This is a genomic window from Catenulispora sp. GP43, from assembly GCF_041260665.1.
Taxonomy (GTDB): Bacteria; Actinomycetota; Actinomycetes; order Streptomycetales; family Catenulisporaceae; genus Catenulispora.
Window position 1 is genome coordinate 1 of the sequence record NZ_JBGCCT010000032.1, and the last position, 115,343, is coordinate 115,343.

The window sequence follows — 115,343 nt, forward strand, 5'->3', positions numbered from 1 at the left end:
ACAGCACGAGACGATCAACGATAGAACATCAACCGAGGACCCGGGCCTGAGGAAATAGGCCGACACAGCCCTGGGGAAAATCGCAGACGCCGACAGCCACAACCGCGAAACCCGTGAATGAGGGTTGTCCTTGCACGGCTGAGTCGAGCTGAACCGGGTGGCTAGGGATGTCGTGGTGGTTGAAACAGACTGTCATACCTGGTGAAACCTGGCTCATGACGCTGCCATCGGCTGGCTCCGACTGTCAAGTCGGACATCGAACGTGAGGAAGAGCCAGGCAATGCAGGCGGCAAGTTCAGCGGGCGATCTGCCGCCCGGCTGCCTGTCAGCGCTTTCAGCCCTCGTATATGTTGTTCGATCGTGACGCTCGCCTTCGCTGCGCGGCGCGATCACGGACTTCGTCGGTGATATCCGACGAGGTGGGCTGGCCGCGGTGGACACTCTGATTTGGGGGTGCATTCAAACTGTTGCAGGTCACTGCGGCGGCGGTGGATCGAGTTGAAGCACCGGACTTCATGACGCGGGTCTCCACTGAGGAAGGCGGGGAGATGACTGCTTACGTGCCCCACGAAGCGTGGAAGTTTGCCGTCGAACAGGCTGAGCACGAGCTCTACAGCACTACGGCCGTACTGGAGTTGTGTCGTGAATTCCATTGAAATCAACCGCAACAACAGCCCGAAGGTGCTCCGCCGACAGCCCCTTCGGCTACAACGGGTGACGTCGTTCGTGCCCGGAAGCCGATCCACCATCCCGGAGCTCGAGAATCGCTTTGGACTGAGCCGGAGCGAGATCAGACTTCTCACCTCGTTCCAGGGGCTGGATCAGATCGCGACGGCAGACGGTCTGCCCCTGCTCGACATGCTCACCGCTGCCGGAGAGGCGGCACTCGACGAGTGCGGCGATGTACGGTATTTGATTCACGCGCACACCAACCAACACCTCGCTGCTCCCGCCGAGCGCACAATGGACGTCCTGCGGTCGCGGTTGCGGCTTGATCAAGCACGGGCCTTCTCCATCTGCCACCAGGGCTGTGTCATCGGCCTGACCGCCCTGAGGTTGGCCCAAAGCCTGCTTGTCGCGGAACCTCCGGGCAGCACGGCGCTGCTCCTGATAGGCGAGAAGGCACTATCGCCGGTCCTGCAGTACATTCCCCAGACTTCGGTGATGGGTGAAGCGATCGCCGCGGTCCTAGTGGGGTTGGACGGCACGGGTGATCTGCTCATAGGAGCAGCCCACCGTGCTCTCGGCGAGTACTACGAGTCCTTGTATATGTCGAAGGAGACGTTGCGGCGGTACCGACGGACCTACACCTCCGAGATGATCGCCACGATGCTCGACGCACTGAACGATGCCGACGTCACCTGGGACGATATCGACATTATTCTTCCACACAATGCGAACCGTAACTCCTGGACCACCGTCGCGCGCGAGATCGACTATCCCGTGAACCGGATCTATCTTGACAACATACCCAAACTCGGGCACTGCTACGGCGCGGATCCGTTTCTGAACCTCATCGCCGCTCGTGCCGAGTCCAGGATCAGTCCCGGACGCACCATCCTTGCCGCGTCCGCAGGACAAGGCGGCACCTTTTCCGCGGCCGTTCTGGTGACGGACGATGGAGCCGTATGAGATGGGCATGTACCGCACGACCTCTACCACCGAAACCGGCTGTAAAGAACCCCTAGACGCGGGCGTGCCGGACCCGAAGCCCTTGAGTCTGCCCCTTCGGGCGGCGGACTCAAGGGCCGTCACCCACGTACATGCATTGGAGCAGCGATGAAACATTTGCTGGCTGGCGATGACGGTGCTGTCGCCGCTCAGGATCGTCGAAGGGATCGCGCAACGCTGCGGCTCAGCCGGCCCATCGCACGTAGCTTCCCTTCCCGGCGGCCAGAGCCGCTCAGGGATTTGGACCGCAGGATCTTCGAGGATCTCTCGAAGTCCTTCGGCGAGTTGCTGGACGATGAGCTTTATGCGCGGGGCGGCGGGCACTCCTTTATCGATATGGCCGGCGAACTGCTGGACAGCCTCGACGGGCCGCTTCCTCCTCTCGAAAGGCTCTTACTCGCCTACCACATATTCGACTCGTGCCCTCTCGAGGTAGCGGGCTGCTATATCGCCAACCGGTACCCAGGTGCACCGGAGGTGCACTCCGTGTCGGGGCAGGGTGTGGGCGCCGGCTTCACGGCGTTGCGGATCCTCCAAGCCCCATCCCGAGCCGCGCCCGAGAAGGGCGCAGTACTGGTGATCGACCAAACGACGCTGCCGTTCCGCGACAGGGATCTGCATTCCGACCCGATCATCGATGCCGCGGTCTTGCTGACCAGCGGAGATGCGGACGCTATGCTCGAACTCGAATCGTTGACTGAGGGCATTGCCCTGGATCCGGGCACAGCGCTGCGTGCGCACGCGGCCCAGGACCCGGACCTCTTGATCATCATGGGTCGCGAACTGTGCAAGAGGCTCCGCCCTCTGTCCAACGGAGATTTCGGGACCCAGTTTGTCGCGGGGGCTGCCGACCAACTCTGCACGAGCGCCTGGGCGGCATTGGCGGACCATTGGGATCCCGATCGTCGCATCCTCGTGGCCGATTTCGATCCGTGCGCCGAGCGGCTGTTCGAAGCGTGGCTGCGCCCTGTGAGCTGCTGGTGAACTACCAGTTCGACTGCTCGGAATGTTGCGTGCGGCAATGCACATTGGGTCGCAGAGCGCGTGCATCATGTAGTGGTAGTACGACATCGGGCCGGGGCGTGTGGACGATCACCTATTTCGGGTCTGGCAACGATCACATGACGTCTACGGCGTCAGGAGGATGCGGCGCCTGAGGAGATCGAAGTCGGCCCTGCCGTAGCACTGGCGTTTGAGAGCTTTAGAAGTTACGACTCCTTTGACGGCACCGGAGTTGTGAACCGCACCGGGACTATGCCATGCTCCTCCGTTTGACAGCCAGGTCAGAGGACGGCCCTGACCCGACTGTCAAAGCCATGACCGTGGCGCCAACCCGGGGCGCTTCACCTGTTCCTGATCATTTGGGCTGTAGACGTCGGCACCGCAGCGGTCGGCACGTTGGTGCTGGCCGCCGCCATCTACCTCAAGCTCCGGCAACAACACCCGACCAGTTCCGAACAGGACGTTCAGGCAGTACCTTCAGCCCACTAGATCGGGCAGGGGGAAACGTGCGGATCAGCATGAAGGTCGCACCAGGTGTGCGCGTCTCAGGCCGGCTCGGCGGCCGACACCATCATCACCGCCACGGCGTACGCCTTGCCGGGAACCGTCAGCCGCGGCCCTGGCTGTACTCCATACCGCCGTGGCGGCTCAGCCGCATCTACGGCCTGTCTGGGCTGTTCCTCGCCATGCTCTACGCCTTCGCATGGATGATGGAGTTCGAGCTCTGGCTGTGCATCTGGTTCTACTACGGCTTGTTCCTGGCGTTGCGCTGGTGCTGGCGGCACAACCCGATCGGGCAGACCGTCGACACCGCGTCGGCGCGCCGGGGACGGCAGCAGCGGCCGGCCTACGACCCGCACGCGGCACCGCAGCAGTACTACGACCTTCGCGACCTCGACCAGCGTTAGCTGTTGCCAAGTACACGGTCCAGCCAGCAGGGATCAACGACGCCAGGGGGTCACATGGAGCGGAGCAATCGCGGGGCGCAGTTCGGACGACGTTTTTGTGCAGTCCCTACGTGCGCGCTGGTGCTGGCCTTGGCGGCGTGCTCAGGTGGCTCCGGCAGCGCAGCAGCCCGAGCTTCATCAGCGCCTGCAGCAGCCGCAACATCGGCGCCGCAAAGCACAACGGCGGTATCGACCCCCGTGTCTGCTTCGACGCAGAGTTCCACCCCAACCGTCCCGCCGAGCAGTAGCGGCAGTGAGTGGAAGCTCGGAGCTACGCAAGTTCTGAGCGACTCCGGCGTGGAAATTTCGTTCACCGTCAGCAACTACTCCAGTCGCCGTGCCGGTGCCAACGCCGAGTTGTTGTCCGCCGATGCCCGCATCGCGACGGTCGCTGTTAAGGCCTGTCTCAAGTCCAGCGCCGACGGCAGCCCGGTGGGGTTCAGCTGGCAGGATTGGTCTCTGCTGTTCAGCGACGACACAACCGCGGATCCGCTCAGCGCTTGGTCTCCTAGGGACTTCCCTTCCGCGCTCTACCCCAACGACGACACCAAGGCGGTGCCGGTGGGTGAGTGCCGGTCGGGTCTCGTCCCGTTCGATGTTCCTGCAGCGCAGTCGGGCGACCCCGTGAAGGTGATCTATTCCGTCAACGGGCAGACGTTGGAGTGGAACCGCTGAGCACGCGCGGTTGAGACCTCACATGGGGAACAATCTGGCGCCATGACGAAATGCTCTACGTGCCACCAGAGCTACGACGAGGCCGATCCCGAGGCGGTTAAGCACCACGCGGAGCCGTACTACTGCAATCAGACCCACCGGTGTCATCGGTGCTACGGCAGGCCTAGCTGCTACACGTGCACTAGTTCCTTCTGCTTCTGCACTGGCGGCCACTGAGACAAGAGACGGCGTCCCTTAGTCCGCCAGGGCGGCGCCGAGGACCTACACCGGGGAGGCGTCCTGCCGGCCGTGCATTCGGTCGTATCGCTCGCGACGGTCCTGTTCTGGCTCACGGTCGGGTACCACGTGATCGCCTTCGTGAAGGACGAGGAGTCGTTCGTCGCGAACTGGCGGAACTACAAGGCGAGGCCGACCGGCGCGAACCTGGTTCGTCTGCTGGTCGCCGAAGGCGTGTTCATCGAGGATCTGGGGCTCGCCGCGTGACTGATGAGCGGCCGAGGTCTTGGCCGCGCTCATCATGCAGAGGCCCTGGCACCGCGTTGCGATGCCGGGGCCTGTTCGCGTCACCGGGTCCCCCAGTCCGGTGGCGGCGTGTTCAGAGGCCGGCCGCTGCCACCCGGGCCTCGATCTCCTCCTCGGCCTGGCAGGGCCCGACCAGAATCTCCCGCTCGCCATCTTCGGGGTACCGATGCCGTGCTACGACGTGGTAACCCCCGCAGCAGCAGCTCAGCCTCGGGTCGTCGTCCGGGGCGTACATCTCGAACAGGATCCGGGCGAGTTGGAGCTTCCACTCCTGGTATGCGGCCTCCCCTGCCCTCTCCCAAGCCAGGATCTCGTCATTGGTCAGGCCCTCGGGGGCCGGCGTTCGGAACGCCTGCCGAACGGCCGCGGCCTGGCGCTTCAGGATCTCGGTCGCGGCGCGGATCTCATCAGAAGACTGCATGACGCCGACAGTAAGGCCTCCCGGACAAGCGACAAGCCCGGATTCCGTGAGTCTGGGAGTCAGTAGGGTGCAGGGCACTTCGAATAAGATCGAGTGCGGACCCTGTCCCTGCCGAGAAGTTCGTCCGTGCAGGTCAACGGTGTAGGACGCCGATCGGGGGTGCCTGGTTGGCGACAGCGGCATGATGGCCTGTGTGCTGATGCGTCTGGCCTACCTGGCTGTCACGAACGCGTTCTCCGCGCTGCGGCTGCTGCCGATAAGTGATCGTGACAAGGACGTGGAGATTCTCGTTCTCCGGCACCAGCTCGCTGTCCTGCAGCGGCAGCTGGGTCCGTCACGGCCGGGGTTCACCCGTGCCGATCGTGCGTTCCTGTCCGCTCTGCTCGCGCCGTTGCCTCGAGATGTGTTGCATCGCCTGCAGCTTCTGGTCCGTCCGGACACCGTGCTGCGATGGCACCGGGATCTGATGCGGAGCCGTCACGCCAGGGCCAGCCGTCCCAGGCGAACGGGTCGACCTCGGACGGTAGGCTCGATCCGGATGCTGGTGCTGCGGCTGGTGAAGGAGAACCCGCAGTGGGGTTATCGCCGGATCCACGGCGAGCTGGCCATACTCGGCGTGAAAGTCGCAGCATCAACCGTGTGGGAAATCCTCAAGGCCGAGGGTATCGAGCCCGCTCCCGAACGGGCCACAACTACGTGGTCTGCGTTTCTACGCTCCCAGGCCGAGGCAATCTTGGCCTGCGACTTTCTCGAGACCGTCACGCTAACCGGGCAACGGCTGCACGTACTGGCGGTCATCGAGCACGCAACCCGCCGCATCCGAGTCTTGGGCGCCACCATCCACCCCACCGCAGACTGGGTTACCCAAGCTGCCAGGAACCTGGTCATGGACATCGAGGATGCAGGCCTGACAGTGAAGTATCTGATCCGCGACCGGGACGGGAAGTATCCGCTTGGCTTCGACGCCGTCTTACACGACGCCGGCATCAAGGTCGTCCTGTCCGGTGTCCGGATGCCACGCATGAATTCAGTCATGGAGCGCTGGGTGCTCACCTGCCGCCGTGAACTCCTGGACCGGGTCCTGATCTGGAACACCCGCCACCTCATGCACGTCCTGCGCGAGTTCGAGATCCACTACAACTTTCACCGCCCTCACCAGGGACTCAATCAGGCCGCGCCATTGCGTGCGGTCCCGACACCCATCACAGAACCAGACCGGATCAACGGGCTATGCATCCTCCGAGACGATCGCCTCGGTGGAACCCTCCACGAATACCGACCTGCCGCCTGACCAGCACGGACGGAGTTCTCGGCAGGGACACGGTGAGGTTGCCGATCGACTCCGGCAACACAGTCAACCCGGTCTCGGACAGGTCCAAAGTGGTGAGGGCGGTGAGATTGCCGATCGACTCCGGCAACACAGTCAACCCGGTCTCGGACAGGTCCAAAGTGGTGAGGGCGGTGAGGTTGCCGATCGACTCCGGCAACACAGTCAACCCGGTCTCGGACAGGTCCAAAGTGGTGAGGGCGGTGAGGTTGCCGATCGACTCCGGCAGCCCTCTTATTTCAACCCCAGCAAGATCGAGGACTGCCGCGCAGTCGTGAAATGCTTGCTCGATGCGACGGGCCGCTTCATCACCCTCGTTTGCCACCCCTGCCCCCTTCTGCGTGCTGCCTCAGACGATCTTGCAGTACCAGACCCGGTGTCGCTGCAAGCTCAACTTATCTTTCCAGCAGTCGCCTCGTCACGGAGTGTTTCGTTGACCTTCGCGCGAGTGCCTGTCGTCGATGGCGAGTGATCGTCCACGCCCGCGTATAGCGCTTTCGGAATTATATGAATACATGATAATTACTGTCATCCTGTATCCATGGGCTCTGAAATCACGACGCTGACCGGTACCGCCGTCGCCGCGTCCGACGGCATACCGGACCGCACCCGCGCTCTCGTCGCCGCGTGGCTCGCCGAGTTCCGCTCCGACAACACCCGGCGCGCCTGCTCCCGCGATCTCGACCAGTACGCCGCATTCCTCGCAGCCAACGACATCGACGACTCCTGGACACCCGCCGCGCCAACGCCGCCGCGTGGGCCGAGTCGATGCGGACCACCGTCGACGAGGACGGCGCGCGCACGATCTCCGAGTCCGCCATCGCCCGCCGGCTGTCCGCCGTGTCCTCCTTCCTCGCCTACGCCGCCGACGAGGACGCCGTCGACGCCAACCCGCTCGCGACGATGAAGCGGCCAAAGGTTGAGCGTGCCGAGAAGCCCGTCCGTGAAGGTCAGGCGATCAGGTGGTATTCATGGAGAACGCCTCCGACACGGCTGCGCCGGGCGACGCGAAATTGGTCGAGGTCGATGACGTTGTCGGGAAGCGGTCGTAGTGGCGCGGCCTGGTCGAGGGCTCGGTGACGGCGATGCTCGGTGACGAACCTCTCGTACTCGGCCAGGACGGTCCGTAGATGCGCCAGGTTCCAGACGAGTGTGCGGTCCAGGAGCTCGGTGCGTACCGACCGGTGCCAGCGTTCCTGGATTGTGTTCATGACCGGGGTACGCACCGCGGTGGTAACGATCTCGATGTCCGCGGCCTTGAAAACCGCGTCGAACGCGATGGTGAACTGCAGGCCGTGATCGCGGTCAGGTACTTGAACCAGCTGGCGTGCTCTTCGAGGTCCGTCAGGGCATTGCGGGCCGTCAGCACGGTCCACGCGGCAGTCGGATGCGCGGTGGCGCCAAGGATCCGTATCCGGCGGGTGGCATGCTCCATCATCGTCAGGACATAGGTGGTCGTGCCGTCGAGTAGTTCGACGCTGAAGAAGTCAAGTCGGTGGCCAAGAGGGCCTCGGCCTGGGACCGCAGGAACTGCGCCCACGTGGGACTGTTGCGACGAGGCGCCGGGTCGATACCGGCTTTCTTCAGAATATCCATACGGTGGACGGCGCGACCTTGATTCCCAGGCCGGCCAGCTCACCCGCGATGCGCCGATAGCCCCAGTGCTCGTTATTCTTGGCCATCCGCAACACCAGCGCTTTGATGTTCCGGCGCGCCGGCGTACGGCCCTTCGGGAGGGACTTCGCGGCCCAGCGGCGGCGCAGGATGTCGCGACGCCACCGCAGAATCGTCCCGGACGTGACCAGCAGACTCAACCTGCGATCCCGAACCTTCGGGATCAGGCCGAGCAGCAGGGCGATCAGTGCCCGATCGGCCCACGACATCGCCAGCCGGGACTGACCAAACTGACGCTGCACGACGGTGAGCTGGTGCGCAACAGCAGGATCTCGAGGCTCTTCGAGGTCTCATCGCGACGAGCAAGCGGTAAAGCCGCGAGCGTACGGGAGACGATCAAGAACAGAAGGCGTATACACACGAGTCTCGATCATCGCCGGACCGCAAGTGCTGCCGCAAGACCGCGACCTGCACGGATGGATTTCTCGGCGCCCTCAGCCACCACGGTTTCTAGTTGCCGGATTGTCGCGCTGGCAGCACCTCGTCAAGGTCGTAGGTCCTGGCGACGGCCAGGAGATCGTCGGTCCAGGGACTGCCGGTTAGGAGTTGGTTGTACGCCAGCATGGCGGTGTAGAGCAGGATCAGAGCGATGTGCAGGCACGGGACGACCTCGCCGTGCCTGGGCATCATGTGCAGCTCTACTGGCTCGCCATCCTTGAAGAACATCTGTGCCCCGATCATGCTTGGGTGCGCCATCTGGGACTCGGCGGTGTACCAGAGCCGCAGCGGGATCTTGCCGTCCACGTCTAGGTTGACGTCGTATCGGTCGAGCTGGTGCGTCATGCGGAGGTACACGCTTTCGCTGGCTTTGGGTAGCTGCGTGTCCTTATTCGCCTGCGCGATGGCCTGAGCTTCGGCAGGGAAGCGGTCCCAGGCGTTTGCGGCGGTGATGCCGTCGAGGAGTTTGCCCTGTTTATCTTGATGTGCGAGGTTCATCGCGTCTACCGCAGCATCGCCTGCGTCGGCGAGCCAGACGGTGGTCATGGCGTACTCCATCGCGGAGCGCCGTATTGGGCCGACCGCGAAGCAGTTCTCTGCCTGATGCAGGCGGACCATGCCGTCGGTGTAATGGACGGTGCTGAACAGGGTTCCCCAGCCAACCAGTGCGGCCCGGTCGCCGGCATCTACGTGCTGGTAAAGATCGGGGGTGAGGAGGGCACGAAGCTGGTCCAGCCCTTCCAAGTGGTTTGTCTTCGTCATGGCCTAACAATCGGGCGCCCAAGCTGGTCGCGTCCACCTGCTTCCTGGTTGCCGCGTAGTCTGGTGTTTGACCAGGTGAAGGAGTTGTTAACATGAGTGGAGTGCGTCTTCACGTCACTGGTTCAGTGCGCCTGCGTTGCCCTCGCCACGCGGGGCGGCCGATGGACTGTTGCCGCAGTACCAAGCCCGGCCCGGTCTCGTCGGCGCCTGGACCGACGGCGACTACCAGCAGGATGACGACCGCATTGAGGGTAGGCAGTAGGCCCCTCTACCTCCTTGTTCGCCCGTAGTGCGCTTAGGATTGTTCCAGCAAGAGCCCATTCCGAGTGCTCATTTAGCAAGGAACAACGCCATGCCCATCACTGTGCCCACCGCCGACGACGCCGAGGCGGTGTACGCCTTTATCATCGAGCGCGCCAACGAGGAGTTCGAGGCGACCATCGGCGACGAGACCTTAAGCTCCGACGCCATGGACCGCTTTAGCCGCATCTCGAACGCCCACAAGCTGGGTATCACAGGTCTTACCGCATACATCGTGGATCTCGTGAACCGCGGTGACATCGAACAGGCTGCGCTCGCCTGGGATCACCTGACTGCTGCCGGCGAGGAGTGGCGGGACCATCCCGACTACCTTCCCGCCTGGGAGAACGTCCAGCGGGCGGAGATTCGCAGCTCACTGTGACACGCGCTCATAGAGGGTCGTAGCGTCCACACCGCATCGGATGGTTTTCAGGTGAAGTCGCCTGTTCGAGGACGTCTCGACTCTCTTGGGCGTTTTATCCGGCCGGTATGCTCGCTGGTGGTTGGGCAACGCCGACGGTTGTCTTGATGTCGATTGCATGAACCCGAGCCCGTCGTCGTCTATAACCCGTGACAGACATCGAAGACAGAGGTGCCTCCGATGCCGGCCCGTCGGAGCAGGCGGCGTTGGTCTTGCGCCCAAAGTCCCTGACGACCAGCCTCGGCGCGCTGTACTTGGCCACCGGGTCACTCGCAGTCGTTGCGTTGGCGACCCTGTTGCTGGTGGTGGCACTTGTGTGTGAATCCATGGTGGTGCGTGGCCGACACAGTGACAACGAGGGCTGATTTGGTGTACGACAGTTCCGATACGTCACGTTCCACTTCCAGCCGAACGGACCCTGCGCCGATGCCGGAACCGTTGCCAGCGCTTGAGGACTTCATCCGAGAGGACCGTCGTCACCTGATCGTGTACCTGCTCAGCCTTGGGCTGTCCCTCGATGAGGCGCAAGATGCAGCGGCAGACACCTACGAACGGCTCTGGATCCACCGGGCTCAGGTCAAACGCTTCAAAAGCTGGTGCAGGACGACTGCCTACCGCCTGGCAGTCGACACCTACCGCGCGCATCAACGTGTGTCGGCAACGACAAGGGAGTTGCGCCAATTGCCCGGCCTAGGTTCGATCGCAGGGGCTGAAGACGTGGTCATGCTCAAGGAGGAGCACCGATTGGTTTTGGCACGTTTGCGAGAGCTACCGTGGAAGCAGCGGCAGGTGTTTACCCTGCACATGGAAGGCATGGCTAACAAAGACATCGCCGAGCTTGTCATGACCAAGGAGTCGACAGTGGCTTCTAATATCAGACATGCTCGGACAGCTCTTCGGGCAAAATTGGAGCAGGACAAGGTCTACACCGCGCGTTCGCCGGAAGGTGGTGACATCGATGGCAGATGACCTCAACCCCGACGCCGACTTTGACCAGTGGCTGTCGTCGGTACACACGGACATCGCCGATGCCCTAGAGCCGTACCTAGCCGAGACCTCGTCTGCCAAACGGAGCCCAGCAAACGTCCCTCACTCTACGCAGGTCGCCCAACGCCAGAACATGGCGAGATCAGCGAAACGGGCCGCCGCTGGCTCCGGGGAAATCCGTGCAGCCACATCTGTCACTGTTTTCGAGCCGGACGATGACGAGTTTCTCCCTCCTTTGACGTCTGATTCGCCGGCCGACCGGGTGCATCGCCCGGTTCGTTACCGACCCTCCACGGGCTACCTGCCGTGGCTGGTCACCATGTGCGACCGTGAGCTCGCCCAGCACATGACACGCCTGCTCGCCGAACTCGACCTCACCGAGGCCCAGTACGGCGTCCTGCAAACGCTGGTCCACCTGCGCCGCGCCTCCTCGGCGACGCTGGCCCGCTCGGTCTCGGTGACACCGCAGGCCATGGTCGGGCTGGTGGCCGCACTGGAGCGCAAGGGCTACATCACCCGAAAGTTCGGCCGTGGGGCCGGCCGCGTCATCGACGCGGAGGTCACCGCACGCGGCAAGGAGGCCTACGAGGCCGCCAAGCGCCGGGTGCGGGCCCTGGACCGCTCGCTGCGCCGCTCGTACACCGACGAGGAGTTCGACCAGCTCGTCGGGCTGCTGGAGCGCCTGCCGGGAGTTCTCGGCCGGCTCGACGACCAGCGCGGCAGCCGTCGGCGCGTCGACGACTGAATGCTCGTCTTTTTCGAGAAGACACCGGGCAGCGGTTTACCGAGCTCGGTCGAAATCCTTCAGAGTGCTGCCAAGCTTTCGCCGAGATTTTGGCACACGTCTATCAGCTCCGCCAAGGCGACTAAAACTGGATCTTGGTCAGCGACTCGCCGAGTCCGATGAGCCCTCGGCCCGCGTCGTGGAGCTGCTGGAGCAGACTGGCGTACTTGCGTTCGTTAGCCGCAGCAACCGCCTCGATGGTCTTGCCGAGCTTGTCGATCTCGGGATGTGGATGTGCCCCGACCTTCGTCTCCGTCTCCTCGCGCAGCTGCTTGACGATCGCATGGGCTTCGAGAGGCTTTCGAATTTGGTAAAGCGCGCGTGGACTATGCCTGGCTTGGCAGGGTCAGTTATACGAGTCCGTCCCCGGACCGTACCCGGACGCTTCTGCCAAGACGGTAGAGACCGCGTGGCACGGATTGCCACGCCACAGGGTTGTCCGGCAGCACGCGACGCACTCAGACACTACCCGTGACCTGGCAATACCGTTTCCCAGGGCTTCAAATCGACCCATCTGGCCGGACGACACAAAGCGACATCCACCGCCACGAAAAATCGAACCCGCAACCAAGATCAGGTACGGAGTCGGGACGGCCGTACCCGGACCGTACCCGGACACTTCTGCATTTCCCGAAACTCGGGCCCGCGACTCGAACACTCGCACCAAGAGTCGCGACGACTCGACTCGGGGAAAGCAAAAACCCCAGCTCAGCCGGGGTGAACAAGAGTTTGAACGAGTGCCCCCGGCAGGATTCGAACCTGCGACCATCGGATTAGAAGCGCCGCAGATCAGGGTCTTGTCATATGACGCTTACTATCAACCCATGTAGCTGGCCACCACCACATCCACTGTGCTCACACTCGAGTTTACCTGGTCGTATCGGGCGATGCCAGACCATCCCGGGACGTCCGTCCCCGGACCGTACCCGGACCCTGTCGAGCTCTGCCGGTTCATGCCGCGTCATCTAGCGCGCCGTTCGAACAGGACCGGGACAGGACCCACTGGCCATCGCTCGACCCGTTCCCGCAAGCCAGCCTCGTTGCGCGTAGCGCCAACAGGCCGCAATCGAACCTACGACCACTAAATTAGAAGTCGAGAATCTAGCTATACCGGCGCCACTCTTCCGGGGGAATCCTCTCCGAAGCGACGTCTCCGCATCCTTCGGAATACTCGCGTGAAACGAAGACCGGCCGACTCAAGACCACATCGTCGACACGTTGGGCCCTGATGACCAGACCGATCTCTGGAGCAGAAGGGTCCCAAAACTGAGAGAACACCAATCTAAGCGACCGCTCCTCAAGGTAGCTCGTGAACTCGTCTTCCACCTCGGACGGAATCCTGCCCACCAAGCGCAAGCCGTCCAGCGAAACCTGCGGTCCGTACCGAGCGTTGATCGCGACACAATACAGGCGCTCCGACGTGTCGTAATAGGCCGTCATCGCCGAGGACGGCGCAAGAAATCTCGCATCCTTGATAGCGAATTCCGAGTAGATGACGGCCCCTTCCGGCGTCAGCGCGATGGGCTTCTCGTCAAAATGCGCGCCGACTGCCGCAGAGACCTCTTGGTGTCGCATCCCAAAGGCCACAGGACCAATCCGGTCCAGTGGATCACAATCCCACTGAACCCGCTGCTGATCCTCAAATTTCCCCCACACCGACGCCACGTGGAACCTCCTACCAAAGACATCCGACACTACAGTTCACCCCGGCGTGCAGGAAAATGCACACTCATCGCCAATGTTCCAGGGCCAGCGGCCATCATACACTCATGGAACCTATCTTCTCCCCTCCAGTGGAGGCGTCCTTTGAAGTTGTCCATTCCCGTCAATGTACCATATAGTCATCGTGCGGCCTTTGTTCAAAATCTGTGGAATAATATCCCTGCAGCCAAGTGCGTCCGGACCATCACCACCGCATACATACTTTTGATCTATCGCGACATGGGCGTACTTGATTTTATCCTGGTTCATCCACACTGCGATCTTCGGCTCAGCATGCTCTGCCGAAGCCACATCACCATTGTCGCGGCCCATCAACGTGCGGAGAATACGGCTGATGTATCGAGACATGGCGTCCATTTTACTACGACGCTCCGGACCGATTTGATCACCGTCTTTGTCCAGCGGAACACCGGTTGTGGGCTTATCTCCCCTTGCCCTGAGCGTTTCAATAGTCTTTCTGATCTTCTCGATGCCCTCAGGCGTCACCTCGTGGGGATTTTCATCGTTGCCGGATCCGTTGTCACCGGATACCGCGCTGCGCTGCCCGTCGGAGCTTCCGCTGCGTCCATCGTCGGAGCCGCTCGTTCCACCCGACTTTGACTTCGACTGGCGCCACGGTTCAGTCGCCGACGTGCCGTCGTCACCGTCGTCGCCGCTGACCGGCTGGACGCTGTCGTCGCCGGATTTGTCGCCGCTGTTGGACGACTCACTCGACGAGTCTCCCCCGTCGCCTCCACCGCCGCCGCCACCACCGCCACCGGCGTCGTCCCCGCCGCCGTATTCGATCGGGCCGTCGTCGTTGCAGTTGTGAACCAGGGTCGGGATGTCGCCTGCTTCGACGAAGTAGGTGTGGAGTCCGTCAATGGTGAGGTTGTACGTACGGACAGACTGGGTGAAGTTGCTGACGGCCAGCACCACGGCAGTGCCGTCCGGCGTCTGGAGCACGTCGCCTGGCTTCAGGTCGCCGGCGGGAACCCAGGCCTTGGCTGTCAGGTCGTAAAAGATGTGGTGCGACGTCCCTGTCAGCTTCCCGACAGACTTGCCCGACTTGATCGTCAGCGTCGTGAAGTCCCGGTCGGTGTCTGTGATGTGCAGCTCCGTCACCGTGTGGACCTGGGTGCCGCTGCCGCCGGGCACAGCCGAGGCGACCTTGTCGCCGACCTTCACCTGGCTGATCGGCTTCGAGGTGCCGTCGCCCATCAGGACCTTTGTAGCCCCGACGAAGCTGTTGGCGAAGTCTGGCGCGCAGCCGTCAAGGCCGGTTGGGTCAGTAGCGTTGACAGGGTCGGCCCCGGCGTAGGTGTAACCGTTGATCGTGCTCGGCTGGTTCAGATCCAGGAGCGGGTCGGCGCTGACGAAGCGGCCGATGGTGGGGTCGTATTTGCGGGCCCCGATGTCCACCAGGCCGGTGTCGATGTCTGTGCTGTCGCCGAGGAAGGTGTGGTCGTCGGCGAAGGTGCCGAAGACGCCTGACTGGCCGGTGCCGCGGGGGGTGCTGAAGGGGGTGTAGTCGCGGCGGGCGGTCAGGGCCTGGTCGGCGGTGTTCGGCGAGGCGTCGATGACGGTCTGCGCGGTGCCCTGCGGGGTGCCGGCTTCGTAGCTGATCTTCGGCGAGGCGCCGCCGGTCTCGGTGATGGTCGGTGCGCCGTCGTAGCTGAAGCGCCGCTGGCCGGTCACCTGGTTGCTGGACAGGTTGAGATGCAGCTCGGTCGAGCCCAGATACAGCGTGGTCGTGGTGGTGTCGCGGCGGATGAGTTGGTTGCCGTCGGCGTCGTTCACGAAGCCGGCCGCGGCGCCGGAGTGGTCGATGTCGGTGGCCAGGGCGCCCTCTGGGTCCCAGGCCAGGGTTTGCGCGGGCTTCCCTGCCAGGTCACGGCCGATGGTGTTGCCGGCCGCGTCGTACTGATAGGAGTCGGTCGTCGTCGTGGTGCCGACGGTGTGGCCGACGCTGTTCAGGACGTGCGGCTGGTTCGTGCCCGGCGCGTTGTAGTGGTAGTTGCTGGTCTCGGCGACGGTGCCGCCGGCGTTGTAGTCGGTCTCGGTGGTGCGGTTGCCGGTGGGTGCGTCGTAGGAGAAGACCTGCCCGTACGGTGCCGGGCCGCCGATCTGCCACCTCGCGGTGGTGCCGCTGGTTGGTGCGACGTTCTCACAGCCGCCGATTCCGCCGGGAGCGGGCGTCGAATAGGGGTTGATCGTCCCCGCGCCGGGCGCGGTGGTGGTGAGGCTGCCGAAGACTGTGCCGTCGACCTTGCCGGTGTCGCTCCAGGCGGCATCCATGCGGTCGGCGTAGTCGTAGTGGAAGCACTCCGCGTCTGTGGCCTGCGTGGTCGAGACGACGCCGTTGTTGCCCAACGACGCGCTGGTGCCCTGGATGTCGACCGTCGATGTGATCTGTCCGGCCGGGTTGTACGTATACGCCGTCGTGTCGATCGGAGCGTTCCACGACAACTGAGAGATCGTCGTGTTGGAAACGCGGTGCGTCGGATCGTCGCGAACGGTGTCCTGGACGACGGTGTTGGGGTAGTCGCCCAGAATCCTGCGCTGGATCTCACCGAACGTGGAGTACGCCGAGTCGGTGACCAGGTCGCCGTAGGAGTCCGTGACCCCGTACATCAGACCATTGTGATCGTAACCGAATCCGATGGTGTCAGGCTGTAGGTCTCCCCCGGTCGGCAGGTCCGTGGAGGACAGCTGACCGAGTGCGGTGTAGTGGTTGACCGTGGTATAGGAGCCGGCGAGCGGGCCGTTGCCGTCACCGGTCGGAATGCCGACGGTGGTCGACAGCGGCTCGCCGAGCGCGTCGTAGCCGGCAACGCTCTCGGTGTACTGCTGGTGATCACTGCTGTAGCGGATCGATCCGGCCGGCCGACCCAGGTTCCCGTAGGTGTCCGAGCCCGGGTTGGCCGCAACCTGCGTCGAGTTCAGCGCGGGAGCGCTGTCATAGGACCAGGAGGCGAGAGTGTTCGTGCTCTGCACCGCGGCCGTGCCCAGCCCGTTGTACTCAGCGGTGCGGCGTCCGAGCGCGTCATAGGTGTAGTGCAGCGACTGCGGCGTCGTCCCGTCAGCAGACAGCTGCGCCCCGGTGACGTCGGTCAGGTCGCCGATGACGTCATACCCGTACGTCGAATTGCCGGCATCGGGATCGTGCCCAGCGATGCGACGTCCTTGCAGGTCGTAGCCGTAGTTCCAAGTGTTGGAGTGGGTGGCGTCGACGACCTGGTCCACGCGGCTGAGCCGGCCGGCGTCGTCATAGCCGTAGAGCACCGTGTCGATCTTTGTAGGGTCGATCTGTGCTGCCTGGCTGTCGGTGAACACCGCACCCGGGTGGTAGGTGTACAGCGCGATCTGCCCGCCCCGCGCGTCGTGCAACACCGAGGTGTGGACGCCGCCGGCCGGCGGAATCGTCTCCACCGCGTCGACGCCGTAGTACTTGTAGCTGGTACGCCACAACTCGGAGGCATGCGCCTGCGTGACCACATCCGTCGTGCGCCCGAGGCCGTCGTACAAGGTCTGGACCTGCGTCGACGGGGCCGACGGCGATGACGGGACCCACATGCTGCCCGACGGCGAGGACGTGGGGTCGTAGTCCGGGCCGGTGACGGTGCTGACCCGGCCCAGCGTGTCGTAGACGGTGTCGGATATGACCCGGCCGTTGTCATCGGACGTCGGCGTGGTCTGCACCTGCCGCACCCGGCCGAGGGAGTCGGTGAGTGTGGTGGTGCTGGAGTAGGTGTTGCCGTCCTCGCGCAGCGTGTCCGTTTCCGTGAACGACGGCGGAACGGTGGATGCGCTGCCGGGGATGTACCCGTTGATGGTGTAGGAGTACTTCACGTTCGCCGGGATCTGCGGCGGATACGTGGTGCTCGTCGTTCGCCCGGGAAGCCAGACAGCACTGGTCCGTCCGAGCGCGTCGTGGGTGGTGAAGGTTTTGCGACCGTTGATGTCGGTAACGATCTGCGGCAGCATCCGCGTCGGGTCATAGGTCGTGACGGTGTGCCAGTTGGGGTTGCCCGCTGCGTCAGGGCCGGCGACATCGATCGAGGTCGGAAGTTCCTGCGTGGCGGGGTTGTAGACCGTGGTGGTCGTCGCCGTCGTGGACGCACTGACCCCGGCCACCGACTTGATGACCCGGCCGTAGCCGTCGTACTGCTTCTGGCTCTGCATGACCATCGGGCCCGGAACCGCGGATGTCCCGGACTGGACATCCGTCTCAGTGACATTGCCCTTGGTCACCGTGCCGGAGGCCCCGTCATACACGGTGGCCGTCGCGTCCACCACGGCTCCCGGATTGAGCTGTGATGGCGCCGCATAAGTGTTGTAGGCCGGGGCCGAATAAAGACACGGCGCGTCTCGGGTGGTCACGGCGCTCGGATAGGCGACCATCCACGACTCGACGTTGCCGAGAGCGTCCTTGCCGGTGGCATAGTCGGTTTCCGCACACAGTTGCGGCGAGGTGTCACCCGGCACCGGCCCGCCAGTGTCCAGGCGCGGTGCCAAGATGCTGCTGTAGATCAGGCGGCCGCCAGGTCTGCCGTACCAGTTGTCGGTCTCGGTAATGCGGTTGTGCCCGCTGGCCAGCGGCTCCGACGTGATGTCCTGAGCAGTTCCGAGCTGCCTGGACCGCAGAGCGGGCAGCGGCTTCGTCCTCAGGTGCTCTGCCACAGGCGGTGAAATCCACGGAATGTCGACTGTTGTCGAGTACGCCGTCGTGGCCGAGCTTCCGTTGTACGTCTCGGTCTTCCAGGCGCGACCGGCAAGAGCGTTGTCGTCGGTGATCGTCGCGCCCGACAACGGCTCGATCCACGAAATCGGGGTGCAGTCAGCCTTCTGGGTCAGCCCCGTGGCATCACATGCGCCAGCTGTGGCAGCAGCCTTGTCCGGGTCCTGATCCATCCCACGCAAGTAATAGGTGATGGTCTTCGTCGGCGAATCACTCCCCGATCCGATGGTCTTGGTCACCGACGAGAACCCACGCCACTGGTCGTAGGTCCTGGAGTTGGGATCGAACAGCAGCTCCGAGTCATTGGAGTGCCAGGCCGCACCACCGTTATAGGTGTAACTGGTGGAGACGACCGATGCGTTCACGTTCGCGGCGTGAGCGTTGTCCTGCTCGATGACTGACGTGACGACGTACTTGTTGAACCAGTCGGTGAACGGCCCGGCCGTATTTGGTGCGGTCCAATACTCCGGGAAGCACAGCTGGGTGTTGTGCCAGTCCGCGGGGCCGGACGGTGGCGCAGTACAGGCGAGCGGACTATAGCTGGACGGCACGTCGTAGTTGACCACGGTTGTCGAGCCGCGCTCACCGGAGATGCCCGAGATCCGTTCACGGTCGTACACCGGCAGATTCGTCGGAACATTGGCGCCGGTAACGCCTGGCACCCGCTGTGCCATGGAAGCCGGCGCGAACTGCACGTCCGGAAGGCTCGCCTGGTTGGCCGTTCCGTTCACGGCCTGGGGACAGACCCCATTGGATCCGACGGCCGAGGCCGCACACCGGCGGATCGCCGCCAACCACAGCGGAGACAGCGGAGTGTCAAGCGTGTGGAACTGGTCGAACAAGTCCCAGTGGTCGACGTTCTGGTACGTCCCGTTGACCGACACCGCAGTGGTGATCCCGGCCAGGCGACGCGTGGACCAGAACGTCGGCGACGTCAGCTCACAAGTGGTGGCGGACTGCGGACAGCCCTGGTCGATCGGGGTGTCCATCATGCTCGCCGAGTACTGCTCGAAAGGCGTCGCACCACAGCCGGCCGGTCCGGCACCGTTCGTCTGGTGGGTCACCGGATCATTGAGGTGATACCCGCCGTCAGTGTTCGGGTCGACACAACGGTTCGCGGAAGTGAAGGTGACCTTGGCCGCAGCGTGGCGGGTGGACGAAGCCACGACGTCGGCAGCCTGCCAGCCGTAGTCGATCTCGGACAGCACACCGCCGCGGTCATACCAGGTGGGCTTGTTCGCCGTGCCGCGACCGTAGTAGTTGCTCTCCGGGGCGTAGTCGTACATCGTGACGTTCCCGTTGGGATCGATCACGAAGTCCAAGTTCCACCGCCACACCTGCATGCAATTGGAAGTGGCGGCCGTGGGATCGGTGACCTTCGTCGGGTCCAGACACACGCCTGACCGGCTGGGGTCGTTGAATACCGGCTCGGTCCACGCCGATCCGGTCTCCACGCCGGTGCTGTTCGAACCGCCCGCATCCGCCGGAAGCATCCCGGCACCGAAGTAGGCCGTCGACCCGTCCGGCATGTGAACCCGGTAGAACTCCCCCGTCGCGGAGCCGTTGGCGATCCCCGTCATTTGGTCGATCTGGGTGCCGTCGTCGGTGGGCAGCACGAAGTGCTGATCGGTGCCGTCGGTGGGGACCAGCTGGCCGCCGTGGGTGCCGAAAGACATCGTCAGCGAGGGCAGCAGGTTCCCGCTCGCGTCGCGGACGAAGCAGTTGTCACCGGTCGCGAACGCAGCCGGCTTCGCCTTCGCACACGGCGTGTAGGTCCGCTCGATGTACCCCGGGCTGTAATCCCAGCCCTCACCGACCCAAGAGGTCTGGGAGTTCTCGATCGCCGTCTTGCCGTCCACGGATCCGGAGTCGTAACCGAGAGCGACGTCGGGCGCGGCCCCGCCGAGGGCCTGGGGAACCGTGATCGGGTACGAATACGTGAACGAACCGGTATCGCCACTGGTGCCCCAGGTAGCCGAACTAGACAGCGACGTCGCCGTGTAGTCACCGGTCGGACCGGACGGTGCGCTGGTCGCCGCCAGCACCAGGCGCGGCGCTCCCGCCGTGGCCGCACTCGCCGCCGCGGATCCGCTCGGGGCCTGGGCCGCCCCCGGAATGGTGACCGTGGCGGTGAGCTTCTTCGCCGCGACATCGTTGGTGTAGGTGACAGGCGTCTGCTTGTCGCACGCCGCGACCTTCGGAGTGGTCAGCGCGCACGCCGGCAGCGACACCAGCTTCAGCCGGTCGGGCAGGTCACCGCCGAAGGCCTGCGCGAACGATGAGTAGTCGATCCCGACCGTGGCCCTGCCGGACACCGTCTTGCCATCGGCCCGAGCCACCGAGACGATGGCGCCGGTGACGCCTGCGGCGCTTGCCGCCGCGTGGCCAGCAACGGTCACGGTGACCTTCGTCGGCGCCGAAGCGGCCGTGGTCAGCGTGTTCTTCTCCTGCGCCGCACCCGCCGCGGCGGCCTCCGACGCCGAGCCGACGAACACCGGCAGACCGCCGGCTTTCACCATCGAGGTCTGAGCGGATCCGGAGGCCTGGACGTTGCCAGAGGCCGCATTCGCGTGCGTCGCAGCTTCCGGCGCCAACGTGACATCGGCAGTGCCCGCCGCCGGAAACGTGGTCGCTGTGATCGCGATTGGCTTGCCCTGCGCGGGGGCCTTCATCGGCGACGGCTTCCACGGCGCGCCCGGCTCGGGGGTATCGAGGTGCATCGCCTTGCCGTGGTACTTGGCGGCGACCTTGGGCTGCGGCGCGGACGCCGAGGCCGGCGCGGCGGCCCAGGCCGCCGATATGACGCCGAGCGTGACCAAGGAAGCCGTGACGGCCGCGGTCAGGCGGACCGATGTGCGAGCACGGCGACCGCCCCGCCCCACGCCGGTTTTGAGCATCCCCACGATGAACCCCCACCCAGGCAGCCGGCACAGCCGGGAATGCCCCACGATGATCACGAAGTGAGCGCGGGAACAGTATCAGCCGTCGAGCATTCGCCACTAGAACCCGTGAGCGACAGATTTCCCGCTAATGACAACTACTTGATTACAGAATGCTAACTTAGCCCGATACCCACAGGCCCGGAACCCACACGGCCCAGGGGTTGACATTCATGTGACCTACATCACGTCAGGCTGCATTGCTGGCCCCCGCATGTCTGTGACCAGGGCCTTGTGCGCCGAGTCTGGCTGCCGGTAACGTTCACGCCCGCCCGCGATCATCAAAGTTAAGTGGTTGTCATAGTGGCCGGGGAGGGACATCAAGGTGAGATCAACACCGGAAGCCAGGAGCACACGCAGAGCCGATCTGGCCGACACGCGTGAACCGCAGCAAGGGAGAACCACCCGAAAAAAGAGGAGACGTGTCAGGCAACGGATCGCGACGCTCTCCGTCGCGGCATTGCTGGGCACTGCTTTCAGCAGTGCGGCTTTCGCCCAGGATTCCTCCTCCGCAAAAAGCGGAGCCACGAAGGCCGCGTCGTCGGCGAAGCAGCCGACGCCGCCAGCTCTTCCTCCCATCACCCACACTCCCACCCCGCCACCGGACAAACCCACATCGACCGTGAGCACGGTGAAGATCGACCCGGTGGTCGCGGCACAGAACACGGCCCGACTCGCCGCATCGGCTCAGGCGAAGAAGACCGGCAAGCCAGTACCCGTACCGGAGCTGACCACCGAACACGCCACCACGCAGGCCAATCCCGACGGCACGTTCACAGCGAGCGAGTCCGTCACGCCGCAACGGGCGAAGGTCGGCAACACGTGGCAGGCCATTGACACGACTCTCGCGAAGGGACGCGACGGCCTTATCCGTCCCACATCAGCGGTCGACCACATCACGGTGTCCGCAGGCGGAGCCGGCCCGCTGGCATCGGTGGAGATCGGCGGCAAGACGTTCACGATCACTTGGCCCCTCGGCCCGCTGCCGACACCCCAACTGGCCGGCAGCGACGCCACCTACCCGGGCGTCCTGCCGGGAGTGGACCTGAAGGTTACGGCGGCCGCCGAGGGCATCAGCGAGGTCCTCATCGTGCACGACGCCAAGGCAGCCGCCAACCCGGCACTCGCCAAGCTGCGGTTCGGCGTGTCCGGCACGGGGGTGACGATCAGGACCGACTCCTCCGGCGCCCTGGTCGGCGTCGATGCCGACGGTCAGGTGGTGTTCAAGGGCGCCACTCCGCTGATGTGGGACTCGACGCCCGCGCCGCCTCTACCGGCCGTCCTCAACGCGACGGCGGCATCCGTCGCGGGCACGCTGACGTCACAGAACCCGCTGGACGGACCGACCGACGACGCCAAGACCGCGACAATCCCGGTGACCCTTTCAGGTAACACCGCCACCATGGTCCCGGACGCCGCGATCCTGACTGGTCCGACCACGGTGTACCCCGTGATCATCGACCCGGCCATCAACGCGAGCCAGAGCGACTTCGCGGAGATCCGCGGCGGTACTCAAGCGGGTCTGTCATTTTACGACGGCGGCCCGAGCAATCAGGGCATAGATGCCAACGGGAGTTTCGTCCGGGCCGGCTGGGATGCCGGCATCGGAGGCGCGATACGCGCTCTGTTCTCCTTCGACGTCTATGACACTCTGCAAGGCATCGACAACGGCCTAGGCCAGAACACAGGCGACTACGCCGAAGAGAATTCCACCAACATCACCGAAGCCACCTTCACGGTGACCGCCAAAGGATCCACCGGCTGCCCGGCCATCCCGCTTTTCGACGTCTACCGGACCAACGCGTTCGGCAGCGCGCCGACCTGGAATTCCGACGGCCCCACTTCAAGCGGCGCCTACGGACCCAAGGCAAAACTTCTCGGCCAGGTTGGGCCCAACGCCTGTGGTGAGCCCGGCCAGATGTCGATCGATGACACCGCAGACGTGAAGACGGTGTACACCAACGCCTTCAACGAGGGAAACACCCATCGCGCCGCCCTCGGCGTCCGCATCGCCACCGAAGCCTCGAACAATCCTTACTGGTCGTTCTACGCACACGATAACAACAATCCGGGGGCATATGATGCGAGGCTGAACATCACGTATGTCTCGGCCCCATACATCACCCAGCTCTCCACGACTCCGGCCCTGACCAGTTCCGCGGGCTGCGGAGATCAGGACACCGCCGGTGCGCTGCAACAGAACGCGGGATACCTCCAGAAGAACATCGGCAACCAGGTTACCCTCGGCGCGCAGTTCACCGACATAGACGGCAACCGACCGATCCAGACCAACTACTGGTTCATCGACCACGACCTCAACAACAACTACTTCATTCCCGGCCCCGGCCAGACGAACTACTACGGAAACGTCAACTCCGTGCCCGGACACGCCGTAGGCTTCCCAACCACGGGCGCGACTCTGACGCAGAACGCCGGGCAACTGCAAGAAGGACACCTGTACAGCTTCGAGCCCTACGCGCAGGACGCATTCGACTCCGGATACCTGAACTCTAACGTCGCCGGCTCCACACAAGAGTGCTTCTTCAGGGTCGCTTTCAACGCGCCCGACCCGCCGACGGTGAACGCCCCCGACTTCCCGCAGCTGGGTAAACCGTCCCTGCCGAACATGTACGCCACCATGGCAGACAGCGCGGGATTCCAGATCACCGGGACCACCACCGGGGTGAACATCGATCACTTCGACTACGTTCTGAACGGCGACTCGTCCAAGGTCGGTGACACCTCCGCGGGCGGCGGCTCGGTGGCCGCCACCGTCACCGGCACCGCCCTGGCGGGCAACGGCGCGATCGCGACGATACCCGTCCCGCAAGGCATGACGACCTTCGGCACGAACACACTGTGGGTGCGCGCCGTCGACAAGGCCGGCAACCAGTCGCAGTTCAGGCAGTACGACTTCTACCTGCCCGGTAACCCCGCCGCAGTGGCCACCCTGGGCAACGTGACCGGCAACGGCGTACCGGACGTCGTGGCGGCGCAGCCTGTGAACCCGGCCCAGCCGACCAGTGCCACCAACCCTGAGCACTTGGTGACGTACCCCGGCAACTCCGACCCGAACGCCGGCTCCGCCACGTATTCGAAGATCACCGAAGCCGCCCCGGCGGCTGACGCCCCCGACGGCGCTTCGTGGGCCAACACTCTGATCACGCACCGCGGAGCACTCCGAGGCACCGCCGTCGACGATCTGTTCGCCTATAACACGATCACGCACGGCATGTACTACTACCTGAACAAGAACGTCTTCGGCGGCGTGATGAACTCCGATCAGTTCGCCGCGAACCAGAAAGTCGTCATCCAACGCCCGGTCTGCACTCCGGCGGCGGCGAACAACTTCTGCATCGGATACGCACCCGACTGGTCCGGCGTCAAATCGATCCTCGCCTTCGGAAACGCCGCGGGAAACAGGGTCGGGACATTCGCCGGTCGCACGAACTTCTTCACGGTTGAAGACGACGGCAACCATGGCGGGAATCTGTGGATGTTCTCGCCGGGGCCCGGTCTGGGACAACTCTCCAACCCGATCCTGATATCCGGTGACGGTTCCTGGCTCGACAAGGACCTCATGGCCGTCAGCGATCCGAACGGCGGGCTGCCAGACCTGTGGGTGCGCGATCAGGGCACCGGCACTCTGTATCAGTACCAGAACAAGCTCAACGCCTCGAACGTCGAGGATCCGACCAGCCTGGGCAACGTCGCCAACCGGACCACCTTCCCCGGTTCCTATCCCGTGACCGCCTATGGCACGCTGACCTCGGCCGGCAACCCCAACTTCAAACCGAACTCCTCCGGGCAGCTGACCGGTTCCCTGACCCAGGACGGCCCCGCCGCGCTGGCCGCGGTTCAGCCCGACGGCCAGCTCAAGATCCTGCCCGGCTCCAGCACGGGACCTGTCACCTCCGCCCACGGCGATTGGGACACCTCCCAAACTGCATGGACAGCCACGAACGGAATCACTCAGGTCAACGGAGCTGGCATAAGCACCACCAGCGGCGTCTTCGAGTCCGGCGCGTGGGACACTCTTTGCCTGGATCTCAACAACGGCGATCCCAGCCCTGGAAACTACGTCCAGTTGTGGCAATGCAATGGGCTGGTCAACCAGAACTGGAACGTCTTCTCCGACGGCACGATCCGCTTCAGCGGCAATACCGCCAGCTGCGTCGAAGTGGGTCCGTCCCCCGGAGACATCGGCGCCACCATGGCCGGTGACCCGATTATCATGGCCACATGCCCCGTTGCGGGCGCTCTGCCGTCCGCGGCCGAACACTGGATCCTGCGCGCTTCCGACGGACAACACGGCGCATTCAACCTTTATAACCCGGCATCGGGGCGGTGCTTGGACGCCCTCGCCAACAACGGCCAGCACGCACAGCTCTTCGATTGTGTGGACACTGCTTCGAGCCCGCGCGGCGCCCAGCAGTGGTTCACGCCAGCCAGCGCCGTGGGCACGCAAACCACCCTGGGCGCGGGCATGGCCACGGCTACCCAGGAGCAGGCGACTCAGAGCACGTCGATTATCACCAGCCCCCAGTACTACGACGGCTCGGCGTACCAGTTGGCCGGGCAGGCTGTGGGCGACCACTACGGCGTCGACTACTACGTCCCCTACGACGGTGACTACATCGTCTGGACCGGCATGATCACCAACAGTGCCTACGGCATCGACCAGCTGACCGTGGACTCGACTGTCATGCCGAACACGTTCAACGCCTACGGATCCACCGGATATGGCACGCCCTACTGGGGGAAGATACATCTGACCGCAGGAAGGCACTCGTTCGTCTTCACGTCGATCGGCAAGGATTCGAGGTCCACCGGATATGGCATCGGGCTCGACTACCTGCAGCTGCAGCCGGTTCACGGCACCGGTCCGAGTGATTCACTCGTCTTGAGCAGTGTTTCGGGTACCAACAACTCTTCCGCAGTGAATCAGCCAGTCACTGCCGACGCCTCTGGGTCGCTTCCCGGCACCGCGGCGATCACGTCTTACACGTTCGACTTCGGTGACGGGACTGTTGCCGGACCGCAGTCCGGCCCAACCGCATCGCACACATACACCGTGGTAGGCACCTATGAAGTGAAGGCTACGGTGACCGACTCCAACGGCGCCGTCGCCACCGCTACCCGCCCAGTAACCATTCTCAGTAGCCCACCGGTCGCCAACGGCGACTTTGAAACAGGAACCCTGTCCGGCTGGACCGCGTCCTACAACTCGGGGATCACCACCACCAACCCGCACGGCGGCACCTACGCCGGACAGATCAACGCGCCGACCGGTGGCAGCGGATCCATCGAGCAGGTCGTCAATGGTCTGAAACCCAACACCTCCTACACCCTGAGCGGCTGGATCCGCACCGACGGCGGCGTAACCAACATCGGCACCAAGAACTACGACGCAGACCCCAACGACGACACCGGCAACACCACAACCGCCACCGCCTGGACCCTGCTCACCAGCCAATTCACCACCGGACCCACCAACACCAGCGTCGACATCTACTGCTACCGATCCACAGCAGGCACCTCCGCGTGTGACGACTTCACCCTGATGGTCACGCCGGCGGCAGGGGCCGTGGCCAACCCCGACTTCGAGACCGGGAACCTGGCCGGCTGGAGCGCCGCATACAACTCCGGCATCACCACCACCAACCCCCACGGCGGCACCTACGCCGGACAGATCAACGCACCCACCGGCGGCAACGGATCCATCGAGCAGGTCGTCACAGGGCTGATCCCCAACACCTCCTACACACTCACCGGCTGGATCCGCACCGACGGAGGCTCCACCATCCTCGGCACCAAGGACTACGACGCCGACCCCGGCGACGACACCGGCGCCACAACCACCAACACCGGCTGGACCCAACTCACCAGCCAGTTCACCACCGGACCCACCAACACCAGCGTCGACATCTACTGCTACCGATCCACAGCAGGCACCTCAGCCTGCGACGACTTCAGCCTCGCCCAAACCCCGGCAACCGTGGCCAACGGCAACTTTGAGTCTGGTGACCTGTCCGGCTGGAGCGTGTCCTACAACTCCGGAATCACCACCACCAACCCGCACGGCGGCACCTACGCCGGGCAGATCAACGCACCCACCGGCGGCAACGGATCCATCGAACAAATCGTGGGCGGCCTGACACCAAACACCACCTACACCCTGAGTGGCTGGATCCGCACCGACGGCGGCGTGACCAACATCGGCACCAAGAACTACGACGCCGACCCCAACGACGACACCGGCAACACCACCACCGCCACCACCTGGACCCAACTCAGCAGCCAATTCACCACCGGCCCCACCAACACCACCGTCGACATCTACTGCTACCGATCCACGGCAGGCACCTCAGCCTGCGACGACTTCACCCTGACCAAGAACTGACCGGGAGCCGCAATAGCGGCCGAACCAACCGAAGGGCGCTGCCGTATCGGCAGCGCCCTTCGCGCATTCACTCCCGGCTGATCGTTCGCAAAGACCCAGGGCTGCCGGTGAAAGCAGACCGAAGCCCGTTACCGAGTTCAAGCCCGGTCGCTCTCCGATCGATGCTCAGGGCCCAACGCCGAAGCTTGACCAGATATGCATTGGCCCGACACCGACCGTGGCCACGCTGGTTGATCCGCGATCAGACGGGTTTTCGCCTCCAGCAACCTGTGGGGCTCGGGAATACGAATGTGCCTGTGAGCTTGGTGTTTCCCGATTCTGACCGTTGGGTTGGGATCCTGGCGGGATGTTGCTGTCGATGGTGTACCGCGTCACGCGGCGTGTGCTGGGATCCGTGGCGGTGTTGCTCCGCCGTGAGGTGTCCAAGGACGCCGAACTGCTCGTTCTCCGGCACGAGAACGTGGTGCTTCGTCGCCAGATCGTCAGGGTCCGTTACGAGCCGGCCGACCGGTTCTGGTTCGCGGTTCTGTCCTCGCTGATCCCGCGCCGGCGGTGGGCCGAGGTGTTCCCGGTCAGTCCAGCGACACTGCTGGTCTGGCATCGCCGCCTCGTCGCTCGCAAGTGGGATTACAGCGCCCGGCGGAGACCCGGCAGGCCACCGACGGCCGCGGCGGTGAAGAAGCTCGTGCTGACGATGGCGAAGGACAATCCGATATGGGGTCATCGCCGTATTCAGGGTGAGCTGGTCAAGCTCGGCCACCAGATCGCATCCTCGACGGTGTGGGAGATACTGCACGCGGCCGGGATCGATCCGGCGCCGCGGCGTTCGGGTCCGACGTGGAAGCAGTTCCTTACCACGCAGGCCAACGGTATTCTCGCGATCGACTTCGTGCATGTGGACACGATCGGTCTGAAACGCCTATACGCCCTGATCCTCATCGAGCACGGGACCCGCCGCGCGCACCTGGCAGGGGTGACTGCCCATCCGACCGGGGAGTGGACGGCTCAGGCTGCCCGCAACGTCCTGATGGATCTGGCCGAGCGCGACAAGAAGTTCAAGTTCCTGATTCGGGATCGCGACACCAAGTTCACGGACGGATTCGACGCGGTGTTCGCCGATGAGGGAATCCAGATCCTGAAGAGTCCGCCCCGGGCACCGAGGGCGAACGCGATCTGCGAAAGGATCATCGGGGAGCTACGCCGCGAACTGCTCGACCGGATACTGATCATCAACGAAGAGCACCTACGCCGGACCCTGACCAGCTACCTGACACACCGGAACGAGGCCAGACCGCACCGCGCACTCAGGCAGCTCACGCCAGCCCAAGCCGAAACCGGGCCGCCCGCGCCGGTCAACCTGGCGGACTATCGGATCCGCCGGAAACCCATCCTCGGCGGACTCACCCATGAGTACCAGATCGCCGCCTGAACCACAGGTCAACTCCTGATTCGTATTTCCGAGCCCCACAGGTTCGCTCCAGGCCCAGGGCACCATCGCCGAGTTCACATGCGGCCACCGAGCCCGCCACTGCCGCTACCACGGCCTCGCAAAGACACACGTCCAACACGTCCTGACCGCAATCGCCGTCAACATCGAACGGCTCAGCCAGCAAGAACCCGCCGACTCCGACTACCGGCCCCGGCCACCCACGGCGTTCCAGCAGCACCTCGACGCCCACGACCCACCCCGCCCGCTCTGGTGGCGCCAAGGAAAATGACCTTGCGGCTCAAGATTCCCGACAGAGTCTCCCATTGACCTGGCTGTGCGTACCCTGCGCTCCGCTCTGCTCCCGGATAGCTGAGCACCCGGCAAGCCAAGCGGGCGGCAACGTGGTGCCGGTTCTCCCCAAAGCTCACTCAGCGGCCCGGATCCACACGGTATCCACCCTCGGATGCGGGCCGCCCACACCTCGTCGCTTGCCTGGCAGCACTCGCCGCCGTCAGGAGAACTGGGTCGGCGGCGTCAGCTGATCGGCGGCGAGGGCGACGAGGCTTGAGCGGGCCTCTTCCAGTATCTCGGCGGGGATGCGGTCCGCCAGTGCCAGTACATTGCGGTACTCGGCGGCGGCCTCGGCGTCGTCGCCCAGGTGGGCGAGCGCGTGGGCGCGGTGCAGGTGCGCCTTGGCCGCAATTCGGTGGTAGCCGCGGGCGTCGAGATGCTTGCCGGAGTCGCGGAGCGCATCGGCCGCTTCCGCCCAGTCTCCGAGATTGAGGTGGACGATCGACACGTGGTAGCGGGCGGTCAGGGCTGTGATCTCCCGGGCGTCGGGCGGTATGCGGTCGTCATTGCGGGGATCGGCGAGAGCGGCGGCGACCTCTTCGTAGGTGTCGATGGCTTCGCGTTGGCGACCGGCCCTGTGCAGCAGCATGATGCTCACGTTGGAGGCCTGGAGGTATCTTCTGGTCTCACCGGCCTGGGCGAAGTATTCCCGGGCTAGGCGGCAGTTCTCGGCGGCGGATGCAGCGTCGCCCACTGCGGACTGCAGGACGCTGAGTCGGAGATATGCCCGTGCCTGTTGAATGGAGCTGTCGGCGGCGGTAGCGATGCGGAGCGCGTCTGTGGCGGCCTTGAGCGCATCGTCGTGGCGGCGTTCGCATTCCCAGTAGACCCACGCGAGTTGGTTTCGATGGCGGGCCTCCAGCGCGGCTTCGCCCAGCTCCGCCGCGGCTTGGGCTGCGTATACGAAGATCTCGGCCCAATGGCCCCAGGACAACCAGTTGTCGGGGAACGCGCTCGCGGCTATTCCGACGGCGTTGACCATGGTGTGGTCGCCGCTCTCGCACGCGCTGCGGAAAGCCGCCAGCCAGTTGTCGCTCTCCGCCTTGATCCAGCGCAGCGCCTGCTCGCGGTCCTCCAGGATGACCAGGCCGCCGAGGTCTGGCAGCGGCGCGCTGTCCTCCGGTTCGTACCGGTGACCGGCGGCGATGACGGTGTTAAGCAGCCAAGTACGCAGACGGGAACCCGCGGCGACGGAGTACTGCTCGTCATCCTCCGAGCGGTGCTGAGCTCTGGCGTAGAGGCGCAGCAGGTCGTGGAAGCGGTACCGGTCCTCGCGATAGGTGGTCAGCAGCCCCGCCTCCAGGAGTTCCTCCAAGACGTCCTCAGTTTCGGGCAGCGACGTCTCACCGAGCACTGCCGCCAGCGGCATGCTGAAGTCCGGTCCCGGCACCAGGGACAGCAGTCGAAACAGTCGTGCCGCGGCTGGGGCGAGCCGCGAGTACGACAGCGAGAACGCCGCATTGACCCGCAGGTCGCCGGCGCTGAGCGCGTCAAGCCGGCGATCCTCGTCGGCGAGCCGGGTCGCGAGGCGTTGCAGGGTCCAGTTCGTGCGCGTGGCCGCCCAGTTCGCGGCCACGCGAATAGCCAACGGCAGATGCCCGCACAACTCGGCGACCACTTGCGCGGCGTCCGGCTCGGCGTCCACGCGCGCGGATCCGACGACGGCACGCAGCAAAGAGGCGGACTCCCGCTGCGCCAGCGAACCCAGCTCGACACGCTGCACACCCTCCAGCCCGGCGAGGGTGCGACGACTGGTCACCACTACCAGCAAGCGACCCGTGCGCGGCAGCAGGGACCTGACTTGGGATTCGCTGCCGGCATTGTCCAGGACCAGGATCCCTTGGAATCCGGCTGCCATCGCGTGGTAGCGCGCGAGACGTTCCTCGGCGCTCCGCTGCGCCACTTCGATTTCCGCCGCGCCCCAGGCACCGAGCAAGCGCAGCATCGCCTCCTGCGCCGACAGCGGCTGCTCGTCCAGGCCCTGCATGTCCAGCAGGAACGCCTTGTCCGCGAGGCGCGGCGCGAGCTCTTCGGCAAAGCGGACCGCGAGTGTGGTCTTGCCGCTTCCTGGCGCGCCGAACACGACCGCGACCGGCGGCGTGCCGTCCTCGGCAGGCTGTTGTGCGAGCGCACGAAGCACGGCGAGTTCCGCCTGCCGCCCGACGAAGTCCCGGACCCCCCTGGGCAACGTGTACGGCGACGCCATGAGCGAAGCCGAAGGCTTCACCTCCGGACGGCTGGCACGCGCGGCTGCCAACAGCGCGGAATGTGCTGCTTCATCGAGCTTCAGGCCCTGCACCAGCGCGGTGACCGTGCCACGTTGCGGACGCAGACTCCGCCCTCGCTCCATGTCGCTGATCGCGCGTACCGAGACGCCTGACGCCTCGGCCAGCTCCTCCAGCGTCAAGCCGTGAGCCCGGCGCAGTTCCCGCAGCGTCCGACCGAACCGCGTCCCGCTTCCGTCCTCCACCGCACCTCCGCCTGTTCTTTATGGTCACGGAATCCCCTGAGCTGCATCTCATCCTTACACAGGTACCACTTCTGCCTGTTCTTCTGCATGGTCCACCCGGGCTCGGCGTGATGGGATCGTCGGGACGGCAGCCGACGCTCCTGCCGATCGCCCCAGCCGGTCTGTCGGTCTGCGCGGGCCAGGTCGGTGACCGACTCGTCGTGGCTGAGGGTTCAGGCTGGGTACGGGAGGATGAACATGACATCGGGTGCTGGGGACAGCGCCGCCAACGCCCTGATCGGACGGGAGCGGGCGGTGGACCGGGTTATGGAGCTGGTCACGGCCGAAAGTTCCCACCCGGGGTCGCTGCTGATAGTCGGCGAGTGCGGCGCGGGGAAGAGCCGGCTGCTCGGCCTGGCCGCCGAGCAGGCCCGCCGGCGCGGGATCCGGGTGCTGGCGGCCCAAGGCGACGAGATCGAGTCCCGCCAGCCCTTCGCCTCGCTGCACCAGTTGCTGTTCCCGGTGTTGGACACCGTGGACGAAACCTGGCCGGGCCATCTCCGGGAGACACTCCACTCGGTGTTCGGCCTCGCCCCGGTACGACCGCTGGACCCGATGGAGCTGCGGGTCGCAGTCCACAAACTGCTCAGCGGACTCGCACGGCGAACCCCGGTGCTACTGATCATCGACGACCTCCAGCACTTCGACCGCGATTCCCTGGACATCCTGTTCTTCGCGACCCGTCGGCTCGCGGACGAAGCGATGTCGGTGCTGTTCGCGGCGCGCGGCGAACAGCTCCCTCCCGGACTTCCAACCGATCTGTCCGTGCTGTCCCTCGGGCCGCTGTCGGAACACGCTGCGGCGACCCTGCTTGACGCGCAGCCCTGGTCGCCTTCGGGACGCGCCCGGATGGACCTTCTGCGGCAGGCCGAAGGGAATCCCCTGGCGGTCATCGAGCTGTGCCGAGCGATGCGCGCCGGCAGGCAAACGACTCCGGACGGCGTGGTGTCGCCGTCGTCCCGGATCCGGCATCTGTTCGCCGCCGGACTCGACGGCCTTCCCAAGGACACGCAACGCGCGCTGCTGTACGCGGCTGTGGCGTCCGAGCGCGAGGACCTCGCGGTCATCATGGCGGCTCTAGGGAGCGCCGACCTGGCTGTCTGGTCTCCGGCCGAGGCCGTGGGCCTCGTCACCGTCGTCGGCGGACGCGTCGTCTTCCGCCATTCCCTGGTCCGCGCGGCCGTGGTCCACCAAGCATCGGCCCAGCAGCGGCACCAGTCGCATCGGGACCTGGCCCTGAGGCTCCACACGGAGCCGTCCCGCCGGGCCTGGCACCTGGCCGGGGCGAGCATCGGTCCGGACGAGTCGGTCGCCGCCGCCCTGGAGGAGAGCGCCGGCCTCGCCCAGCAACAAGGCGGGCTGTTTGCGACCGTACGTGCGCTGGAGGAGGCCGCCCGCCTGAGCCCGTGCGACAAGGACCGGGCACGGCGACTGTCCAAGGCCATCACCGCGGCGAACGATTTCGGTGACCCCTCCTGGGTGCGCGAGTTGTACGCCGACTTCCTCGCGGTCAACGAGGACCCCGAACTCCTGGGCCCCGCGGCGTGTGGGGCGGCGTGGGCGCTCTCGCAGTTCTCCTTCCAGCGTGAGGCCTTCGAGTTGCTGTTCGACGTCATGACGAACAAACCCCCGCGCAGTGCCCGGACCATCTACGCATTACTCGCGGTCGCCACTGGAGTGGTCCACAAGTCGGGTCTCCCGGAACATCGGCACGCGCTGCGGCAGATGCGGGATCAGGTGGCGCAGGCGATTCAGGTGGCTGAGGCTGTGCAGGTCGAGCACACCGAAGCCGACGCGGGCCCGGAGCGGACAGCGCTCTACCCCGTGCTCGCCAAGGAAGAGGCCGTCGATGTCCACCTAGCCCTCACCAGGACGGTCGCCGAGCCCGGAGGACAGAGGCACCTGCAGCTCCGGGCCTACCTGAAGGAGCGGCCGATCCCCGGGCTCAACGGCGTCGCCGACACCGCCCGCATGAACGCCGTCGGGTCGCTGGCCTACCTGGCCGACGAGTCAGACGTGTGCGTGGACGTGCTCCGTCAGGTGATCGCCGGGTTGCGCGCCCGCGGCTTCCTCGCCCCGGCCATCCTCTTCACTCTGCTGGCCGGCGCGCTGTTGGACACCGGCCGATGGGCTGAGGCAGAGGAGCTCATCGACGAGGGCGCCGCCCTCGCCGCCGTCCGCAAGATGACGCACGTCGAGCTGGACCTGCAAGCCCTGAAGGTGACCGTCCGCGCGCTGCGCGGTCACAGCGAGCCGGAGATTGTGCTGACCGGTCCGCTCTGGCACGGCGTCAGCCTCGACGAGAACCGTGCCACCGACGCGCTGAGGCTGCGGGCCCGCGGCTTGCACGCCACGGCCACGGGCGACCACGAGAGCGCCTTCCGCCACCTGCGGGAACTGTTCGACGGGGATGGCGAACCGCTGCACTTCTTCCTGTCCGCCAGGTCGATCGCGGAGCTCGCCACCGCCGGGCAGCGGACCGGCCGCCAGGAGGACCTCGTACCGGTTCTGGCCGCGGTCCGCAGACAGCAAGGCGCCCGGCCCTCGACCCGCATGACGCTGTTGATGCACCACGCCGCGGCGTTGATCGAGGGCGGGGAGCAGGCCGAGCACCATTTCCGGTTGGCCGTCGCCAATCCTGCCGCCGACCAGTGGCCGTTAGAGCGCACCCAGGCGCGCCTGAACTACGCGATGTGGCTGCGGCGGCAGCGCCGCGCGAAAGAAGCGCGCGCACAGCTGACCATCGTCGCAGAGTCCGCGGTCAGGCTCGGCGCCGATCTCCTTGCCGGGCAGGCTCTGAGTGAGCTGCGGGCCAGCGGTGTCGTCGTGGCACCGAGCTCTGCGGACGCCCTGAACGATCTGACCGCGCAACAGCGGCAGATCGTCCGGCTCGCCGCCAGTGGCCTGACGAACCGCGAGATCGGCGAGCAGCTCTTCCTGTCGCCGAGAACCATCGGATCCCACCTGTACCAGGTGTATCCCAAGCTCGGGATCAGCAGAAGGCACCAGCTCCGCGACGTCCTCCAGGAAACGTGACACGACTAAGATGGGATGAATGAAGCCGGAAGTGCAGCCGGACCCGGAACCGGAGGATCCGCCGTCGGACCGCCGGTCAGCGGTGGTCATGGATTCGGCGGTGCAGCGCCTCATCGACGCGTCCGCCGATCCTCCGTATCTGCACGAACTGGGACCGGTCGACGGCCGCGAAGCCCTGCTGGAAGCCCAAGGTGACAGATTCGAGGACTTCGACGTCGCCGTAGCCTTCCGGGTCGCGGTCGTGGAATCGGACCTGGTCGGGTTCACCACGCTCCGGCCCAGGGGACTGATCGGCAAGCTCCCGGTGATCCTCTACGTCCACGGCGGCCGGTGGATGCTCGGCGACGCCCAGACTCACGCCTACCTCGCGGCCGAACTGGCCATCGCCGCCGGTGCGGCGGTGGTGATGCCGGAGTACACGCGGACGCCTGAAGCCCGCTACCCGACCGCGATCGAAGAGTGCTACGCGACGATGACCTGGGTGGTCCAGGAGGCCGACAAGCTCGACGTGGACACAGATCGGCTGGCGCTCGCCGGCGACTGCGCCGGTGCCACGATTGCCACCGCCATGACCATGCTCGCGCGTCGGCGCGGCGGTCCGCGGATCAGCGGACAGCTGCTCTACTACCCCGTTTTGGACGCTCGGTGCGACAGCACTTCGCAGCGGGAGTTCGCCACCGGACACCTGCTGACCCGCGACGCTTTGAGGTGGTACTGGGAGGAGTACATCGCGGACCCGCGTCAGCAAGCTGATCCCATCGCGTCGCCGCGGTGCGCTACTCGCGAGGACCTCGAGGGTCTTCCGCGGACTCTGATCATCACCGCGGAGGCCGACGTCACTCGCGACGAAGGTGAGCATTACGCGCGGCGGCTGCGGCATGCGGGCGTTCCGGCGACTGCCCTGCGTTTTCTTGGCACGGTCCACGATTTTGTGTCCCTGTCTGCCTTGCGTGACAGTCCGCCGACCCAGACGGCGATCCGGCAGGGCGGCGATTTCCTGCGCGGAGTCCTGCACAGCTCGCGCTGATTCGCACGGCGCCCTGGCACTGCTTACTGGTCCACCCCTTTTCCCGTCTGTCCGTCCGCCTGCCAACTCCCGACTACATGACGGTCAAGGGCACCAGTCAAGCGACCGGTGCGTCGCCTCCGCTGCCGTTGTGACTCCAGCGCCATGAACGCAAGTGTCAATCAATCGCTGGTCGCTGCACGTGGTTCCTATGGTGAGCCCACCCCACCCCCGCCGTCGTCCTGGTCCACGGCGACACGGTCGTCGGCCCCGGTGATCTCGTCGTTCACGACAAGGCCCGTTCAGCGCGGCGAACCCCGAGCGGTTCCGCACGACCGTGTTCCAGCTGCCCAAACGAATGGTGAACATGCGCGACAGCGACATCAAGATGGTGACTGCGACCGCGATCCGTCCGGAAGGCGGCGTGGCGGCGGTTCTCGCTCCGATGTTGCGTTTACTCACCGCCGGTGCACGCACCGACGGTGCGGCGGTCGGTGAGAAGCTCGCGGGCAACGTCACCGACCTGCTGGCCACGCTCGTCGCGGACGCCCGCACACCGATGCCGAATGAAGTCCCGGCCAGCATGGATGATGTCATCCGCAGGGACAATCTGGGCCGAGCCGATCTCACTGGGCGTGGTACCGGGACCAGAGTGCGTGGCTGCCCACCGCGAGGCCGCCGAGCAGCACCGTGGAGACGCATGTTCCCTCGAAGATCGGCTGGTAGCCGTGCTCCGTCATCGAGCCGGTGAGGCCGGTCGCGGCCGAGCTGCCCAGGAAGGCGGAGGCCACGAAGAAGGAGACAGCTGTGGCCCGCGCGGCCGGTGCGACGTCCGTGGCCCAGCCCTGGAGCGAGGAATGCAGGAAGGCGTTCGAGGTCCCGATGAGGATGGCGGTGACCACCAGCGCCCCCACGCTCTGCGAGAGGGCCGCGATAAGGAACGCCGTGAACAGTGTGGCCGAGCCGATCGCGATCATGCCGGTCCGGCCGATGCCCGCCACGGCCAGCCGCGCCAGGAACGCGCCGCCGATGACGCCGATCCCGTAGGTGGCGCCGACTGCGCCGGCCACCGCCGTCGACAGACCGTCGCGTTCCAAGGCGGGCACGATGTAGGTGAGAATACCGAGCAGGATCGCGCCCTCCAGCACACCAAGCAGGTATGTCCAGATCGGCCAGGCGGTGAATGCACTGCGCACTTCGTGGCGCACCGTTTCCTTGGCCCCCGGCGGTTTCACCGGCCGCAGAGCCAGCAGGAAGACCGCGGTTCCGGCCACGGTCACCCCGAAGACCACTCGCCAGTTCAGCCAGACGGCGAGCCCGCCCGCCGCCAGCATGGCCACCGTGGTGCCCAGGGCGGTGAAGGTCTGCAGGCCGGAAATCTCGCGGGCCCGAGCGGCGCCGGCGTAGGAGTCGCCGACGACGGTCAGCATGTTCGGGAACAACGAGCCGATGAAGAACCCGGTCACCGCCCTGGCAACCAGCAGCGCGCCGAAGCTCGGAGCGATGATGCTGGCCAGGCTCCCGATCAAGGCGCCGACCAACGCCACGCGCAGCACCTTCAAGCGGCCGAGGCGGTCCCCGAGCAATCCCCAGATCGGTTGTCCGAGGGCGTACATGAGCACGTATACAGTCACCAGTTGCACGGTGCTATTGAGCGAGACCCCTTCCGCTCTGGTGAGAAGCACGAGCATGGGTGGTGTGGCGAACCGATCATAGAAAGACAGGAAACTGATGCCCCGCATGAGCGGAACCGGGATCAAGGAAGCGGGTCGACCCGCGGGCTCGCCGGCGGTCCGCTCGGAATGATCCCGCTGGGCGATCACGTCCGTCATGATTCACCCCGCCCGGGCGGTGGACCGGATTCCCGCCCGCCGCGATCCGCGAGACCGATCTCCTCGGACAGCGCTTCGTGGCCGACGCTCAGATCTGCGTCCAGGACGTACCCGACCGCCGTGTGCTCCGGCAACACCGGATGGCCGATGTCGGTCCCGAGATCGAATCCGGCGGTATCGATGGCGGCCTCGAAAGCCAGCAGGAAGTGGATGTTGCCGTGGGCGGCATGGCCCGCGACCGCGGCGTCGAACCCATGGCTGCGCTGCAGCTCGGTCAAGGCCTCGCAGGCTTCTGCCAGGCGTGCGGGAGGCACCGCGAAGTCCTCGGTGATCAGCGTCGATCCAGCCGGGCGGGCCTTGCCGACCGCGGTCATGAACGCCTCGCGGGCGTGCCAGTACGTGCGGATCGCTTGGGGATCGTCTATGAAGCGGTTAGTGATGGACGCGACCGGCGACACCAGCGACAGCTTCGCCGTGACCGCGGCGGCAGCCCCTCGGTGGGCTTGGCGCGCCGACTCGTCGGCTGCGCGGAACTCCACCAGCAGGGCGGCAGCTTCGCGCGGGATATCGGCCCAGTCTGCGGGGACGCCGTCCACGCTCGCGCAAGCGCGCAGGGTGTTGCCGTCCATAAGCTCCACGGCCCGGGCACCGGCTTCGTTGAACAGCGGCACGGCCGCTGCCGCCGCGGTCATATCCGGAAAGACCAGCAGCCCGGTGTGCACAAGACGGTCCAGGGATACGGTCTTGAACACGGTCTGAGCGATGAAGCCCAGCGTGCCCTGGGAACCGACCATCAGGCCGCGCAGGATCTCGACCGGGGTCGAGCCGTCCAGGAACGCGTCGAGGCGGTAGCCGCTGGTGTTCTTGAGCTCGTATCTCGAGCGGATCCGGGCGACGAGCGCGGTGTCGGTTTCGATCTCCGCCTTGATCGCCAGCAGGCCCTCGCACAACTCGGGTTCGGCCACGCGCAGGATCTCGTCGGCATCTGGGGCCCCGGTGTCCACGACCGTACCCGACGGCAGGACGACAGTGAGGGACGACAGCAGCCGATAGGAGTTGCGGGTGGTCCCGGCTGTCATGCCCGAGGCGTTGTCGGCGACCACACCGCCCACGGTGCACGCACTCGAACTCGCCGGGTCGGGCCCCATCAGCCCGCCATGCCGGGCGAGCGCGACGTTGACCCGCCCCAGGGTCGTGCCAGGGCCGATCCTGACCTGGGCGCCGCCATCGAGCACTTCGATGCCGGTCCAGTGGCGCCGCACATCCACGAGGATGTCCTTGCCCTGGGCCTGCCCGTTCAGCAACGTCCCGGCCGACCGGAACACGACGTCCCGCCGCTGCTCGCGGGCGTAACGCAGCACGGCGGCCACGTCCTCGGCGTTCTCGGCCACCACCACGACCTGGGGGACGAACCGGTACGGGCTGGCGTCCGAGGCGTATCGCACCAGGTCCGAGAGCGTGTGCAACACCTTCGGCGCGCCGACCAGGCCGACCAGGTCCGTTCTCAAGCGGTCGGGCGTCCCGGAGGCGCGCTCGTCGGGCACCCGATCGACGGACGGGCCCTCGGTGGAGGCGGGTCGAAGCTTTCCCGGGGCTGGTTCAAGCAGCGCCATCTGACTCTCCGTTCACGGCTGTCGGTGCTCGTCGACGTGGCTAGGGACGACAGCCCTCGTCGATCCATGAACGAAGACGGCGCACGTCGTCCTCGGGCCAGGTGAAGCCTTCGTCCGGCGGCGGCATCCGCTTGGCGGCGATGGAGTGGTACACGCGCTCGGCATTTTCCATGTCTGACATGTATGCGTAGTCGTCGAGCCGAACGCCGAAGCGCATCATGTGCTCGATGTCGATCGCGCGGAACAGGGGGCGGATGTCGCGCTCGAAGCTGACGGGGTTCTCGGGCATGCCGCGACTCTAGGATTCCGTGATCCGTCCGTATTGACCCCGAACGCACATCGACCGGTCGCGGCGTGCACAGTTGCAGGAGCCTTACGCGCTGGAGGAACCCTCGCTGCCTTTCAGCAGATGGTCGCCGGCGATCCATCGTTCGGCGTCGTCCCAGCTGACCCGGCCGTCGAAGTCGGGGTGCCGGCGCAGCCACGAGGCGATGAAGGGGCACACCGGGACGATCGTCGCCCCGGTGGCGGCCACCGCGGCGAGCGCCTGGCGGGCCAGTTCGCCGGCCAGGCCCTGGCCGGCGAAGGCGTCGTCGATCTCGGTATGGATGAACACGACACGGTCTCCACGTATGCGGTATTCGGTGAAGCCCGCGAGCGCCCCGTCATGGAGGATCTCGTAGCGGTGCTCGTAGCGGTGCTCGTGGTCGTTGTTCACGACCGCGATCGCCGGGGACGTCACTGTGCCACCGGGGGTGTCTCGCCGGGCTGGATGTGCGGTATCGCCTCGGTCGGCTCCACGCCCATCTTCCCTGCGTGGAAGTCCATCAGCGCCTGGCGGACCTCGTCCTCGGTGTTCATCACGAAGGGGCCGTAGTGGACGACCGGCTCGCGGATCGGCTCGCCGCCCAGGACGATCACGTCCAGGTTGGGGTGACGCGAGTCCTGCTGTTGGTCGGCGGCGATGACGATGCTGTCACCCGTCCCGAACACCGCGGTCTGAGCGGTGTGGATCGGCCGGTTCTCCGCGCCCACGGTGCCGCGACCGTTGAGCACGTACACCAGGGCGTTGAAGTCCTTGCGCCACGGCAGCTCCACGCGGGCGCCCGGGGTCACCGACACGTGAGCCAGGGTGATCGGGGTATGGGTGATGCCCGGCCCGGACACACCTTCGATGGCGCCGGCGATAACGCGGACCAGCGCGCCGCCGTCCTGGGAGGAGGCCAGCCCGACCTGGCCGGAGCGGATGTCCTGGTAGCGCGGAGGCGACCACTTCTTGGCCTTCGGCAAGTTCACCCACAGCTGGATACCGTGGAACAGGCCGCCGGACAGCACCAGGTGTTCGGGCGGCGTCTCGATGTGCAGCAGGCCGGAGCCGGCGGTCATCCACTGCGTGTCGCCGTTGGTGATGGTGCCTCCGCCGCCGTGGCTGTCCCGGTGGTCGAAGATCCCGTCGATGATGTAGGTGACGGTCTCGAAGCCGCGGTGCGGGTGCCACGGCGTGCCCTTCGGCTCCCCGGCCGCGTACTCCACCTCGCCCATCTGGTCCATCATGATGAACGGGTCCAGATGTTCGGTGCGGATGCCGGCGAACGCCCGGTGCACCGGGAAGCCCTCGCCCTCGAAACCGGACGGCGCGGTCGTCACCGCCAGCACCCGACGGGGCACGGTCCCCTCGGCGAGGGGTTCGATCCGCGGCAGGGCCAGCGGGTTCTCTACGGTCACAGCGGGCACGACGTCCTACCCCGCGCGGCATGTACGAGAAGCCCGCGAACGTCTTCGTGGCCGGCTTCATCGGCTCCCCCTCGATGAACCTCATCGAGGTACCGATCGTCGACGGCGGCGTGCAGCTGGACGGCCTGGTTGTGCCGGTGGCGCGCAAAGCCCTGGACCTGGCGGCCTCCGGCGGCGCCAAGACGCTGACACTGGGCGTGCGGCCGGAGTCCTTCGACCTGGTCGGCGACGCCGAGGGCGCGATCGCGATGGAAGTCCACCTGGTCGAGGAACTCGGCGCGGACGCGTTCGCCTACACCTCCGCCGAGGTCGGCGACCACACCGTGGACCTGATCGTGCGGGTCGACGCCCGCGCCGTCCCGATGAAGGGAGACACCCTCTACGCCAAGCCGCACGGCCACGAGACGCACCTGTTCTCGGCCAGCACCGGCGAACGCCTGGAAGGCTGACCTTCGCGGCGTACGAACACGCGCGCCGTGGCCCGCTGACGAGACGGACCACGACGCTCGCCGCACCAGGTGACGCGGTTTCAGCCGACGGACGAGGCGGCCTTCATGATGGTGTTCGCGACCACACCCGGCTTCGTCAGCAAAGACAGGTGGCCCGCGGGGACCTGCACGATCTGCGAGCCGGCACGCTTGGCCATGGCCAGCAGTTCCGCCGGCGGGATGACGTGGTCCTGGGTGCCGACCACCGCCCAGGAGGGCAGCGTCTTCCACGCCGGGACGCCGGACGGCTCGGAGCCCGCGCTGACCGCGAACGGCCGCTGGCCGGTGGCCAGCAGGCTGGCCTGCGCGGCCGGCACCCCGTTGGCGAAACAGTTGTCGAAGCCCTGGTAGGTCCCGTTGGGGGCGACCTTGAGGTAGGCGTCGACGTCGCCGGCCGGGCCGCCCGGGTACGGGACGAAGTTCAGGAACGACGTCGGGTCCGCCGCCACGCACGAACCGGGCTGCGCGGCGTTGATCTGGAACACGGTCTCGCCCTGGTCGGGGATGTAGGCGTCGTCGTAGACCAGCCCCTTGACGTTCGGGCTCTGCGTCGCGGCGTTGGTGATGACGAAGCCGCCGTAGGAGTGGCCGACCAGGATGACCGGGCCGGGGATCGTGGACAGGAAGTCGGCGATCGTCTGCGCGTCGCTGGCGACCCCGCGCAGCGGGTTCGGCGGCGCATAGACCGTGTAGCCGGCGTTCTGCAGGCGGGTGATCACCGGGTTCCAGCTCGACGCGTCGGCCCAGGCTCCGTGGACCAGGACGATCGTTGGCTTCGCCGACGACGTCGGGGAGGTGTGGTGCGCGGCGGCGGCGCCCAGCGGCGCGGCGGTGGCCGGCGAGTCGGGACTGAGCGCGACTACGCCTGCGAACACGCACGCCGCGGCGATGGCGCCGCGACGTGCCTTCTTAGTGGACAGCATGTTTGATTCCTTCTGCTGGGTGTGCGGGATTGATCGTTAGCAGGCTGCGAACGACTGGTGGAATACCGGAGGGGGAAACGCGGGACGGGAGCCTCAGGCCGCCTGCCGGGTGTGGCCGCGATCAGCCTCGCCGAGTCCGCCCCAGACCCCGAAGGCCTGGCCGGTGCGTTGAGCGAAAGCCGCGCAGGCTTCCTTGACCGGGCATCTCCGGCAGAACGGCGGCGGTTCCGAACTCGCCGATGACCGGGATACGGCGCCGGTCAGGCCGCCGGATTGAACGCGCTGTACAGGGTCTGGACGGCCATGGTGATGGCACCCTGCGCGGCGTGCGTGGGTCGCAGCGCGTTGAGCATCACGAAGTCGTGGATGACGCCCTGGAACCGGACCGCGGTGACCGGGACGCCCGCGGCCCGCAGCTTCGCGGCGTATGCCTCGCCCTCGTCGCGCAGGACGTCGGCCTCGCCGGTGATGACCAGCGCCGGCGGCAGGTCGGCCAGCTGCTCCACGCTCGCGCGCAGCGGCGAGGCGGTGATCTCGGCGCGCTGGGCCGGGTCGGTCGTGTACTGGTCCCAGAACCACTGCATCGCGTCGCGGCGCAGGAAGTAGCCCTCGGCGAACTGGTGGTAGGAGGCGGTGTCGAAGCTCGCGTCGGTCACCGGGTAGAACAGCACCTGCTGCACCAACGGCACTCCCCCACGCTCCTTGGCCATCAGGGTCAGCGCGGCACTCATGTTGCCGCCCACAGAGTCGCCGGCCACGGCCAGCCGGCTCGCGTCCAGCCCCTTGGCGGCGCCGTCGGTGACAATCCAGCGGGCGACGGTGAAGTTCTGCTCGATCGCGACCGGGTAGCGCGCCTCGGGCGAGAGTGAGTATTCGGGGAACACGACGGCGGCGCCGACGCCGACCGCGAGTTCGCGGACCAGCCGGTCGTGGGTGTGGGCGTTGCCGAACACCCAACCCGCGCCATGGATATAGAGGATCACCGGCAGTGTCCCCGTGCTCCCCGCGGGCTTGACGATCCGGGCCTGGACCGAACCGGTCGGGCCGCCGGGAACGGTGACCCACTCCTCGTCGACGGCGGGCATGGCGACCTCACCGGACTGGACCTCGTCCACGGCCTTGCGGCCCTCGACCGGGCCGAGGTCGGCCAGGTACGGCGGGTTGGCCGTGGCCTCGGCGAAGGCCTGGGCCTCGGGTTCGAGCACCGGCTTCGCGGAAACGTTCTCGGGCATTGTGATCTCCCTTGTTAGATGAGGACCCTTACCGGGACTGACACTAAGTAGCGAAGGCCAGTCGGACTTTTCCGCCGCCGCACTAAAGGCCGACAGCCAGTGCACTGGCGCGGGGCGGACTCTCATTCGACTGTCGAAGTGCTGGTGCTTCTGCGCTTGCGCCACTGCATCGGGGACATGCCGTACACCTCACGGAACGCCCGGCTGAAGTGGGAGGAGTTGGAGAATCCCCACCGCGCGGCCACCCCGGCCACAGACCGGCGGTGTGCGTCGGGCCGGGCCAGATCGCGGCCCGCGGCCTCCAGCCTGCGCTCACGCACCCAGCCGTTGACGGTCGTGCCCTGCTGCTGGAACAGCACATGCAGATACCGCACCGATATGTGGTGCCGGTCGGCGATGGCTTGCGGGGTCAAGTCGGGGTCGCCGAGGCGCTCCTCGATGGCCGCCTTCACCCGGTCCAGCAGTGCCTGGCGCGGTACTCCCGCCGGCGGGTTCCGGCTGATCTGGTGGGTCACCGCCGCACACACGACATCGGCGGCGGCGCGGGCATGGTGCCCGCGCAACGCCGCGTCCGCGACAGCATGCTCTTCGACCAGCGCGGCCGCCAGCATGCTGAGAGCGCCGACGGCATCATCGTCGATCAGGGTCGCGGTGACGGCTCGAAGCGCCGATTCCTCCAGCCGCATCAGAGCACGCGGCATCGTCAGGACGTATGCGCGCTGCCGTCCGGAACAGACGATCTTGAAGGGCCGTCCCGCATCGTGGAGCACCAACGCCCCGGCCGGCACTCGGAGCGAACGCCCGTCCTGGATCAGCAGGACATCGCCCGCGACCTGCAGGCGGGCCAAGATGTGCCGACGCGATTCGATCCCGACGCCGCTGCCACGGCGGGCGATGACCACCGGCCCTGATTCCTCGATGGCCACCTGCACTCCGCCACTCCACTCCGCCGTGACGGACGCCGGGAACGACTTGGCGCTGCATGCCGCCATCTCGACGTCCCCGTAGGCCCGCGACAGCGCACGCCGCCAGGCCTTCGCACCGTCTTCGGGCCCGTAGTCGGCGCTGGAGAAGGCGGTCGGAGCCAGACTCTTCAGCACCGGTGCACGGACGGCCGGGGTTCCGGAGGTCATCCTGGCTCCCCCGCCGCGTTCCCTTCGGCGAGCTGCTGCAACCACTCGGACGGCGAGATGCCGTAGGCACCGCGGAACACCCGGCCGAAATGCGCGCTGCTGGAGAACCCCCACCGGCGGGCGATCTGTCCCACGCCGGCGGCACCACCGCCGGCAGCCAGTTCGCTCCGGCATTCGAGCAGGCGCAGCTCGCGGATCCATCGCCCGACGCTGGTGCCCTCGTCTCGGAACAGCTTGTGCAAATAGCGCACAGAGATTCCGTGGGCCAGCGCGATCGCCCCCGGGCTCAGCTCCGGATCGGACAGATGGCAGCGGATGAAGGCCTTGATCCGGAACAACAAGGCCCGGTCCGCGCCGGGCAGGTCGGCCGATCGCAGGCCGAGATGGTCCGCGGCCGCCGCCGCCAGCAGACCGGTCATGCTCTGCGCCAGGCGGCCGACCGCGGCGGCGTCGTAGCGCGTGGAGACGTCCGCCAGCCGGTCCATGAACGGCGAGACCAGCGCGGTGATTCCGTGGGTCGGACGCATCGTCCGGGCGGTGAGCTGCCGGAGTTCGGCCTCGCTCGGGCCGAGCAGGTATCGGGGCACGGCGAAGATCTTCATCGTGAACCGCTCGGGAAACCGGGTGCGGTAAGGACGCATGGTCTCGAAGAACGCGATATCCCCGGGTTCCAGGTCGGCGATTCGGCCGTCCTGCTCGACCTGGCAGCGGCCGCTGCTCTGGACCGCGACGAAGACCTGGCCGCCGTCGCCGCGGGCGATGAAGCGGGGAGCCCGGTGCATCTCCCCCGGGTCGCAGTCCACTCTGGTGATCTGCAGGTCTCCCAGTTGGTCGATGGTCAGCGAGGCGTCGATAGTGGGCCGCTCGGTGGTGATGTCCATCCCGACGAGCGAGGCCATGACGGCGTCGCGCCAGAAGTCCAGGCGCTCGGTGGCGGGCACCGATCGGGTGGTGATCACGTGGCCCCGGGACGGGTCGGCCGACACGACGCCGTCGTCCCCGTCTGGAGATGAGTCCGGTGTCTCTCGCATGGTTCCAGCCTGCCGGGGCCGGGCTGTGAACCGCATGAGTCGCCCGACTGACCGGTGACTGGTTCGGCGGAATCAGCTCCCGGTCACCCTGGAGCGCAGGAACTCGCAGCCGTATCGCACCGCGGCCCGGCTGGGAGGACTGTCCTTCAGCGCGTTCAGGGCGACGAAATCGTGGACGGTCCCCAAGAATCGCATCGCGGACGCCTCGACCCCGGCTTCGCGCAGTCGCCGAGCGTACTGTTCGCCCTCGTCCCGGGCTATATCGGCCTCGGCGGTGACGATCAGCGTCGGCGGCAGACCCTCCAGGTCGCCGCGGCCCGCGTGCAGTGGGGAGGCGGTCGGCTCGTTCCAGTACTCACAGCCGTACAGGTACTCCCGCCAATAGCGACGCAGCGCTTTGCGAGTCAGCAGATAGCCGGTGGCGAACCGGTGCTGGGACTCGCTGTCGCAGGCAGCGTCTATGAGTGGATAAAAAAGCAACTGTGCGGCAAGGCGGGGACCGCCATGTTTCTTGGCCACCATGGCGAGCGCCGTCGCGAGAGTCGCGCCCGCGCAATCACCGGCCACGGCTGTCCGGTCCGCGTCCAGGCCCAGTTCGTCCTGCTGGTCCACGATCCAGGTCAGCAGTGCGTAGCACTCCTGCAGCGCGATCGGATAGCGAGCCTCCGGTGTCCGGCTGTATTCGGGCACGACGGCGGCCGTGCCCGTTCCCTTGACCAGTTCGCCGACCAGACGCACGTGGGTCTGGGCGTCGCCGAGCATCCACCGGCCACCGTGCACGTAGAACAACGTCGGAGGTGGCTTGCCGGCACCTCGGACGTCCCTCGGCCGGAAGATCCAGAAACCCACGAGCCCGGAAGGCCCGACCGGCGCCACCCGGAACTCGGCGTGCACATCGAAGTCCTCGATGCAGTCGGCCTGAACCTCCTGCAGCGCCTGGCGCCCCAGAGCCGGCCCCAGGTCGTCCAGGGACGGCGGCGCCGATGAAGCCGCGATGAGCTGTTCGACGGCAGGATCGAGAACCACCGTGATCGCCCGGTACGACTCGACATCGTCGCTCGAAACCGGCTCCATCCCTCGCGCTTCCCCCCGACCCGTCCAGCACCCTATCCCGGCGATCCCGGTCGACCTTACCCGTCTTCCAGCAGATCACGCAGCTGGTGCCGACTGCTGATGCCCAGTTTGGGATACACGTTGTACAGGTGCGATCCCACAGTCCGGGGCGACAGATAAAGCTGTTCACCGATCTCACGATTCGACAAGCCGCTGGCTGCGAGCTGGGCGATCTGTTGCTGCTGGGCCGTGAGCAGGCCCAGCACCGCGGAAGGTTCCTGGGCGGTGGCGACCCCGCTGGCCCGCATCTCACCGCGGACGGCTGCGATCAGCGGACCCGCGCCCAGTTGCTCGGCGACTTCGAGCGCGGCAGCGAGTTGTTCGCGCGCCCCGGTCGTCCGTCTACGGCGCCGCAGCCAGAGCGCGTAGCTCAGCCGGGCCTGGGCACGTTCCAGCGGCCATTGCTCGCCGCCGGGATTGACCAGGGCCAACTGGAAGCTGTTCTCCGGATCGGCTTCGGGGTCGACGAGTGCTGCCGCATGGTGTATCAGCAGCGTCATGCGGGTGCTCGGCCGCTCCCCCGCACCGTCCCGGATCCGCCGCAGGACCACCGCCGCCTCCTGCGATCGGCCTGATCGGACGGCGGCGACAGCGAGGTCTGCCACGGCCCGTGCGGACAGGTGCGGGTGTTCGGGCTCGCCGTCGGCATCGAACAGGCTCCTCAGCGAGCGGAAAGCACCGGTCCAGTCGCACCGCGCCGCGGCGGACCACGCACGGGCGTGCGCGAGCCGAGCACGGGTGGCGGCGTTCTCGTCGAGATCGACGTCGATCCCGACCGCGCGGCCGGCGGCGTCGTCGGCCGTTGCCTCACCCCGCAGCGCAGCGAGGCCGAACTGGAGCACCCGAAGATCAGCCGCCACCCGGCTCATCCCGAGGACCGCGGCCTCATCCCCAGCCGTCTCGATCAGCGTGCCGGCTTCGGCCCAGCGGCCTGTGGCCACCAGGGTGTCGGCCAGCGGGGCGACCGTCAGCGCCCGGATCCCGAAAGCCGCACGGACTCGTAGCTGAGAGTCGGCTCGGCGGTATTGCTCGATACACGTATCCGGTTCGTCTGCACGGTAGGCCACCGTCCCGGCCGCGAGTCGGCGTGCGATGCGGCCGGGGCCGTCGGGAAGCACTCCCAAGCGGGGGTGCTCCAGCCGACGCAGAACGGGAGCGGCCAAGACCTGCCCCACGGCGACCGAGATGTAGTCCTGCAAAGCCGATCGGAGTGCGGTGTCGTCCAGCAGCGCGAGTACCTCCGGAGCAGCGCCGCCGGCGTCGTCGGCCGCCTCAGCGCGAGCGAGAATCCGCATGGCCTGTCGCCGGTGATCGGCCAGACCGCTGTGTTCGGCGATGCAAGTGGCGACCGTCGCGACGGCCAAAGCCAGCGGACCACTGACATCGCCGCAGCGTTCCGCCGCCTCCATCAGCAGATCGAAGGCCTCCTTCTGGTGTGACGCCGCCGACAGCGTCGTGGCCACGGCACAGGCCACGGCGCAGCCCGACTGCGCATCGCCGTTGTGCCGGATGAACTCCTCATGCAGGGCCCTGACCCACTGCAGATCTCCCACAGCACAGGCGGCGAGGAGAGCCTGGCCGAGGCGGATGCCGCGACCGGGGCTCGGCGTGAGGCGCGCGGCGTCTTCCAAAGCGCCGGCAGCGGTGAAGGCGTCGCCAGCCGACCAGGCCGCAGCGGCCAGGTCCCGGGCCACATCCGCGTCGAGTCCCAGCGCCGCGGCGGCCAGGTGCCGGGCGCGGTGTGCCGGGTTCTCGCCGACGGCTGCAAGATCACGGTGGGCTTGTTGACGAAGGTGCACAGACTGCCAAGCGACGGCGGCACTGCGCCCCAACGGATGGCAGAAGACGATACTCCGGCCGTCGACAGTGACCAGGCCCGCCGCCTCGGCTGGAGCCCACACCCTCAGGTCGCCGGCACCTAAGGCGGCCATGATCGCGGCCATGTCCTCGCCAGGCGCCGCGACCCCGGCATAGAGCAGTGCGCGCTGGGTCTGCGCCGGAAGATCGCGGATTCGAGTCACGAACCCGCGCTCCACACGCGTCACACCAGGTGCCGGACTCGCGAGGAAGGCCCGGGCGCCAGGTACCCGGGTGGCGTGGCACAACTCCAGAAGCGCCGACGGATTCCCGGCGGCTCCCTGAAGCACCTCCAGCCGGCGGCGGCCGACGGGCGCGCCGGGCTGCGCGTCCAGGATCTCCGCGGCCGATCCCAGGCTGAGCGGCCCCACATACAAGACGTCCGCCTCAGACGGCAGCCCCGCGGGGGCGATGTCGCCACGAGCCGCGAGCAGCACCGAGACCCGGCGGTTCGCCGCATGCCGGGTGAGCCAGCACAATGCCGCCAACGTCGGCGCGTCGCAATCCTGCACATCGTCCATGACGATGACCGTCCCGGCGGGAGCATCCAGCGCGCCCAGCATCGCGCGGGCAGACGCGACGCTTCGAAGCCTCAGACCCGCGGCGACCCGGCGTTCCGAAGCCGCGGCCGATCCGGAATCGAACAGCCGGCGCAAACCGGCGAAGGGAACGTTCTTCTCGGCGGTCCAGCACTGGGCCGACAACACCTGGGCCCCGGCAGCCGAGGCGCGTTCGGCGACCGACCGCAGGATCCGCGACTTGCCGATTCCTTCCTCGCCCAGCAGGACGACGATCCCGGAACCGTCCGGCCCGCACTCGGCCGACCCGAGGATCCGGCTGATCTCCGCGTCCCGTCCCACCGTCTCGATCGTCGACTCCCGTGGCCCAGACCAGTTTCTAAGCGGCCGCCGGACGCCTCCGACCGGCCCGATCGATTCTTCCCGGTCTCTTCTGGCCGCTGGTATCTGTCACATGACCAGTCTCGCGGGCAGCGCGCCTTCCGCGGGTGCGGTCGGATGGGTCGGCCTGGCAGGATGAAGCGATGGTCATGATCCTCGGCCGGGACGACGGTCTGTCCCGGCTCGGTCTTCTGCTCGATGCCGCCTTCGACGGAGGGCCGAACGTGCTCGTGCTCACCGGCGAACCCGGAGTCGGCAAGAGCACCCTGGTCGAATGGACGGCACAGCAGGGTGTCATCCGCGGCATGCGGACGCTGTTGGCCCGGGGCAGCCGGAGCGAGTCCGGATCGCCTCTGGCGGCGATTCAGCAGCTGCTGCGTCGGATCGAGCCAGACGTCCCGGACACCCACGCCGGAGTGGCGAACCTGCTGTCGGACACCGCGAAACGGCAGCCCTTGCTCCTCCTCGTCGACGACCTCCAGGGGCTCGACCACGAATCCGTGGCCGTCCTGTCGTTCGTGGCCCGGCGCATTGCCGGCGAATCCATCGCGGTGCTGCTCGCGGCGCGGGAAGACGCGGTACCGGACCGCTTCGACCGGGACTTCCCCACCCTGGTCGCCGAACCGCTCGACCGCCCGGCCTCCGGTCGGCTCCTGGACGCCCAGCCGCATCCGCCGCACGGCCGGGTACGCGTTCAGATCCTGGAGCAAGCCGCGGGCAACCCGCTGGCCTTGATCGAGCTCACCCGGGCCGTCGCCGGAAACCGGGACGGGGACCTCGCCGGCTCGCAGTCCCTGCCGCTGACCAAGCGGCTCGTGGAGACGTTCGCCGCCGACCTCCCCGACCTGCCAGCCCCGACCCGCAAGGCCTTGCTTCTGTTCGCGGCCGGCGCCACCCGGTGGTCGCAGGCGCACCGCGCCGACCCGGATCTGGTCGGCGAACAGAGCCTGGAGGCCGCCGAGCGCGCCGGGCTGGTGCGGATCGAGGCCGGACGGGTGATCTGGCGCCATCCTGTAACGAAAGCCGCGGTCTACTGGTCTGCGTCCTTCGCCGAGCGCCGCGCAGCCCACCTCGCGCTCGCCGCCGTCACCGACGCCGACACCCCGGAATGGCGGGCCCGGCACCTGGCCGCTGCCGCCTTGGGCCAGGACGAGGACGTCGCGGCCGAGCTGGCCCGCGGCGCTGATCGGGCCGAGAGCCACGGTGCGCAGGCCACGGCAGCCACGCTGCGAGAACGCGCAGCCGAGCTGACGCCCGACCCCGCTGTGCGCGCCAGGCGACTGCTCGCCGCGGCACAAGCAGCGATGCTGGCCGGCTACCCGCAGTGGGCTGGAGACCTGGCCGGCCAGGTCACCGAGTTCACCCAGGATCCGGAGGTCCGTGCTCGCGCCGCGCTGTCCGGCGGATGGGCGCTGGGGATCACGCTCCGTCACGATGAGGCGCTGGCGCTGCTGTTCTCCGCCGTCGAGAGCCTGCCGCCCACCGATCCGGCCCAAGCCGCCGACGCTCTGGTGACGGCGGCGACATCCGTCTACCACTCCGGCGACCCCTTTCACCGGTCGGAGTTCGAACGGCTCTGGGCTCCGGTCTCGAACCTCCCCGAGCATGTCGAGCGGGCCTGGCCGATCGCCATGCTGCATCCCCACACACGGCGTGCCGCGGGTCTGGACGCGTTGCGGCACAGCCTCGCCGGGCTGAACGAGGTTTCCCCGCCGGCCTTGGTCGCGCTCGGTAGCGCCGCCTGGATCCTCGACGAGACCGATACCGCCGTACGCCTGCTGGGCCGAGCCTTGGACCAGGTACGGCGATCCAGGACCGGCACCGTAAACGCCTCCGTCGCGCTGGCCCTGGCAACGGCGTTGTTCGAGAGCGGAACGTGGGCGTCGGCCGCCGGCTGCGCCGAGGACGCCTTCCTGATGGCGACCGAGGCCGAAGCGGACTGCATCACGGTGGAGTCGCAGCTGCTGCGGGCCACCCTCAGGGCCCTAAGCGGGGCGCACGAGGAGGCTCGATCACAGGCGCTCAACGCCGTGAAAGGCATCGATCTGCGGAAAGCCCGCAACGTGCACGTGCGGTACCGTTACGCCCTGGGGATGGCGGCGCTGGTCGCGGGCGACATGGTCCCGGCTTACGAACAGCTCCGCAGCGTGTTCACACGAGACTTCCAAACCAGCCCGATCCACTACCACGCCTCCGTGTACTACCTCGGCGATCTGGCGTCGGCCGCTGTCCGGGCCCACCGCGCCGACGACGCACGCACCGTGATGAAGGCTGTCGAGCAGACCATCGGCCCCGGCGCTTCACCCCGTGCGCAGGCGATCCTGCACCGGGGGGCGGCTCTGCTGAGCGGCGATGATCATGCTGCTGCGGAAGAACACTTCCTCGCGGCCCTGGAAGATCCCGCTTGTACCCGCTGGCCGTTCGAGCACGCCCTGGTCCAACTCGACTACGGCGAATGGCTGCGCCGCCGTCGGCGGGCGGCCGAGGCCAGGCCGAGGCTGGCCACCGCGCTGGAGATCTTCCAGCGCCTGGACGCGTGCCCATGGCTGGACCGGGCCACGGCCGAGCTCAGGGCGGCCGGCGGTCCGACGACGCCGCCCGCGGCGGACAGTCCCGGCGCCGATCTGACTCCGCAGGAACTCCAGATCGCGCAGCTGGCCGCGCAAGGACTCACCAACCGCGACATCGCCACGCGGCTCTTCCTGTCGCCACGCACTGTCGGCTTCCACCTGCACAAGATCTTCCCCAAGCTCGGCATCACAGCCCGAGCCCAGCTTCGGGACGCTCTGGCCGAACCGCCTCGGCCAGTGGATTGATCGCGTTAGGGCTCGGCTGTGTGGAGACGCCGCGCTCCGGCGTCTCCACGCAGCCGGTGCAGCTGGTCAGCCGGCGGCCCGAACCGCCTTCAGAATCAGATCTGCGACGGTCGCGGGGTGAGACAGGGCGACCGCGTGCGAGGCTCCCTCGACCTCGATGACGGTGGCGCCGGAACGACGGCCGCCGAGCCGCTCCACCTCGGGGTTGATGGCGTTGTCCGCACCGGACACCAGGAGCCAGGTCGGCTTGGTCTTCCACGCGGCGGCGGTCGCCTTCTCCCCGAAGGCGGCGGCGGTCAGCGGCCGCTGGGCCACGGCTAGGACCTTGCTGACCTCCTCGGGAACGTCGGCCGCGAAGACCTCGGGGAACGCCTCGGTGTTGATGGTGAATTCGGCGACCGGCTCACCGTCGGGGCCCGGGTAGCTCCACTCCTTGAGGTTGCTCGCCAGCGGGGTGGCGGGGAAGCCGCCCTGGAGCTCGCCGAGGCTCTCACCCTCCTCCAGCACGTACGCGGCCACGTAGACGAGGCCGACGACGTTATCGGCGACGCCGGCGACCGTGATGATCGCGCCGCCGTAGGAGTGCCCGACGAGGACGACCGGGCCGTCGATCTGGGCGACCACGGAGGCGATGTACGCCGAGTCGCCGGACAGGCTGCGCAGCGGGTTCGCCGGCACGAGGACCGGCACGCCGGCCGATTGGAGTTCCTTGACGACGCCGGACCAGCTTGCGGCGTCGGCGAACGCGCCGTGCACGAGCACGACGGTGGGGATGGTTTCAGTCATGGTGATGTCTTTCGCTGAGCGGACAGATGCTACTTGGCCGCTCACGCTAAAGACGTCTGCGACCCGGATCTGACCGCGAGCGCACCAGCCTGCACCGCAAAGTGCACCGGTCCCGCGTCGCGACTGCCTTGTTCTCTCCATGCTGAAAGGCAGTGCGCTGCGCGGCACAAAACGTCCACGTCCCGCTTCTAGATTCACGGCGAATGTCCCCCCATGGACCGTAGAGGCCACCGAACAGGAGTCCCGTCTTGACTACCGACCAGCAGCCCAATGACGCAGATGTCTTCAACCCGGACGTGTTCCCCATCGTCCCGGCGCGCACCTTCGACGACCTCGAGGTCGGTGAGGTGTTCCGAGCCCCGAGCCGGACACTGACCGACGCGCACGCGGCGGCGTTCCAGACCGTGTCCGCGGACAACCACCCCATCCACTACGACACGCGGTACGCCCGTCGGCACGGCCACAGCGCGCCGGTCGTCCACGGGTTGCAGGTCCTGGCGTTCACCGCGCCCGGCGCCACCTTGTTCCCCCACTTCATCGGGGACGTGTTCGTCAGCTTCCTGGAGCTGTCGTGCAGCTTCCTCGGTGAGGTGCACTCCGGCGACACGCTGTACCCGGCATTGACCATCACGGCCCTCGAGCCCCAGGGCGAGACCGGCGTGGTCGTCACCGCGGCCACCATCCACAACCAGCGGGGCGACCTCGTGCTCTCGGGACAGCACAAGTACTTGCTGCGCCGATAGCCCGTGCACTGCGCGGCTTATCGAGGTGCGCTGACGGAAAGGCCGGCGCACCGGCCCTCCTTAGCATGAGCCCGACGCCGCACCGTGACGAGCCGCGAGGAGAATCATGTGAAAGCAGACCGTCGCCGAACAGTACGTCGACCTTCTGGCACGCGCCGGAGTCCAGCGCATCTACGGCGTCGTCGGCGACAGCCTCAATCCCGTCGTGGACGCCGTCCGCCGCACGACGGCATGAAGTGGATCCAGGTACGGCACGAGGAAGTGGCCTGTCCTAGTCGAAAACGCTGATACAGACGCTGGCCTGGGTTTTCATGCTGCGGGATGGTATTCGTTGAGCAGTCCTCCGAGTCGTTGTCTCCTGTGGATCTGACCGGCCTGGGTGGGGAATCGGAGCACCGTAGCGTCGTCGTCCGGTGCGCGTAGTGCCATGCCGTGACCTTGGTGGGACCGGCCGGCGTTGTAATGATCGAAATGCTCAGTCAGCAAACCGGTGCAGGTGGCGTTGGCCGGTGATGAGGAGTCGGTCGCAGCATTCGCGGCGGATGGAGCCGATGAGCCGCTCGGCGTAGGCGTTCATCCTGGGGGCCTGCGGTGCGGTAAGCAGGACCTCGACGCCGATGGAGGCGAACACCGCGTCGAAGGCCTCGGTGAACTTCGCGTCCCGGTCGCGGATCAGCCGGGTGAAGCGGCGGCCGCTCTGCTCAAGATCGAAGGCTAGTTCCCGGGCAAGTTGCGTGGCCCAGGCGCCGGTCGGATGGTCGGTGACACCCACCAGAGAGGCCCGGCGACTGCCGACCTCGATGACGACCGCCGCATACAGCCGTTTCAGCATGACGGTGTCGACGTGCAGGAAGTCGATCGCCAGGATCGTTTCGGCCTGGGCGCGCAGGAACGTGCGCCAGGTGTCGTCGCGCCGGGACGGCGGCGGGATCCGATGTGCCCGCAGGATCTTGCGGATGGTGGAGGCGGCCACGCGATGTCCGAGCCGGCGCAACTCGCCCTGGACGCGAACGACGCCCCAGGTGGGGTTCTCGGTGGTGAGTCGGATGATCAGCGCCACTACGTCATCTGGGATTGGTGGGCGTCCTGGTGGCTTGGGCTGGCGCCACTTCGCGGCGAGTAGACGACGGTGCCAGCGTAGAAGGGTGCCGGGAGTTACGATTCGGTGCGCGCGCAGCGTCTTGGGCAGCAGGCGGGACAGCGCGGCCAGCACAGCACGGTCCGTCCAGCCGATCCGCGGCTTCGGGTTCGATCGGCGCAGCACCGCGACCTCCTGACGCAGCGCGAGAATCTCGACGTCTTTCGACACTGAGGACCGGGCCAACAACGCCAGCCAGGACAACACCTGGACGAAGATCCGGTACAGCAGTCGCACAGCCACGAGCACCGATCATATGCAACGATCACCCAGGTCAAGACCGGTATCCGAGTATTCGACCAGGACAGGGATCCTTCCAGGTCTCCCAGCAACGCATCCCTGTCCCTTCCGTGTCCCAGGTTTCGACAAACCCCGCGCATGCAGCGCCTAACAGCTGCTCAGGACCTTGATCGGGACAAGCAGAGCCGGGCCTCACGCCCCACTCCTAACAGAATGCACATGAGGCTCTGACGGGCTACGCCGAGATCCCCAACGAGCTCTTCTCTCCGCGCGTGCGGGGCTGATCTCGGGTACGGGGCCGTCGACTGGCCGGGGCCGACGTGCTCCCCGCGGGTACGGGGCTGATCCCTGAGCCGGCGGCGAGCCGCTTGCGCTTGGCGGCGTGCTCCCCACGCATGCGGGGCTGATCCCCTCGACGGAGTCGTCGTCGATTGACCGCAAACGCATGAGTCCGGCATCGAGCACAGGACCGCGCAAGAGACAGAATTCGACCACTCCAAGGCGCCGGACCAGCCATCAGCGCAAGCCCGTGCGGCTCGACCTACACAAGTACGCATGGGCTATGCCTGGCCTGGCAGTGCCAGTTATACGAGTCCGTCCCCGGACCGCACCCGGACACTTCTGCTGAGACGACAGAGAGCACGCGGCACGGATCGGAACGCCGCGGGGTTGTCCGACAGCGGGCGATACGCTCAGGCACAGCCCCTGACCTGGCGATACCGTGGCTGGGGGCTTCAGACTGACCCGTCTGGCCGGCCGGCACGACGCGACATCCAACGCTACGAAAATCAAGCCCGCGACCAAGATCAGGTACGGAGTCGGGACGGCCGTACCCGGACCGTACCCGGACACTTCTGCATTTCCCGAAACCCGGGCCCGTCGTTCGAACGTTCACGCTAAGAGTCGCGGTGACTCGACTCGACAGAAAGAAAAACCCCAGCTCATCTGGGGTGAGCACGAGTTTGAACGAGTGCCCCCGGCAGGATTCGAACCTGCGACCATCGGATTAGAAGTCCGGTGCTCTATCCACTGAGCTACGAGGGCCTGGCGGCGACGCGGGCTCATCTTAGCGGGTCGGGGGTGGGTTCCAGCCTGACGTTTCTGGTGGGTGGTGTGGCCCCGCCGGTGGGCGGGGCCGGGGGTGGGTCAGGCTTCGGGGGTGAGGATGGTGTGCAGGTCGCGGCGGGCTTTTGCCAGGATGGCGCGGGCCTGGTCGTGGTGGGTGGGGTTGGGGGTGCTCACGGCTGCCGTGTAGGCGTTGGTGAGCTTGCGGAGGGCTCGGTCGGCGCCGGCCAGGCCTTCGCGGGTGGCGCGGTGGGCGGTGCGCTGGTCGCGGGTGGGGCGGTCGGTGTCGCGGGCGGGGCGGTCGGTGTCGCGGGCGGTGCGGCGGGCTTCGGCGTGGGCCGTGCGGTGGTGCTCGCGGTGGGCCTCGCGGTCGGGGCGGTGGTGCTGGTCGTGCTCGGCGCAGTTGTGGTTGTGGTGCGCGGTGCGGTGGTGCTCGTGGGCTTCGGCGCGGCGGCGGTCGCGGTGGGTGGCGCGGCGGTCGAGGGCGGCGGCGAATTCGGGGGCGCGGGGGTCGAGGCCGTGGGCGAAAGCGAATTCGAGGACGCGCTGGTCGGGGCCGGAGGCGAAGGCACGGCGGGAATCGCGGGGGTCGAAGCCGGGGCGGGAATCGCGATGGGCGAAGCCGGGGCGGTCGGAGGTGCTGACGTCGAAGGCGCGCCGGTCGTGGCCGCGGCGGGAGAAGCGTCGGGGGCCGGGTCCGCGGCGGGCGAAGTCGGGGCGGTCGAAGTCGCGGCGGCGGGACCTGCGAGGGCCGAAGTCACCCGGGTCGAAGTCGCGGCGGTCTGAGCTGCGGTGGTCGGAGTCGCGGCGGTGAGAGCTGCGCGGGCCGAAGTCACCCGGGTCGAAGTCGCGGCGGTCGGAACCACGGCGAGCGAAGTCGCGGGGGTTGAAGTCGCGCGGGTCAAGGTCGCGCGGGTCGAGGTCGCGGAGGTCGGGACCGCGGCGGCCGTAGTCGCGGCGGCTGATGCTACGCGAGTCGGAGTCGCGGCGGTCGAAAGGGCGCGGGCCGGGACCGCGGCGGCCGAAGTCACGGCGGTCGTAGTCACGCGAGTCGGAGCCACGGCGGTCGGGGCGGCCTCGGTCGGAGTCGCGGTTGTCGGAGCCGCGGTCGTCGCGGGCGCGGCGGTCGGAGTGGTGGTGGCAGTCCGGGTGGCCGGGGCCGTGGGTGCGGCGGGTGGTTCGGGGGTTGGGGGTCTGGTTGGGGGTGTTCATGGTGTCCTCTTTCGGGGGGGGTGACGATCGTCTCCGATCTGTCTTTGGGTCTTGTGCGACAGTCTTTGGTTGCTGTCGATACGTTAACGATATATCGATTACTTGCGGGAGGCAAGTCATACAGAGAGCCGCAGCTCAGGGTGGCTGCGGCTCTGGTGGTCGGGCTGGTTCGGATGCCGGTGGGGGTCAGCTGGTGGTCGGCTGCGTCGGCTGCGTAGGTCGCGAGCGATACATCGCGCTGGTCGCCACGATCGCCAGCGCGAGGCCGGCGGCTACCAGGAAAACAAGGTCGTAGCCGGACGACAGAGCAGACCTGGACGGAGTAGACCCCTTCGCGGCGCGGGTCGCGGCGATGCTGGCGAGGATGGCCAGGCCGATCGAGCCGCCGGTCTGGTCGGCGGTGGTGGCCAGGGCGCCAGTGATGCCGGCGTCGGTGGGGGCGGCTGCGGCTGCGGTGGTGGTGGTGTGGTGGTGGCGGCGGCAATGAGGGTGGGGAAGGTCAGGCCGATGCCGGTCGCGATGAGGAGCATGGAGCCGAGGATGTCGGTGAGGTAGTTGGAGCCGGTGTGGGCTTGGGCCAGCCAGCCGAAGCCGAGGAGGAAGCACGCCCCGCCGGCGGCTAGTGCGGTGACCGGATTGGTTCGCCGGTTCATGTGTTGTCATGCGGCCAGGGCGAGGTCGCCTCGGGCGCGTCCTCCCCAGCGCAGTCCCTTCTCGCTGCGGACCCGGGCGCGTTCGCGGCGCTGGGCGGCGATCACGTCGGGGTGGCGGCTGTGGGCGTTGCGCCAGGTCAGGTAGGCGTGCAGGTCGCGGGTCTGTACGGCGTGGTGGGAGCGGTGGGAGTGGGCCATGGTGAACTGCCGCAGCGGCCTAAACTGCGCCTCGATCGGGTTGGCCCAGGAGGCGTACGTCGGAGTGAACAACAGCGTGACGTGGTTCGCGGCGGCCCAGGCGCGGATGTCCTTGTTCTTATGCGCCGACAGGTTGTCCAAGATGATGAAGATCTGCTGGTCGGCCGGTCGCGTCCGCCGGATGCTCTTGAGCGCGAGCAGGGTGTTGACCGCGCCCTTCCTGCGCCGGTTGATCCCCCACAGCCGGTCGGCACCGACGCTGTAGCAGCCGTGGAAGTAGGTCACCCCGTGCGTGCGGTGGTAGGTGGCCGGCAACCGCCACGGATGCCCGGCCCGGGCCCAGCCGGCCCCGGCCACCGGGCGGATGCCCAGCGGCCCGAACTCGTCGAACGCGAACGTCACCTCGGCGTGGTGCTCCAACGCGTCCTCGATCGCGGCCAGCTTGGCCTCCTTGTGCGGATCCGGGGGCTCCTTCCAGGTGCGGGTGCGCTGGAAGGTGACCCCGCGCCGGGACAGCAGCGTGCGCAGCGTCTCACGCCCGATCCGGATCGGGCGGACCGGGTCAGCGGCGAGGTGCGCGGCCGGCTTGCGGATCGACCACCGGGTGAACGGCGCCCCGGACTTCCCGGGGCGCTGGCTGGCCACAGCCACGACGTAGTTTTCGTCGTCTTCACTGAGCAGGCGGGCGCGGTGGCCCGCCCACCGAGGGTCCAGGCATCGAAGACCGATCTCGTTGAACGCGTGGATCACATCGCGCGCCGTGTCCTCGTCCGCCGCCACCAGCCGCGCGATCGCCGGCACGGTGTTCCCACTGGACGAGGCCAACACGATCATCGCCCGCCGATACCGCACCGGACTGGCCGACCCGCGCCGCACAATCCGCAACAGCCGCTGACCTTCCTGATCGGTCAGCCGCCTGGCTTTCACTCGTTCCGCCATCAGTGCCTTTCCACTCGATGAGACGATCCATCCCACCAAAGCAGGCAACTGCGACAGCTATTCCCGAAGCCGGTGGACCAATCCGGTCACCGCACTAGCAGGGCTCGGACTCCGGCGCGGGGAAGCAGGGTGGCTGCTTGGCGGGCTGTCAGGAGGAAGACCATTGCGGCGGGGGTTTGGCCGAGGCCCGCTCCCAGTGCGCTGTGGCCGAGGACGTTCTGCAGAAACAGCGCGGTGAAGTGCCACATGGCGATGGCGATGCCGCCGAACAGGTCAGCATGCTGGTGCCGACTCCTACCTCCCGGGTGCGGAACAGGCGTGGGGGCGTCATCGGGTGGGTGGCGAGGCGGCCTTCCACGATGACGAAGACGGTCAGTAGGCACAGGCCGGTCACGGCTGGCGCCGTAACGGCGAGGCTTGCGGTGCCGGTGGCCGCGCCGGCGAGATCCAGGGATTCGCGGTGGGTGGACAGGCCGGTGGTGATGGCGCCGCCGGCCAGGGCACCTGCCATGCCGCCGATGCCGCCGGCGGCTGACCAGGCGCCGAAGGCTCGGGCGCGGGTGTGCTCGTCGGTGAAGGTGGTGGTGATCACGGCCAGGGTGGCCGGGGCCAGGAGCGCGGCGCCGGCACGTTGGGTGATGCGGGCGGTGACCAGGGTCGCCACCAGGCTGGAGGTGGAGAACAGGGCCAGGCCCGCGATCAGGGTGCGGTGGTGGCCGAACAGGTCGGCGGTGCGGCCGCCGAGGAACATGAGGCCGGCGAGGGTGAGGAGGTAGCCGTTGACGACCCAGGCCAGGCCGGTGGCGGTGAAGGCGAGGCGGTCTTGGATTGCCGGGAGGGCCACGTTCACGATGGCCGAGTCCAGGATCACCATGAACTGGCAGGTGCAGACCAGAACCAGAATCAGGCCGGGGATGGGGGGCGGAGCTAGGGACAGTGTCAGGGGTGGGGGGACCCGGCGCATCCCGCGCGTGGGGTGATGTCGCTGTCGCTGCCGCGTCAAGGAGGCCAGGCGATCCGCCTGCTGAGCCTGCGCCACCGGGTGCGAGCCGCAGAGCTGCTGGCCCCGCTGGGCCTGCATCCCGGCCAGGAGGCGCTGCTGCTGGAGCTGGACCGCGCCGGGCCGAGGATCCAGGCGCAGCTCAGCCAGGCGCTGGGGTGCGAACCGCCGAGCGTGACGCTGATGGTGCGCAAGCTGGAGGCCTCCGGGCATGTGCGGCGCGGGCCCTCCCCCGACGACAAGCGCGCCAGCGTCGTCGAGCTCACCGAGAGCGGTCGGGAGCTGGCGGCGGAGGTGAAGGAGGTGTGGTGCGAGTTGGCCGACGAGACGGTGGCGGGGCTGCCCGCGCCGACCGCCGAGGGGCTTCCCGGTCTCCTTAACGCGTTGACCGCCAACGTCGATACGCGCAGGCGGCCGCGGCAGCAGCGGCGGCAGGCCCGGGAGCGGGGAGAACGGAGAGAAAGCGGAGAACAGGGCGGGGCGTAGGGCTGTTATCCTGGGAGCACCGCGAAGGGGAGTAGCTCCAACGCCGGGACGTCGACATACTGGCCCGCCTAGGGCCCGGCCCCCGGGACGTCCGCGAGGGCGTTGAGCAAGACCTTCGGCCCGCAGCGACAGCTGCCGCGCCGATGCCTCCCCCGAAATCGGGCCTCGGATGCGGCCCGACTCGAAGGACTCACCCCGCCGTGGATCTGATTGTCATCCTGACAGTGTTCGGGATCGTCTTCCTGGCCGAGTTGCCGGACAAGACCGCACTCGCCTCCCTGGTGCTCGGCACCCGATATCGCCCCTCGCACGTCTTCGTCGGCACCGCGGCGGCGTTCCTCGTGCACGTGGTGCTCGCCATCCTCGCCGGCAGCCTGTTGACACTTTTGCCTGGCCGCCTGCTGCATGCGGTGGTCGGCGCGTTGTTCCTGATGGGCGCCATCCTGTTGCTGCGCGGGCGCCATGACGAAGCGGAAGAAGAGGAAGAACTCAAGCTCCGGGGGGACAAGCCGGCGACGTTCCGGCGGGTCGCCGGGATGAGCTTCGGCGTGATCCTGGTCGCCGAGTTCGGGGACCTGACGCAGATCGTGACCGCGAACCTCGCGGCGAAGTACCACGACCCGATCTCGGTCGGGATCGGCGCCACGCTGGGGCTGTGGGCTGTGGCGGGGCTGGCGATCGTCGGGGGACGCGGGCTATTGAAGGTCGTGCCGATCACAGTGATCACGCGCGTCGCGGCGGGGATCATGGGGGTGCTCGCGGTGATCAGCATCGTGGAGGCGATCCGGGGCTGAGAGCTCCGGCGGCGATCAGACGGGGGACTGTGTCGGCGGCTTGGACTTCAGCCCGCTGCCGCACAGCGGAGCCACCGCGAAGGGCACCTCGGCGTCCGGTGCACCCTCCGGCTCGCCGACTAGTCCCGCGCTAAGGGCCGCCCAGCACGCCGCGCCGGTGGGTTCCACATACAAGCCGGCGCGCGCCAGGGCGGCGTGGGCTGCGGCGACCTGGTCGTCGGTGACGGTCACGATGCGGCCGCCGGTAGAGCGGACGGCGGCGAGGATCTGGGCGCCGCGGGCCGGGCGGGCGATGGCGATGCCTTCGGCGAGGGTGGGTTCGGCGGCGATCTTCGCCGGTTCGCTTTCTCCCGCTTGGAAGGCCGTGGCCAGGGGTGCGCAGGTCGCGGCCTGGACGGCGGCGATGCGGGGCAGGTGGTCGATCAGGCCCGCGGCGAGGAGTTCGCGGACGGCGAGGTGGGCGCCGAGGACCAGAGTGCCGTTGCCGACCGGGAGGACGAGGGTCTGCGGAAGGCGGCCGCCGAGTTGTTCCCACAGTTCGAAAACGTAGGTCTTGGTGCCGTGGAAGAAGAACGGGTTGTAGACGTGGCTGGCGTAGAGGGTGTCGGGGTCGTCCGCAGCCTGGGCCGCGGCGTCGGCGGTGTCTTCGCGGGAGCCGGGGATCTGGTGGACGGCGGCTCCGTAGGCGCGCAGTTGCGCGACCTTGCCGGCCGACGTGGATTCCGGGACGTAGACCTCGCAGGCGATACCGGCGCGGGCGGCGTAGGCGGCGACGGCCGTGCCGGCGTTGCCGCTGCTGTCGGCGATCATGCGCCCGACCGACAGGCTGCCGGCCAGGGCGGCCAGCAGGACGGCGCCGCGGTCCTTGAACGAGCCGGTGGGCATCAGGTAGTCGACCTTGAGCCGGACGTCGGGGCGTCCGGGGGCGCCGACCAGCGGGGTCATGCCCTCGCCGAGGGTGATGGCGGCCGGTTCGGACAGCGGGAGGGCTTCGGCGTAGCGCCAGAGCGTGGGGGCGCGGCGGGCCAGGTCGGCGGGCTTCGGGAAGGCCGGGGTGAAGCCGGACAGTTCCAGGACGCCGTGGCAGTCGGCGCAGCGCCACGCGAGGTCTTGGAGCTCGTAGTAGTTGTCGCAGGCGGGACAGTGGAGAGTCAGGTGCGGAACGGCTGAGGTCGGTGCTTGCGGTTCCGCCACTGTCACTGTCGCGCCTCCGGGGTCAGGAATGGGTTCCCGACGTTACTCCTTCACAGGGCCCGGGGAGTCGGGGCTTCAGCAGCCCCGCAGCAGCGAGGACTCATGCCGTCGCAGCAGCCGCAGCACCAGCGCCAGGCAGGCCGCGCCGAGCACGACGAGCATGCCGATGTCCGCGCTCCACATCCCGACCGAGTGCTGCCACAGCGGGTCGGTGGTGGTGCGGCCCTGGGGTGGGCCCATGATGCCGGGGAGGTTGATGCTCGCGGCCTCGGCGGCCACGGCCCAGCGCGAGGGCGAGAGCCAGGCCAGCTGCTCCAGGCCCAGGCTGTGGAAGAGCGGGAAGAGCGAGCCGCAGAAGACCACCTCGACGATGGTGATCAGGACCAGCAGCGGCATGGTCTTCTCGGTGGTGCGCACGATCGCCGAGACCACCAGGCCCAGCAGCATCGAGGTGACGCCGAGCAGGACCGCGGCGATCATCAGCTCGGGGACCGCGGTGCCGGAGAAGATCAGGCCGTGTGCCGGGAGCTTGCGGGGCAGCAGGCAGATCGCGGACAGGACGATCGTCTGGGTCGCGGTGATCACGCCCAGGACGATGGCTTTGGACATCACGTACGCCGAGCGCGATAGCCCCGCCGCGCGTTCGCGGTCGTAGATGCCGCGTTCCTTGATCAGTTCGCGGACCGCGTTGGCGGCGCCGGTCAGGACCGCGCCGACGGCCAGGACCAGCAGGACGGTGGGGGCGTCGGTGTTCTTGTCGCCGCCGGAGGCCGCGGCCAGGCCCGAGGCGGCCGGGATGGCCAGGCTCAGGACGCCCATGATCATCGGGAGCGCGGCCAGGAGGAACAGGTGGCCGCGGTCGGCGGCGATGACCGCGAGGTAGCGGCGCATGAGGGTGCGGAGCTGGGAGCCCCAGCGCTGCTCGGCGCGGGGGGTGGAGAAGCCGGAGACCAGGGCGTCCTGGGAGGGGGCCTTGGAGGCTGCCTTGGAGGCTGCCTTGGAAGCAGCCTTGGAGGCGGCCTTCGGCTCGGGGGACGGCGCCGGGGCGGTGGCCACGGGGGTCGCGGGGGCCTCAACCGAGTCGAGTTCACGGGCCGTAGCGGGACCAAGGTCCTCGCTCGAAGACCGCGGTGAAGGAAGCGTGGCGGCCTCGGACGCCTCCGCGCAGTACGTGAGGTGGTACCCGGACGCGCGGTACGCCGCGGCCCAGTCGTAGTCGCGGCGGCACGAGAAGGCCAGGAACACGTCCGCCCACGTCTCGCACTCGAAGAACGCCAGCGCCTCCTGCGGCGGGCCGTAGTACGCCACTCCCCCGCCGGGCGCCATCACCAGCAGCAGGTCGCAGGCCTGCAGCTCGGCGACCGAGTGCGTGACCACCAGCACGGTGCGGCCCTCGTCGGTCAGGCAGCGCAGCATCCGCATCACGTCGCGGTCCATACCCGGATCCAGGCCGGAGGTGGGCTCGTCGAGGAACAGCACCGAGGGCTTGGTCAGCAGCTCCAGGGCCACCGACACCCGCTTGCGCTGGCCGCCGGACAGGGTGGCGACCTTGTTGCCCTCGAACCCGGTCAGGCGCAGGTCGGCCAGGACCTCGTCGATGCGGCGCTCGCGCTGCTCGGCGGTGGTGCCCTGGGGGAAGCGCAGGGCGGCGGCGTAGCGCAGGGCCGCCTTCACGGTGAGCTGGGCGTGCAGGACGTCGTCCTGCGGGACCAGGCCGATGCGGTGGCGGAGCAGGGAGTACTCGGCGCACAGTTCGCGGCCGGCGTAGCGGACCTCGCCGGAGTCGGCGGGGCGGGAGCCGGTCAGGGCGCGCAGAAGCGTCGACTTGCCGGAGCCGGAGGGGCCGATGACGGCGACCAGCGCCTGGTCGGGGACGTCGAAGCCGACGTCGTCCAGGAGGGTCTTGACCACGCCGCGGTGCTTGACGGTGACGGTCAGGCCGCGGGTGGACAGGGCGGCGACGGCACCGGGGGCGACCGGGGCGATAGGGGGGCGGGCCGAGGTCGCGGAGGCCGGCACGGGCTCGAGCAAGGTCGCGGAGGCCGGCACGGGCTCGAGCAAGGTCGCGGAGGCCGGCACGGGCTCGAGGAAGGTCGCGGCCGCCGGAACCACCGTCGCGGTCTCCGTCGCCGCCGCCATGGACGCCGCCAGGGCCTCAGCAGCCGGGAGCGCCATCGGGGGTCCGACCTCTACTTCCGTAGGGGTCGCGGTCAGTGTCGGAGCCGAGGTAACGGTCATCTTCCCTGCCTTGCCGGATCAGCCTTGCTGCCTTCGCTGTCCGACATAGATGGACTGCGCGTGGATTTCCAGTGTGTAGCACATGGACGCCGATTCACGCATCGATCTTGTGATTCTTACTCTTTTGCCAGTCCTCGACCCGAAAAATCGGCTCTGGGTAGCGGCTCCGGTACCTTCCGCAGTCGTTTCGGGGAGGTTTGCGCACCGCCGCATCGCCCGAACAGACGAACCCCGGGAACTGCCCGCCGGCTCTGGTCACAGAGTGCTGACCAGCGGCGACACCCGGTGCCCGGCGATCACAGGCGTCCCGCTGGACACGCGCGGGCAGGCGAGTGCGACCACCCTGGTGCGGTGGGAGTCACACGAGTCACTTCCCGCACCGCGATGGGTAGGCGAGTGTTAGGAGTCCCTATGCGGACGACCGCCAAGTCTTCGTCGTCGTCTTCGGCACCCCGGCGGCAACCCGCCGAACCGGTGCTGGAGCGGGTGAAGGGCCCGGAGGACCTGGCGGGGCTGGATACCGCCGAGCTGACCGCACTGGCCGAGGAGATCCGCGGCTTCCTGATCGAGAAGGTGTGCGCGGCCGGCGGCCACCTGGGGGTGAACCTGGGCGTGGTGGAGCTCACCATCGCGCTGCACCGGGCGTTCCGCTCGCCGCGCGACGCGCTGCTGTTCGACACCGGCCACCAGAGCTACGTGCACAAGATCCTCACCGGCCGCGCCCCGGGCTTCGACGCGCTGCGCCGGCACGGCGGCCTGTCCGGCTACCCCTCGCGCTCGGAGTCGGCTCACGACTGGATCGAGAACTCGCACGCCTCGACCGCGCTGAGCTACGCCGACGGCCTGGCCAAGGCGTTCCAGCTGCGCGGCGAACTGGCCGACGGCTCCGGCGACCCGGCGCGGCGGCACGTCGTGCCGGTGATCGGCGACGGCGCGATGACCGGCGGCCTGGCCTGGGAGGGCCTGAACAACCTGGCCGGCGCGGCGGACCGGCCGGTGGTGATCGTCCTGAACGACAACGGCCGCGCCTACGCCCCGACGATCGGCGGCATCGCGACCCACCTGGACGGACTGCGACAGGGACGCCGGGCCCAGCACCTGTTCGGCGACCTCGGGCTGGCCTACGTCGGCCCGGTCGACGGCCACGACCTCGCCGCCACCGAGCAAGCCCTGCGCGAGGCCGCGGCGCTGGGCCGGCCGGCGCTGGTGCACGTGATCACGACGAAGGGCCGCGGCTTCGCCCCGGCGGAGTGCGACGAGGCGGACCGGATGCACGCGGTCGGCGTCGTGGACCCGCGGACCGGAATCCCGGCCAAGGCGCCGAAGAAGAGCTGGACCGAGGTGTTCGGCGAGCAGATGGGCGCCATCGGGGCGGAGCGGGACGACGTGGTCGCCGTCAGCGCGGCCATGGTGCTGCCGGTGGGGCTCGGCGAGTTCGCGCGGCGGTTCCCGGACCGGGTGTTCGACGTCGGCATCGCCGAGCAGCACGCGGTCTGTTCCTCGGCCGGTCTGGCCGCCGGCGGGCTGCACCCGGTGGTGTGCGTGTACTCGACGTTCTTGAACCGGGCCTTCGACCAGGTGGTCATGGACGTGGCGCTGCACAAGGCCGGCGTCACGTTCGTTCTGGACCGCGCCGGGGTGACCGGGCCGGACGGGGCCTCGCACCACGGGATGTGGGACAGCGCGATCCTCGGGATCGTCCCGGGCCTGCGGCTGGCCGCGCCCCGCGACCCGGCGCGCCTGGCGGAGCTGCTGCGGGAGGCGGTGGCCGTCGACGACGCGCCGACCGTGATCCGCTTCCCGAAGGCCGAAGCCGGACCGGACATCGAGGCGCACACCCGGATGAACGGCGTCGACATCCTCTACCGGGCCGCCGGACGCCCGCTGGACGTGCTGATCATCGCGGCCGGGGTGACGGCACGGACCTGCCTGGCCGCCGCCCAGGAGCTGGACCGGCTGGGAATCGGGGCGACAGTGGTCGACCCGCGCTGGATCCTGCCGGTGAACCCGCACCTGACGCATCTGGCCGACCGGCACCGGCTGGTCGTCACCGTCGAGGACGGGGTGCGCAGCGGCGGGATGGGCACGGCGGTGGCGCAGGCGTGCGCGGACGCGGAGTCGACGACACCGGTGCGGGTGATGGGACTGCCGCCGGAGTTCCTGGCGGCCGGCAAACGCGAGGAGATCCTGGAGGGCGCCGGGATGGGGGTGCGGGACGTTGTCGCGACGGTGGTCGACGGCCTGCGGGCCGGGCCCCGGGCCGCGGCGCCGGAGCCCGCGGAGCTGCTCGAGATCCCTGATATCCCGCCGGTGGTCAGCAAGGTGAACGGCTCGGTGAACGGGTCCGCGAACGGTTCGGTCAACGGGTCGATCAACGGCTCGATCAACGGCTCGGCTAACGGGGGCTCGGCGATCGGGTCGGCGAACGGCTCGGCGAACCCGGCGGACAGGAGGGCCCGGTGAACGCGATCGACCTCGGACTGCCGACCTTCCCGGCCGCCGAGGCCCGCGAGCATCGAAGGATCAGCCGGCAGCTCGACGTCGGCGGCGTGCCGGTGGGCGGGGGCGCCCCGGTGTCGGTGCAGTCGATGACCACCACGCTGACCGCGGACGTGAACGCCACGCTGCAGCAGATCGCGCAGCTGACCGCCGCCGGGTGCCAGATCGTGCGGGTCGCGGTGCCGTCCCAGGACGACGCCGACGCGCTGCCGGCGATCGCGAAGAAGTCGCAGATCCCGGTGATCGCCGACATCCACTTCCAGCCCAAGTACGTGTTCGCCGCGATCGACGCCGGCTGCGCCGCGGTGCGGGTGAACCCGGGCAACATCAAGGCCTTCGACGACAAGGTCGGCGAGATCGCGCGCGCCGCGCAGGACGCGGGGATCCCGATCCGCATCGGTGTGAACGCCGGTTCCCTCGACAAGCGGCTCTATGAGAAGTACGGCAAGGCCACACCCGAAGCCCTGGTCGAATCAGCGCTCTGGGAGTGCTCGCTGTTCGAGGAGCACGGGTTCCGGGACATCAAGATCTCGGTCAAACACCACGATCCGCTGGTGATGGTGGCGGCGTACCGGCTGCTGTCGGAGCAGTGCGACTACCCGCTGCACCTCGGCGTCACCGAGGCCGGGCCGCTGATGCAGGGCACGGTGAAGTCGGCGGTGGCCTTCGGGATCCTGCTGTCGGAAGGGATCGGCGACACCATCCGGGTCTCGCTGTCCGCACCGCCGGTCGAAGAGGTCAAGGTCGGCATCAGCATCCTGGAGTCCCTGGGACTGCGCCGCCGGCACCTGGAGATCGTCTCGTGCCCGTCCTGCGGACGCGCGCAGGTGGACGTGTACAAGCTGGCCGAGCGGGTGCAGGCGGCCTTCGACGGGTTCCCGCACCCCCTGCGCGTCGCGGTGATGGGCTGCGTGGTGAACGGCCCCGGCGAAGCCCGCGAGGCCGACATCGGCGTGTCCTCCGGAAACGGCAAGGGCCAGATCTTCGTGCGCGGCGAAGTGGTCCGCACCGTCCCCGAGGCCCAGATCGTCGAGGCGCTCGTGGAGGAGGCGCTGACCCTGTCCGAGGGGTCATGAGCAGCGGCGTCGCCCTGGTGACCGGGGCCTCGTCGGGCATCGGCGCGGTCACCGCCGCCGCCCTGGCCCGCCGCGGCTACCGCGTCGTGGTGCACGGCCGCGACGAGCGCGCGACCGCCGAGGTGGCCCTGGCGGTCGACGGCGTCCCGGTCTGCGCCGACCTCGCCCACGCCGGCGAGGCCGAGCGCCTCGCGGAGCGGGCCCTGCAGGTCGGCCGCGGCCACGTCGAGGTGCTGGTGAACAACGCGGGCTTCGGCTGGTACGGCGACTTCGAGGCGATGCCGACGAGTACCGCGCAGCGTCTGCTGGCGGTGAACCTGGCCGCGCCGATCGCGCTGACCCGCGCCCTCCTGCCGGCGATGCGGGAGCGCGACGCCGGCCGGGTGGTGTTCGTCAGCTCCATCGCGGGCCGGGTCGGAGTCGCGGGCGAGGCGGTGTACGCGGCGACGAAAGCCGGGCTCGACTGCTTCGCGGACAGCTTGCGCGGCGAGCTGCGCGGCACCGGCATCGGCGTCGGCGTGGTGGTCGCGGGAGTGATAGCGACCCCGTTCTTCGAACGGCGCGGGACGCCCTACGCGCGCCGCTGGCCGAAGCCGATCCCGACGGAGACGGCGGCCGCGGCGGTGATGCGGTGCGTGGAGCAGGGGGCGGCGGAGGTCTATGTGCCGCGCTGGTTGCGGGTTCCGGGGGCGGTGCAGGGCGTGGCGCCGGGGGTCTACCGGTGGCTGGAGGGGCGGTTCGGGGGCGAGGGGGAGGCTGTGGCGCGGGACGGCGGGCGGCGCTGAGCGCGGGTCCTCCCGCGCCGCAGCGCTACAAGTCGGCCCGCCGGCGCGGCAGCCCTATCCCTCCCGCAGAGCCCGCACCGACTCCCGCAAAGACCCCACTGTCGCGAAGACCGCCGTCGGCTCATATCCGCAGTGCGCCATGCAGTTCGCGCAGCGCGGGTCGTTGCCGCGGCCGTAGCTGTCCCAGTCGGTCTCCTCCAGAAGTTCCTTGTACGTCTTCGCGTAGCCGTCCGACATCAGGTAGCACGGCTTCTGCCAGCCGAACAGCGAGTAGCTCGGGATGGCCCAGGCCGTGCACGGGAAGTCCGTCTTCCCCTCCAGGAAGTCCAGGAACAGCGGGCTGTGGTTCAGGCGCCACCGCTGCCTGTTCCCGTTCGCGAACGCCTTGCGGAAGACTTCGCGGGTCTGCTTCACCGGCAGGAAGTGGTCCTGGTCCGGTGCCTTCTCGTAGGCGTACCCGGGGCTGATCATCATCTGGTCGACGCGGAGGTCGTCGTTCAGGTAGTCCAGGATGTCGATCACGTCCTGCGGCGAGTCCGTGTCGAAGAACGTCGTGTTCGTCGTCACCCGGAAGCCGCGGCGGCGCAGCTCGCGGACCGCCGCCACCGCCTCGTCGAAGACGCCTTCCTTGCAGACCGACTGGTCGTGGCGCTCGCGCAGTCCGTCCAGGTGCACCACCCAGGTGAAGTACCGCGAGGGCTTGAAGCGGTCCAGCTTCTTCGGGATCAGCAGTGCGTTCGTGCACAGGAACACGTAGCGCTTCATCTTCACCAGCTCGTCGACCATTTCGCCGATCTGCGGGTGCATCAGCGGCTCGCCGCCGGCGATCGAGACCATCGGCGCGCCGCATTCGCGCATCGCGGCCAGGGCCTGCTCGACCGGCATGCGGCGCTTCAGGACGTCCGCCGGGTGCTGGATCTTGCCGCAGCCGGCGCAGGCCAGGTTGCAGGCGAACAGCGGCTCGAGCTCCACCAGCAGGGGGAACTTCTCGCGGCGGCGCAGCTTGTTGCCCAGGATGTAGCTTCCGATGCGGATGCTCTGGCGGACCGGCATTCCCATGGTTCCGCGCCTCCTTGCGAGTAGATCAGGTGAGGGTTCTTCAGACGTGTTCGAGTGCTGTGGCCCAGTGCCGCAGGACGACACCGATGGTTTGCAGGCGTTTTCGCGCGGTCAGTCCCGCGCGCAGGGTCGAGGGGCGGACCAGTGGGTGGTCCGGGGTGTCCACGACCACCCGGACCACCGTGAACGGCCGGCCGCGCGCGGTCGCGACCAGGGGGAACGACTCCATGTCCACCGTGGTCACGCCTTGCCCCGCCAGCCGGGTCAGCACCTCGGACGACGCGACGTGCTCGAGGGTCGCGATCGGTCCGGTGACCACGGCCGGGACGCGCCGGGCGTGGTGGCCGGCCTCGGCCTCGGCCTCGGGCTCCAGGATCAGGTGCTGCTCCAGCGCGAAGGCGACCGAGTCGGCCCAAGGGCACGCGATGACCGCACCGCCGTGCCGCACCTCGTCGGCGACCACCACGTCCCCCGGCTCCAAGCACCCGTCCGTGGCACCCCCGAACCCCGCGACGGCCAGCACGTCGAACGCCCGCTCACGCCGCGCGAACTCCTCGGCGCGCCGCAGGCCCATCCCGACCCGCTCGACCCGCAGGCCGTCGGTCTTCAGGGCCCGGGCCTCGATGCCCAGCGCCGCGCAGACGAGCAGATCGGTCCGGTCGGTCATGTCAGAGCCCCCAAAGCCCTCACATACCGCCCCAGCGCGTTGATCGGGAAGACCAACCGGTACAGGTGGTAGTTCAGGTAGAAGTCCCCCGGGAAACCGGTCCCGGTGTAGTGGTCCTCGTCCCACGTCCCGTCCGGGCGCTGTGTGCGCACCAGGAACCGGACGCCGTGCTCGGCCGCCGTCCCGCGCTCCTCCCCCGCCGCCAGCAACGCCAGCAGTGCCCAGGCGGTCTGCGAAGCCGTCGAGACGCCGCGCCCGATCCACCGCTTGTCGCGGTAGGAGCGCAGGTCCTCACCCCAGCCGCCGTCGTCGTTCTGGTGCTCCTCGAGCCAGCGGACGGCGCGGCGGACCATCTCGTCCTGCGGGTCCACGCCGGCCGCGACCATCGCCGGGACCGCCGCACCGGTGCCGTAGACGTGGTTGGCGCCCCAGCGCCCGAACCAGGATCCGTCGCTCTCCTGCGCGCGCACCAGCCAGTCCAGCGCGCGCCGCGAGGCCGGGGAGCCGGCGCGGCCCAGTGCCGCATAGGCCTCCAGGGTGTGCGCGGTGACGTCGGCGGTCGGCGGGTCGATGACCGCGCCGAAGTCGCAGAACGGCAGCTTGAGCGCCAGGGTGCGGGTGTTGTCGGCGTCGAAGGCGCCGTAGCCGCCGTCCTTGCTGGCCATGCCCTCCAGCCACTCCACGCCGCGCCGGATCGCGGCGGGCGCGTCGGGGTGCGCGACGCGGTTCAGGGCGATCAGCACCTCGGCGGTGTCGTCGACGTCGGGGTAGCCGTCGTTGTCGAACTCGAAGGCCCAGCCGCCGGGGGCCACGCGCGGGCGGCGCACCGACCAGTCGCCGGGGTTGGTGATCTCCTCCCCCAGCACCCAGTCGGCGGCCCTCACCAGCGCCGGGTGGTCCTCGGGCAGGTCGGCGTCACGCAGCGCGGTCATGGCCAGGACGGTGTCCCACACCGGGGACTGGCAGGCCTCCAGGCGGCGTCCGCGCTCGTCGCGGATCGTGAACCGGTCCAGGCCCTCGATGCCCTTGCGCATCACCGGGTGGTCGACGCCGTAGCCGAGCAGGTTCAGCGCCATCAGCGAGTACACCCACGGCGGCTGGATCCCGCCCCAGGAACCGTCAGCCTCCTGGCGCGCGATGATCCAGTCGGCGGAGCGGCGCAGCGCCGCGTCCCGCACAGACCGCGACGGCCGCCGCTCATAGACGTGCAAAGCGCGGTCGAGCGCGCTGAAGAAGCCGCGCTTGGCCGGGACGGGCCGGCCGGTCCGCAGCTCTTTGAGGTCGAAGCCGAGCGGCCGGACCGGCCGCAGGGCGTTGACGATGGTCAGCGGCACCACGGTCTGCCGGGCCCAGCAGGCCCAGTCGTAGACGTTGAGCGGGAACCACTTCGGCAGGTAGATCAGCTCCGGCGGCATCACCGGCAGGTCCGACCACTGCCATTCGCCGAACAGCGCGAGCCAGATGCGGGTGAAGACCCGGCTGGCCTCGATGCCGCCGGCTTCCAGGATGTGTGCACGGGCGGCGATCATGTGCTCGGCGTCCGGGGAGTCGCCGGCCATCTTCAGGGCGGCGTAGGCCTCGATGGTCGTGGACAGGTCGGCCGGGCCGTCGAAGAAGTTCGCCCAGGTGCCGTCGGCGCGCTGCTGGGAGCGGATCCAGTCGCCGGCCTCGCGGGTCACCTCGTCGGTGCGGATGCCCAGGAACTGGCGCAGCAGCAGGTCTTCGGCGTCCATGGTGACGTTCGTCTCGAGCTCGCCCTTCCACCAGCCCGCGGCGTCCTGCAGGCCGAGCAGGTGGTCGGCGGCCGCCTTGAGCGCGGCGGCCGCTCCGGAGGGGTCAGCGGACCCGGTCGTGGTGAGGTCGGCGGCGATGAGGTCGGTCACGGGTTCCCCTAGTTGTCCCGGTGGGTGACGAAGCGCGCCACGGCCAGGAACTCGGCGCGCACGTCGTCCGGGATGTCGGCGGTGGCCAGCCGGGCCTCGGCGGCGGCGATCCGGGCGTCGGCGGCGGACTCGGCCCAGGCCCGGCCGCCGGCCTCCTCGATCAGGGCCGCGGCCTGGACCAGCTGCGGTTCGGTCAGCGGCTCGGTCTGCGTGTACAGCAGGGCCAGCCGGGCCGAGGCCGGGGTGCCGGCGCCGAGCGCCGCGGTCACCGGCAGCGACTTCTTGCGTGAGCGCAGGTCGTTGAGCACCGGCTTGCCGGTCACCTCCGGCTCGCCCCAGATGCCGAGCAGGTCGTCGACCAGCTGGAAGGCCAGGCCCAGGTCCTCGCCGAACCCGGACAGCGCCAGGGCCAGCCGGTTCGGCGCCTCGGCCAGCACCGCGCCGATCGAGCAGGAGCAGGCGAACAGCGCCGCGGTCTTGTCCATCGACATCACCGTGCACTCGTCCAGCGAGACGTCGGTGCGGGTCTCGAAGCCCAGGTCGAGCGCCTGGCCGGCGATGAGTTTGCGGGTGGTGGCGGCTATGTGCCGGGCGGCCCGGTGCGCGCCGGTGGTGCCGCGGTCCAGCAGCACCTCCTCGGCCAGCGCCAGCAGCGCGTCGCCGGCCAGGATCGCGGCCGGGACGCCGAAGACGGTCCAGGCGGCCGGGCGGTGCCGGCGCATGCGGTCGTTGTCCATGACGTCGTCGTGCAGCAGGGAGAAGGCGTGCACGAACTCGACCGCGACCGCGGCCGGCACCACGCGCGCCATGTCGGCGCCGGCGGCCCGGCCGGACAGCAGCGCCATCGCCGGCCGCAGGGCCTTGCCGCCGGCCGGGCCCTTCGGCGCCGAGCCGTCGGCCTCGACCCAGCCGAAGTGGTACGCCGCGACCCGGCGCATCCGGGGGTCCAGCCGTTCGACGGCGGCGCGCATGGCCGCCTCGACCAGCTCGCGGCCGGCGGTCACGGCGTGCGGGACGACTGTCATCGGACGTTGCCTTTCTGCAGGTGGCGACGGCACAGGCGGGCGGCCGTCAGTCCGCTGCGCACCGCGCCCTCCATGGTGTCGGGCCAGCCCGTGGCGGTCCACGCGCCGGCGAGGAAGAGCCCTGGTACGGCGGTCTCGGCGGCCGGCCGCAGGGCCCCTGAGCCCGGCGTCTGGCGGAACGTGGCGTGCCGCTCGCGGGTGACGAAGAACTCCGCGACCCGCGCGCGCCGGGCCTGCGGCAGCGCCTCGGCCAGCGCCGGCAGGAACGCCTCCCGGATCTGCGCGACCGGCGCGTCGATCCACTGCCCGGCCGCGGACACGACGCTGCTCACGTACTGGCCCTGGCCGTGTCCGGGTTCGAGCCCAGCGGCGCCGGTGCGGTCGAAGACCCACTGCACCGGGGAGTCGACGACGGCGGCGAACGGGGAGTCCAGAACGGGGCGGTCGTAGAGCACGTGCACGTCGACGATCGGCGAGGACGCCAGGCCCGCCCAGCTCGCCCGGTCCGGGCACGCCGCCTCGGGCACCAGCGCGGCGGCGGCCGGATGCGGCACCGCGACGATCACCGCCTCGGCGTCCACCGGGAAGCCGTCCACGACCAGCCGGTTCCCGGAGACGACCTGCTCGACCTTGGTCTTCAGGTGCACGCCGCGCAGCGTCTTCTCGGCGGCGCGGCCGTGCAGCTCGCCCAGCGGGATGCGCGGGACGCCGATGTCGGCGGCGTCGGCCCGGCCGAGCAGCGCCTTCTGAATCACCATCGCCGACAGCCCGAGCGAGGCCTCGTCCACGCCGCAGTTCAGCGCCGCGGTGACGAACAGCTCCCACAGGTAGCGGCGGGTGCGGTCGCTCTGGCCGTGCCGGTCGAGCCAGTAGCCCAGGCTCATCGCGTCCACATGCGGGTCTGCCGGGTCGACCTTGCGCATCGCCAGAGAGGCCGAGGCGGCGCGCAGCCGCTCGGCCGGGGAGAGCAGGGAGTAGGTGGCCAGCGCCGGGAGCAGGTGCAGCGGGCCGGGCAGGCCGGTGCGCCGCAGGCGGGCCTCGGGGCGCTCGTCGGGGGTCAGGATCCGCAGGTCGAAGCGGTCCTGCAGGTCGATGCCGTGCGCGGTGCCCAGGCGCTGCAGCAGGCCGCGGTAGGCGGTGAAGGCGCGCAGCATCACATGCTGGCCGTTGTCCACGGTCAGGTCCGGGCCGCCGTCGGAGCCCGCGCGTTGGAAGGAGTGCGTGGCCCCGCCCAGGCGCGGACGGGCCTCGTACAGCTCCACGTCGATCCCGGACTCCTGGAGCGCGACGGCCGCCGCGATGCCGGCCAGGCCGCCGCCGACCACCGCCACGCTCACGGCGTCACCCCGGCCAGCGCGCGGGCCGCGACCACGCCCTTCTCCCAGGCCGGGAGCGACATGCGGGCGTTCAGGGCGCTGATCGGCTGCTCGGCGATGCGGATGAGCAGCCGGCGGTAGATCCCGGCCATGGCCGCGGTGCAGGCGGCGCTGCGCCGGTCCAGCAGCGGCAGCAGTTTCAGCCCGGTGTCGTACCAGCCGCGGGCGCTGGCCGCCTGGTCGCGGACCAGCGCGGCCAGGTCGGCCTCGTCGTCGACGAAGCGGTCGTGCTCGTCGATCTTCAGGGTGCAGCCGTGCCGGACCAGTTCGTCGGCCGGCAGGTAGACGCGGCCCATGAGGCCGTCCTCGCGGATGTCGCGCAGGATGTTGGTCAGCTGGAGCGCGACGCCGAGGGAGTCGGCGTAGCCGGAGGCCTCGTCCAGGCGGGCGGGATCGACGCCGTAGACGCCGAGCGAGAGCCGGCCGATGGAGCCCGCGACGCAGCGGCAGTAGAAGGTCAGCTCGTCGGCGGTGGCGTAGTCGGTGCCCCGGACGTCGGCCTCGCAGCCGTCGATGAGTTCGTCGAAGGCGGCCAGCGGGATCGGGTGCCGCTTCGCGGCGTCGGCCAGCGCGACCAGCACCGGGTCCTCGGGGTGCTCCTCGATGCGGTGCAGCTCCTGGCGCGCGGTGTCCAGCTGCGCCAGGCGCTCGCCGCGGGTCTGCGAGCCGTCGCCGATGTCGTCGACGCGCCGGGCGAAGGCGTAGACGGCGGACAGCGCCTGCCGCTTGGTGGTGGGCAGCAGGCGGATGCCGTACGCGAAGTTCCGGGCCCGGGAGCGGACCACCCGTTCGCAGTGCTCGTAGGCGGCTTGCGGGTCGATGCTCGCTCGGCTCACTTGGTCACGTCCCTTCCGAGGATCAGCAGGGCTTCGCCGAGCGTCCGCGCGCGGCCGGGGCGCAGGCGGGCGGCATGCACGTCGTAGGCGCCGCCGCGCAGCGCCGCCAGGGTGGCGCGGCCGCCGGCCAGGTAGCCGGCGACCGCGATCCGGGCCCAGCCGTCGAGCTTGCCGATCAGCGGGGCGCCGTCGTCCAGCAGCGCCGCGGCGCGCTCGGCGTTGCGGGCCACCACGCCGCGCAGCCTGGTCGGGGTGGTGGCGGCGCCCAGGTCGGCGTCGGTGCAGCCGAACAGCCGCAGGTCGTCGGCGGGCAGGTAGACCCGGCCGTCGGCGAAGTCCTCGGCGACGTCCTGGCAGTGCTCGATGACCTGCAGGGCGGTGCAGATGTGGTCGGACAGCGCGAGCCGCTCCGGGGACGCGGCGTCGAACACGTGCAGCACCAGGTGCCCGACCGGGTCCGCGGACAGCGCGCAGTACTCGACGAGCTGGTCCCAGGTGGCGTAGCGGTGGATCTCCTGGTCCTGGCGGTTGGCCTGGACCAGCTTGCGCAGCGGCGCCTCCGGGATCCCGTGCTCCCGGGCCACGGCGCCGATGGCGCGCAGCGCCGGCAGCTCCGGGGCGGTGCCGGCGAAGATCCGGTCGATGTCCCGGTCCACCAGGTCGAACAGCCGCCCGCGCTCGGCCGGCGGCGCCTCGTCGCCGATGTCGTCGATCAGGCGGGCGTACCGGTAGACCGCACCGAGCGCCACCCGGTGCCGGGCCGGGAGGATGCGCAGCGCCACCGGGAAGTTCTCGCGGATGGTCCGCTCGGGCGGCATGGCCGGATCGCCGGCGCCCGGACGCGTGGCACTCGCCGCCCGCGGACCGGGTCCGCTAGCGGAGTCGAGCCGGCTGGCCTTCAGCATCAGTGGAATCCCTTCGCCTCTCCAGCAACGCAATCAGCACTCGGCCCTCCCGTCCCCTTTTCCTGATCCATTCGAGGGTCCCCATCGGCTCGGCACGCGGAAGGGGGTTGATCCGGGCAGTCGCGCCGGGGTGTGATCGGCACCGGCGCGGGAAGATGCCGGGCATGCGTTCGGTGGCTGTCGCGGCGGCGGGCGCGGCGATCGGCGCGGCCGGGCTGGGCCTGGCGCACGTCGGGCCCGCCGCGAGCTGGCTGCCGCCGGTGCGCCGGCGCTTCTGGCCGGCGCTGGACGCCCGGGGGCGGGCCGACCACGTGGCGCTGACCTTCGACGACGGGCCGGACCCGGTCAGCACGCCGCGCTTCTGGGACCTGCTGGACGAGCTGGACGTGCGCGCGACGTTCTTCGTGCTGGGCTCGCGGGCGGCACGGCACCCCGAGGTGGTCGCCGAGACCGCGGCGCGCGGGCACGAGGTGGCGGTGCACGGCTGGACGCACCAGCCGCAGTGGCTGCCCAGCCCGCAGCGGGACGTGACCGAGCTGCGGCTGGCCCGGGACGTGGTGGAGCAGGCCTGCGGGGCGCGGCCGGTGTGGTTCCGGCCCCCGTTCGGGGTGCTGACCACGGGGTTGTGGCGGGCGGCGCGGCGGGCCGAGCTGCGGCCGGTGCTGTGGGGCGCGTGGGGCCGGGACTGGGAGGAGGACCGGTCGGCCGCCGAGGTGCGGCACACGGTGCTCGGCTCGGTGCGCGGGGGTACCACGGTGCTGCTGCACGACACGGCGCCGGACGGACGCGGGGAGGCTTGGCGGACGACGCTGGAGGCGCTGCCGGGGATCGTCGAGCGCTGCCGGGGCGCCGGGTGGAACGTGGGGACGCTCGCGGAGCACTTCTGAGGGTGATGGGGCGCCGCCCATGACTCTTCCGCAGCAGCCATCGCGCCGCCCCTCACGACAACCCCACGCTGTTCAGCGCCGCCCCGAAAGCCGTCTCCCACGGCGCCCGCACCGAGCCCGCCGAGGGCTTCGGCGTCTCCCGCTCCAGCGCCGCCAGTGCCGCGCGCACCACGTCCCGCGGCGCGGCGCCGGTGACGTCCGCGTACCCGAGCTCCAGCTCGTGCTGCAGGTTGTCGCGGCCGTGCCCGGGCACCACGTCCAGCAGCAACAGCCGCCGCCCGATGGCGCGCGCCTCGCTGCAGGTGTCGCCCGAGCTGGTGACCACCAGGTCGGCCGCCGCCATCAGCGCCGGCACCCGGTCGGAGTACCCCAGCGCCCGGACGCGCGGCTCGCGCCGCTGCACCTCTTGCAGCCGCGCTTCCAGCTCTTTGTTGCGTCCCGCGACCGCGAGCACGTGCACGCCCGCCCGACCGAGCGCGGCCGCCGCCTCGGCGACCGGGCCCAGGCCCCAGCTGCCGCTCATCAGCAGCACGCAGCGCGCGTCCGGCGGGATGCGGAACTCCTCGCGCGCTTCCTGCTTGCTCGGCGGTGAGTAGAACGGTGTCCGCAGCGGGGCCGGGGCGACCACGGTCCGGGCGCCGGGGCGGTAGCGGCGCACGCCCGCGGCGGCGGTCTCGGAGGTCACCAGGAACAGGTCGGTGCTGTCGTGCACCCACAGCCGGTGCGGGGTGACGTCGGTGCAGAACACCATGTGCGGCGGGACAGCGACGCCGTCGCGGTGCAGGGCGTCGACCGCACCGGCGGCCGTGGAGAACACCGACACCACCAGCCCGGTCGGGCGCCGGTCGAGCAGATCACGCACGCGCGGCGCCAGCCGGGAGACCGCGGCCTTCTCGGTGGAGCGGGCCAGGCGGGTGCCGGGGCGCAGCGCGGAGAAGTGGAACGCGTCGTACACCCCCGGCACCGCCAGCAGCCGCCGGAACACCGCCTCCCCCGCCGCGCCGGACCGGCGGCCGAGCAGAGCCATCGCGTCCACGGTCGCCGTGGTCCAGCCGCGGTCGTGCAGCGAGTCCGCGCAGGCTGCCGCCATCACGTCGTGCCCCTGGCCCAAGGACCCGGACAGCAGCAACGCGTGCGGCATCGCCTGCGGCCTCCCTCAGCGTGTCTCGGCCCGGTACCACTCGGCGTAGCGCCGCACACCCTCGGTGAACCCGGTGGTCGGCGACCAGCCCAGCAGCCGCTTGGCCTTGGCGTTGGAGATCCGTGTGCCGGCGTAGTCCGCGGCGCGCGCCGGGACGTGCTCGACGGTGATCGGGCCGAGCAGGCCGTCCACGGTGTCGGCGATGTCCCGGACCGAGATCGGGATGGTGCCCTCCAGCGCGATGGTCTCGTCCTCGGCGGTCGGGGACAGCGCGAGCACGTGCGCGGCGGCCAGGTCCCGGACGTAGACGTAGTTGCGGGTCTGGCGGCCCTCGCCGGCGATGGTGATCGGCTGCCCGGCCAGCGCCGCCTGCACGAACTTGGCCACGACCAGGGCGTCGCGCATGCGCGGGCCGTAGGGGATGCCGTAGCGCAGGATCGTGAAGTGCTGGCCGTACAGCTCGCGGTAGCTCTGCACGGCCATCTCCGCGGCGAGCTTGGTGGCGACGTAGAGGTGGCCGCTGCGCCGCAGGTCGAACGGGACGTCCTCGGTCAGTTCGGCCAGACCGGCGCCGCCGCCCTCGCCGTCGGTGTGCGCGGCCCCGTACACCCACACCGTGCTGGCCAGCACGAACCGGTTCATGCCGACGCGCCGGGCGGCCTCCAAGGTGGTGCCGGTGCCCTCGACGTTCAGCCGCAGAGCGCGGACCGGGTCGTCGGTGACCTGCCCGACGTCGGCGGCGGCGGCCAGGTGGAAGACCACCTCGCCGCCGTCCAGCGCCGTGGTCAGGCCGGCCAGGTCCAGGATGTCGGCCTGCCGGTACTCGGCGGCCGGGTTGAGCTTGCTGATCCGGCTGTCCACGACCACGACCTCGTGGCCGGCCTCGACGAGCGCGTCGACGACGTGCGAGCCGATGAAACCGCAGCCCCCGGTGACGACCGTGCGCATCTGTGGGCTCCTCTCAGCCGAACATCTCGCCGGACACTGTGCGCACGGCGGTGAGCACCTGGTCGACCTCGTCGTCGCGCATGTCGGAGTGCACCGGCAGGCAGACGTGCCGGGCGCAGACGTCCTCGGCGACCGGCAGCGAGCCGTTGGCGTACTTCATCAGCACCGGCTGCTTGTGCAGCGGCAGGTCGTAGACCTCGCCGGACAGGCGCACGGCGAAGCGGTCGGCGACCTCGGCCTTGAACCGCGCGCGGTCGGCGCCGGCGGGCAGCAGGAGGATGTACTTGTAGAAGTTGCTGACGCAGCCGGGCGGCTCGGTGAGCGGGGTGAGCGCGTCGATCCCGGACAGCGCCTCGGTGTAGCGCGCGGCGACGCCGCGGCGGTGCTTCACGAACTCCGGCAGGTGCTGGACGTGGACCGCGCCGGCCGCCGCGTTCAGCTCCGACAGCCGCCAGGACGCGCCGTCGCGGACGTGGTGGTTGGTGGTGAACGAGCCCTTGCCCTGGTCCCGGTACATCCGGGCCTCGTCGCGCACCTGCGGGTCGGCGGTGAGGATCATACCGCCCTCGGCGCTGGTGGTGACCTTGGTCGGGTAGAAGGAGAAGGCCCCGGCCAGCCCGAAGGTGCCGGCCATGCGGCCGTCGAGGCTGCACCCGTGAGCGTGCGCGGCGTCCTCGACCAGCGCGACGCCGCGCCGGCCGCACAGCGCGCGGATGGCGTCCACCTCCGGCGTGATCATGCCGCCGATGTGCACCAGCACCACGGCCTTGGTGGAGGGCGTGAGCACCGCCTCGACGGTCTGCGCGCTCAGCGCGAAGGTCGAGGCCTCGACGTCGGCGAACACCGGCCGGCCGCCCGCGTGCACCACGGCGGCGGCCGTGGCGTAGAAGGTGTTCGACGGCAGCACCACGTCGTGGTTGGCCACCCCGACCACCCGCAGGGCGATCTCCAGCGCCGCGGTCCCGGTCGCCACCGCGATCGCGTGCTGCGCGCGGTGCGCCGCCGCGAAGGCGGTCTCGAACCGCTCGGTCTGGGGGCCGAGCGTCAGCGCGCCGGTGGCCAGGCTCTCGGCCACCGCGGCGGCGACCGCCGCGCGGTCGTCGGCGTCGAACACGATGCGAGCCGCGGGTACTGTCACTGCCACTGCACACCTCCGGATAACGGGATGAAAGCCGCTTTCCCATGAAAGCGCCCGAGGGTGATGTCAGCGAGCCGAACGGTCAAATGGGGTAGGCCGCTGATGGAAAGCGGACAAGTGCTTCGCCGTTCCATCCTTTTGGGCTTCCGGTCGGTCTGAACCATTAGCCGGACACGACTCCGGCGCTTTGGCCGACGGGGTGGCGCATGTCTGAAGGAACGCAGGCGGCTGCGGGGGCGGTGGCCGATCGGGAGGCCCGGTGGAGCGGGAAGCAGGCTGATGGGCCTGGGCCTGATCAGGTCGCTCGGGCTGATCAGGTCGCTCGCGCTGATCAGGCCGATCGGCTCGGCCGGACACGGTGGGCGGCAGTCGCCGGTCCCGGCGGCACGCTGTTCCGGGCGGCGTGCGTCCTGCTCGGGGCGTGGGCGCTGTTCCAGAACTTCTTCAAGATCGGGGCCGCGCCGATCCTCGCCGACGAACCGGTCTACACGACCGCTGGCTGGCGCTACCTGCACGGGCAGGTCAGCTCGCCGGCCCCGTACTCGTCCCAGGTCGCGACGCCGGAGAACTTCGAACATCCGCCGCTGGCGAAGTACCTGTTCGGTCTGGCCCAGATGATCTCCGGGACGCCCCGGGACCTGACCGCCTCACGCTGCGTGAGCGCGACGGCCACGGTACTGGCGGCGGCGGTGGCGGGGATCTGGCTGACACGACTGGCCGGCCGCTGGCCCGGACTGCTCGCCGCCGGGCTGCTCGCGCTGCTGCCGCAGCCGGCCGGCGGATCGGACGGCCGGTTCGCGCGGTTCGCGATGCTGGACCCGCTGGCCACGCTGTTCATGGTGCTGTCGGTGGTCCTGGCCTGGGAGTGGTCCCGACACAGCGGCCGGCGTGCCTGGGTCCTGGCGGTCTGGACCGGCGGCGCGGTCGCGCTGGCGGCGGGGGCGAAGGAGAACGGCTGGCTCGGGGCGGTCGGCCCGGTCGCGCTGATCCTGGTGTCCGCGGCCCGCAGCCGCCGAGGGCCGCTGATCCGCGCGCGGCTCGTACAGACGGCCGCGGCCGTCGTGGTCGCCGTCGCCGGCTTCGCGGCGCTCTACCTTCCGATCAGCGACCCGGTCAGCGCGATCAGGTATCTCGTCGGCTTCCAGACCACCCATTCCTCGGACGGCCACCTGGTCGGGTTCGCGGGACGGGTCACCGCACGGCCGCCGTGGTGGGCGAACCTGTGGTTCGCGGGGCACGGCTACGGCTCGGTGCTGACCGGCTTCATCGTGGCCGCGGCGCTGTGCGCGGTGGTGCTGCGCCGGGACCTGCTCGTCGGCTGGTGCGCGGCCTCGCTGGCGGTCCCGTTCGTGTTCCACTGCTTCATCGCCCACGTCGCGCTGAGTTTCTACTGGGTCATGTGGACGCCGATGGTTCTGGTGCTCGCGTCGTTGGGCGCGTGCGAGGTCGTGCGCCGGGCGGCGCTGGTCGCGACGAGGTGGCGGGTGCCTTTCGCCGCGGCCACCGCCCTGGCCGTATTGGTCGTGTTGGTCGTGCCGGTGGTGGAAAGCGTCGAGGATTCCGTTGCCACCGCTCAGATCCATCCTGTCGGGCCGGAGGCTCTGCCCGCGCTGATGGCCGAGCACCACCTGTCCGGGCCGATCGTGAGCACGGGGGTCGCCGGGTGGGAGTACTCGTATTACCTGCCGTCGGTGACGGTCTCGGGCCGCGCGGGCGTATCAGGGCACGCCGACACGATCGTCGTCGCCAAGCCGCAGTGCCGTGATGTCCTCGACCCGACGGTGCGCGCGCTGGCCGCCGTCAACGAGGCCGCGGGCAGCGTCCGGCAGATCTACAGCGACGCGACGATGACCGTCTACGCCGTGGTCGGCGCCCTCGACGCCCCGACCCCGGAGCAGATCGCCGACCAGCCGCCGAGCCTGGCCACCGACGGCTGCTGAATGCCACACGAAGGACGACTCAGGACACGAAGTCGAGAAGGTCGGCGTTCAGCTGCCGGCGATGCGACAGGTGCAGCATGTGCGAACCGTTCCGGTAGACCACGAGCTTGCTGTCAGGGATCAGCTCCGCGGTCCGGCGCCCACAGGTCTCCAGAGGCGCGAACGCGTCGCTGTCGCCGTGCAGCACCAGCGCCGGGAGGCGGATCGCGGCGGCTTCGGCCCGGAAATCGGCTGCCAGGTTGACCGCGGTGCAGTCCACGGCCGCCTTGAGGGACACCCCCATCCAGTCCTGGATCGTCCGGTCCTTCTCGATCTGCGGTATCGGCTCGCTTCCGAAGGAGAAGGCCGCGTTCTCCTCGACCCACTGCCCGTACCCGGCGCGGAACCGTTCCAGCAGCGCGGCGCCCTCGGCGGGTTCGACGCCGAGGTACGGCACCGTTGACCCCACCAGCGCGATGCGCGATATCCGCTCCTCGCCGTGCCGGCTCAGGTAGCGCACGACCTCGCCGCCGCCCATCGAGTGCCCGACGAGGGCGACGTCGGCCAGGCCGAGGGTGTCGAGCACGGCGGCCAGGTCGTCGGCGAGGGTGTCGAAGTCGTAGCCGGTGCCCGGGTCGTCGGAGCGCCCGTGGCCTCGGCGGTCGTAGGCGATCGCGCGGTAGCCATGCTCGGCGAGGTGGTGCATCTGGTACTGCCACATGTCGCTGTTCATCAGCATGCTGTGGACGAAGACGACCGGCCGGCCGGTCCCCCAGTCCCGGTAGAACAGCTGCGTCCCGTCCGTTGTGCGCAGGTTCGGCATATGACTCACTCCTTCGTCGGCGGCTTCGTCCGTCATCGACGACGATGGGCGGTCCCGCCGCCGCAGGGTCAAGTCCGGTAACGCGCTGAACCCTCCTGTCACAGGAGGTCCGCCGAGCGGTCGGCTTCGGGATCATTATCGACGACTTGACCGTTTTTTGACTGACTAGGGACAAGAATCATGGGTTCGTCCCTTGTTATCTCAAGCGCCGGGTGCATCAATGGACAACGGTCCGATCGCTGACTGACCGTCAGATTTCGCACGCCAGACGCGGGACTCCGAGCCGGCCCGCAGTCGCGTCGGCGGCTCCCCGACGCGCAGCGCGTCCACCGCGCGGCGGCCAGCGAAACGGCTTACCGATCCCCCGCTTCCCGGAAAGGATTCACCATGCACATCGGCAAAATCAGCCTCGGCACCGCCCTCGTCGCCGGCATGGCCGTCACCGGAGCGCTCGTCCTCGCCCCGGCAGCCAGCGCCGTCACCCCCGGCAGCGCCACCCTGTCGTTCAACTGCGGGGCGTTCGGCTCCGGCACGGCGACCATCACCGCCTCCCAGAGCGGCACGACCGCCACCTTCAACCTGTCCACCTCGGCGATCACCAGCCCGATCAACATCGGCGCGAACTCGGTCTCCTCCACCCTCACCATGAGCAACACGTCCGGGACCAGGACGTTCACCGGCAGCTCCAACCCGGCCATCACCGCCGGCAAGCCGATCTCGACCGGCCCGCTGACCGGCACCGTCGCCGCCGGCGACAGCCTGTCGGCGAAGTCGCTGAAGGTCGTGGTCTTCGGCATCACCGCGAACTGCTCGGCCACCTCGGCGCAGAGCCCGGGTCCGTTCAAGTTCTGATCACAGCTCAAGTCCTGATCACGGCGCCGTTCTGATCACGCGCCACAACACCGCGCGGGACGTGGAGCTCCACGTCCCGCGCGCCTGAGCGCCCGCGCTTCACGCAACCTCGGCGGGCGTCCCGGCCCCGCTGGTCTCGGCCGCGGCGACCGCACCCTCGCCCTTGTGCGGAGCGCGGATCGCGGCGAACACGGCGCCGGCGAGCAGGACGACGATCGCGGTGAGGAAGGCCGCGTGGGCGGCGTCGACGAACGAGCTCTGCGCGGAGTCCAGCAGGTGCCGGCCCTTGGGGCCGTACTGCGCGAGCCGGCCGGAGGCGTTCTTCACGAAGGCGATCGAGGACTGCGCCCCGGTCGCGGCCCGCGGCGGCAGCCCGGTGGTCGCGGCGGCGACGTGCGAACGGTAGGTGGCGCTCAGGGTGCTGCCGAGGACCGCGATGCCCAGCGCGCTGCCGAGTTCGCGGGACAGGTCGTTCATCGCCGAGCCCACTCCCTGCTTGGCGGCCGGGAGCGAGGAGACGATCGCGGTGGTCGCGGGCGTGCCGGCCAGGCCCATGCCCGCGCCGAACAGCGCCAGCCCGACGGCCAGGTGCCAGTAGACGAGGTGCGTGCCCAGGGTGGTCATCACGGCCAGGCCCGAAGCGCTGAGGACCAGCCCCAGCGGCAGCACCCGGTTCGCACCGAGGCGGGCGGCGGCCTTCGGCGCGTTGCGGGCGGTGGGGACCAGGAACATCGGCAGCGGGAGCAGGGCGATCGCGGCGCGGAACGGGGAGAGGTTCGCGACGTACTGCAGGTACTGCAGGATGATGAAGAACAGGCCGAAGCTGCCGAAGAACTGGATGGTGATCACGCCGGAGCCGGCGCCGAATCCCTTGAGGCGGAACAGGCGCACGTCCAGCAGCGGCTCCGCGCGGCGCAGCTCCCAGCCGACGAAGGCGGCCAGCGCCAGCGCCCCGACGACGAACCCGGCGACGGTCAGCGTGTCGCCCCAGCCGCGGTCCGGGCCCTCGACGATGCCGAACACGATGCCCACGGCCGCCAGCAGCGAGAGAAGTCCGCCGAGCGGGTCCAACCGCGGGGCGTCGGCGTCGCGCGAGGTCGGGATGACCAGCAGCGTGCCGATCAGGGCGACGACGGCCAGCACCACGTTGAGGGCGAAGAACGAGTTCCAGGCGAAGAACTCCAGCAGCGTGCCGGAGGCCAGCAGCCCCAGCACCGCGCCGCCGCCGGCCACGCCGACCCACACCCCGACCGCCCGGCCGCGCTCGGCCGGCGGGAAGGAGGTCGTGATGATCGACAACGTGGTCGGCATGACGGCGGCCGCGCCCAGGCCCATCACCCCACGCAGCGCGATCAGCGTCCCCGGCGAGGACACGAACAACGCGGCCGCCGCGGCGGCGCCGAAGACGGTCAGCCCGGCGACCAGCGTGCCCTTGCGGCCGTAGCGGTCGCCGACCGCCCCGGCCGGAAGCAGGAAGCCGACGAAGACCAGGGTGTAGGCGTCGACGATCCAGATGACCTGGGTCTGCGAGGCACCGGTGGCCGCGGACAGGTCGGGCAGCGCGACGTTCAGTCCGCTGACCGCCGAGACGACCATCATCAGCGCCAGCGCGACGACGGCCAGCACGAGGGTGCGGCGTCCTTTGGTGAGCTCGGAAGTCATGGGGTCCTCGCAGGAGTGGAGTGGAGCCCGGACAGGTATTCTGTACGTACAGAATTCTGCACCCATAGAATTCTGCACGTCAAGAATTTTGGGAGGACCCGTGGTGGAGACAGGTGCACCGAGCACGAAGCGCGGCCGCCGCACCGACGGCGGCCAGGCGAAGGAGGCGATCCAGGAGGCGGCCCGCCGGCTGTTCGCCGACCATGGCTTCGACCGCACCTCGGTCCGCCAGGTGGCGCTGGCCGCGGGCGTCGACCCGATGCTGGTGACGCACTACTTCAAGACGAAGGCCGGCCTGTTCGCGGCGGTCGTGCAACCCCCGGTGGAGCCGCAGGCCGCGATCGACTTCGCCCTCGCGGACGGTCCCGAACACGTCGGTGAGCGCCTGGCACGCTTCGTCATGCGGACCCTGGAGGCCCCGGAGAGCCAGAAGTGGATCGTGGCGATGGTCCGCGCGGCGACGGCCGAGCCCGAGATCGCCGCGGTGGTACGGGAGCGCATGGCGGAACCGATGGTGATCCCGCTGGCCCGCGCGGCCGGCGGCGACGACCCGGAGTACCGCGCGATGCTGGTGATCACGCAGCTGCTGGGCCTGGCGATGGGACGGTACATCTTGAAGGTCGAGCCGCTGGCGTCGCGGCCGGCGGCGGATCTGGCCGCCGATCTGGCGGAGACTTTTCAGCGGTATCTGACCGGGCCGCTGAGCGGTGCGCCGGGGGCGGGTGGGGCGTAGGCGGGGGCCGGGGCGGTGGCTTGGGGGCGTAGCTAGGAGTCGCGCCGCACCGACGCAGGATGCGGACGTCCCGCGACCAGGTCCCAGAAGCCCGCGTACGTGGCGCCGTCGATCGGCTCCATCTCGCGGGCAACCTCGACCATCAGCCCCTTCCACAGAAAGGAATTCGGCAGTCCGTCGAAGACGACAAGCACATCTCCGGATTCTTCGACCTCCGTGTGGGGGAGGTCCGCGAATTCGGCATCCATGTCCACATGATGGACGTCGAGCTTCTTGCGGAGCCACAGTCCCAGTGCACTGCGAATGGCGTCGGCGATGGCAGGATCGCCGGCCGGTACCCGGTAGCGGATCGCCACTGAGAACGTGCCGTCGTCCCGGCGCTGCGGAAAGAGCGGCCTGGGTTTCTCTTCCATCATCCCTCCGAAGAGGAGACCAGCTCGAAGGTCGCCATGCTGTTGAGACCTTCCCAATCTGAGACCGTGTATGCCCCGGGCAGCTCGGGGACCTCCTGCAGGATGCCGCTGCGGATCCCGGCTTCGATTCCTCCTTGCAGGCGGATGCCGACGACGCCGGTGCTTTCCGAAAGAGATGGATTCACCGTGGCGAATATCTCGGCATCCGATTTGTTCGTCGTGGTCCAGAACACATCGCCACCGCCCTTAAGCCGCGCAGCCTGCTGATCCAGTCCGTTGTCCACAATGCTCTGGGCACTGTCCAGATCGGTGCCGTGGTAGAGGTCTGGTGCGCTGCCGTCGCCTTCGCCGCATTGCAGCCCGAGCGGGTCCGTCCAGGTCAGCGGGTTGGGGACGTACGCGTGGTCGTTCGGCGCGGGAGCCAGGCCGAGCGGGTCGGGCGTGAGGTAGGCGCCGGTCTCCGGGCTGTAGTAGCGATGCAGGTTGTAGTGCAGGCCCGTCTCCGGGTCGTGGTACTGGCCGGGGAAGCGCAGCGGGCAGTCGAGGTCGTCTTCGGTGGCGGTCGCGGTGGTCCGGCCCCAGACGGTCGTGGTGGTGTGCCAGGCGACGCGGCCGTCGGGGGTGACCAGCTCGGTGGGGGTTCCGACGAGGTCGGTGACGATGGCGTGGAAGGCCTCGTCGACGTCCTCCTGATCGGCCGCCGCCACGGCTGTCGTCCGGCGGCGCTGGGCCGCGGGCCGGTAGGTGCCGGGGTCGTAGTCCCAGGTCAGGATGACGACGCTGCCGTCGGGCCGGGACGTGTGCTCCTCGGCCAGGCGGGGGCCGTCCCAGACGAACACGGTGTGCTCGCCGGCGTCCTCGCCGTCGGCCACGCGATGCTTGCCGATGCGGCGGCCGGCCGGATCGTAGGCGTAGCGCCAGGTACCGTCGTCCGGCGTGTCGGCCTGGACCAGGCGGTCCTCGCTGTCCCAGGTGTAGCGCCACGTTCTGCGGCGGCCGTCGAGTGTGCGGCGGGTGGTGCGGACGACCCGGCCGGCGCTGTCGTATTCGTGGTGGGTCCGGCCGGCGCGCCGGATCAGGGTTCTGGTGGCGGGGGCCTGCTGGGCCCGCTCGGCCCGCTCGGCGTGCTCTGGGTCGGCATCAGCGGTGCTCAGGTTCCCGAACGCGTCATAGGCGTACGTCTCGTTCCAGTCCCGGCCGGTGACGCCGGTCGGACGGCCTGCGAGGTCGGACGCGATGCGCCGCGTCCCGCGCAGACTGTCCTGGATCTCCTCCGGAACCCCGTCGGGCCGCCAAGCCCAAGAGCGGTCGAACACGGAGGAGTCCCCGGTGCCGAGCCGTTGCGCGGTCAAGCGCCCGGCCTGGTCGTAGCCGCGCGTCAGCCACGTCTCGGGGCCGAGAAGCCGTCGATCCTCTCGGCCCGCGGCATCGAAGGCGAAGGCCAGGTGGTGGGCGCCGGCGGTCAGTTCGGCCGGACGCCCCGCGGCATCGAAGCGCCACACCGACTCGGCACCGGAGGCTGTGGTCCGGCCGACGCGGCGGCCGGCCGGGTCGTAGCGGTAGGACGAGGAGCGGCCGTCGACCGTCTCGGCCACGACCCGGCCCAGGACGTCCCGCTCGAAGGCCAGGCTGGTGCCCATCCCGGTCGCCGACGCCAGGCGTCCCGCCTCGTCGTAGCAGTACTCGTACTCGCCCTCCGCCGAGGTGCGGGTCAGGACCCGGCCCGAGGCGTCACGCCGGAAGCCGATCCGCTGCCCGGTCCCGGTGGTGCGCGCGGTGAGGCGGCCCGCGGCGTCGTACTCGTAGCCGAGCCGGCGGCCGGTGAAATCGGTCTCGCCGGTCAGCCGGCCCGCCGGATCGTAGGCGTAGTCCCAGCCGGCCCCGGCGGGATTGATGACCCGCAGCAGCCGCTGCTCGCTGTCGTAGGCGAAGGTGTGCCGGACGCCGTCCGGCCCGGTCCGCGCCACGAGCGTGTCCAGCGGCCCCGGTTCGAAGACGGTGGTGGCGCCGATCGGGTTCGTGACCTTCAGCAGCCGCCCGTCGGCGTCGTGCTCCCAGCGGGTGGTCGCGCCGTCGGGACCAGTCCGGGAGAGCAGTCGGCCCTCGGTGCTCCAGTCCAGCACGGTGACCGCGCCCGAGCCGTCGGCCATCCGCGTCACCCGGCCCGAAGCATCCCGCGTCGCGGTGACCACGCAGCCGACCGGATCCGTCACCTGGATCGGCAGCCCCGCGTCATCGGTGGTGTAGCGCGTGGCGGCGCCCAACGGATCCACCACAGCCGCCAGGGCGCCGCGCGCGTCGTATTCGATGGTCGTCGTGGCACCAGACGGGTCGGTCGCCGAGACCAGGTTCCCCGCGTCGTCATAGCCGCGGCGCCAGTCGGCACCGTCCATGCCGACCGCGTGGACGACGCGGTGGAAGCCGTCGTACTCCAGGACGGTGACGGCTCCGTCGGGCATCGTGATGCGCCGCGCGTCCCCGGCCGCGTCACGCTCGAACGTCGTCGTGCCGCCGAGGGCATCGGTGCGGGACAGGATCCTGCCGTAGGCGTCGTAGGCGACGGTCGTGGTGTTGCCGAGGGGATCGGTTTCGGAAGTGATGTGGCCGTTCTCGTCATAGCAGTACGTGCGGACGTCGCCGAGGGAGTCCGTCACCGCCGTCGTACGGTTCGCCGGGTCGTAGGCGAAGGATCCGGCCAGCAACTCCCCCTCGCCGCGCACGACCCGGCCGAGACGGTCGTAGACGTACTCGTAGCGGAAGCCGGAGCGGTCCTGCCAGGCGGTGATCCGGTCGGTGTCGTCCCACGCGTAGGTGAAGGGCAGGCCGGAGGAGTTGACGACTTCGGTCAGGCGGCCGCGGTGGTCGTAGTGGAATTCTTTGGCGGCGGCGCCGCGCAGGGCACTGATACGGGGGCCGGCCGGCGTGGCGATGGTGTCGATGTCGACGCGGTAGCCAGGGTGTTCCACGGTGGTGGGGGTGCCGTGTTCGTCACGCAGGATCCTGATGCGGTTGCCGTTGCGGTCGGTGATCGCGGTCAGGTCGCGGATCTGGCCGACTTCGGCGGTGTAGTGCACGGTGTCGAAGTGGCGGGTGTGGCCTGTCGACGGGTCGGTGATCCGGATCTCGTCGGTGTCCCGGTCCCATGCCAGGGGCCAGCGGGCGCCGCGCGCGGGCAGGGCCTGTTCGCCGTCGGCCGGGATCGGATAGTCCAGGCGCTGGGCGTCGTCGCCGGCGAAGTGGATGCCCGAGTCGTTGACCGACAGCCGCTGGTCCAGGGTGGAGGACCAGCCGGGACCGAACAGCCGGCCGGTGGTGTAGCCGGAGGCATAGGCACGACGCAGCACCAGCGGCAGCACACCCGGCAACGCGACGTCGGTGGCCCCGGTGAGCATCCAGCCGGACACCACGTCCACCGGATCGCGCTCGCAGCTCGCGGGCTCCTTGCCCTCCGCGGTGCGGGCGTCCTCGCCGACGGAGTTCTCCGCGTCGTCCTCGAACGCGTCGGTGCCGTCCATCTCGGGACCGAGGGCGTCGGCCCCGCCTTCGAGGGCGCCGGCTTCGCCCTCGGCGTCCTCGGCGGCCGAGCCGAGGAAGCGGCCGCCGACGAAGGTCAGGGCCAGCATTCCGGCGCCGAGCAGCGCGTCGCCCCAGTGGCCCTGCATGGCGTCGCCGAGCGTGGCCATGGCGGTGCCGGCCAGCGCGATGAGGTTGTCGGCCTCGGCCAGCGCGGCGGTGACCACGTCCACACCGGGGATCCAGGACGTCGCCAGCGCGAGGATGTCCAGGACCGGGGCCAGCTCGCCGGCGATCTTCCCGATCTCCCCGCCCCACGTGGACAGGTCCTCGCCGACGTGATCCCACCACGACTTGTTGTGGATGCCGTCGGATTGCGCGTGGTGCAGGGCGCTGGCACAGGCTTTGGCGGCGGCGATGCGGTCGTTGTAGGCGTCGTCGGCCTGCTTGGCCAGCGCCGCCATCTTGGCTTTGGCGTTGTTCAGATTCGTCTGCGCCGTGTCGTGCGCGGTCTGCGCGTCGGTGACGGCTTTCGGGTCGGGGGATGCGGCCTGGTTCTTCTGCACCGTCTTCAAATCGGAAGCGGCGTTTGTGGCGTTGGTCGTGGCACGCTGCAGATCGGAATTCGCATCCTGCGCTTGGCGCAAAGCCGTGTCGGCTTTGGTCTGCGCGGCCTGGAGCAACGGCGCATAAGCCGACAGCGCGTCGGAGGCCTCGCTGTAGGACGTGTACAGCTTCTGCAGACGGCCGGGCAGCGGGCCATATTTGCCCTTGAAGGCCTCAGCGGTCTGGCCTATCCACTGCATCGCGGCCGTGTCGGAACCGAAGCTGTTCAAACTCCGGTATGCCGACTCGACATCATGAGCGAAATCCCCGAATTCCTTCGCCAGCGCCTGGACCGACTCCACCACGCCCGGAGTCGGGTCCCCGTCCAGACCCAGGATGTCCCAGCCGGTCGGACGCGCCATAGCAAAGCCTCCCCGCCTGGGCACCCGTTGCAAACCCACCTACGCTGCTGCTCAGGACCCTGAGTGTAAGAGAGGTTCAGTGACTTGGTAACCCCGAAGCATTGATCGATTACTCAGGGTCGTGAAGAAAGGGTCGCGGGTATTCGAGCACGTATGGCCCCTCCGCAGTTCCGGAGGGGCCATACCTTTCCCGTGCCGGTCAGGTGCAAGTCGTACCATTCACGGAAAAGGCTGTCGGACTGGTGTCGCTCGCCGTCCAGGTGCCCTGTACGCCGAACGACGCCGACGATCCGGCGGCCACGGAACCGTTGTAGGCCATGTTCGTGGCGCTGACCGAGGTTCCGGTCTGGGTCGCCGTGGCGTTCCAGGCGTTGGTGATCTTCTGGTCGCCGGGGTAGGTCCAGGTGACCGTCCAGGCGGTCCACGGGGTCGCGCCGGTGTCGGCGACCGTGATGTTCGCGGTGTAGCCGCCGCCCCACTCGCTCGCCTTGGTGTAGGTCACGTGGCAGGCGCCGGCCGGAGCGCTGGACGAGGATGACGTGCTGGGCGTGGTTGAGGGAGTGGTCGATGGCGCCGTGGATGGCGTGGTCGAGGGAGACGAAGAAGAAGTCGTCCCCGACCCCGTCAGAGCCCCGTACACGATCCCGCGACCGTTCGTCCCGACGTAGACGCGACCGTAGACCCGGGGGTCACCGGTGATCGCCGCACCGATGTTGCCCCACTGGTGCTGGTCGTCATTGATCCGGGTCCAGGTGGTGCCGTAGTCGTCGGAGCGGAAGATGCCGCGGACGCCGCCGATCTCGGCGATCGTGTACAGCGCCTTGTTCATGTGCCCGGGAGCCGGCGCCCCGAAGCCGATGTTGTCGGCCTGTTGCACGTTCGCCAGCTTGGTCCAGGTCGCCCCGGAGTCGGTGGAGTGCCACAGCCCGTAGGCCCCGGACGTCGAGCCTCCGGCCAGCCACAGGTCGCCCTCCGTGCCGGGGACCGCGTGGAACTGGGCGCTTCCCGACGTCCCGGAGGGCAGGTTCGTCGCGGCCGAAGCGGTGAAGGTCTTGCCGCCGTCGGTGCTGACGTAGAACGTGCCGGTGGCGTAGGAGAACCCGTAGAACTTCTTCGGATTCACCCGGTCGCTGCGCACCTGCGCGCCGGCCGGGATCCCCGTCGAGGCGGTCCAGGAACTCCCGGTCGTCGTCGTGTAGTTCACCCCCGCGCCGGTCGGCGACCAAACCGTGGCACTGCCGTCCGCGGCCATCGCGACGGTGCCGTCGGCGGTGACGCCCGACGGCTGCGACGACGCGGCGTACCAGTCGGCGCCGTCGTCGGAGGAGAACGCCGCCGAGTTCACCGTCGAGCTGCCGTCGCCGACGCGGACCACGTCGTTCGGGTTCGACTCGGCGTAGTCGATGCTCGTGGAGGTGCCCCAGTCAGGGCTCTGATACATCAGGGACGGGACCTTGGTCAGGTCCGTGTGCCGGAAGCCGTCCACGTCACCGAGCGCGGACAGCAGCGGCGCCCCGGACGGCGGCGAGATCAGGTCGTTGACCGCCGTCTCCTCGATCCCCTGCGCCATCACCGAGATCTTCACCTTGGACGTACCGGTGCCGGCGGAGTCCCAGGCCGTCAGGTTCGTGGTGCCGTACAACGTCGCGCCGGTGCCGAACATCATGCGGTCGCTGTTGAACGGGTCGATCGCCAGCCCCTCGCTCATCCACCCCAGCTTCGGCGTCTCCTCCGGCGGCGAGGGGTTGTTGCCCCACGAGAGCCACGGCGAGGCGGACACGTCCAGCGTGTACTTGTCGACGCGGTTCGGATAACCGTTGTAGGACCAGGCGTTCGTCCAGGTCGCGCCGCCGTCGGTGGAGCGGTAGATGTACGTGTCCGGCCACCACGAGCTGTAGCCGGTGACCATGATGGTGTTCGGGTGCTGCTGGTCGATGGCCAGTCCGCTGTAGCCGTAGTAGTCGTTCGAGGTGTCGCTGGACTTCACCGGGCTGATCTGGGTCCAGGTGCCGGAGGCGATCGCGTACTTCCACACGTCGCCGGAGCTGCCGTCGTACGGTCCACCCTTGTTGCTGGTCGTGATGTACAGATAGCCACCGGTCGGGTCCACCAGGCCCTTGTGCGCGAGGAAGCCGGTCGGCTGTCCGGCGACCCGGCTCCAGGTCGCGCCGCCGTCGGTCGACTCGTAGACCGTGTTCTGCAGGTCCGCGACGCCGACGAAGATGGTCTTGGTCGGCGTCCCCGCGGCGCCGGTCGTCCCGGAGGCCTTGTCGAAGGCGACCCACGCGACGCCCTGGTTGTCCGAGAGGTAGCCGGTGGTGTCGGTCGAGTCCTGGACGTAGTTCCCGACGTTCGGAAACGCCGTCACCTGAGCCCAGGTCGCACCGTAGTCAGCGCTCTTCCACAGTCCGTGCCCGCTGGGCATCCCCATGTACAGCACCGCGTCGTCGTTGGGGTCGACCATCAGGCGTTCCCCCATCCCGCGCCCCGGCATGTTCCCGCCGAGCTTGAACGGAAGGGCCGTCGCGGTCCAGGTGTTTCCCTGGTCGTTGGAGCGCAGGATCGCTCCGTTGTTCGGGTCCCAGCTGTTGGTGTACATGCCGACGGCCGCGTAGACCCGGTTCGTCTGCACCGGGTCGGCGGCGACCGAGACGACGCCCTGCTCGTTCCAGTTGTTCCAGCCGACCCCGTCCATCAGCGGCGTCCAGCTGCTCGAACTCTGATTCCAGCGGTACATGCCGCCGATGTCGGTCCGGGCGTAGACGACGTTCTGCGCGCCGGGGTTGAACACGATGTCCGGCACGAAGCCGCCGCCGACGATCGGCACGTTCTGCCAGGTGTAGCCGGAGGCGGAGGCAGCGGGCGCCGAGGATACCGCTGCGGCGGAGGTGCCGCTCAGCGACAGACTGACGGCCCCGAGCCCGGCGACGGCCAGGACCGCACCGAGGACCGCGCTCAAGCCGTTCTTCAAGGTTCTTCGCATGATTCCCCTGTCGGATGAGAATGATCGTTGTGTCGAAGCGCTTCGACACACCTGTCGAAAGGGGCCCGGCGCCGCGTGGCACCGGGCCCGCCCGATCTCACTCAGCGCTTACAGCGCCGGGTAGGCGTTCTCCACCTCCTGCTGGAACTCGGCGGCGAACCACTGGCCGGCCGGCACGTCGCCGGTGCTCAAGGATCCGGTCGAGTACGTCCCGCCGTTGCCGTCGGTGTTCGTCCCGTTCGGGTCGCAGTGCGGGTCGCCGTGAGTGTGGCCGGCGCTCGGGTAGTCGCCGTCGGACTCACCCGGCGGCTTGATCCACACGAAGGCGATGATGTGGTTGGACGCGCCGTAGGGCAACACCGTCGGCCGCGCCCCGATCCCCGCGCCGGCCTGGTTGCACCAGTCCCCGCGGAACGGCCGCTGATCCACCTTGTTGGCCGCGACATAGCTGTCGACGGTCGTCGGCGAGGAGTTCAGCGACGTCGGCCGGTTCGGGCCGCCCCAGCCGTTGCGCGAGGTGTCGATGAGCATCCCGACGTTCGGCGAGAAGCCCTGGCCGACCAGTTGGCTGTACATCGCCTGGTCGTAGTCGTACTCGTCGAAGTACGGGTTGTACTGGTAGAACTTCGCCGAGTCCAGCGGGTTGCCGCCGACCTGCAGGGTCGAGTTCGGCAGGAAGGGCTCGGTGGTCGGGGTGTAGTTCGCGGTGTCCGAGATGAAGCCGTCGACGCTGGCCACACCGGCCGTCGTCGCCTTGGCCACCTTGGCGAACTCCTGTGCGGCCGGGCCCATGTTGGAGGACCAGCCCAGCCACGCCGAGTGCGCGATGTCCACGTAGTTGTAGACGTTGGAGATCGCGTGCAGCTTGTTCAGTGCGTACTCGACGCCCTGCTCGTAGAACGGCGTCGCGGTCGCGCACGCGGGCTTGCTCTGGTTGGTGACCGCGTTCGGCAGCGAGTCCGGTTCGATGATGGCGACGATCCGGATGCTCGCGTACTTGGGATTGGCCAGGATCGCCGAGATCGGGTCGATGTACTGCGACTCGTACTCGGTCAGGCCGGCGGCCGTGGCCGGGATCTCACCGTTGGAGGCCAGCGCCGCGCAGTCCCGGCCCGGCAGGTCGTAGATGACGACCTCGAAGGTCTCCGGGGTCCCGGGCTGCTGCTGGGTCAGCGCCTGGTCCAGGTGCCACTGCAGACCGTGGTGCACGCTGCCGCTGTCGCCGGCGATCGCCCCGATGTGGTCCATCCAGACCGCGGTCGAGTAGTTCGCCATCTTCGCCTCGGAGGCGGCCAGCGTCGGGTTCGACGACTGGTCGGCGGCCACCTGGGCGTTGACCTCGCCGGTGTAGTCGGGGCTCAGATACTGCGAGGCGCCGACGAACGGGTTCGCCACGTGCCCGCCTCCGCCGCCGGTGCTCGGCGTCGTCGAGGGCGTGGTGGAGGGCGTCGTGGAGGGCGTGGTGGACGAGGTCGTCGAAGGGGTGGTCGACGGCGTCGTGGTCGGCGTGGTGCTCGGGGTGGTCGACGGCGTCGTGGTCGGCGGCGTGGTCCCGCTGCACGTGATGCCGTTGACCGTGAACGAGGTCGGCGCCGCGTTGGTCCCGGAGTAGGTGAAGTTGCCCGCGGGCGTCACCGATCCGCCGGAGGCCACCGCGCCGTTGTAGGACGCGTTGGTGACGGTGACCGTCCTACCGGACTGCGTCCAGTTCCCGTTCCAGCCGTTCTGAAGCGTCTGGTTCCCGGCGTAGGAGTAACTGAGCGTCCAGTTCGTCCATGCCGGTCCGTTGTCCGTGATGACGACCTGCGCGCCGAACCCGCTCCCGGAGTCCCACGTGGTGGAGTACACCGCGGTGCATCCGGCGGCGGTGGCCGCGCTCGAGCTGGTCGTGGTCAGTGCGGCCAGCCCGCCCGCGACTCCGAGTGTCACAGCGGCGGCGACGAAGGCACTGGTCAATCGTCGCGCTGAGCGATCTCTACCTTGTTCCATGATCCTCTCCTCTCTGTCGGTGTGTCAGGCTCCGAAGAGCTGTCCGTAGACCGCCTGGGCCATCGCGGCGTCCGACTGCGCCCAGAAGCGGTGGTAGGTGAAGGTCGGCGCCGCGCCGCCGTTGAGGTAGGTCTGCACCTTCGAGAAGGACGGGTCGCTGGTGTACCAGGGCCGCAGCTTCAGGAAGGTGGTCGTCGTCGTGGCCGAGATGGTGTTGCCGAACGGGTCCTTGCCGGTCCACCCCGGCGGGATGTAGAGCCCTTGGTGGGTGGTCGGGTCGTAGGTCTGGTCGAAGCGGCTGTAGTCGGTCCGGGTCTCCGGCGTGGTGATGCCGAGGGAGTCCTGGTCGTTGTTCCACATCACGTCGAGCAGGTTCTTCGCCAGGTTCTGCGCCGTGCTGTCCTTGGCCTTGGCGGCGTAGTAGGACAGCGTCTTGGCCAGCGCGGAGGCGATGCCGACGTCCTGGCCGTAGTCCTTCACCGCGACGTGCAGGTTGGTGTTCGGCTGCGGGTTGGAGGCGTTCCAGGTGTTCGGCTGGCCGGTCCAGGTCAGGTCGGCCGGGATCTGCCAGGCGCCGGTCGTGCTGTTCACCGTGACCAGCGGCTCCACCCAGGCCACCCACTTGGCCAGGATCGCGCCGACCGTGGCGTCGCCGGTGCTGTAGTAGTACTCGGCGAACCGCTCCATCGACCACGCCTGCATCCCGAACCAGTTGTTCGACGGCGGGTCGTGGTAGACGGGCTCCCAGTCGTAGGCCATGCCGTAGAACGTCGGGTCGCCGGCCGGCGGTGTGCCGTACTGACCGTTCCAGCTGTTCGTCGCGCCGCCGGCGATGCCGCCCTCGGAGGACTGCAGCCACTGGAAGAACTGGATCTGCCGCTGCAGGCTGGTGCTCCAGTCGGTCGCCGCGGTGGCGCCCTTCGGGGCCTCGGCCGGGTCGTTCACCAGCGCCCAGGCGGCCATCGGGTTTTGGTAGCCCTGCGCCGCGGCGCCGTCGCCGATGCGCCAGGCCCAAGAGCCGGACGTGGACAGCGAGCCGCCCCAGGCGTAGTACCAGCCCAGCAGGTAGTCGTCGCTGCTCTTGCCGGTGCCGCCGGGGCAGGCGGTCGGCGAGGTGCAGTCGCCGATCTGCTTGAAATACTTGTCGAACATCGAGTACCGCAGGTAGTCGCCCATCTTGCCGGCCTTGGCCACGGTCGCCGAGACCTGCGACTCCTTGCCCTGCGCCTTGGCCCAGGTGTCGGCCCAGTAGGCGGCCTGCACGGTGCGGGCGTCGGCGTCCGGGGCGTCGGTGAACTTCCACTGCGCGGTGCCCTGGCCCTGGTCGAACAGGTCCAGGTAGCCGTTCGGACCGCCGTACTTCAGGTCCTCGCAGGTCGGCTGCGGGATGGTCTCCCAGACCGACTCGTCGGCGCCGCGCTGGTAGGAGTTGACGTAGGACGGCTTGCCGGTGTTCGGGCCCAGCTCGCAGCCGCCGCCGGGGGTGTCGCCGTATCCGTACTTGTTGTCGACGTCCTCCAGCCAGTGCATGCCGTAGATGTCCGAGGTGCCGTACGCGGCCTGCAGTTCGGCCGCGAGCGGGTCCTGGCCGACCGGGGTGGAGGAGCTGAGCGCCACCGGATACTGGTCCGGCTCGGGCTCCTCCGGCGCGTACTGGGCCGGGGAGTTGGCGTTGTAGGCGCTGTTCGTGGGCTGATCCGCGTGGGTCGGGATCATGTACTGCTCCATCAGCGCCCACGCGGCGTTGAACTTCGTCCAGTCCCCGGAGATGTTGCCGTACATGGCCTGCAGCCAGATGTCGTAGCTCCAGGTCTCCGAGGTGGTCTCGTGGCCGTAGTCGGGCGCCTCGACGATCAGCGTCTCGACCGAGTGGTACGGGATGCCCAGCGGGTTGAAGTACCCGTTGGACGAGTTCATGATCTTGTTGTACTGGGTCATGAACCGCTGCTCGTACGCGCCGAGCGCGCCGGTCTCGGTGACCACCGAGGCGCCGGGGGCGTAGCCGGTGGCGGTCGCGGTGAACGTGGCGTTGCCGGTGCCGGAGGCGTCGGCGGTGATGGTCACGTTCTGCGCCGTGGACCAGTTCGACGGCGTGAAGGTGAGCGTGCCGCCGCCGGTGACCGACAGGCCGGTGTTCCCGGATGTGCGCGCCGTGGTGACCGTGATGTTCGCGGCCGGCGGCGCGGACAGCGCGACCGCCAGCGTCCCGGTCGCGCCCTGGGCCAGGTTCAGCGCGCTCGGCGTGACCGTGACCGTCGGGGCGGCGGTGACCGTGATGCCGACCGGCGAGGAGGTCGTGGTCGCACCCTGGCTGTCGTAGGCCTCGGCGGTGATCGAGTAACTGCCCGCCGCGGCCCCGGTCCAGTTGCACGCATAGGGCGTGGCGGTGGCGGTGCACGCCAGCGTCGTCCCGGCGTAGAACTCGACCTTGGAGATCGTCGAGCCGCTCGCCGCCGAGGCGGTCGCCGCCATCGGCACGGTCGCCGGGGCGGTGTACGCGGCGCCGGTTGCCGGGCTGGTGAGCGCGACGGTCGGCGGCGTGTGCGCGCCGCCGCACGTGGTGCCGTTGACGGTGAACGTCGTGGGAGCGGTGTTGGTGCCGCTGTAATTGAAGTTGGCGCCGGCTGTCGTGTTGCCGCCCGCCGCCACCGTGCCGTTGTAGGAGGCGTTGGCGACGGTCACCGCCTTGCCGGACTGCGACCAGATGCCGTTCCAGCCGTTCGAGAGCGTCTGGTTGCCGGAGTAGCTGTAGCCCAGGGACCACGACGACCACGCGGTGGTCCCGACGTTGGTGATCGTGATGTTCGTGGTGAAGCCGGTTCCCCAGTCGCTGCTGTCGGTGTAGGTCACCTGGCATTGGACGGCCGCGGCAGCCGCTTGCGGGGGTGCCGTGGCCAGCACCCCGAGCCCGAGGGCCGCCGACAGCGCGAGCGCCAAGGCCCGCCACCGCCTTCCCCAGGGCTTTCTTCGTGTCCTGTTTCTGTCCACGCTGAAGCGATCCCTTCTTGTTCGTAGGCATAGCGATATGGCCGTCCCGCCCTCGGGACGGACGTCAGTGCTCGGCGATGCTCAGCCGGAGTCGCGGACCACCAGCTCGGTGGGGAACACCGTCGCCGGGGGCATGTCGACCTCCCCGATGAGCCGTCGGGTGAGGTGCTTGGCCATCGCCTCGCCCATGTCCTCCACGGGCTGCCGGACGGTGGTCAGGCGCGGATCGGTGTGCAGGGCCAGCGGCGCGTCGTCGAAGCCGACGACCGCGACGTCGTCCGGGACCCGGCGGCCGGCCCGCCGCAGGGCGCGCAGCGCGCCCAGGGCCATCAGGTCGGACGCGGCGAACACCGCGTCCAGGTCCGGGTGGTGTTCCAGGAGCCGGCGCATCGCGTGCTCGCCGGAGGTCGGGGTGAAGTCGCCGTAGACGATGGTGCCGACGGCGTCGGCCTGGGCGATCGCGTCCCGGTAGCCGGCGCGCCGGTCGGCGCCCACGGCCATGTCCGGCGGCCCGGCGATGGACACCACCTTGCGCCGCCCGGAGTTCAGCAGATGCCTGACGGCCTCGCGCGCGCCGCCGCGGTTGTCGGCGTCGACGTAGGGCAGCTCGCCCGGCGTCATCGGCCGGCCGGCGGCCACCGTCGGCACCCGCATGGCGCGCAGCATCGGCACCAGCGGGTCCCGGTCGTGGGCGCTGATCAGCAGGACGCCGTCGGCCAGGCCCTTGGACAGGTAGCGCTCGACCGACCCGTGGTCGGCCGGCCCGCGCACCACCAGCAGCACCAGCTGGATGTCGCCGGTGCGCAGCGCCTGGCCGGCGCCGAGCAGGATGCGGGAGAAGAAGGTGTCCGCGAACAGCCGCACGCCGTCCTCGCACACCACCGCGGCGATCGAGCTGACCTTGGCGCGGCGCGAGGCGCGGGCCCGCTGCCGGACGTAGGACAGCCGCGAGACGGCGTTGTGCACCTCGGTACGGGCGGTGCCGCTGACCCCGGCGGTGCCGTTCAGCACGCGCGAGGCGGTGGCCGGGGACACGCCGGCCAGCGCGGCGACGTCGGCCAGGGTGGGGCGCGGACCCGGAGTGGCGGGACGGGTCATCTCAAGGTTCTCCGACTTGTGGGGGGACGGAATGAACACCGGGTGTCGAAGGGCTCACAAGGGGTTCATGAGAGCGCTCTCATGAAAGTCGTCGCAGTGCACGGAGTTGTCAAGGGGAGGGTGGGCCGATCGGCACCTCCGCCGGTCCGACAAGGGCCGATGGCGGCGGGGGCATGAAAGTTTCATGGTGCCGCGGGCCCCGTCCTGGGGTTTCGGGGTCGCGACCTTGCGCCCCGGCCGAAACCCTTCCTACGTTCCGGCGCAATGTCGAAGCGATGAAGGAGGCTTATGTCCACGAGACTGAGGGCGGCGCTCAGCGCGGTGGCCGGGGTGGCCCTCGCGGCGGGTTCCGCGACCGCCGCGGTCCTCGTGCCCGGCACCGCGAGCGCCGCGACCACCGTGCAGTGTCAGGTCACGTATTCGGTCAGCACCGACTGGGGCAGCGGCTTCACCACGAACATCACCATCGCCAACGTCGGCACGAGCCCGTGGACCGGCTGGACGCTGGGCTACTCCTACGGCGGCAACCAGACCTTGCAGAACGGCTGGAACGGCACCTGGACACAGTCCGGGAAGGCGGTGAGCGTCACCAACGCCTCCTACAACGGTTCAGTCGCCGCCGGCGGCACCACCGGCATCGGAGCCAACTTCACCTACAGCGGCACCAACACCGCGCCGACCGTGTTCAGCGTCAACGGCACGACGTGCAACGGTGTGGGCTCGCCGACCTCGACGCCGAGCACCACACCCAGCACGACGCCCAGCACCACCCCGAGCTCCACTCCCCCGTCGAACGGCGCCCCGGCGCTGCACGTCTCGGGCAACCAGCTCGTGGACAGCACCGGCAAGGTCTTCGTCCCGCACGGGGTGAACCGCTCCGGCGCGGAATTCTCGTGCGTCCAGGGCAAGGGCATCTTCGACGGACCGGTCGACGACGCCTCGGTGGCGGCGATCGCCTCGTGGAAGGCGAACATCGTCCGGGTTCCGCTGAACGAGGACTGCTGGCTCGGTGAGTCGGACGTGCAGTCGCAGTACGGCGGCGCGGCCTACCAGTCCGCGATCGAGAGCTTCGTCAGCCTGCTGCACCAACACGGCCTGGCCGTCATCCTGGACCTGCATTGGACCGACGGCGTCTACACCGGCCAGTCCTCGGCCTGCTCGGTGGCCACCGCGACGTGCCAGAAGCCGATGCCGGACGCGGCCAACGCGCCAGCGTTCTGGTCCTCGGTGGCCGGCGCGTTCAAGAACGACCAGTCGACCGTCTTCGACCTGTTCAACGAGCCCTACCCGGACTTCGCCGCGGGCTTCGACTCCGCGGCCGGCTGGTCCTGCTGGCAGAACGGCGGGACCTGCACCGGCATCGGCTACCAGGTCGCCGGGATGCAGTCACTCGTGAACGCGGCGCGCGGCGCGGGTGCCTCGAACGTGCTGATGCTCGGGGGCGTGGCGTACTCGAACGACCTGAGCCAGTGGCTGGCGCACGAGCCGGCGGACCCGCTGCACAACCTCGCGGCGTCCTGGCACTCGTACAACTTCAACTCGTGCTCGTCCTCGTCGTGCTGGGACTCCCAGGTCGCGCCGGTCATCGCGCAGGTGCCGGTGATCCCCGGGGAGATCGGCGAGAACGACTGCGGCCACTCCTACATCGACACGCTGATGGCGTGGCTGGACAGCCACCACACCGGCTACTCGGCGTGGACGTGGAACACCTGGGACTGCTCGTCCGGTCCTTCGTTGATCAGCGCCTACGACGGGACGCCGACGACGTACGGCGCCGGGTACAAGGCGCACTTGGCCACTTTCTGACAGGGGAAGGTGCGGCGTCCCCGAGCAGTGCTCGGGGACGCCGTTCCGCTCAGGGGGCTCCCTCAAGCCACCCGGTCGCGGTATTCGTGGTAGCGCTCGCGAACCTCCGGAAGCGGCTCGGCCTCGAAGGTCTCAGTCCCCTGGGTGACCCGCCGAGGCGGTTCCTCCGAGCCGGCCAGGACCCACGCGGCCTGGGCCGCGGCGCCGTCGGCGACGTACTCCCCCGGCGGCGGCACGGTCACCGGGTGGCCGAGGATCGCCGGGGCGATGGTGCGCACGGCCTCCGAGCGCGCGCCGCCGCCGATCAGCAGGATGCGCTCGACCGGCACGCCGAGCCCGGTCAGCGCGTCCAGGCCGTCGGCCAGGCCGCACAGCATGCCCTCGACGGCGGCCCGGGCCAGGTGCGCCGTGGTGGCGTTGGCCAGGCGCAGGCCGTGGACCGAGCCGGCGGCGTCGGGCAGGTTGGGGGTGCGCTCGCCTTCCAGGTAGGGGATCAGGGTGAGGCCGTCGGCGCCGGGCGGTGCGGACAGCGCCGCCTTGGACAGGCCGTCGAGGTCGGTGCCGGTCATCGCCGCTCCGGCGTCCAGGACGCGGGCGGCGTTCAGGGTGCAGACCAGCGGCAGGAATCGTCCGGTGGCGTCAGCGAACCCCGCGACGGTTCCGGTGGCCTCGGCGGTCGGGGTGTCGCAGACCGCGAACACGGTGCCCGAGGTCCCTATCGACACCACGACGTCTCCGGCGCGTGCGCCGAGGCCCAGAGCCGCTGCGGCGTTGTCGCCCGCGCCGGGACCAAGGGCGATGCCGGGCCGCAGGGCCTGCGCCGGTGATAGCGGCGCACCGAGGTCACCGGTGCGGCCGACCGCTTCCCGTGCTCCGGCCACCCGGGGCAGGACGACTTCCCGCCCGAACGCCCGGGTCAGCAGGTCGTGGCGGTACTCACCGGTGGCCGGCGACCAGTAGCCGGTGCCGGAGGCGTCGCTGCGGTCGGTGGTCAGCTCCCTGATGTCGGTGCCTCCGCGCAGCCGCCACGTGAGCCAGTCGTGCGGCAGGCACACCGCCGCGACCCGTGCGGCGTTCTCCGGCTCGTGCTCGGCGAGCCAGCGCAGCTTCGTGACGGTGAACGAGGCCACCGGCACCGAGCCGACGGACCGCGCCCAGGCTTCGGCGCCGAGTTCACCGACGAGGTCGGTCGCCGCCTGCGCCGAGCGGGTGTCGTTCCACAGCAGCGCGGGACGCACCACGTCGCCGTGCTCGTCCAGGCACACCATGCCGTGCTGCTGGCCGCCGACCGCGAGCGCCTCGACGTCGTCGAGTCCGCCGGCCGCGGCGATCGCCGCGTCCAGCGCCCGCCACCACGCCTCGGGGTCCACCTCGGTGCCGGCCGGGTGCGGGGCGGAGCCCTGACGGATCAGGGCCCCGCTGTCCACGTCGCGGATGACGACCTTGCACGACTGCGTCGAGGAGTCGACGCCGGCCGCCAGCCTCACCGCGCGCCCATCAGGTGCTCGACGGCGAGCTGGGTGAGGCGGACGGCGCCCAGGCCGCGCTCGGCGGCCTCCTCGGCGTCGAAGTCCTCGAAGGCGCTGCGGTCGGCCAGCAGGTCGGCGTAGGTCTCGCCGTCGGCCAGGGTCGGGGTGGCCAGCTCGTCCACGCGCGCGGCGGCGCGCGCCTCGACGACCTCCGGGTCCGCCCGGAACGCCGCGGCGCGCTCCTTGAGCAGCAGGTAGGTGCGCATGTTCGCGGCCGCCGACTGCCAGACGCCGGCGATGTCCTCGGTGCGCGCCGGCTTGTAGTCGAAGTGCCGGGGGCCCTCGTAGCCGCCGGTCTCCAGCAGGTCCACCAGGAAGAAGGCGTTGAGCAGGTCACCGTGGCCGAAGACCAGGTCCTGGTCGAACTTGATGCCGCGCTGGCCGTTGAGGTCGATGTGGAAGAGCTTGCCCTGCCACAGCGCCTGCGCGATGCCGTGGGCGAAGTTCAGGCCGGCCATCTGCTCGTGGCCGACCTCGGGGTTCAGGCCGACCATCTCGTGGTGTTCCAGGGTGCTGATGAAGCCCAGCGCGTGGCCGATGGTCGGGAGCAGGATGTCGCCGCGCGGCTCGTTCGGCTTGGGCTCCAGGGCGAAGCGGATGCCGTAGCCGCGGTCGGTGACGTAGGCGGCCAGGGTGTCGATGCCCTCGCGGTAGCGGTCCAGCGCGGCCTTCACGTCCTTGGCGGCGTCGGACTCCGAGCCCTCGCGGCCGCCCCAGAAGACGTAGGTGTGCGCCCCGAGTTCGGCGGCCAGGTCCAGGTTGCGCATGACCTTGCGCAGCGCGTAGCGCCGGATGTCGCGGTCGTTGCTGGTGAAGGCGCCGTCCTTGAACACCGGGTGCTTGAACAGGTTGGTGGTGGCCATCGGCACCTTCAGGCCGGTGGCGTCCAGGGCCTCGCGGAAACGGGCGATGTGCTTGGCGCGCTCGTCGTCGCCGGACCCGAAGGGGATCAGGTCGTCGTCGTGGAAGGTGACGCCGTAGGCGCCGAGCTCGGCGAGCCGGTGCACGGTCTCCACCGGGTCCAGCGCGGGCCGGGTCGGGTCCCCGAACGGGTCTTGGGCCTGCCACCCGACCGTCCAGAGGCCGAAGGTGAACTTGTCTGCGGGCGTCGGGGCGACGGTCATCGCGGGCTCCTGGGAAAGGCTGGAAGGGCTCGGGGGAGCGAGGTAATTGTTTAATGGATGAACTTATGGACCGGCTGTGGCATTGTCAAGACATGCCCGCGCCCACCAGCCCCGCCAGCGCCCGCCCCGCGGACCGCGACGGAAGTGACAGCCGCAACGCCCGCGCCGTCCCGAATCCCGCCCGCCAGGCCAGCATCCGCAACGCCAACCTGGCGCTGCTGTACGGGCTGATCCTGGACGCCCCGGCCCCGCTGTCCCGCGCGGCGCTGGCCGCGGCCACCGGCGTCACCCGCGCCACCGCCTCCGCCCTGGCCGACGCGCTGCTGGAGGCCGGCCTGGTCGCCGAGGTGTCGCCGCCGCCGGCCACCGGCGCGGGCCGGCCGGCCGCCGGCCTGGTCCCGGCCGCCGACGGCCCGGCCGGGCTCGGGCTGGAGATCAACGTGGACTACCTGGCGGCCTGCGTGGTGGACCTGACCGGCACGGTGCGCGCCACCGTCATATCGCCCGGGGACCAGCGCGGCCGCGCGGTGCCCGAGGTGCTGGCCGACCTGGCCGATCTGGCCCGGCAGGCCGAAGCGGAGGCCGGACTGACCGTCGCCGGCGCGGCGGTCGCGGTCCCGGGCCTGGTCGAGGCGCCGCACGGCCGGATCCGCAGCGCGCCGAACCTGGTGTGGCGGGACGTGGAGATCGGGGCCGAGCTGCGGCGGGCGCTGCCGGAGGCGCCGTTCGAGCCGGTGGTCGGGAACGAGGCGGACTTCGCGGCGCTGGCCGAGGCGCACGGGGTGGGGTCCGACCCGGATGCCGGTGAGGGCGATCGCGATGGCGCCGGCAATGGCGCCAACCCGCCGCCGGCATTGACCGACTTCCTTTATGTCTCCGGCGAGATCGGCGTCGGCGCGGGCGTCATCCTGGACCGCGAGTTGTTCCGGGGCGCGCGGGGATGGGCCGGGGAGATCGGGCACGTCACGGTCGAACCCGACGGGGCCCAGTGCCGGTGTGGTGCCCGGGGGTGCCTGGAGACGGTCGCCGGCCTGGAGGCGTTACGGCGCGACCGGCCCGAGGCCGCGGCTTCGGCGCTCGGGCGTGCGGCTGCCGCCGCGGTCAATCTCTTCGACCTGCCGGCGGTCGTGCTCGGCGGCGTCTACGCCCGGCCGGAGTTCGCCGCGCTGGTGCCCGGGGTTGAGAAGGCGCTGGCAGAGCATGTGGTCTCCGCGCGCTGGGCCCCGGTGGCGGTGCACGTGTCGCGGCGCGGGACCGCGGCGGCGGTGACCGGTGCGGCGACCGCCGTCATCCGGCGGGTGCACGCCGATCCGGCGGCCTGGATGGCGGCCCGCTGACCGCGCATCACCCTCTGCCGGCTCAGCCCTGAGCGCTTCACCCGTGGCCGACGAGGCGGGCCAACTCCCGGTCCAGGTTCAGGTACCCCGGCTCGGCACCGGCCGGGACGATCGCGTAGATGTGGCACAGGAACAGCCGCACCGCCGCCTGCGGCGTGATCACCAGGGCGGTCGAGGCGCCGCTGCGCAGCTCGATCATCAGATCGCCCGGGCCGAACGGCCAGACGCGTACGTCGCCTTCGCCGGTCGGGGTGTGCAGACCGTCGGTCAGCAGGTCGCGGGCGAAGACCCACTCGATGCCATCGACGATCTCCCCGTCCCCCTCCCCCTCCCCGTCCGCGCCGGGGTCGACGTCCAGGAAGGCCAGGCGCACCGCGAAGGGGTCGTCGGAGCGGTAGCGCAGCACGGCGGGCACCCCGGCCATGCGCTCGTCGGAGGTCACAACATGGGTCTTCAGTGGCTGTTCGTGAGTCGCGAGCATCGCTGTCACTCCTTGCTGTAGTGGTGCCATCACAACAAGGACTTGTTAAGGGAGCATGACCTTACGCGGCTTTCGCCCGATTTCTTTGTGATCTGCACCATACGGGAAAGAAGACGGGCCTTCGGTACCATCGGTTACGTACAGCAACGATGTGGGTTGTGGCCGTGACCGAAGCCGCCGGCACCGACGACAGCCCAGGTCCCCGCCGCATCACAGCCTTCTGCTACCCCCGTCTCGGCTCCGACATCGAGCACTGCGACTCCGGCCACCCCGCAGCCTTCGACCCCCTCGGACCAAAACATCGACGTGACCGTCACCCCGGACCCACAGCACCCCGTGACAGTCACCGCGCACCTTTCCTCGAAGTCACCCGGATGACGGCGACCGGCAGGACACGCCCTCGGCCCCGATGAGTTGCTGGGTGGGGGGCCGGCTCGACCCGAAGGAGGTCTTGAGGCGATGTCCAAGTCGACCAAGAAGAACGAAGGCAGCGGTGAGCACGTCGCGAAGTCCGACGTGCGCCACCGGTACAAGGTGACCGAGTTCGCCGACTTCACGCGGCGTGAGACGAAGCCCGACGGCACGGAGAAACTCATGCCGCGCGTGGCCGTCCTGTCCCCGATGAACGGGGGTAAACAGGTGCGGGCCTACGTCCCGGGCAACCTCGACGAGCCGCTGGAGGTGGGCTCGGTCGTGATGTGCCGGCCGCATGACAAGCCGACTAAGGGCGACGGACCGCCGGTGAAGTTCCGGATCACCAACGTCGTCGGCGCCGGCTCCGCGTCCGACACGCTCAGCGCCGCGCAGAACGCGCAACTCGCGGACGGTGTCGGGGCCTCGGCGATGGAGCCGAGGCAGGCCGCCCGACGGTGAGCTGAGCGGGGCACGACTCCGGGGCGTCCCGCAGGGGGCGCCCCGGACTCACGCCCCTGATATCAGGACTCATCGGCAGCGGCCGGCGTCGTCGCCAACAGCCGGAGGACCAGGTAGCCCCCGACTCCCGGCAACAGCGCCGCGAGTTTGGCGGCCCGAGGCGCGCCGCCGTTGCGCCACGTCGCCAGGACGATGACGAGGTACGCGCAGCCGTGGGTCGGGCCGACCACCGAGGCGACCGGCTGGAGGTTCACGGTGGCGAGGTTGGCGAACAACACCACCAGCGTGACGAGCTCGACCAGGGCCGCGATCCGGAAGGAGCGGGTCAGCATGGTCACGCCCCCGTCGTCGAGCCGGGGCGCACGATCATCAGGATCGTGACAGTCGCCCAGAGCAGGTTGAAGATGCCGGTCGCGGCGGCCAGCCGGGCGGCGATCCGGACAGCGGGACCGGCCTGAGGCGCCGGCGGCGTCCCCGGCGATGGCGACGCCTCCGCCGCACCCAGCTCAGCCAGCGCATCCTGCTGCGCGGGCAGAATCCACATCGCGAGCACGCCTGCGGCCACGGCGGTCAGCCCGATGGCCGTGATCAGCCAGGCGCTGCCGAGAACGCCCATGTTGCTCGCGGTGGCGAACCCGAAGACGGGGACGGCGATGCCGACCCCCGCGTACACACGGCACACGCGGTGAAGCAGGTGAAGCCCGGTCACGGCGCCGGAGTCCTCATGAGCGCGGCGCAGGGATCTGGGGAACATGCTCGCGGCGACGGCCACCGGCCCGACCGCGATGATGGCTGCCAGGACGTGCAGCGACAGCAGGAATTTGGTCACTTCGTGACGCTATCCGGCGTCCGCGGCTCGTCCCAGTGGCAATAGTGACAGGTTTCAACGGAAAAACGCCACACCGCATCCCATGGCTCTGAAGTGCGAGAATAGCGTGAGAACAAGCCCACCGAGCGTGTGCCGACGGCCACGCCACGATAGGTTCTCGCCATGCACACCGTCGCCATCATCGCCCTGGACGGCGTGATCCCCTTCGACCTCGCGACGCCGATCGAGGTCTTCAACCGGGCCCGTCTGCCCGACGGACGGCCCGGCTACCAGGTGCGCGTGTGCGCCGAGCAGCCCGAGCTGAGCGCGGGAAGCTTCGCCCTGCGCGCGCCGTACGGCCTGGCGGCCCTCCAGGACGCGGACACGATCATCGTGCCCGGCATCGAGAACCCGCTGGCGCCGCTGCCGCCCGCCGTCGGCGAGGCGTTGCGCGCCGCCGCGGCGAACGGCACCCGCATCGCCTCGATCTGCGTCGGAACCTTCCCGCTGGCCGCGACCGGCCTGCTCGACGGCCTGCGCGCCACCACGCACTGGCTCGCCGCCGACCAGCTCGCCGCCGCGCACCCGGCGATCGAGGTGGACGCCAGCGTGCTGTACGTGGACAACGGCCAGTTCCTCACCTCCGCCGGCGCGGCCGCGGGGCTGGACCTGTGCCTCCATATGATCCGCAAGGACTACGGCTCCGCGGTCGCCGCGCACTCGGCCCGCCTGTCGGTGATGCCGCTGGAACGCGAGGGCGGGCAGGCCCAGTTCATCGTCCTGGACCACTCCCCCGCACCCCAGGGCGGAACCCTGGAACCGCTGCTCGGCTGGCTCCAGGACAACCTGGGGCGCGACCTCACCCTCCCCGACATCGCGGCCGAGGCCGGCCTGAGCACCCGCACGCTGATCCGCCGGTTCCGCGAGCAGACCGGCACCACACCGCTCCAGTGGCTGCACCGGGCCCGCATCCGGCGCGCGCAGCACCTGCTGGAGACCACGCAGCACTCGGTCGAGCGGATCGCGGCCCAGGTGGGGTTCGGTTCGGCGACGGCGTTCCGCGACCGGTTCAAGCGGACGACGGGGACCAGCCCGAACGCGTACCGGCGGACCTTCAGCTGACGTCGCGGGCTCCGCGCGGGGCCGTACGGCGCCGCGCGGGGCCGCACGGCGCCACCCGCCCCACGGCTCGGCGGCGGCGCAGGTCAGCGGCCCGAGCCGGGCCCGCCGAGGCGGCCGCGGCACCCCGCCGCGATCGCACTGATCATCGAATCCCCGCCCCCGCGACCACGCACCAGCCCCCTCTGAAGCGCGAACAACCCTTATGGCCCTCTCCAACTGGCGCCCCACCCGAAGTGGATCTCTAGTGGGAAAACAGTAGGCCGCCGAAAAGCCGGCGGCCGGGAGAGAAGTGAGCGCATCATGCGACACCTGCGTCCGGCCCGGGCCGCTGGGATCGTGCTCGCCGCGGCCGTGCTGGCCGCCACCGCCGCCGGTTGCGGCAGTGCCAAGAGCTCGAGCAACTCCAGCTCGTCCGGCGGCACCGCGACCGGCTCGAATGCGAGCACCCGCATCGGCATCCTGCTGCCGGAATCCAAGACCACTCGGTACGAGGCGTTCGACAAGCCGTATCTGGAGCAGGAGCTCCAGGCCCGGCTGCCCGGCGTGAACATCGACTACTACAACGCCGGACAGGACGCCACGGTCCAGCAGACCCAGGTCGACACCGCCCTGACCAAGGGCGACAAGGTGCTGATCCTGGACGCCGTGGACTCCAAGTCGATCCAGGCCTCGGTCCAGAAGGCACACGACGCCGGCGTCAAGGTCGTCGCCTACGACCGGCTCGCCCAGGGCCCGGTCGACGCCTACGTCTCCTTCGACAACGTGAAGGTCGGCGAACTGCAGGGCACCGCCCTGCTGACCGCGCTGGGCGCGAACGCCGCGAACCACCAGATCGTGATGATCAACGGCTCGCCCACCGACCCGAACGCCGCCCAGTTCAAGCAGGGCGCGATGAACGCGCTCAACGGCAAGGTCAAGATCGGCAAGGAGTACGACACCCCGAACTGGGACCCGAACACCGCCAACCAGGAGATGGCCGGTGCCATCACCGCCCTGGGCGCGGCGAACATCCAGGGCGTCTACTCCGCCAACGACGGCATGGCCGCCGGTATCTCCACCGCGCTGCAGGCCGGCGGGCTGCACGGCATCCCGCTGACCGGACAGGACGCGCAGCTCGACGCGCTGCAGCGGATCCAGGCCGGCAACCAGACCATGACGGTCTACAAGCCGTACAAGCCGGAGGCCGTCGCGGCCGCCGACGTGGCCGCCGAGTTCGCGCAGGGCAAGACCCCCGGCACGAACCTGCTGCCGACGACCCAGACCAACGGCTCCGGGAACACCGTCCCGTCCAAGCTGCTGACCCCGATCGTCGTGGACAAGAACAACATGTGCACCACCGTCGTGAAGGACGGCCTGTACACCGCCGCGCAGATCGGCATCACCTGCTGATCAGCACGCCGTAGACAGTCTCCTGCCGAGCTCCGAACCGACGTGGAGGTAGCACCCCTATGTTCGATCCCAGTTCGCAACCCGTGCTGGAACTGCGCGGGGTGTCCAAACGGTTCGGGGCCGTGCAGGCCCTCACGGGCGTCGACCTCGACGTGCACGCCGGCGAGGTCGTCGCCCTGGTCGGGGACAACGGCGCCGGCAAGTCCACCCTGGTGAAGACCATCTCCGGAGTGAACCAGCCCGACCAGGGCGAAATCGTCTGGCAGGGCGGCGCGGTCTCCGTCAAAGGCCCGCACGACGCCCAGAAGCTGGGCATCGCGACCGTCTACCAGGACCTGGCGCTGGCCGACAACCTGGACGTGGTCGGCAACCTGTTCCTGGGCAACGAGATCACCAAGGCCGGGGTCCTGGACGAGATCGCCATGGAGGGCCGCTCCCGGGAACTCCTGCAGACGCTGTCGATCCGCATCCCCAGCGTCCGCATCCCGGTCGCCTCGCTGTCCGGTGGCCAGCGCCAGACCGTGGCCATCGCCCGCTCGCTGATCGGCGAGCCCAAGGTCGTGCTGCTCGACGAACCCACCGCCGCCCTCGGCGTGGAGCAGACCGCACAAGTGCTGGACCTGGTCGAGCGGCTGCGCGACCGGGGCCTGGGGGTGATCCTGATCAGCCACAGCATGGAAGACGTGATGGCCGTCGCCGACACGGTCGCGGTGCTGCGGCTGGGACGGAACAACGGGATCTTCGAGCGGCGGCAGACCAACCAGGAGCAGATCATCTCGGCGATCACCGGCGCCACCGACAACGCCGTCACCCGGCGGGCGGCACGCCACGCGGAGGGACAGGAATGAGCCAGGACCCGAACACCGGCGGTGCCGGCGGCGGCAGCGGCGAGGACCGCCGTGGGCGCGAAGGCAAGGACGCCCCGCTGATGGGCCCGGCCGGCGCCGGCGACTACGCCGGCGAGGAGGCTGCGGCCCCGGCCGGCGGCGGCACGGTCAGCGGGAAGGTCGAGGAACTGCTGGCCGCCGGCGTCGCCCCGTCCGAGGTCACCAACCGGGTGGCGAAGGAGACCGGGGAGTCCAAGGAGGCCGTCCGGGAGATCGTCGAGACCATGGTCCCGGCCGCCGGCTCGGCCGCCGACCCGCGGCTGATGGCCCGGGAACAAGGCCTTTCCGGCTACTGGAACGAGTTCATGCGCCGGGTCAAGGGCGGCGAACTCGGCTCGCTCCCGATGATCATCGCCCTGGCGGTCATCTGGATCGTGTTCTACAGCCTGAACAGCACGTTCCTGTCGGCGCAGAACCTGTCCAACCTCTCCCAGCAGATCGTCGGCACCGGCATGATCGCCCTCGGCGTGGTGTTCGTCCTGCTGCTCGGCGAGATCGACCTGTCGGTGGGCTCGGTGTCGGGCCTGGCCGCGGCGGTGTTCGCGGTGGAGTCGGTGAACAACGGCGTCAACGAGTATCTGGCGCTGATCCTGGCGCTGGTCACCGGTATCGCCACCGGATTCATCCAGGGCTTCTTCTTCGCCAGGATCGGCGTGCCCGCATTCGTCGTCACCCTGGCCGGCTTCCTGTTCTGGAACGGCCTGATGCTCAACATCCTGGGCGCCACCGGCACCGTCAACCTGCCCCCCACCAGCATCGTCTCCAGGCTCTACAACACCATCTACGGCCAGCAGATCGCCGCTTACGGAGCCGCGGCGATCGGCGTCGTACTCTACGCGGCGGTGGCGATGTACGGCCGCGCGCGCCGGATGCGGGCCAAGGTACCGGCGCCGCCGGTCGGCGAGATCGCCGCCCGAGTCATCCTGCTGGCGATCGTCGCCTTCCTCGCCGCCTACGTGTTCAACGAGTACAAGGGCCTGCCGCTGGCGCCGCTGATCTTCCTGATCTTCATCGTGGTCGGCGACTTCATCCTGCGCCGCACGGTCTACGGCCGCCGCATCTTCGCGGTCGGCGGCAGCATCGAGGCCGCGCGCCGGGCCGGCATCAGCGTGCCGTTCATCCGCCTGACGGTCTTCTCGATCTGCGGCCTCATGGCCGCGGTCGGCGGCCTGTTCCTGGCCGGCCAGATCGAATCCGCCTCCCAGACCTCCGGCGGCGGCAACCTGCTGGTGAACGCGATCGCCGCGGCGGTCATCGGCGGCACCAGCCTGTTCGGCGGACGCGGCAAGACCTGGTCGGCACTGCTCGGTGCGCTGGTCATCGGCTCGATCCAGTCCGGCATGAACATCCAGGGCCTGTCGAACAGCATCCAGTACATGGTCACCGGCGCCGTGCTGCTGGCCGCGGTGGTCATCGACGCGGTGGCGCGGCGGACGCAGAAGGCGAGCGGGCGGGTCTAGCCGCCGGCGGTCGGGGCCGGCTACCGCGCCGTCCCCGCCGTCCCCGCCGCCTCGACCACCGCCGCGCGGGTCCCGCAGTCGATCTCGTAAGCCAGGATCAGCTCCGCGATGGCGCGCGGGTTCGACAGCGAGCGCCCCGTCTGCTTCTCCAGCCGCCGCAGCCGGTTGCGCACTGTGTTCGGGTGCACGAACAGGCGGCGCCCGGCCTCGCCCGCCGAGCCGTCGGCGTCCAGCCAGGCGCCGAAGGTGGCCAGCAGCAGGGTGCGGTCCTGCACCGTGAGCTGGTCCAGGCCGGCCAGGATGCCGCGGGCCACGCGCGGCATGATGTCCGGCGCGCTGCCGGCCACCGCCGAGAGCGGGTCGCTGCCGAAGACCACGACGCGGCGGCGTTCGGCGGCTCCGTGCAGGGCGATCCGGGCCAGGCGCAGGGCCAGCGAGGTCGAGCGCAGGTCGTCGTAGGGCGGCGATACGCCGACGCGCGCTCCTTCGCCCGCGTGCAGCGCCGTGACCAGGCGGTCCAGCTGTGCGCTCGGTCCGGGCAGGGCCGCGACGCCGATCTCGACGTCGTGCATCAGGCGCCAGGCCGAGTCGATGCCCAGCACGCCCAGGCCCTGCTCGATGTGCGGGAGCGCGTGCCGTCCGACCTCGGGCACGCGGGCGGCGATCACCACGAAGGGGCCGGAGGCCGGCAGGCGGAGCAGTTCGGCGGCCTCCCACAGGTTGGTGTCCCCCAGCCGTCCCTCCAGCAGCGCCTGGACCACCGCCGCGCGGCGTTGTTCCTCGCTGCGCGTGGCGGCGTCCAGGCACGTGTCGGCGGACATCCCCATGCCGCGCGCCGTCTCGACGATGGCCGACCACACCGCCCGGAAGGCGACGCGGTAGCCGTCCATCACGACGGTCAGCGGGATGCCGTCGGCGGCCCCTGTACGGCCGGTGGGCCCGGCGGCGCGCAGGTCGG

The 115,343-nt window shown here is 69.1% G+C and carries 85 protein-coding genes, 1 tRNA gene and 2 pseudogenes (1 of these 88 running past the window's edge); 35 read left to right on the forward strand and 53 right to left on the reverse strand.

Going from position 1 to position 115,343, the window contains the following annotated elements; all coding sequences use genetic code 11:
- The first annotated feature begins 642 nt into the window (after window positions 1–642).
- The 6 genes from ABH926_RS42595 to ABH926_RS42620 all read left to right on the forward strand — a co-directional run bounded on the left by ABH926_RS42595 (window position 643) and on the right by ABH926_RS42620 (window position 4,778).
- Complete coding sequence (locus tag ABH926_RS42595; protein ID WP_370372224.1) at window positions 643–1,632, forward strand: 3-oxoacyl-[acyl-carrier-protein] synthase III C-terminal domain-containing protein; 990 nt, start codon at window positions 643–645, stop codon at window positions 1,630–1,632.
- 147 nt (window positions 1,633–1,779) lie between these two features.
- Window positions 1,780–2,655, forward strand: coding sequence for a hypothetical protein (locus ABH926_RS42600; protein ID WP_370372225.1), 876 nt, complete (start codon window positions 1,780–1,782; stop codon window positions 2,653–2,655).
- A gap of 524 nt (window positions 2,656–3,179) precedes the next feature.
- Complete coding sequence (locus ABH926_RS42605) at window positions 3,180–3,581, forward strand: hypothetical protein (RefSeq protein WP_370372227.1); 402 nt, start codon at window positions 3,180–3,182, stop codon at window positions 3,579–3,581.
- A 137-nt stretch (window positions 3,582–3,718) separates the two neighbouring features.
- The gene (locus ABH926_RS42610; RefSeq protein WP_370372229.1) at window positions 3,719–3,868 is read left to right on the forward strand and encodes a hypothetical protein; all 150 of its coding nucleotides are present in this window, start codon (window positions 3,719–3,721) and stop codon (window positions 3,866–3,868) included.
- Between the two features lie 49 nt (window positions 3,869–3,917).
- The gene (locus ABH926_RS42615; RefSeq protein ID WP_370372231.1) at window positions 3,918–4,295 is read left to right on the forward strand and encodes a hypothetical protein; all 378 of its coding nucleotides are present in this window, start codon (window positions 3,918–3,920) and stop codon (window positions 4,293–4,295) included.
- A 288-nt stretch (window positions 4,296–4,583) separates the two neighbouring features.
- Window positions 4,584–4,778, forward strand: coding sequence for a hypothetical protein (locus ABH926_RS42620; protein ID WP_370372233.1), 195 nt, complete (start codon window positions 4,584–4,586; stop codon window positions 4,776–4,778).
- Window positions 4,779–4,890: 112 nt separating this feature from the next.
- Here the strand turns inward: ABH926_RS42620 and ABH926_RS42625 are convergent, their stop codons facing one another.
- Window positions 4,891–5,238, reverse strand: coding sequence for a hypothetical protein (locus ABH926_RS42625; protein ID WP_370372235.1), 348 nt, complete (start codon window positions 5,236–5,238; stop codon window positions 4,891–4,893).
- A 193-nt stretch (window positions 5,239–5,431) separates the two neighbouring features.
- Here ABH926_RS42625 and ABH926_RS42630 point away from each other — a divergent pair, with 193 nt between their 5' ends.
- A complete protein-coding gene (locus ABH926_RS42630; RefSeq protein ID WP_370372236.1) occupies window positions 5,432–6,529 on the forward strand; it encodes an integrase core domain-containing protein in 1,098 nt (365 codons plus the stop codon).
- Here ABH926_RS42630 and ABH926_RS42635 read toward each other — a convergent pair.
- From ABH926_RS42635 to ABH926_RS42650, 4 genes are all read right to left on the reverse strand, one after another.
- The gene (locus ABH926_RS42635) at window positions 6,459–6,890 is read right to left on the reverse strand and encodes a leucine-rich repeat domain-containing protein (RefSeq protein ID WP_370372238.1); all 432 of its coding nucleotides are present in this window, start codon (window positions 6,888–6,890) and stop codon (window positions 6,459–6,461) included. The genes ABH926_RS42630 and ABH926_RS42635 overlap by 71 nt on opposite strands.
- 625 nt (window positions 6,891–7,515) lie before the next feature.
- On the reverse strand, window positions 7,516–7,941 hold the full coding sequence (locus ABH926_RS42640) for an integrase core domain-containing protein (RefSeq protein WP_370372240.1): 426 nt from the start codon (window positions 7,939–7,941) through the stop codon (window positions 7,516–7,518).
- Between the two features lie 207 nt (window positions 7,942–8,148).
- On the reverse strand, window positions 8,149–8,481 hold the full coding sequence (locus ABH926_RS42645; protein WP_370372242.1) for a hypothetical protein: 333 nt from the start codon (window positions 8,479–8,481) through the stop codon (window positions 8,149–8,151).
- A 208-nt stretch (window positions 8,482–8,689) separates the two neighbouring features.
- Window positions 8,690–9,439 (reverse strand): hypothetical protein, encoded by a 750-nt coding sequence (locus ABH926_RS42650; protein WP_370372244.1) that lies wholly within the window; start codon window positions 9,437–9,439, stop codon window positions 8,690–8,692.
- Between the two features lie 352 nt (window positions 9,440–9,791).
- Here ABH926_RS42650 and ABH926_RS42655 point away from each other — a divergent pair, with 352 nt between their 5' ends.
- The 3 genes from ABH926_RS42655 to ABH926_RS42665 all read left to right on the forward strand — a co-directional run bounded on the left by ABH926_RS42655 (window position 9,792) and on the right by ABH926_RS42665 (window position 11,892).
- The gene (locus tag ABH926_RS42655; protein WP_370372245.1) at window positions 9,792–10,121 is read left to right on the forward strand and encodes a hypothetical protein; all 330 of its coding nucleotides are present in this window, start codon (window positions 9,792–9,794) and stop codon (window positions 10,119–10,121) included.
- 465 nt (window positions 10,122–10,586) lie between these two features.
- Entirely contained in the window at window positions 10,587–11,129 is a 543-nt protein-coding gene (locus ABH926_RS42660) for an RNA polymerase sigma factor (RefSeq protein WP_370372247.1), read from the forward strand.
- A 337-nt stretch (window positions 11,130–11,466) separates the two neighbouring features.
- The gene (locus ABH926_RS42665) at window positions 11,467–11,892 is read left to right on the forward strand and encodes a MarR family winged helix-turn-helix transcriptional regulator (RefSeq protein WP_370372249.1); all 426 of its coding nucleotides are present in this window, start codon (window positions 11,467–11,469) and stop codon (window positions 11,890–11,892) included.
- Window positions 11,893–13,032: 1,140 nt separating this feature from the next.
- Here ABH926_RS42665 and ABH926_RS42670 read toward each other — a convergent pair.
- The 3 genes from ABH926_RS42670 to ABH926_RS42680 form a co-directional block, all read right to left on the reverse strand.
- Window positions 13,033–13,596 carry a hypothetical protein gene (locus tag ABH926_RS42670; RefSeq protein WP_370372251.1) on the reverse strand — a complete coding sequence of 188 codons (564 nt, stop codon included), beginning with the start codon at window positions 13,594–13,596 and terminating at the stop codon, window positions 13,033–13,035.
- A 111-nt stretch (window positions 13,597–13,707) separates the two neighbouring features.
- Complete coding sequence (locus ABH926_RS42675; RefSeq protein ID WP_370372383.1) at window positions 13,708–21,270, reverse strand: DddA-like double-stranded DNA deaminase toxin; 7,563 nt, start codon at window positions 21,268–21,270, stop codon at window positions 13,708–13,710.
- Window positions 21,271–21,492: 222 nt separating this feature from the next.
- On the reverse strand, window positions 21,493–21,942 hold the full coding sequence (locus ABH926_RS42680) for a hypothetical protein (RefSeq protein ID WP_370372253.1): 450 nt from the start codon (window positions 21,940–21,942) through the stop codon (window positions 21,493–21,495).
- Between the two features lies 1 nt (window position 21,943).
- On the opposite strand from ABH926_RS42680, the gene ABH926_RS42685 reads away from it, so the two are divergent.
- From ABH926_RS42685 to ABH926_RS42695, 3 genes are all read left to right on the forward strand, one after another.
- Complete coding sequence (locus tag ABH926_RS42685; protein ID WP_370372254.1) at window positions 21,944–27,715, forward strand: carbohydrate binding domain-containing protein; 5,772 nt, start codon at window positions 21,944–21,946, stop codon at window positions 27,713–27,715.
- Window positions 27,716–28,061: 346 nt separating this feature from the next.
- Window positions 28,062–29,144 carry an integrase core domain-containing protein gene (locus tag ABH926_RS42690; protein WP_370372256.1) on the forward strand — a complete coding sequence of 361 codons (1,083 nt, stop codon included), beginning with the start codon at window positions 28,062–28,064 and terminating at the stop codon, window positions 29,142–29,144.
- Between the two features lie 64 nt (window positions 29,145–29,208).
- Window positions 29,209–29,433, forward strand: a complete 225-nt coding sequence (locus tag ABH926_RS42695) for a transposase (protein ID WP_370372384.1) — start codon at window positions 29,209–29,211, stop codon at window positions 29,431–29,433.
- A 222-nt stretch (window positions 29,434–29,655) separates the two neighbouring features.
- Here the strand turns inward: ABH926_RS42695 and ABH926_RS42700 are convergent, their stop codons facing one another.
- The gene (locus ABH926_RS42700) at window positions 29,656–31,965 is read right to left on the reverse strand and encodes a helix-turn-helix domain-containing protein (RefSeq protein ID WP_370372258.1); all 2,310 of its coding nucleotides are present in this window, start codon (window positions 31,963–31,965) and stop codon (window positions 29,656–29,658) included.
- A gap of 237 nt (window positions 31,966–32,202) precedes the next feature.
- On the opposite strand from ABH926_RS42700, the gene ABH926_RS42705 reads away from it, so the two are divergent.
- The gene (locus tag ABH926_RS42705; protein ID WP_370372260.1) at window positions 32,203–35,040 is read left to right on the forward strand and encodes a helix-turn-helix transcriptional regulator; all 2,838 of its coding nucleotides are present in this window, start codon (window positions 32,203–32,205) and stop codon (window positions 35,038–35,040) included.
- A gap of 19 nt (window positions 35,041–35,059) precedes the next feature.
- Complete coding sequence (locus ABH926_RS42710; protein ID WP_370372262.1) at window positions 35,060–36,067, forward strand: alpha/beta hydrolase; 1,008 nt, start codon at window positions 35,060–35,062, stop codon at window positions 36,065–36,067.
- 605 nt (window positions 36,068–36,672) lie between these two features.
- On the opposite strand, the gene ABH926_RS42715 is transcribed toward ABH926_RS42710, so the two are convergent.
- From ABH926_RS42715 to ABH926_RS42735, 5 genes and pseudogenes are all read right to left on the reverse strand, one after another.
- Window positions 36,673–37,878 (reverse strand): MFS transporter, encoded by a 1,206-nt coding sequence (locus tag ABH926_RS42715; protein WP_370372264.1) that lies wholly within the window; start codon window positions 37,876–37,878, stop codon window positions 36,673–36,675.
- Window positions 37,879–38,060: 182 nt separating this feature from the next.
- Window positions 38,061–39,491: pseudogene (locus tag ABH926_RS42720) on the reverse strand (FAD-binding oxidoreductase); the annotation flags it as partial.
- Window positions 39,492–39,531: 40 nt separating this feature from the next.
- A complete protein-coding gene (locus ABH926_RS42725) occupies window positions 39,532–39,780 on the reverse strand; it encodes a hypothetical protein (RefSeq protein ID WP_370372266.1) in 249 nt (82 codons plus the stop codon).
- A gap of 84 nt (window positions 39,781–39,864) precedes the next feature.
- Window positions 39,865–40,233, reverse strand: a complete 369-nt coding sequence (locus ABH926_RS42730) for a GNAT family N-acetyltransferase (RefSeq protein ID WP_370372267.1) — start codon at window positions 40,231–40,233, stop codon at window positions 39,865–39,867.
- Window positions 40,230–41,225 carry a pirin family protein gene (locus ABH926_RS42735; RefSeq protein WP_370372269.1) on the reverse strand — a complete coding sequence of 332 codons (996 nt, stop codon included), beginning with the start codon at window positions 41,223–41,225 and terminating at the stop codon, window positions 40,230–40,232. The genes ABH926_RS42730 and ABH926_RS42735 overlap by 4 nt, the downstream gene beginning before the upstream one ends.
- A 20-nt stretch (window positions 41,226–41,245) precedes the next feature.
- Here ABH926_RS42735 and ABH926_RS42740 point away from each other — a divergent pair, with 20 nt between their 5' ends.
- Window positions 41,246–41,674 carry a hypothetical protein gene (locus tag ABH926_RS42740; RefSeq protein ID WP_370372271.1) on the forward strand — a complete coding sequence of 143 codons (429 nt, stop codon included), beginning with the start codon at window positions 41,246–41,248 and terminating at the stop codon, window positions 41,672–41,674.
- A gap of 80 nt (window positions 41,675–41,754) precedes the next feature.
- On the opposite strand, the gene ABH926_RS42745 is transcribed toward ABH926_RS42740, so the two are convergent.
- The 7 genes from ABH926_RS42745 to ABH926_RS42775 all read right to left on the reverse strand — a co-directional run bounded on the left by ABH926_RS42745 (window position 41,755) and on the right by ABH926_RS42775 (window position 49,862).
- Window positions 41,755–42,636, reverse strand: coding sequence for an alpha/beta fold hydrolase (locus ABH926_RS42745; protein WP_370372273.1), 882 nt, complete (start codon window positions 42,634–42,636; stop codon window positions 41,755–41,757).
- A gap of 93 nt (window positions 42,637–42,729) precedes the next feature.
- A complete protein-coding gene (locus tag ABH926_RS42750) occupies window positions 42,730–42,900 on the reverse strand; it encodes a WhiB family transcriptional regulator (protein ID WP_370372386.1) in 171 nt (56 codons plus the stop codon).
- Window positions 42,897–43,868: an alpha/beta hydrolase gene (locus ABH926_RS42755; RefSeq protein WP_370372275.1), complete on the reverse strand. Its 972-nt coding sequence runs from the start codon at window positions 43,866–43,868 to the stop codon at window positions 42,897–42,899. The genes ABH926_RS42750 and ABH926_RS42755 overlap by 4 nt, the downstream gene beginning before the upstream one ends.
- A gap of 122 nt (window positions 43,869–43,990) precedes the next feature.
- The gene (locus tag ABH926_RS42760) at window positions 43,991–45,001 is read right to left on the reverse strand and encodes a helix-turn-helix domain-containing protein (RefSeq protein ID WP_370372277.1); all 1,011 of its coding nucleotides are present in this window, start codon (window positions 44,999–45,001) and stop codon (window positions 43,991–43,993) included.
- Window positions 44,998–46,032 (reverse strand): helix-turn-helix domain-containing protein, encoded by a 1,035-nt coding sequence (locus tag ABH926_RS42765; protein ID WP_370372279.1) that lies wholly within the window; start codon window positions 46,030–46,032, stop codon window positions 44,998–45,000. The genes ABH926_RS42760 and ABH926_RS42765 overlap by 4 nt, the downstream gene beginning before the upstream one ends.
- A 72-nt stretch (window positions 46,033–46,104) precedes the next feature.
- Window positions 46,105–47,106 (reverse strand): alpha/beta hydrolase, encoded by a 1,002-nt coding sequence (locus tag ABH926_RS42770; protein WP_370372281.1) that lies wholly within the window; start codon window positions 47,104–47,106, stop codon window positions 46,105–46,107.
- Window positions 47,107–47,162: 56 nt separating this feature from the next.
- Window positions 47,163–49,862: an AAA family ATPase gene (locus tag ABH926_RS42775; RefSeq protein WP_370372283.1), complete on the reverse strand. Its 2,700-nt coding sequence runs from the start codon at window positions 49,860–49,862 to the stop codon at window positions 47,163–47,165.
- 182 nt (window positions 49,863–50,044) lie between these two features.
- Here ABH926_RS42775 and ABH926_RS42780 point away from each other — a divergent pair, with 182 nt between their 5' ends.
- A complete protein-coding gene (locus tag ABH926_RS42780) occupies window positions 50,045–52,717 on the forward strand; it encodes a LuxR C-terminal-related transcriptional regulator (protein ID WP_370372285.1) in 2,673 nt (890 codons plus the stop codon).
- A gap of 66 nt (window positions 52,718–52,783) precedes the next feature.
- Here the strand turns inward: ABH926_RS42780 and ABH926_RS42785 are convergent, their stop codons facing one another.
- On the reverse strand, window positions 52,784–53,503 hold the full coding sequence (locus ABH926_RS42785) for an alpha/beta fold hydrolase (protein WP_370372287.1): 720 nt from the start codon (window positions 53,501–53,503) through the stop codon (window positions 52,784–52,786).
- Window positions 53,504–53,751: 248 nt separating this feature from the next.
- On the opposite strand from ABH926_RS42785, the gene ABH926_RS42790 reads away from it, so the two are divergent.
- Together ABH926_RS42790 and ABH926_RS42795 are read left to right on the forward strand one after the other, a co-directional pair.
- Window positions 53,752–54,246 (forward strand): MaoC family dehydratase, encoded by a 495-nt coding sequence (locus ABH926_RS42790; RefSeq protein WP_370372289.1) that lies wholly within the window; start codon window positions 53,752–53,754, stop codon window positions 54,244–54,246.
- A 145-nt stretch (window positions 54,247–54,391) separates the two neighbouring features.
- Window positions 54,392–54,513, forward strand: a pseudogene (locus tag ABH926_RS42795) (thiamine pyrophosphate-binding protein); the annotation flags it as partial.
- Window positions 54,514–54,721: 208 nt separating this feature from the next.
- Here ABH926_RS42795 and ABH926_RS42800 read toward each other — a convergent pair.
- The 5 genes from ABH926_RS42800 to ABH926_RS42820 all read right to left on the reverse strand — a co-directional run bounded on the left by ABH926_RS42800 (window position 54,722) and on the right by ABH926_RS42820 (window position 60,565).
- A complete protein-coding gene (locus ABH926_RS42800; RefSeq protein ID WP_370372291.1) occupies window positions 54,722–55,627 on the reverse strand; it encodes a helix-turn-helix domain-containing protein in 906 nt (301 codons plus the stop codon).
- Window positions 55,628–56,595: 968 nt separating this feature from the next.
- A tRNA-Arg gene (locus tag ABH926_RS42805) sits at window positions 56,596–56,668 on the reverse strand.
- A gap of 102 nt (window positions 56,669–56,770) precedes the next feature.
- Window positions 56,771–57,901, reverse strand: a complete 1,131-nt coding sequence (locus ABH926_RS42810; protein ID WP_370372293.1) for a hypothetical protein — start codon at window positions 57,899–57,901, stop codon at window positions 56,771–56,773.
- A gap of 659 nt (window positions 57,902–58,560) precedes the next feature.
- On the reverse strand, window positions 58,561–59,691 hold the full coding sequence (locus ABH926_RS42815; protein WP_370372295.1) for an IS630 family transposase: 1,131 nt from the start codon (window positions 59,689–59,691) through the stop codon (window positions 58,561–58,563).
- Window positions 59,692–59,839: 148 nt separating this feature from the next.
- Window positions 59,840–60,565 carry an MFS transporter gene (locus tag ABH926_RS42820; RefSeq protein ID WP_370372296.1) on the reverse strand — a complete coding sequence of 242 codons (726 nt, stop codon included), beginning with the start codon at window positions 60,563–60,565 and terminating at the stop codon, window positions 59,840–59,842.
- A gap of 105 nt (window positions 60,566–60,670) precedes the next feature.
- On the opposite strand from ABH926_RS42820, the gene ABH926_RS42825 reads away from it, so the two are divergent.
- Window positions 60,671–61,177: a MarR family winged helix-turn-helix transcriptional regulator gene (locus tag ABH926_RS42825; protein WP_370372298.1), complete on the forward strand. Its 507-nt coding sequence runs from the start codon at window positions 60,671–60,673 to the stop codon at window positions 61,175–61,177.
- A 143-nt stretch (window positions 61,178–61,320) separates the two neighbouring features.
- The gene (locus tag ABH926_RS42830) at window positions 61,321–61,971 is read left to right on the forward strand and encodes a TMEM165/GDT1 family protein (protein WP_370372300.1); all 651 of its coding nucleotides are present in this window, start codon (window positions 61,321–61,323) and stop codon (window positions 61,969–61,971) included.
- Window positions 61,972–61,986: 15 nt separating this feature from the next.
- Here the strand turns inward: ABH926_RS42830 and ABH926_RS42835 are convergent, their stop codons facing one another.
- Together ABH926_RS42835 and ABH926_RS42840 are read right to left on the reverse strand one after the other, a co-directional pair.
- Entirely contained in the window at window positions 61,987–63,171 is a 1,185-nt protein-coding gene (locus ABH926_RS42835; RefSeq protein ID WP_370372302.1) for a pyridoxal-phosphate dependent enzyme, read from the reverse strand.
- A gap of 69 nt (window positions 63,172–63,240) precedes the next feature.
- Entirely contained in the window at window positions 63,241–65,403 is a 2,163-nt protein-coding gene (locus tag ABH926_RS42840; protein WP_370372304.1) for an ABC transporter ATP-binding protein/permease, read from the reverse strand.
- 411 nt (window positions 65,404–65,814) lie between these two features.
- Here ABH926_RS42840 and ABH926_RS42845 point away from each other — a divergent pair, with 411 nt between their 5' ends.
- Genes ABH926_RS42845 through ABH926_RS42855 form a run of 3 tightly spaced genes read left to right on the forward strand, consistent with a single transcriptional unit; the run spans window position 65,815 to window position 69,763 of the window.
- On the forward strand, window positions 65,815–67,866 hold the full coding sequence (locus ABH926_RS42845; RefSeq protein WP_370372305.1) for a 1-deoxy-D-xylulose-5-phosphate synthase: 2,052 nt from the start codon (window positions 65,815–65,817) through the stop codon (window positions 67,864–67,866).
- A complete protein-coding gene (ispG, locus tag ABH926_RS42850; protein WP_370372306.1) occupies window positions 67,863–68,978 on the forward strand; it encodes a flavodoxin-dependent (E)-4-hydroxy-3-methylbut-2-enyl-diphosphate synthase in 1,116 nt (371 codons plus the stop codon). The genes ABH926_RS42845 and ispG overlap by 4 nt, the downstream gene beginning before the upstream one ends.
- Window positions 68,975–69,763, forward strand: coding sequence for an SDR family NAD(P)-dependent oxidoreductase (locus ABH926_RS42855; RefSeq protein ID WP_370372308.1), 789 nt, complete (start codon window positions 68,975–68,977; stop codon window positions 69,761–69,763). Before ispG ends, ABH926_RS42855 begins: the two co-directional genes overlap by 4 nt.
- Window positions 69,764–69,817: 54 nt before the next feature.
- On the opposite strand, the gene hpnH is transcribed toward ABH926_RS42855, so the two are convergent.
- Genes hpnH through hpnC form a run of 7 tightly spaced genes read right to left on the reverse strand, consistent with a single transcriptional unit; the run spans window position 69,818 to window position 77,514 of the window.
- Window positions 69,818–70,822, reverse strand: a complete 1,005-nt coding sequence (gene hpnH, locus ABH926_RS42860) for an adenosyl-hopene transferase HpnH (protein ID WP_370372310.1) — start codon at window positions 70,820–70,822, stop codon at window positions 69,818–69,820.
- A gap of 40 nt (window positions 70,823–70,862) precedes the next feature.
- Window positions 70,863–71,489 carry a hypothetical protein gene (locus tag ABH926_RS42865; protein ID WP_370372312.1) on the reverse strand — a complete coding sequence of 209 codons (627 nt, stop codon included), beginning with the start codon at window positions 71,487–71,489 and terminating at the stop codon, window positions 70,863–70,865.
- Window positions 71,486–73,372 carry a squalene--hopene cyclase gene (shc, locus tag ABH926_RS42870; RefSeq protein ID WP_370372314.1) on the reverse strand — a complete coding sequence of 629 codons (1,887 nt, stop codon included), beginning with the start codon at window positions 73,370–73,372 and terminating at the stop codon, window positions 71,486–71,488. The genes ABH926_RS42865 and shc overlap by 4 nt, the downstream gene beginning before the upstream one ends.
- Window positions 73,373–73,380: 8 nt before the next feature.
- Entirely contained in the window at window positions 73,381–74,397 is a 1,017-nt protein-coding gene (locus tag ABH926_RS42875; RefSeq protein ID WP_370372316.1) for a polyprenyl synthetase family protein, read from the reverse strand.
- Window positions 74,394–75,734, reverse strand: coding sequence for a hydroxysqualene dehydroxylase HpnE (gene hpnE, locus ABH926_RS42880; protein WP_370372318.1), 1,341 nt, complete (start codon window positions 75,732–75,734; stop codon window positions 74,394–74,396). Before hpnE ends, ABH926_RS42875 begins: the two co-directional genes overlap by 4 nt.
- Window positions 75,731–76,594: a presqualene diphosphate synthase HpnD gene (gene hpnD, locus ABH926_RS42885; protein WP_370372388.1), complete on the reverse strand. Its 864-nt coding sequence runs from the start codon at window positions 76,592–76,594 to the stop codon at window positions 75,731–75,733. Before hpnD ends, hpnE begins: the two co-directional genes overlap by 4 nt.
- Before the next feature lie 11 nt (window positions 76,595–76,605).
- Window positions 76,606–77,514, reverse strand: coding sequence for a squalene synthase HpnC (hpnC, locus tag ABH926_RS42890; protein WP_370372319.1), 909 nt, complete (start codon window positions 77,512–77,514; stop codon window positions 76,606–76,608).
- Window positions 77,515–77,678: 164 nt separating this feature from the next.
- Between hpnC and ABH926_RS42895 the strand changes: the two genes are divergently transcribed.
- Window positions 77,679–78,401: a polysaccharide deacetylase family protein gene (locus tag ABH926_RS42895; protein WP_370372321.1), complete on the forward strand. Its 723-nt coding sequence runs from the start codon at window positions 77,679–77,681 to the stop codon at window positions 78,399–78,401.
- Between the two features lie 52 nt (window positions 78,402–78,453).
- On the opposite strand, the gene ABH926_RS42900 is transcribed toward ABH926_RS42895, so the two are convergent.
- The 3 genes from ABH926_RS42900 to ABH926_RS42910 are packed head-to-tail and all read right to left on the reverse strand — an operon-like array spanning window position 78,454 to window position 81,628.
- Window positions 78,454–79,542, reverse strand: coding sequence for a glycosyltransferase (locus ABH926_RS42900; protein WP_370372323.1), 1,089 nt, complete (start codon window positions 79,540–79,542; stop codon window positions 78,454–78,456).
- A 15-nt stretch (window positions 79,543–79,557) separates the two neighbouring features.
- The gene (locus ABH926_RS42905) at window positions 79,558–80,490 is read right to left on the reverse strand and encodes an NAD-dependent epimerase/dehydratase family protein (protein WP_370372325.1); all 933 of its coding nucleotides are present in this window, start codon (window positions 80,488–80,490) and stop codon (window positions 79,558–79,560) included.
- Between the two features lie 13 nt (window positions 80,491–80,503).
- Window positions 80,504–81,628 carry a DegT/DnrJ/EryC1/StrS family aminotransferase gene (locus ABH926_RS42910; RefSeq protein WP_370372326.1) on the reverse strand — a complete coding sequence of 375 codons (1,125 nt, stop codon included), beginning with the start codon at window positions 81,626–81,628 and terminating at the stop codon, window positions 80,504–80,506.
- 206 nt (window positions 81,629–81,834) lie between these two features.
- On the opposite strand from ABH926_RS42910, the gene ABH926_RS42915 reads away from it, so the two are divergent.
- On the forward strand, window positions 81,835–83,568 hold the full coding sequence (locus tag ABH926_RS42915) for a phospholipid carrier-dependent glycosyltransferase (RefSeq protein WP_370372328.1): 1,734 nt from the start codon (window positions 81,835–81,837) through the stop codon (window positions 83,566–83,568).
- Between the two features lie 19 nt (window positions 83,569–83,587).
- On the opposite strand, the gene ABH926_RS42920 is transcribed toward ABH926_RS42915, so the two are convergent.
- Window positions 83,588–84,370, reverse strand: coding sequence for an alpha/beta fold hydrolase (locus ABH926_RS42920; RefSeq protein WP_370372330.1), 783 nt, complete (start codon window positions 84,368–84,370; stop codon window positions 83,588–83,590).
- A gap of 387 nt (window positions 84,371–84,757) precedes the next feature.
- On the opposite strand from ABH926_RS42920, the gene ABH926_RS42925 reads away from it, so the two are divergent.
- The gene (locus ABH926_RS42925; RefSeq protein ID WP_370372331.1) at window positions 84,758–85,222 is read left to right on the forward strand and encodes a hypothetical protein; all 465 of its coding nucleotides are present in this window, start codon (window positions 84,758–84,760) and stop codon (window positions 85,220–85,222) included.
- A gap of 99 nt (window positions 85,223–85,321) precedes the next feature.
- On the opposite strand, the gene ABH926_RS42930 is transcribed toward ABH926_RS42925, so the two are convergent.
- Complete coding sequence (locus ABH926_RS42930) at window positions 85,322–86,884, reverse strand: MFS transporter (RefSeq protein WP_370372333.1); 1,563 nt, start codon at window positions 86,882–86,884, stop codon at window positions 85,322–85,324.
- 100 nt (window positions 86,885–86,984) lie between these two features.
- On the opposite strand from ABH926_RS42930, the gene ABH926_RS42935 reads away from it, so the two are divergent.
- Window positions 86,985–87,617, forward strand: a complete 633-nt coding sequence (locus tag ABH926_RS42935; protein ID WP_370372334.1) for a TetR family transcriptional regulator — start codon at window positions 86,985–86,987, stop codon at window positions 87,615–87,617.
- Window positions 87,618–87,649: 32 nt separating this feature from the next.
- Here the strand turns inward: ABH926_RS42935 and ABH926_RS42940 are convergent, their stop codons facing one another.
- The 6 genes from ABH926_RS42940 to ABH926_RS42965 form a co-directional block, all read right to left on the reverse strand.
- Window positions 87,650–88,033, reverse strand: a complete 384-nt coding sequence (locus tag ABH926_RS42940) for a hypothetical protein (protein ID WP_370372336.1) — start codon at window positions 88,031–88,033, stop codon at window positions 87,650–87,652.
- Window positions 88,030–92,511: an RHS repeat-associated core domain-containing protein gene (locus tag ABH926_RS42945; protein ID WP_370372338.1), complete on the reverse strand. Its 4,482-nt coding sequence runs from the start codon at window positions 92,509–92,511 to the stop codon at window positions 88,030–88,032. The genes ABH926_RS42940 and ABH926_RS42945 overlap by 4 nt, the downstream gene beginning before the upstream one ends.
- A 199-nt stretch (window positions 92,512–92,710) precedes the next feature.
- Window positions 92,711–95,494, reverse strand: a complete 2,784-nt coding sequence (locus ABH926_RS42950) for a cellulose binding domain-containing protein (RefSeq protein ID WP_370372340.1) — start codon at window positions 95,492–95,494, stop codon at window positions 92,711–92,713.
- 108 nt (window positions 95,495–95,602) lie between these two features.
- The gene (locus ABH926_RS42955) at window positions 95,603–97,483 is read right to left on the reverse strand and encodes a glycoside hydrolase family 6 protein (RefSeq protein ID WP_370372342.1); all 1,881 of its coding nucleotides are present in this window, start codon (window positions 97,481–97,483) and stop codon (window positions 95,603–95,605) included.
- Window positions 97,484–97,507: 24 nt separating this feature from the next.
- The gene (locus tag ABH926_RS42960; RefSeq protein WP_370372344.1) at window positions 97,508–100,420 is read right to left on the reverse strand and encodes a glycoside hydrolase family 48 protein; all 2,913 of its coding nucleotides are present in this window, start codon (window positions 100,418–100,420) and stop codon (window positions 97,508–97,510) included.
- A gap of 132 nt (window positions 100,421–100,552) precedes the next feature.
- Window positions 100,553–101,569: a LacI family DNA-binding transcriptional regulator gene (locus ABH926_RS42965; RefSeq protein WP_370372345.1), complete on the reverse strand. Its 1,017-nt coding sequence runs from the start codon at window positions 101,567–101,569 to the stop codon at window positions 100,553–100,555.
- 288 nt (window positions 101,570–101,857) lie between these two features.
- On the opposite strand from ABH926_RS42965, the gene ABH926_RS42970 reads away from it, so the two are divergent.
- Entirely contained in the window at window positions 101,858–103,375 is a 1,518-nt protein-coding gene (locus ABH926_RS42970) for a cellulose binding domain-containing protein (RefSeq protein ID WP_370372346.1), read from the forward strand.
- A 62-nt stretch (window positions 103,376–103,437) separates the two neighbouring features.
- Here ABH926_RS42970 and xylB read toward each other — a convergent pair whose 3' ends face one another.
- Window positions 103,438–104,862: a xylulokinase gene (gene xylB / locus ABH926_RS42975; RefSeq protein ID WP_370372347.1), complete on the reverse strand. Its 1,425-nt coding sequence runs from the start codon at window positions 104,860–104,862 to the stop codon at window positions 103,438–103,440.
- Window positions 104,859–106,028, reverse strand: coding sequence for a xylose isomerase (gene xylA, locus ABH926_RS42980; protein WP_370372349.1), 1,170 nt, complete (start codon window positions 106,026–106,028; stop codon window positions 104,859–104,861). Before xylA ends, xylB begins: the two co-directional genes overlap by 4 nt.
- A gap of 92 nt (window positions 106,029–106,120) precedes the next feature.
- On the opposite strand from xylA, the gene ABH926_RS42985 reads away from it, so the two are divergent.
- Window positions 106,121–107,365: an ROK family protein gene (locus ABH926_RS42985; RefSeq protein ID WP_370372350.1), complete on the forward strand. Its 1,245-nt coding sequence runs from the start codon at window positions 106,121–106,123 to the stop codon at window positions 107,363–107,365.
- A gap of 37 nt (window positions 107,366–107,402) precedes the next feature.
- Here ABH926_RS42985 and ABH926_RS42990 read toward each other — a convergent pair whose 3' ends face one another.
- Window positions 107,403–107,846 carry an SsgA family sporulation/cell division regulator gene (locus ABH926_RS42990; RefSeq protein WP_370372351.1) on the reverse strand — a complete coding sequence of 148 codons (444 nt, stop codon included), beginning with the start codon at window positions 107,844–107,846 and terminating at the stop codon, window positions 107,403–107,405.
- Window positions 107,847–108,305: 459 nt separating this feature from the next.
- Here ABH926_RS42990 and ABH926_RS42995 point away from each other — a divergent pair, with 459 nt between their 5' ends.
- Window positions 108,306–108,719: a hypothetical protein gene (locus ABH926_RS42995; protein ID WP_370372353.1), complete on the forward strand. Its 414-nt coding sequence runs from the start codon at window positions 108,306–108,308 to the stop codon at window positions 108,717–108,719.
- Between the two features lie 62 nt (window positions 108,720–108,781).
- Here the strand turns inward: ABH926_RS42995 and ABH926_RS43000 are convergent, their stop codons facing one another.
- Window positions 108,782–109,051 carry a DUF3817 domain-containing protein gene (locus ABH926_RS43000; protein WP_370372390.1) on the reverse strand — a complete coding sequence of 90 codons (270 nt, stop codon included), beginning with the start codon at window positions 109,049–109,051 and terminating at the stop codon, window positions 108,782–108,784.
- Between the two features lie 2 nt (window positions 109,052–109,053).
- Complete coding sequence (locus tag ABH926_RS43005; RefSeq protein WP_370372355.1) at window positions 109,054–109,548, reverse strand: hypothetical protein; 495 nt, start codon at window positions 109,546–109,548, stop codon at window positions 109,054–109,056.
- Between the two features lie 162 nt (window positions 109,549–109,710).
- On the opposite strand from ABH926_RS43005, the gene ABH926_RS43010 reads away from it, so the two are divergent.
- The 4 genes from ABH926_RS43010 to ABH926_RS43025 all read left to right on the forward strand — a co-directional run bounded on the left by ABH926_RS43010 (window position 109,711) and on the right by ABH926_RS43025 (window position 114,385).
- Window positions 109,711–110,649 carry a GlxA family transcriptional regulator gene (locus ABH926_RS43010; protein WP_370372357.1) on the forward strand — a complete coding sequence of 313 codons (939 nt, stop codon included), beginning with the start codon at window positions 109,711–109,713 and terminating at the stop codon, window positions 110,647–110,649.
- Between the two features lie 300 nt (window positions 110,650–110,949).
- Window positions 110,950–112,038 carry a sugar ABC transporter substrate-binding protein gene (locus tag ABH926_RS43015; protein WP_370372359.1) on the forward strand — a complete coding sequence of 363 codons (1,089 nt, stop codon included), beginning with the start codon at window positions 110,950–110,952 and terminating at the stop codon, window positions 112,036–112,038.
- Window positions 112,039–112,097: 59 nt separating this feature from the next.
- Complete coding sequence (locus ABH926_RS43020) at window positions 112,098–112,886, forward strand: ATP-binding cassette domain-containing protein (protein WP_370372360.1); 789 nt, start codon at window positions 112,098–112,100, stop codon at window positions 112,884–112,886.
- Window positions 112,887–113,149: 263 nt separating this feature from the next.
- Window positions 113,150–114,385: a sugar ABC transporter permease gene (locus ABH926_RS43025; protein WP_370372392.1), complete on the forward strand. Its 1,236-nt coding sequence runs from the start codon at window positions 113,150–113,152 to the stop codon at window positions 114,383–114,385.
- Between the two features lie 20 nt (window positions 114,386–114,405).
- On the opposite strand, the gene ABH926_RS43030 is transcribed toward ABH926_RS43025, so the two are convergent.
- On the reverse strand, window positions 114,406–115,343 hold the 3' portion of the coding sequence (locus tag ABH926_RS43030; protein ID WP_370372362.1) for a PucR family transcriptional regulator. Its footprint extends 229 nt past the window's final position; 938 of the gene's 1,167 nt are visible here — the last part of the coding sequence; its start codon lies beyond the right edge, outside the window — the gene reads right to left on this strand; the stop codon is at window positions 114,406–114,408.

Bases quoted from the DNA above. Each gene is read 5' to 3' on its own strand.
- ABH926_RS42840 (WP_370372304.1), bottom strand. From the start codon at position 65,403: ATGACCGTTACCTCGGCTCCGACACTGACCGCGACCCCTACGGAAGTA.
- ABH926_RS42995 (WP_370372353.1), top strand. From the start codon at position 108,306: ATGTCCAAGTCGACCAAGAAGAACGAAGGCAGCGGTGAGCACGTCGCG.
- ABH926_RS42715 (WP_370372264.1), bottom strand. From the start codon at position 37,878: ATGACGGACGTGATCGCCCAGCGGGATCATTCCGAGCGGACCGCCGGC.
- ABH926_RS42950 (WP_370372340.1), bottom strand. From the start codon at position 95,494: ATGCGAAGAACCTTGAAGAACGGCTTGAGCGCGGTCCTCGGTGCGGTC.
- ABH926_RS42710 (WP_370372262.1), top strand. From the start codon at position 35,060: ATGAAGCCGGAAGTGCAGCCGGACCCGGAACCGGAGGATCCGCCGTCG.
- ABH926_RS42745 (WP_370372273.1), bottom strand. From the start codon at position 42,636: ATGCTGTCCACTAAGAAGGCACGTCGCGGCGCCATCGCCGCGGCGTGC.
- ABH926_RS42780 (WP_370372285.1), top strand. From the start codon at position 50,045: ATGGTCATGATCCTCGGCCGGGACGACGGTCTGTCCCGGCTCGGTCTT.
- ABH926_RS42830 (WP_370372300.1), top strand. From the start codon at position 61,321: ATGCCTCCCCCGAAATCGGGCCTCGGATGCGGCCCGACTCGAAGGACT.
- ABH926_RS42925 (WP_370372331.1), top strand. From the start codon at position 84,758: ATGCACATCGGCAAAATCAGCCTCGGCACCGCCCTCGTCGCCGGCATG.
- ABH926_RS42820 (WP_370372296.1), bottom strand. From the start codon at position 60,565: ATGGTGATCCTGGACTCGGCCATCGTGAACGTGGCCCTCCCGGCAATC.
- ABH926_RS42665 (WP_370372249.1), top strand. From the start codon at position 11,467: ATGTGCGACCGTGAGCTCGCCCAGCACATGACACGCCTGCTCGCCGAA.
- ABH926_RS42810 (WP_370372293.1), bottom strand. From the start codon at position 57,901: ATGAACACCCCCAACCAGACCCCCAACCCCCGAACCACCCGCCGCACC.
- ABH926_RS42970 (WP_370372346.1), top strand. From the start codon at position 101,858: ATGTCCACGAGACTGAGGGCGGCGCTCAGCGCGGTGGCCGGGGTGGCC.
- ABH926_RS42965 (WP_370372345.1), bottom strand. From the start codon at position 101,569: ATGACCCGTCCCGCCACTCCGGGTCCGCGCCCCACCCTGGCCGACGTC.
- hpnC (WP_370372319.1), bottom strand. From the start codon at position 77,514: ATGCTGAAGGCCAGCCGGCTCGACTCCGCTAGCGGACCCGGTCCGCGG.
- ABH926_RS42600 (WP_370372225.1), top strand. From the start codon at position 1,780: ATGAAACATTTGCTGGCTGGCGATGACGGTGCTGTCGCCGCTCAGGAT.
- ABH926_RS42785 (WP_370372287.1), bottom strand. From the start codon at position 53,503: ATGACTGAAACCATCCCCACCGTCGTGCTCGTGCACGGCGCGTTCGCC.
- ABH926_RS43000 (WP_370372390.1), bottom strand. From the start codon at position 109,051: ATGCTGACCCGCTCCTTCCGGATCGCGGCCCTGGTCGAGCTCGTCACG.
- ABH926_RS42955 (WP_370372342.1), bottom strand. From the start codon at position 97,483: ATGGAACAAGGTAGAGATCGCTCAGCGCGACGATTGACCAGTGCCTTC.
- ABH926_RS42765 (WP_370372279.1), bottom strand. From the start codon at position 46,032: ATGCGAGAGACACCGGACTCATCTCCAGACGGGGACGACGGCGTCGTG.
- ABH926_RS42770 (WP_370372281.1), bottom strand. From the start codon at position 47,106: ATGGAGCCGGTTTCGAGCGACGATGTCGAGTCGTACCGGGCGATCACG.
- ABH926_RS43010 (WP_370372357.1), top strand. From the start codon at position 109,711: ATGCACACCGTCGCCATCATCGCCCTGGACGGCGTGATCCCCTTCGAC.
- ABH926_RS43020 (WP_370372360.1), top strand. From the start codon at position 112,098: ATGTTCGATCCCAGTTCGCAACCCGTGCTGGAACTGCGCGGGGTGTCC.
- ABH926_RS42940 (WP_370372336.1), bottom strand. From the start codon at position 88,033: ATGATGGAAGAGAAACCCAGGCCGCTCTTTCCGCAGCGCCGGGACGAC.
- ABH926_RS43015 (WP_370372359.1), top strand. From the start codon at position 110,950: ATGCGACACCTGCGTCCGGCCCGGGCCGCTGGGATCGTGCTCGCCGCG.
- ABH926_RS42725 (WP_370372266.1), bottom strand. From the start codon at position 39,780: ATGCCCGAGAACCCCGTCAGCTTCGAGCGCGACATCCGCCCCCTGTTC.
- ABH926_RS42865 (WP_370372312.1), bottom strand. From the start codon at position 71,489: ATGACCGACCGGACCGATCTGCTCGTCTGCGCGGCGCTGGGCATCGAG.
- ABH926_RS42920 (WP_370372330.1), bottom strand. From the start codon at position 84,370: ATGCCGAACCTGCGCACAACGGACGGGACGCAGCTGTTCTACCGGGAC.
- ABH926_RS42740 (WP_370372271.1), top strand. From the start codon at position 41,246: ATGTACGAGAAGCCCGCGAACGTCTTCGTGGCCGGCTTCATCGGCTCC.
- ABH926_RS42875 (WP_370372316.1), bottom strand. From the start codon at position 74,397: ATGACAGTCGTCCCGCACGCCGTGACCGCCGGCCGCGAGCTGGTCGAG.
- ABH926_RS42705 (WP_370372260.1), top strand. From the start codon at position 32,203: ATGACATCGGGTGCTGGGGACAGCGCCGCCAACGCCCTGATCGGACGG.
- ABH926_RS42815 (WP_370372295.1), bottom strand. From the start codon at position 59,691: ATGGCGGAACGAGTGAAAGCCAGGCGGCTGACCGATCAGGAAGGTCAG.
- ABH926_RS42675 (WP_370372383.1), bottom strand. From the start codon at position 21,270: ATGCTCAAAACCGGCGTGGGGCGGGGCGGTCGCCGTGCTCGCACATCG.
- ABH926_RS42900 (WP_370372323.1), bottom strand. From the start codon at position 79,542: ATGCCGCACGCGTTGCTGCTGTCCGGGTCCTTGGGCCAGGGGCACGAC.
- ABH926_RS42990 (WP_370372351.1), bottom strand. From the start codon at position 107,846: ATGCTCGCGACTCACGAACAGCCACTGAAGACCCATGTTGTGACCTCC.
- ABH926_RS42985 (WP_370372350.1), top strand. From the start codon at position 106,121: ATGCCCGCGCCCACCAGCCCCGCCAGCGCCCGCCCCGCGGACCGCGAC.
- xylA (WP_370372349.1), bottom strand. From the start codon at position 106,028: ATGACCGTCGCCCCGACGCCCGCAGACAAGTTCACCTTCGGCCTCTGG.
- ABH926_RS42625 (WP_370372235.1), bottom strand. From the start codon at position 5,238: ATGCAGTCTTCTGATGAGATCCGCGCCGCGACCGAGATCCTGAAGCGC.
- ABH926_RS42760 (WP_370372277.1), bottom strand. From the start codon at position 45,001: ATGACCTCCGGAACCCCGGCCGTCCGTGCACCGGTGCTGAAGAGTCTG.
- ABH926_RS42905 (WP_370372325.1), bottom strand. From the start codon at position 80,490: ATGCGCACGGTCGTCACCGGGGGCTGCGGTTTCATCGGCTCGCACGTC.
- ABH926_RS42895 (WP_370372321.1), top strand. From the start codon at position 77,679: ATGCGTTCGGTGGCTGTCGCGGCGGCGGGCGCGGCGATCGGCGCGGCC.
- ABH926_RS42845 (WP_370372305.1), top strand. From the start codon at position 65,815: ATGCGGACGACCGCCAAGTCTTCGTCGTCGTCTTCGGCACCCCGGCGG.
- ABH926_RS42855 (WP_370372308.1), top strand. From the start codon at position 68,975: ATGAGCAGCGGCGTCGCCCTGGTGACCGGGGCCTCGTCGGGCATCGGC.
- ABH926_RS42690 (WP_370372256.1), top strand. From the start codon at position 28,062: ATGTTGCTGTCGATGGTGTACCGCGTCACGCGGCGTGTGCTGGGATCC.
- ABH926_RS42660 (WP_370372247.1), top strand. From the start codon at position 10,587: ATGCCGGAACCGTTGCCAGCGCTTGAGGACTTCATCCGAGAGGACCGT.
- ABH926_RS42930 (WP_370372333.1), bottom strand. From the start codon at position 86,884: ATGACTTCCGAGCTCACCAAAGGACGCCGCACCCTCGTGCTGGCCGTC.
- ABH926_RS42650 (WP_370372244.1), bottom strand. From the start codon at position 9,439: ATGACGAAGACAAACCACTTGGAAGGGCTGGACCAGCTTCGTGCCCTC.
- ABH926_RS42915 (WP_370372328.1), top strand. From the start codon at position 81,835: ATGTCTGAAGGAACGCAGGCGGCTGCGGGGGCGGTGGCCGATCGGGAG.
- hpnH (WP_370372310.1), bottom strand. From the start codon at position 70,822: ATGGGAATGCCGGTCCGCCAGAGCATCCGCATCGGAAGCTACATCCTG.
- ABH926_RS42655 (WP_370372245.1), top strand. From the start codon at position 9,792: ATGCCCATCACTGTGCCCACCGCCGACGACGCCGAGGCGGTGTACGCC.
- ABH926_RS42825 (WP_370372298.1), top strand. From the start codon at position 60,671: ATGTCGCTGTCGCTGCCGCGTCAAGGAGGCCAGGCGATCCGCCTGCTG.
- ABH926_RS42945 (WP_370372338.1), bottom strand. From the start codon at position 92,511: ATGGCGCGTCCGACCGGCTGGGACATCCTGGGTCTGGACGGGGACCCG.
- ABH926_RS42755 (WP_370372275.1), bottom strand. From the start codon at position 43,868: ATGCCCGAGAACGTTTCCGCGAAGCCGGTGCTCGAACCCGAGGCCCAG.
- ABH926_RS43025 (WP_370372392.1), top strand. From the start codon at position 113,150: ATGGTCCCGGCCGCCGGCTCGGCCGCCGACCCGCGGCTGATGGCCCGG.